Source organism: Bacillus yapensis, assembly GCF_005280205.1.
Lineage (GTDB): Bacteria > Bacillota > Bacilli > Bacillales > Cytobacillaceae > Robertmurraya > Robertmurraya yapensis.
Genome location: NZ_SUND01000006.1, coordinates 1 through 115,343, shown reverse-complemented (window position 1 = coordinate 115,343; position 115,343 = coordinate 1). Strand labels below are relative to the sequence as shown.

Sequence of the window (115,343 nt, the reverse complement as noted above, 5' to 3'; positions counted from 1 at the left end):
TTCCATACACTTCAGAATTCATAGCAGTAATGGCTTCTTTCACCTTTTCTTCTTTCTCTAGAACTTCATTGACAAATTTAACAACAAGCTCTCCTGCAGGTGTCAAAGTTAGCCCTTTTTGAGACCGAATAAAAAGCTTCGTTCCCCATTCGCTTTCAATCGTCTGGAGTCTTTGACTTAAAGCCGGCTGGGATACGAATAGTCGTTCAGCTGCCTTGCGCATGTTCATTTCCGAAGCTAACACAGAGAGAAGATGAAATGATGATAATGTCGACATACGCTCACCTTCTTTATTAAGATTGCTTTTTCTTTGGGAGAAATACAATGAGAATAAAACTAATCAATGCAAAAGCAAGGACGGTTAAGTAAACCGTGTGAATCGATATAGTTAAACCATCTTGAAGTATTTTTTCACGCCTTCTGAAAGTGCGCTTCTCTGCTCTTCATTTAATAAAATATTGGCTGAGTCAAGCGTTAAATCTTCTGAAATTCCTTTACCATGTTCTTTCATATAAGCAATCATTTGGCTATTCAGAATTCCTCCAAGAAGGGCTGCTCCGATCGTATTACCAAGATTACGCATAAACATATTCGATGCCGTTGCAACACCTCGTTGTTCCCAAGAAACTGTACTCTGAATCGATACAATAAACGAAGTGGTTGTCATCCCCATCCCTATGCCGACAAAAAAGGAGCCAACCGCTGCCCATATCGGTCCCATTTCTGGAGTTAACAGAACGAAAACAATACTTCCAATGACGAGTGCAACGCCACCAATTAATGCTGTAACTCTAAAACCAATTTTCAGAAGCATATTTCCCGCCACTGTAGATGCAATTGGCCACCCAATGGACATCGTAGTTAACGTAAATCCAGCAATTATCGGAGCTTCTTCCATAACCCCCTGAACAAAGGTTGGGAGAAAACTAGATAATCCAATCAGCATGACACCGGTTGTCAAGGAAGTTACATTGGCAATAAAAATCGATTTTTCCTTCCAAATGGAGAAAGGCATCATTGGTTCTGCGGCTCTTCTTTCTTGGAAGATAAATAGAATGAGTGCAGTCACGCTAACTATAATTAGTGATATCGTTGGTCCAGAATTCCACGCCCAATGAGTTCCACCTTCTACTAAAATAAGCATTAAGGTTGAGATTCCAGTCGTTAGTAGGAACGCTCCTAGGAAATCAATTTTATGTTTTTTCTTTTCAACATTTTCATGTAAAAATAATATAAGTCCAATCATCGCCAAAATACCTAGTGGAACATTAATCCAAAAAACATATTGCCAGCTTACATATTGTACAAGAATTCCTCCAATGGCTGGTCCTAGAATAGCTGATATTCCCCAAACACTAGATAAATACCCCTGAATTTTTGCTCTTTCTTCTATCGTGTATATATCACCAACGATGGTACTAGCAATAGGCATGACTGCCCCTGCGCCAAATCCTTGAATAAACCGAAAAATGATCAGCATCGTCATCGTTTCGGCAAATCCACAAAGAACCGAACCGATTAAAAAGATAATAATACCAAAGATAAGGATTGGCTTCCTGCCATATAAATCTGACAGTTTACCATAAATTAAAACGGTTACTGAATTCATTAAGAGATACGATGAAAAAATCCAGCTATAGCGAGCAAATCCCCCGAGATCTCCTACAATCGCTGGCATTGCCGTTGCTACAATCGTCGCTTCGATGGCAGCCATAAACATGGCTAACATTACCGCAGCTAATACGAATGGTTTTTTAGTTTGTTTACTATTTTTTATCAATGGGTTATGTATCGCTTCTTCCATTTCACACCTCTACTAACAAAAATTCAGCCCCCTAAATTTAGGAGGCTTATGACTGATTATCTGTATTATTACGCATTCTTCTCGTTGAGCTGAATTAACACGGCTCTTCTTGTTAATATTCCTTCAAAAAGTCCTTCTGTGTCTTCCACACAAAGGAAAGGATGATCGATTAACAAGCTAAGACATGTTTTAAGCGATGAATCAATCTGAATTCTTGGGATTTCCTGATTCATGATTTCCTCGACGCACTGTGTTTCCAATTTCTCAAATTCAATTCTTTCCAAACCAAGGATTGCATCCATAATCAATGGGGTACTAATCAATCCGTGTAGCTTAAATTGCGGATCAAGCACTGGGATAGCTGAATAACCACTTTTGGTCAGTACTAAGAGAGCATGCTCTAGGCTGTTCTTCACTTGAACATGAGCAACACGTTCGGAAGGAATCATTAATTCTTGAATGTTAATCTCCAAAAATTCTTCACTGTGTAGACTTACCATAGTCGAAAACTCCCCATCATTGTTTTCATTCCTATTTTATTCTATCACAGTTTCGTGTTTGACACCTTGTATAAACACCTAAAAAATTTCCAACTATCCTTTGCTTGTTTGAATATTCCTGACTTCATAATGACACTCTGGGCATTTATATATAACATTTTGGTTAGATTGAGCTGTTAACACATGATCCATTTCTACCTCAAAGTGACACTTCGGACATTTCACAGTTGGCAACAAATACATCACCCTAACTTCTTGTTATAATCAGTTATTTCATTCCGCTTTTTTAAGAATTGATATTTTCGCTTTGCAAAAAGATCAAGGAAAGATATTTTCCCTACGCTACGTTGCAAAAAGATCAAGGTATGTTATTTTCCCTTCGCTACGTCGCGAAAAGATCAAGGTATGTTATTTTCCCTACGCTACGCTACGGGAAAAAACATTACTGAATTAGGTCAAAGATTTCGATTGTGATCATATCGATATTATCAAATTGATAACGTTTTGGCTTTTCCTTTTCGTAATAAACCTCTAACTCAAAAGTTTCAGTTTTCGGATGGTATGTAACCTGACACTTTCGTTCTCCATTCACCTCAAAAAAACGTTGTGCAGATTCTCCACTGCTTCCCTGCTCCTGAAGACTTTTTAAACGTGTGATGATTCCTTGAAGCTGTGACATATTCCCTCTCCTTTCAAAAACAAAACCAGTGTATGCTTAACGCTTTACAATTAGGTTTCTCTTTTGACATGTTATTATCCATATGGATTAATTTCAGAAAATTCTTTCTGTTCCCTTTACATGCCAGTATTAACAGAATAAAATAATGAAAGATGTTTGTACATGAAAAAGCTGTAAAAAGGGGGATTTTTTTTGAAAAAAGTTGAGAAGCTTGCGGATAATATTTACTTAATCGATGGATTTGATCTAAATTTGCATGAGCGAACAGGTACATATGTGTTAACTGAAAGCGAATTAACAATCATTGAAACAAGTGCGAGTCCTTCCGTTCCCTATATTATTGATGGCCTCCATGAATTGGGCTATGCACCTAAAGATATTAAATATATCATTGTCACGCATATTCACTTAGACCATGCCGGAGGCGCAGGTTTGTTATTACAAGACTGCCCAGAAGCAAAAGTAATTGTGCACCCTAAGGGGAAAAGACATTTAGCTGACCCTTCTAGATTAATTGCCGGTGCTCGTGCAGTGTACGGAGACAAATTTGATACTCTCTTCGACCCAATTATCCCAATTCCTGAAAATTGCCTCATTGAAAAACATAATCTGGAGACACTTACGATTAGTGAAGACTGCACCCTAACCTTCTATGACACTCCTGGACATGCCAATCATCACTTTAGTATTTATCATCCAAAGGCGAATGGAATGTTTACCGGCGATACTGTTGGAATCCGTTATTCAACTTTGATTGAAGAAGGAGTTGAATTTTATTTGCCCAGTACCTCTCCAAATCAGTTTGATCCAAGTAAAATGCTTGCAGCAATTGAATTATGTAAAAACCTGAATTTAAATGGAATCTTTTTTGGTCATTATGGCTTGTCAAAAAATCCAGATGAGGTATATAAGCAGGTGACTTTTTGGTTAGATAAATTTATAGAGGCTGGAAAGAAAGGCTATTCGGAAGGAACAACGCCCGAAGAACAAGCGAGGATTACTGCTGAAGAATTAATACAAAAAGTAACATCACATCTCGAAGAACGGGGTGTTCCCCGCTCTCATGAAGTACATAAACTCCTTACATTGGACATGGAAGTCTGTTCAATGGGACTTATTGATTATCTTCATAAACAAAATCATTTATAATAAGAGAAAGATTGATTTTGGAGGAAAGAATTTTGACTACGATTACGATGTACACGCAACCAGATTGTCCCCCTTGTGAAATTGCAAAGCTCTTTTTAAAAGAATACGGATTCGACTATGAGCTAAAGGATATCAAAAAGGATAGCCATGCACGAAATGAGCTCATCAAAAAATACAACTCGTTTTCAACACCGACCTTTGTAATAAATAACGAAAATGTCGTTACTGGCTTTGATATCGAAAAGCTGAAGGAAATCCTCCAAATTGAAGGATGAAAAAGGGCCTCAAAAATGAGGCCCTTACCAATTTAATACTGCAATTAAGATGATTAGAAGTACCAAAACAAAGAATAACAAATAGGTCAAGAAAACAGGATTCTTTTGAAAAATCCCTTCTTGTACACGTCCAGGAATTGCTGTATCGAGTTCACCTTTTAATCGTCTTTGACTTTTTGCTACAGCGGCAGTATACCCCAATGCAAATATGATCACTACAACAACAAATATTGCTAATACAAGCATGTATGTGCTCATGTACATCTCACCCTTAAGGAATTGTATTAATGTTACGTTTCCTTGGATTGGGGCTCACTATACGCTCACACGGTTACCAATTTAAAGTAATTCATGATGATCTGAGATGAAATCATAAGAAATATCAATGAATAGAAATTGTTTATCCTTTAATGGATAGGAAAAAGTCCGAATGCTTTCTCCTGTTTCAATATCACTATATAAATCAGATAAGATCCCTTTTCTTTCTTTACGCATCTTCAGAATATTTTCAAGGAAATACGGTCGCCAGCTCCAATTTTTGTGTAAATATCCTTCTTGAATGAGCCATCCAGATTGATCTTTGAAAATGTTTGGAGAAAGCTGAAAACCATCTTCATCACAAATATACATTCGAAAAGCGAATTGCTCCATTTCCTTTGCAAGAACCTTCAGCAATTCCTCATATTTTTCTATTTTCCGATGTTTTTGGAGAAGCTCTGTTACTTTTGTCTGAAAACCTTCCGTTTGCTCGAATTGAGCTTCAAGCTTTTTCTTTTCGCTATTGATAAACATTTGACATTCTTTTTTCAGCTTTTCCTTCAGAACATTGCGATCAACAAATCGAGCATCAGGTTTTTGCAAGTAATAACCTTGATAGTACCTACCTCCATTTTTCCATGCATATTGCAGCTGATATACCATTTCAATATTTTCAAACAGTAAAGTTGCCCCAATTTTTCTCGCTAAAAGTGAGTAAGAATAAATAATATCCTGAAAGCTTGGCGCCAAATTAATGGAACGAAGTGCCTGAAGGTCCACTTTCAAAATATTAGGGGAAATTAGCCCGATCAGATCGATTTGATGGCTATTGTCCCCTAGCTTATCAAAGGCGATTTTAATTCCGTATGTTTTGTAATATGTAATTAAATGACCAAGACGCTCAATATCTTCCTGGCTCTTATTTAAAGAAATTTCAATAACAATTCGATCAACACTCACGCCTTGCTTATCATAACCTAAAAGAATCTCAAGTAACGATTCGTCATCATACAGTAAGAGGTCTGCATCTCGATTAATGAATAACATCACATCCTCATCAAGTGAAGAAGCTTGCTCGAGTGCTTTCTTTAAAACAGTATTATCTAAATCGAGGCGATATTCTTCAGGGATAGTTTCATCTAGAAAATATGGGCCTAAACTAATGTAGCTGTCATCTTTTTTGTATCTACCTAAAACTTCATAGCCAACTACACGATGTTCATCGGCACTGAATATCGGTTGAAAGAAAGGCACAACATTATCTAGGTCTGTTAAGATATCCAATGCATCCATCTGCATCCCTCCTTATGATAAAAGATTATACCACGTAATTAGATGGCTGTTTCGTACGAGCTGTTAACAAAAACGGATAATTAGAGAAGGATTTAAATATTGAGGCTAACTCCGAAAATAAAAAGCCGCGCGTTGCAGAATTCGTTGAAGCTTCTCCACACTTATCTCACAAAAAGATGAAGTGAAGTTCAGATTAATTTTAGCATAAATGCATGAATTTTCGTATAAATTGAAAGCGGATTATAAGAGAAAACACCCTTCTTTTTCACGAAATTGTTTGTTAACATAAGAAATAAGACAAAATCCTATATAAGTGACGGTTGTTTTTAACGTCATAAAAATAATGTACAAGTCCTATAATGTTGATTGGAGTTACTTTTAGGATGCTGAATAGTTACGAGGTCTCCTTGGTCGGCTAGCTCCCTTTAGCGCAATCAACATGCAAGTTTATCAGAATCTGAATGTTAGGTTGGTAGAAAAAATGCCGAAAAAGGTAACTCGAAGATCCTTTTTAAAACGACTTCTAGGATCATTTTTTGCAACTATTTGCTTTGCTGCTGGAGGATATACATATGCAGGGAGAATTGAACCAAAGCTATTAAAAATCAATAAACTTCAAATCCTACATAATGATATTCCCGCGAGCTTCCATAATTTTAAAATTGTTCAATTTAGTGACACTCACTTAGGTTTTCAATATACATTAGAGCAACTAGACAAATTAGTAGACCAAATAAATGAAATTAAGCCTGATATCTTGTTTTTCACTGGAGATTTACTTGATGAACCAAATAAGTATACGGAACCAGACAAAGCCGTAGCGATTTTACAAAGACTACAAGCTCCTTTTGGAAAATATGCTGTATATGGAAATCATGACCATGGTGGTTATGGTACTGATATTTATCGAAATATGATTGAAAAGTCCGGTTTTCAACTTCTTTTAAATGAATCTACTAAAATCTCGAAAGAAACAGGAGAAGCCATCTATCTTTTAGGGATTGATGATGCCATGCTTGGTACCCCTGATATATCTGCTGCTACAGCAAATGTTCCCGAAGAGTCTTATAAAATTCTTCTGTCTCATGCACCTGATTTGGCTGATATCGCAGAAGGCTTTAAAATTCAACTCCAATTAAGTGGTCATAGCCACGGAGGTCAAATCCAAATTCCGTTTCTTGGTGCGCTCGTTAAGCCTCCATATGGCGAAAAGTATTTTGAAGGATTCTATACAATCGGAAATGTGAACCCACTCACTTTATATGTAAATCGGGGCTTAGGAACGACAAGATTGCCTTTTCGATTTCTTTCTCCTCCTGAGTTAACTGTTTTTACTTTAATGAATGAATAAAAAAATGGCTAAAAATTTAGCCATTTTTTTGTATTAATTTATGACAATTGCATTATTGCTCTTAAACAAATTGAATTCCACATCCTGCGCACTGATCGGTCTAGAATATAAATACCCTTGTCCCTTGTGACAGTTTGCTTTCATAAGAAAATCAGCTTGTTCCTTTTCTTCAATTCCTTCAGCTACTACCTCTAATCCAAGACTATTGGCTAAGTGAATAATCGTTGTCGTAATAGCTGCATCTTTTTCATTGCTAATGACATCTCGAACAAACGATTGATCAATTTTTAATACATCAATTGGAAACTGCTTGATGTAGTTTAAGGAAGAGTAACCAGTCCCAAAATCATCGATTGAGATTGTTACACCAAGTTCCTTCAGACTCTTCAAAATAGGAGATGTTTCTGCCGTATCCTGCATCGCACCCTCGGTAATTTCAATTTCTAGTAAGGATGGTTCAATCTCATATTTTTCAATTGATTCTTTGATAGTTTCTACCAATTTAGGCTGTAAAAATTGTTTTGGCGAAATGTTTATAGCAATTTTTATTCCACTTTCCCCTAATGAGGACCACTCACTAATTTGCTTACATGCAGTGTCAATTACCCAATTACCAATAGGAACAATAAGACCTGTATCTTCAGCAAGTGGAATAAAATCATTTGGAGAGATCATTCCAAGTTCTTTGCTATTCCAACGTAATAAAGCCTCAAAGCTATTGACCTGACCAGATGCTAAATCTACTTGTGGCTGATAATACAAGATAAACTCTTTTTTAGCCAACGCCTTCCGCAAATGTGTCTCTAATTCGACTATATGGGAGACAGCAGAGTTCATTTCCGTACGATAGAATTGAAAATGAGCCTTCCCTCTCTCTTTCACACTAAAAAGTGCTTCATCTGCATTTTTTATGAGCATTTCAGCATTTTTTCCATCATTCGGATACATGCTAATTCCGATACTTGGTGAAATAAAATACTCTTGATAATTCAAATAGAAGGATTTTGAAAAGAGATTTAGAATCTTTTGTGCAAGATATGTGGCCCCTCTTCTATCTCCAACATATAGAATGCTATACTCATCTCCACCTAGCCGATATACTTTGACATTTCTATTGCTATATTCACTTAAACGTTCTGCGACCTGAATTAAAATCTGGTCACCTGCAAGATGACCTAGCGTATCATTTAAGTACTTAAATCGGTCAAGGTCAATTGATAGCAAAGCAAACGTTCCAGAAGTCTTTTTATTCTTTTTAATCGCTTCCTCTAAATCATTTAATAATGCTCTACGATTGTATAGTCCTGTTAAATGGTCATGAAATGCCATATATTTGATCGTTTCTGCATTTTCAGCTTGCTCGGAAATATCCCTTGTCATCACATATGCACCTGTAATCTCAGAATTGATTACAATCGGAACAATTTTTATTTGCGTCGTTAAAAAGTACCCCTTTGAATGCATAACACGACAATCCAGTGATTCTTGAGCCAACCCTGATGTTGTTGTTTTATTGAATAGTTCCCTAAATTTTTGAACATCTTCCTCTGGTAATAAATCATAAAAAGAACGTTTGCTCACTTGTTTTTTTGTATAGCCTGACAGCTTTTGTCCAGCAGGATTAACTTCTAGTATTTTCCCTTCTAAGGAAACGGTAAAAACACCATCTAAGTTATGATCTACAATGGAACGATATTTCTGCTCTGCATTGATTAAGCGATTTCGTTCAACCGTTAAATCGGTAACATCCCTCGTAACTGCAACAATATATTTAATTTCGTTTTTCTCATTCTTCACAGGAGTTAAGATAGATTCTGCAAATCCCATTTTCCCGTTCGGAAACTTAAGATGGTCTGAGTATGTAATAATTTCACCCGTGCTTAATACGTCCTCATATCCTTTTAGTATTTCAATATAACGGTCATGGGGCAAAACCTCATCCATCGTTTTACCAATGGCATTCTCTGATAAGCCAGCATATAGCAATCCCATTTCATTGACAAATAGGTAGCGAAATTTTGGACCCTTTTCTACTTTCATAACATAAACCATATGTTTAACATAATTAAATATTAAATTGTAGATAATTCTTTCTACTGTTTTGCTGACTTTTCTTGTTTGCTCAATTTTCCCCATTCTCTCTAAGAGAGGATCCATTCTTCCAACCTCATTCCATTGCAAAGGTTTTATACGCTACACTGAAAACCCTTTTTTCTCTGTCTCTATGTATTTATTATCTGAATAAACTAATAAGTTTTTTATTATTATACCATTACTTATTTACTAGAATCAATTTACTATTACTATTTATACGGGAAGAAACGAACATTAAATTGAAAATCGCCTATTTAATTGACGAAAGTTTTTTGAAAAATAATACGTCAAATTCGCTTTTTTATCATAATATTTCACTTCGCTCTGCCAAGGAGTGAAAATAGTCACAGAATTTTCTACATTCCAACATTTTATCCAGAAGAGTTTCCATTTTCATAAAAAAAAGAGTATAATAATGCATAATGAAATTATTCGAAAGGAGCTAGCACTTTGAATCGAGAACGGAATTCTTCCTCTCATTTGAATCCAACGATTGAAAACCTCTCTCAAGCTATCTTCATTGTAAATCGTCATGCCAAGACTGCTCCTGACCCAAAATTTCTATACAGGTTAAAGCATGATGCCTTACAAAAGTTACTAAAGGAAGGAAAAGCGAAAAAGGTGGGTCTTCACTTTTCCAATAATCCGAAGTATAGTCAGCAGCAGTCTGATGTTTTAGTTGTATGTGGCAAATATTCTTTTCATTTGCCTCCTTCAAAAAGCGACTTTCATTATTTGCCCCATTTAGGAAAGTTAGACCAAAATGTGCGGAATCCAAGAGCTCATCTTTCTTTGAGTGAAGCAAAAAAGTTACTCTGTTTTTATACTGGAATGAAAGAAAACAATCCTTCGCAACCAAGAAAAAGAAAGTATGAGAAACCTGTGTTTAAAAAGCTCGGGGAAAATTATTTTTAATGAACATAGAAAAAACTGTTGACGATTCCGTTAACAGTTTTTTTGCACTGAAAATTATGCTTGTTGATATTATAGTAGATCTCGTTTCCTAAAAAGAGTTCTCTATTTTATATTCCTCAACATATTCTTCATAATCTAATACTTCTATTACGTTAGACCAATTTAAGACGGTTCCGACGAAATCTCTTATATCCAAACCTGGCATATCATATGATTCATCATTGCTGACAGTTCCGGTGGCATTCTCAATAAATGTCACTTTATAGCCTCTATCAAAGGCAGAAATTGCTGTGAACATACAACAAAACTCTGTATTAAATCCTGTAATAAAGAGATGATTTACACCTAATTTTTCTAACACATTAGAAAGTTCCGTATTGAAAAATGAACTTGGCGTATTTTTTTCAATTATGTATTCAGCGTAGTCTTTTAATGAACTATGTATTTCTGAACCAATTGAATCCTTCTTCAATGGGCTTTCCTCTTCATTATCATAATGCTGGATAAAAATTACAGGATTATTATTTTCTCTAAAATCCTTAATTACATTTTCTATCAATGCAAGTTCTTCTTTGAAATCACCAAAATCAACAATTCCATTTTGTACATCAATTACTAATAGTGCTTTCATTTCTTCACCTTCCCCAACGCAGTTATGAGCTATAACTTCTCTATTAAACGTGAAATTCCTTTTATTTATCTATACTTGCTTCTTCCGGTACTTCCCAAACAAAATATTTGCTTGAGTATTGTTTGGTTACTACGATCGCTTGTTCATTTTCTTTTGTGAAGATATAGCCACCTCCCAGTTGTTCTATGTAGCTCCACTTGTCTTTTTCCATATATTTTTTGATCATTAATTCTCTATCAATTCTTGATTTTGAGATATATTTAAGTGGCTTTTTTGAATATTGGATGTAGTCGGAGTCTGATGTTTCTAGTTGAATAATGGCTTTTACGATGGGAAGTGGATTTCCTTCTTGGAAAATTGCGCGCCCGTATATAGTAAAGATGATTAAAAAAAAGATGATGATTAAAGTAAAGGGAAAAATAACTTTTTTTCTCACCCAATCAACTCCTTAAATAAAATAGACCTACAGATATTAAATGCTCATCTGTAGGTCCTAGAATGTTTTTATAGTATGTGTTTATCGATGTGTAGTACTAGTTCAGCAATTTCTGGCTTACTGATTTGTGCATCTGCTCCGACCATTTGTCCCTTGTGTTTAAGGTCATCTGTGATGAGAGATGAGAAGATGATGACAGGTAGTTTTGCTAGTTCATCATTTTCTTTAATTCGTTTTGTTAAATGATGTCCGTCCATTTGCGGCATCTCAATATCAGTGATTACTAGTTGGATAATATCTGTAACCTTTTTACCCGAGTTAACTACGCTTTCCAAATACTCGAGTGCATCGCGGCCATTTTCAAAGAATTCAACTTGATTAAATCCAGCCTCTGCCAAAGTATCATGTAGAAGTTTTCTAAGTAATGGAGAATCTTCTGCCACGACTAAACGCTTATTTGAACGTTGTCTTTCTCCTAATTTCTTTACTTGTTGAACATTGATCCCAGATTCAGGATTGATTTCCACAACGATTTTTTCAAAGTCTAGTAAAAGGATCATTTCACCGTTCATCTTGATGACACCAATCACTTGACTATCCGCACCTTGATACATATCTGAAGGCTTTTCTATTTTGTCCCATGAAATACGGTGTATTTGTGTCACAGTATGAACATGAAAAACAACCTTTTGTTTATTGAATTCAGCAACAATAAATTTATCTTGTTCTGGATTCATTGACTTTGGGAATCCTAAGGCAGCTGCCACATCAACTACTGGTAAAACTTCACCACGAAGCTCGATAATTCCTTCTACATTTGGGTGAGCATGAGGAATCTGTGTAATTGCAACTGGATTAATAATTTCTTTCACCTTAATTACATTGATTCCAAATTTATTTTTTCCGATACTAAATTCAACAATTTCTAATTCGTTTGTACCACTTTCTAAAAGAATACCTCTATTTTCTTCCATTTCTTGCTCGTCCTTCCTTCCAAATACATATATAGCTACTATACCACGAATAGTTAAAAGTGCTTATTCAATTTTTTAAGCAATTCGTAAAAAAATGTAACTATTTGCATCGTAATTTTAAAATTATGTGAACTTTTTCACTATAGTGTAGACATTCTTTTTATCGGATAATACAATGCAATTGTTAATAGCAAATTTATTCTAAAACGAAGGGACAAATTCAAAATGAAAGGCACTGCCATTCTATTTCAAAATGAGCAAATTGTCACCATTATGGAGAATGTCGATCAATCTGTGTTAGAAGAGCTTCAGGAAGAGCATTGTGGATGTACATTGAATAAAAAGAAAGTTGACCTAAGGTTAGTCTCTCCTGTCATTTGGCATGCAGAAGAAATAGATTGGGATTATGGATATTAATCCCTTCTTGTCCCCCATGAATCACATGGGGGATTTTTTTGCCCTGGGATTACAAAAGAATTTCTCTCTGCTAAAATAGATATCATTACGGATGGTATCGGAGAGTGAAATTTGTGGAACACTTAATCAATGAAAATATAAAAAACATCGAAATTTCAGGGATACGTAAATTTTTCAATCTAGTAGCTGGAACAAAGGATATGATCTCATTAACAATTGGCCAGCCAGATTTCCCTACACCTGCTCATGTTAAAGAGGCTGGTAAACAAGCGATTGACGAGAATTTTACATCCTACACCCATAATGCTGGGATGCTCGAGCTTAGACAGGCTGCTGCTACATTTGTAAAAGAAAAGTATGACCTTACCTACAATCCAGAAACAGAAGTTATTACGACTATCGGAGCGAGTGAAGCGATTGATATCGCCTTTCGTACCATTTTAAAGGAAGGCACTGAGGTAATTCTACCAGGGCCAGTATATCCAGGCTATGAGCCGATCATTCGATTATGTGGAGCGAAGCCTATTTACGCTGATACAACGAACAATCAATTTCGCTTAACTGCAGATATTATCGAAAAATATATAACAGATAAAACACGTTGTATCGTCTTGCCATACCCTTCTAATCCTACAGGAGCTAGCTTAACAAAAGAGGAAATTATGGAGATTGCATCGCTTGTTAAAGGAAAAGATATTTTTGTTCTGGCAGATGAAATTTATAGTGAGCTCGTGTATGACCACGCACATTTTTCAATTGGAACCATTTTAAAGGAACAAACGATTGTCATTAATGGTTTATCTAAGTCTCATTCGATGACAGGATGGAGAATCGGATTTATTTTCGCTCCAGAATATTTAGCAAAGCATATCCTAAAAGTGCATCAATATAATGTATCTTGTGCAACTTCTATATCTCAAGCAGCAGCACTAGAGGCACTCACACTTGGAAAAGATGATGCTTTAGAAATGAAAAAAGAGTATGTGTTAAGACGCGAATATGTATTTAACCGCTTGATGGAAATGGGACTTGATATTGTAAAACCAGATGGAGCATTCTATTTCTTTGTTAAACTCCCAGAGAAATATCCAAATTCATTTGATTTTTCCCTATCGCTCGTAGAAAAGGCTGGTGTGGCTGTCGTTCCAGGAAGCGCCTTTTCACCACTAGGTGAAGGCTATATTCGTTTGTCCTTTGCTTATTCGATGGAAACACTCACTGAAGCGATGAATCGGATGGACACTTTTTTTAGACAGTAAAAAACTAGTGCTTACTAAAAGGATAGAACGACAGCGATCTATCCTTTTTGATGATAAATATGTTTATCGGAGGTAAAGTCATGGAAAATGAAAATTGTGATATGGTACAACCAAAAGACAAGAAGCAAGAAGTAATTGATGGCTACACAATCAAATACCATGCGAATGGAAAAACCATTTGGTCAAAGGGGAAAATGGTTGATGATCAGCCAGATGGATATTGGGAATGGTATCGCGCTGATGGAACTATGAAGCGTTCAGGGTATTTTGACATGGGCGATCCAGTTGGTGAATGGGTCACCTATGATAGCAAGGGACAAAAATACAAAACTACCAATCGAGATAAAAAAAATACATCTCAAAACAAGTAAGAGCGACTGTTCCTTTTGAAGTGACCCCCAAAAGTTAGATTTATGTCTAATAATTGGGGTGCAGTTCATTTTGAACAATCGCTCTTTTTTTGCAAAGTTTCTTAAGACTCCTCATCACTTCTGTATTCCAAAATATCTCCCGGCTGACAATCTAGAGCCTTACAAATTGCATCTAAAGTGGACAAACGAATCGCTTTTGCTTTTCCGTTTTTCAATATAGAAAGGTTAGCCATTGTAATCCCAACCCTCTCCGAAAGTTCTGTCACACTCATTTTTCTTTTCGCCAACATTACATCAACATTGATTATAATTGCCATTTATATCACCTCAAACCGTTAGGTCATTTTCTGATTTTATATCAATTGCATCTTTTAGCAGCTTTTGAAGAACCGCAGCAAAGACCGCAATCACTATCGAAGCAAAAATAATGACCAATCCGATTAAGATAAGACCTGGGGCATCATCTTTCTCTGCAATTAGGTAGTATAAGGGCATGCCTACTGCAATCACAAAACTGATGGCGATTCCGCAATATTTAATCATTTTTAAGGCTCTAACCGATAGTTCCGAGAATGCGTTGTTCTTGTCAATATACGTTAACAGTTTGAACGCTTGAAAAAGAGCAAAATAAAAAGGAATCGCTGCTAGGTACAGATCGAGGAATACAAGATATTTTATATAACTACTATCTGGATACAATTCAGCTGCAAAATTCCCTATTGCAGGTACAAAAAATATGCATAAAGCAAGAACCGGGATTCCTATAAGAATCACAGCTATTTTTAAAAAGAGTGTTGATCCTTGTTTCATAAAAAAGCACCTCTCTAATTTATTTTCATAATGAATTTAACATAAAATTTATCGTTTTACAATAAATTTATATTGAATATATTTTTGTTAAAAATATCCACAAAAAAAGTACACCACTCTCAAGAAGTGATGTACTAAATTAAGTATATATTTATTGGCCTTTATATTTGCCGTTGTTCTTACCTGCTTTTGCCTTTTTGGCCTTTGACTTATGAAGTTGATTCGTGTCATGACTTCCCACTTCTTCAGCAAACTCTTGATTCATCGTTGCCGAATCAAATCCCTGTTTGTTTTTTTGCTTCGCATCATGCTTCTTTGTACGTTTAGCCACACGTCACACCTCCTCTTTTTAAATCACTACTATTTTGAATTTAAAAAGAGAAACTATGCGTATTATAACCTATATTACTCTTTCCAATATTTATATAACGCCTGTGTCCCGCTGTTTTCTTCGCCTTGTTCTGCTAATTGCTTATATAAAGAAAGGGCTAAGGATAAACCTGGTGCTTCCATTCCCATCTTCTCTGCTTCTTCAAAAGCAATCGTCATATCTTTAATAAAATGCTTAATGTAAAAGCCTGGCTCAAAATTTCCTTGAATCATTCTTGGAGCCAAATTCGATAAGGACCAGCTCCCTGCAGCTCCGGACGAAATACTTTGCAATACATTTTCTGGATTGAGCCCTGATTTTACTGCGTAAGCTAGTGCTTCACTAACACCGATCATCCCTGAAGCAATGACGATTTGATTGACCATTTTCGTATGCTGTCCAGCTCCCGATTTTCCTTGATAAACAATATTCGTACCTAAAGTTTGTAAAATCGGTAGCACTGCTTCAAAATCCTTTTCATCGCCACCAACCATAATGGACAATTTCGCCTCTCTAGCTCCTACATCCCCGCCTGATACTGGCGCATCAAGAGCATGCATTCCCTTACCTTTCGCAGCTTCATAAATTTCCTCTGCTAAACTTGGAGTAGAAGTTGTCATGTCAATTAAATATGTATTCTCTGTCCCATTTGTAATTAACCCGTTTTCTCCTAGATATACCTCTCTTACATCAGTAGGATATCCCACAATCGTAATGATAACATTCGCCTCTTCTGCCACAGCTTTTGGAGATTCAGCCCAATTAGCCCCTTTTTCTAACAAACTTTCAGCCTTTTCCTTCGTCCGCGAGTACACTACAACGGGATAGCCTGCATTTAAAAGATTCGTCGCCATGCTCTTTCCCATTACACCAGTTCCAATAAACCCAACAACCGTATTATCTTTTGTCAACATAATAAATCCCCTCTCATATGTATTTGTCTCCATTTTATCACTCAATTCAAATATTAACATGCACAATGATTAGTGAAGGATGATTTAAAAATGGTAAAATAGGCCAAAAGAGGAGTTGTTAATTTGAAAATCCTTAACATCGTCCTATTACTACTATTGCTAACATCGCTAACAACAGCTTGTTCGCAAAATGAAGCTACCAACCAATATGACATTCTTTCAGAAACCCAATATCAAGCTTTGCTGTTTGTTAACGGAAAAGAAATGCAATCAACCGGAAGCACAGCCCAAGAATTAGGAATTACCCCACTAGAACTTATCGGAACGATAAAAGATAAAATTCCTATCCAACTACGCCCGCAACAACACCTCACTTCCAACTACCTCGAAACAGGCACCGAAATATACACCGTAGAAGGAAACCAAGAAATAGTATTAGCAAAGAATCTAACTGGAGAATATGAGGTTTTTGAGTGATTGTTAGCAAGTTGAGTGGAGAGGAAGGCAAGAGACTCCTGCGGGAGTAGCCGTCAGGTAAGACCCCACAGGCGCGTATGCGCCGAGGAGGCTTACCGACCGCCCCGCGGAAAGCGATTGCCTGGAGTGGAACTCAACATTCCTATCGAATAAATACAAAAAAACCGACCAGAATAATTCCAGTCGGCCAAAAAAGGGAGAAAATAGATACACTTAGTGACTCTATCCTTCTTTACCCCTTTTTAAATATCATAAACCTATTACTTTAAGTTAGCTGCTTCTTTTACAATCTTCACTACTTCCTCAGTAGTTGGAAGTTGCAATGCTTGCTCTGCCATTTTTTCCATATCAGACTTACTTAAATGACGGATTTGCGCGCGTGCTTTCAAAATAGAAGTAGCACTCATAGAGAACTCATCTAGTCCAAGACCAAGTAGAAGCGGAATAGCTGTTTCATCTCCAGCCATTTCTCCACACATGCCTGTCCATTTTCCTTCTTTATGAGCAGCATCAATAACCATTTTTACTAAACGTAAAATGGATGGGCTGTAAGGCTGGTACAAGTATGAAACTCTTTCATTCATACGGTCAGCAGCCATTGTGTACTGAATTAAATCGTTTGTACCAATACTGAAGAAATCAACTTCTTTCGCAAATTGGTCAGCCAATACTGCTGTAGAAGGAATTTCAACCATGATACCTACTTCAATATCTTCAGAAACTGCCACACCTTCACTGATTAACTTCGCCTTTTCTTCTTCTAACATCGCTTTCGCTTGTCTAAATTCGTCAAGGGTAGCAATCATCGGGAACATGATTTTCAAGTTTCCATATGTGCTTGCACGAAGTAACGCTCTTAATTGAGTTCGGAACATATCCTTTTCCTCTAGGCATAGGCGGATAGCACGGAAGCCTAAGAATGGATTCATTTCCTTCGGTAAAGATAAATACGGTAATTCTTTATCTCCACCAATATCCAATGTACGAACGACAACAGGCTTTCCAGCTAAACCTTCAAGAACAGCCTTGTAAGACTCGAACTGCTCTTCTTCAGTAGGAAGCTGGTCTCTTCCCATATACAAGAATTCTGTACGGTATAGACCAACGCCTTCTCCACCGTTGTTGATGACACCTTCAAGATCCTTCGGTGTACCAATGTTCGCTACTAACTCTACATGATGTCCATCTTGAGAGTAAGTTTTTTCGTTTTTAAGCTTTGCCCACTCAGCTTTTTGAGCTTCGAATGCTTCATTTTCTTTTTTATATTGCTCAACTAGTTCTGGAGTTGGATTAATATGGACTTCACCTTTTAATCCATCAACAATAACTAAATCGCCATTCTGAATGTCCTTAGTTGCCACTTTTGTACCAACAACTGCAGGAATCTCTAAAGAACGAGCCATAATCGCAGAGTGAGAAGTTCTACCACCGATATCCGTAGTAAATCCTTTTACAAACTGACGATTTAATTGAGCTGTATCAGAAGGTGTTAAATCCTCTGCAACTACGATAACTTCTTCAGAAATCATGCTTGGATTAACAATTTTGACACCTAGTAAGTGTGAAAGAACACGTTTCGTTACGTCACGAATATCAGCTGCTCTTTCTCTCATATATTCATTATCCATAGATTCGAACATCGTAATGAACATATCAGCTGTTTCTTTTAAAGCAACCTCAGCATTTACCTTTTCAGATTTCACTTTATCCTGAATTGGTGAAAGTAATTCCGGATCGCTAAGGACAAGAAGGTGAGCTTCAAAAATAGCTGCTTTATCAGCACCTAGATTTTCCTTAGCATTATCACGGATTGCCTCTAATTCTGTTTTCGATTGTGCAATAGCAGCATCAAAACGAGCAACTTCAGCTTCCGCATTTTCGACTGTCTTTTTTTCAAAAGACAAATCTGGCTCTACTAGGCGGTATGCTTTTGCAATAGCAATCCCGCTTGATGCAGCGATACCTTGTAAAAAGCTCATTATTCTGTTAACCCTTCTTTTTGCATTGTTTCAGCAAGACTTTGAAGTGCATTTTCTTCGTCTGCACCTTCTGCACTGATTGAAATGTCAGCACCTTGACCGATACCAAGAGACATAACACCCATGATTGATTTTAGGTTAACTTTCTTTCCTTTATATTCAAGCTGGATCTCAGATTCGAATTTGCTTGCAGTTTGAACTAATAGAGTTGCTGGACGAGCATGAATTCCTGTTTCAGCGATAACTTTAAATTGCTTTTCTACCATGTTTAATCAAACCCCTTATCTTAATTAATATACTTAGATGTAATGAATAATTGTGTGTCATAAATTCACTTTAGTTAAGGGAAATCCTACCCTCATTATTGTAAACATATAAACACTATTCATGTACATTATAGGAACTTTTTAACTAGAATTGAAGTATTTTTTACGAAAAAAAAAAGTACCTGTGAAAAGAATAACAAACTCTTAACTTTTTTACAAAAAAATCGCATTAAAAAATAGAATTTTTAATTGTCATACTTTTTCCATTGATCAGTCGATTAAATAACGGTATGATGTTTGACATGAATCTTAGCTAAAGAGGGATTAAACTAATGCCATATAGACGAGACGAGCCCTTCCGTTTTACCTTCGGAACGCCCATCGAAGGCACCTTCAAAATCTTAAGAGTAAATAAAAGATCTAGTACCTCAAATGAAGGTACTGCTTCCATTGTTGATATAAGTCCGAATGGAGTCCGCTTTCTTTCTCCTCTGGATTTGCCAATCAACGAGAACGATCTTTTAATAGAGGTTAACTTTCTATTGAATCAGAAGCACATTTCAATCCTGGCCCAACCAAAATGGAAAAAACGAATCAGTCCATACACTTTCTCCTATGGTTTAGAAGGGTTAGATGATGATGAAACAAAGAAGGTAATAGTAGAAGAATTGAAAGAATTCGCAAGAAACCAAAAATGATGTTTTATAGGTCTAAATAAGTGTATTTCTATCACTGGATAGGTCTTTGGTTGCGAAAAAACTTATAATATTAATTAGAAATTTAATTTAAGTCAAGAAAATATTCTGTTTTTTCTTTACGAATGGTAGATTTTAGTGCAAACTGTTACATATAAATTGTCATTTCGGAGAAAAAGGAGAGAGACTGGAATGAAAAAGGCCGAGGTTGGAAACATTATAGAATTTAGAGACGGACTTCAAGGGATAGTAGAAAAAGTAAATGAGAACTCAGTTATTGTTGATTTAACTTATATGGATAACTATCGCGACCTTGAACTCGAACAAAGAACTGTGGTCAATCATAAAAATTACAAGGTAATCAAACCTAGTCTGTAAGCTTTCCCAACAAAAACCCTATACGTTATCCGATAGGGTTTTTGTATGTCTTACCACGAACTATCCTTCATTTTTTTCTTTTGAAAGTTCTTTTAAGGACTTCACCTTACCATGAGGATTTTGCTCTTGCTTTCTTATGTTCCAAGCTCTTTCCTTTTCTCTCTGTGATTTCGTCAAATGATTGTCCTCCCTTCCACTAACCTATATAATGGACTAATAGAATTGATTCTATTCGAAACAATACTTTACTTTTTAAAAGTTAGAAAGGATTGTTAGCCATGTCCATTCCTACTTGGGGAACTGACAAAAGACTTATCCTCGGATTTTTACTATCGCATCTATTGCTTTTCCTTACCTTTCACGATAAAAGTATTTTTTGGTATATTTTCACAGCAGCGATGCTCTTTTTGATCAGCTACTCTATTTTTCATGAAGCAATTGAAAATGAAACTTCTCTTATTACCTATTTATCTTTAGGTATCTTATCAGGTGTCGTTCTATTTACTATCTTCTTTGCCGGAAGCTGGCTTATACACACTTTAAATCTGCCATTTTCAAATGAAATCGCAAAACTATATAAACAATTATCGCCTACCATGCTATGGCATTACATTGTACTTTTCTTAGTCATTATTCCAGGGGAGGAAGTTTTCTGGAGAGGCTTCATTCAAAAAAGAATCCAAAAAGGAGCTTCAACTGGAACAGCCGTACTTGTTTCATCCGTCTTATATGCATCTGCACATTTATACTCAGGATCGGTAATGCTGCCATTAGCTGCTCTTGTCTCAGGACTTTTTTGGGGATACTTATATACATGGAAGAAAAGTCTTCCACTTGTGATAGTTTCTCATATAGTGTTTGATCTATTCTTATTTATCATCTCCCCCTTAAATTAATGCAGAAGCGGTAAACCGAATATCGGTTTACCGCTTTTTCATTTCGTCCAAAGGTTTCATCCATAATAGAATAATGAACAGAATACTAACATAACCAAAAAGTGGATACAAATAAGAAAGAAGTTTTCCATACTCCACTAGGCTAATTGTTAAAGAAACTGCAAAAAGTACTCCAACTATCAAAAGACTCGGCAAACGCAAGTAAGTCTTGAGTTGTCGCTCCAAACCAAAAATGTTTCCAATTATAGAAGTGAAAATTTCCCCATATATAACGAGAATGAAAATCCAATATAGCCCAGGAGCTAAATTTTTCATGATCACAGCCATTGGAATTTCATAGGATTCAATATTTGGGAGCATGACCAAGGTAAAATGGCTCGTCAACAAAATCACCGTTAAAGCAATTCCACCAATAATTCCTCCCCATTTTACCGTTTCATCATCTCCTATTTCAGCTGAGACTGGAACTAGTACAGCTTGGGCAAGACCGATATTTAAAGCAGTATAGGAGAATGGCGCAACAACAGATTTCCACCCATCCTCAACATATGGTATAAAAAATACTTGTTCTAGAAAATTGGGCAATCTCATCGAAAATAACATCAATAATAAACTAAAAGATATCATGATTGGAACAACAATACTATTGACAGCAAATAGCCCGTTAATTCCTAACAGCATGACGAAAACAGACAAAATAACGGTAAATGCCAACCCTATGCCCTTCGGAATACCAAGCTGCTCACTAAAAACTGCCCCAGCACCTGAAAGCATGACAGCACAAACCCCTAATAACATAAAAAGCATCAACACATTAATAATTGAACCAAAAAACTTTCCAAATAAATATTCATTAAACTCTTGATAAGAGCGCGCACCTATCCTAGCTGAGATTCTCATTAATTTAGTTCCATGAAAAATAAAAATATATCCACTCATTAATATTCCAATAAAGCCAATAAAGCCAAACCGTGAAAAAAATTCAACAATTTCTCGTCCCGTGGCAAAACCTGCTCCTACAACTGTACCGACATAAACGGCCGCAATTTGGAAGGCAGCTCTCCAATTTGTCTTCATTTAATACCCTCCTCCATTTCAATATATGAGGATTTGGACAAACCATGACCTAAATTTTTTAATCAAAATACTTGAAAGTCAAAAAAGGTCAAAGTATAATATGCTCAAAGGTCAAATATAGTCAAAGTCAAAACAATAACCATACTTTTCAGGAGGAATGTGAAATGCTTTGTCAAAATTGTCAGCAGTCAAATGCACAAGTTCATTTAACAGTGAATCTAAATGGCATGGAGAAACAACTTCATCTTTGCCAGACTTGCTATAAGACTGAAAGAGCCAAAATCGGTACTGCATTCGGCCCTAGCATGTCAGGTTTCTCTCCATTTAACCAGCAACCTATAGAAGATCTATTGAAAAAATTTGCGTCTGGGAATGGTCAGCAAAATGTGAATGTACAACCTTCTCATCAAGGTGGCGGCTTCATTGACCAATTTGGGCGTAACCTTACACAAATGGCAAGGGCCGGATTAATCGACCCCGTTATCGGCCGCGAAGAAGAAGTAAATCGAGTGATCGAAATTTTAAATAGAAGAAATAAAAATAACCCAGTATTAATCGGTGAGCCTGGTGTCGGTAAAACAGCGATTGCTGAAGATTTAGCAGCTAAAATCGCAGAGGGCAATGTTCCTAATAAATTAAAGTATAAAGAAGTTTATTTACTAGATGTTGCATCACTCGTAGCTAATACAGGAATTCGTGGACAATTCGAGGAAAGAATGAAGCAAATTATTCAAGAATTACAGCAACGAAAAAACATCATTCTTTTTATCGATGAAATTCATTTACTTGTTGGTGCAGGTTCAGCAGAAGGTTCTATGGATGCTGGTAACATTTTAAAACCCGCACTCGCACGTGGAGAGTTACAACTTGTTGGCGCGACTACATTAAAAGAATACCGCACGATTGAAAAAGACGCGGCACTTGAACGTCGCTTCCAGCCTGTCCAAGTGCATGAACCATCTGTCGAAGAAGCAAAGGAAATCTTAAATGGAATTAAAGAGAAATACGAGAACTTTCATGAAGTGAGCTTTACAGATGAGGCACTAGAAGCATGTGTTACTTTATCACATCGATATATTCAAGACCGCTTCCTGCCAGATAAAGCAATCGATTTAATGGATGAAGCTGGCTCTAAGCTAAACTTGAATTCAGACTATACTTCAATAAAGAAGATTGAACAGCGTCTGAAGGAAATCTCCAAGGAAAAGGAAACAGTTTTAAAAGAAGAAAACTATGAGGCGGCAGCAGCACTTCGCCAAGAAGAAATGAAGCTTGAACAAGCCCTATCTAATGGCGAACAAGAACGCCCAGTTGTTGAAGTTCACCATATTCAAGAAATAATCGAAAAGAAAACGGGCATTCCGGTAGGTAAACTTCAAGAAGATGAACAAACAAAAATGAAAAATCTCTATGAGGGACTAGCACAGAAAGTCATTGGTCAAAAAGAAGCCGTTGAAAAAGTTACGAAAGCAATTAGAAGAAGTCGTGCTGGATTAAAAGCAAAAAATCGTCCAATTGGCTCCTTCCTTTTTGTCGGACCAACTGGTGTCGGGAAAACAGAACTTTCGAAAACACTCGCAATGGAATTATTCGGTTCAAAAGAGGCGATGGTTCGTCTTGATATGAGCGAATATATGGAAAAACATAGTGTCTCTAAGCTAATCGGTTCCCCTCCAGGATATGTGGGACATGAAGAGGCTGGACAATTAACAGAAAAGGTTCGTCATAATCCTTACAGTATTATTTTGTTAGATGAGATCGAAAAAGCACATCCAGATGTTCAGCATCTATTCCTACAAATTCTAGATGACGGACGACTAACAGACAGTCAAGGTAGAGTGGTAAGTTTTAAAGATACAGTCATTATTATGACTAGTAATGCGGGAGTTGGACAGAAGTCCGTAAAAGTTGGCTTTGGTCAAGACCATACAACAAAAGAGCTCAATATTCTTGACTCTCTTGGAAGCTTCTTTAAGCCTGAATTCTTAAACCGTTTCGATAGCATCATTGAGTTTAAATCATTGGAAAAAGAAGACCTATTACAAATCGTAGATATAATGCTTCTTGAATTAGACGATATGTTGAAAGAGCAGGATATGACAATTGAGGTTACAGATGAGGTCAAAGAATACCTTGTTGAAAAAGGATACAATCCTACCTTCGGTGCTCGACCATTACGTAGAGTTATTCAAGAACATCTTGAAGATAAAATAACAGACCTAATTATCGACGAACCCGAGACGAAAATTTTAGTTGCCATTTTAGACAATGGAGAAATCAAGATCAAAAACGGGGACAAGTAAAACTTGTCCCCCTTCTTTGTTTCTCAAACCTCACTCTCAGCGTGCTGGAGATCTGATTTTTCAATTTGAATGGTTGTATGAAGAATTTTAAATTTCGATTCAATTAGATTAATGGCTGTTTGCAAAATGGCTTGGCTATCTTGATTATCTTTAATAAGTAGATGACAGCTAAGCGAATCTAAGCCAGAAGTGATCGTCCAAATATGAAGATCATGCACATTAATGACTCCATCTATTTCTTGAAGCGTTGCTTTCACTTCTTGTTGATCAACTGTGATCGGGGTACCTTCCATCAAAATATGGATACTATGCTTGATGACACCCCAAGCACTCTTTAAAATTAACAGAGCTACTACAACACTGATAATCGGGTCTGCGATATACCAATCAAATAGTAACATCAGAACCCCTGCAATAATGGCTCCGACCGAACCTAACGCATCCCCTAACACATGGAGATAAGCACTTCTTAAATTCACATTGTCCTTTACATCTCCCTTACTCATAAGAGCAAACGCACTAAGCAGGTTGGCCAATAAACCTATGATTGCAATTAAAATCATTGTTCCACTAGCAACAGCTTGCGGATCAAGGAACCTCTCGACTGCTTCGTAGACAATAAAAGCTGCAATTAAAAATAATGTTAACCCATTAAACAATGCTGCCAATATTTCGAATCGATAGAACCCATATGTTTTATTGGGAGAAGCAGGTCGGGTCGCAAACCACATTGCCACTAAGCTCAATGCAAGTGAGCTCGTATCACTAAGCATATGACCTGAATCAGATAATAAAGCCAAACTATTTGTGACTAGCCCTCCAATAAATTCTAACAGCATAATCCCTGCTGTAATCACAAGTGCTATCATGAGACCCTTCTTATTTCCTTCTCGACTATGGTCGTGATGATGATGGTGATGGTGGTGGTGGCCGTGATCGTGCCCATGATGGTGATGTAGTTCTTGATCATGAAAATGCATATAAATTCCCCCTAGTCGTGTAAAGAATGACGAATCATCTGTTTTAAAATTTCGATGACATGTTCATCATCATATCGATAGATGAACGATTGCCCTACCCGTCGAGATTTCACCAGCCTTAGCTGCTTTAAATACGATAGCTGATGGGATACAGCTGATTGAGTCATTTGTAGTACTTCGGCAATATGTCCTACCGAGCATTCTTCTTGTGTTAGTAAATACAAGATCTTCACTCTTGTAGGATCTGCAAGTGCCTTAAATTTAGTAGCAACGTCCTCAACAGTTTCTTCATTTAGAAAGTGATGATTTTTTTCATCCATAAAATCCCTCTTCCCAGTCATTATATATAAAAGTATGAACATTCGTTCATATATTTATTTAAATTTATCATAATCATTAAAAAAAGAAAAGACTGATCCTTTTGGATCAGCCACATTAACATTATTATAACTCTTTATCGTTTACAGAATTCAACCAACTTTCGATTTCACCTACAACTGACTCCACACATCCGTCTTCAAACGGAGAAATTAAATTGGCTTCCTTCACAAGCTCAGTGAACGGAAGGCTACCACCTAACTTACATAGCTTAAGGTAATCCTCCCATGCTTCCTCGTGATTCTCTCTTGAACGTTTCCAGAACTGGAACGCACAGAGTTGCGCCAACGTGTAATCAATATAATAAAATGGAGAATTATATATATGGCCTTGTCTCTGCCAAAAACCGCCATTTTCTAAATACATATTGCCATCATAGTCTTTGTGCGGGAGGTATTTCTTTTCAATATCTCTCCATGCTTGTTTTCTCTCTTTTGGTGTTGCAGTTGGATTTTCGTATACCCAATGCTGAAATTCATCAACTGAAACCCCATAAGGTATAAATAATAACCCCGAGCTTAAATGAGAGAATTTGTACTTGTCGGTATCTTCTTTAAAGAATAGATCCATCCAAGGCCATGTGAAAAACTCCATGCTCATTGAGTGAATTTCTGCTGCTTCATATGTTGGCCAATAATACTCAGGAATATCAAACCCACGGCTTGAATAGACCTGAAACGCATGACCTGCTTCATGAGTTAATACATCAATATCCCCTGAAGTTCCGTTAAAATTAGAAAAAATAAAAGGAGCTTTATAATTTTCAATATAAGTACAATAACCGCCGCCTGCTTTACCCTTTTTAGCAACGAGGTCCATAAGCTCGTTTTCTCTCATAAATTGAAAGAATTCACCCGTTTCCTTTGAGAGCTCATCGTACATTTTTTGTCCATTATCAATAATCCACTCAGGACTTCCCTTTGGTACAGCATTTCCAGATACAAAATTAAAGTCTTCATCATAAAACTTCAGCTTGTCTACGCCAATCCGCTTTTGTTGTCTTTCTCTTAATTTTGTCGTGACAGGAACAATAAAATCTTTCACTTGATCACGGAAATTTGCGACCATTTCCGCATTATAATCTGTACGATACATGCGATAATAAACCAGTTCGACGAAGTTTTTGAAGCCTAATTTTTGCGCAATCTCCGTTCTCACTTTAACTAAATCATCATAAATTCGATCTAATTCTTCTTCATGACTAGCAAGAAAACCGAATCGAGCCTCACTCGCTTTTTTACGCATTACACGATCGGTCGATTGCGTGAAAGGTTCCATTTGTGAAAGGGTACGTTCTTCCCCTTCAAACATGATTTTCGCAGAAGCCATAAGCTTCGTATATTCTGTTGAGAGCTTGTTCTCCTTTTGCAGTAGGGGGACGATTTCAGGTGAAAATACCTTTAATTGCGCTTCAGCAAGAGCAAATAATTGTTTTCCCCATTTCGCTTCTAATTCTGCACGAAATGGCGATTCAACTAATGCCTGATAGTATTTTGTAATTAACCCACCTACTTGTGGTTCTAATTCATCAATTAGATCCTGCTCAGCTTTATAGAATTCATCATTTGTATCAATCGTATGGCGAATCACGACGAGGTTAAACATCGTCCCCAAATCATTTCGGATCGCATTAATATCTGTCATTACTTGATTTTGCTCATCAGCTGATGTTGCTTCCCTGAATCTGATTAACGCTTCTTCAAAGCTTTTCTCAATAACTTCAAAATTCGGTCTCGTATATGTATATTGAGTAAACCCCATCCAAAAGCCCCCTTATCAAAAAATTAAGAATTTACTAATCCATTATACTAAAAAATGCCAGAACCTTCTATAAAATTAAAAAACGATCCGTTCTCCGGATCGTTTTAGTGTCAATAATTATAAAAAAGTAGTAGCTTAAGCCTGAACCTTTAAGAAGAAACCGAAAGTCCCAACTTCTTTAAAAGCTGTATAGCCGTCTCTCTTTCTTCTGAAGAAAGCTCTGACATTAAAGAATGAATTCTTTCCTCATGAACTGGAAATACATCTTCAATAAATTTCTTTCCGCTTTCTGTAATTTGGGCAAATGTTACGCGTCTGTCATTCGGACAAGCCACTCGTGCTAAATACCCTTTTTCCTCAAGCTTATCTACAACGTATGTGATACTTCCGCTTGCAAGAAGAATCTTTCCGCCAATTTGCTGCAGAGGTTGATCGCCTTTATGGTAGAGAAGCTCTAACACAGCAAACTCAGTTGGATTCAATCCATATGTGTGGATCAATTTATTGACATTTTCATTAACCGCTCGATACGCGCGCGAAAGCACAATAAATAACTTTAATGATTGTTTACTATCTTCTGAACTCATTTTTCTCAAATCCTTTAGAGAATTTTTCAAACAAAAATATCTTGATTTAAAACTATTATAGAAAAGTCTCCCTTCCCCTGTCAATTTCTGCTTTGTATACTTGAGTCCCATTTTTTTACAATATGTCGAAAAAGAGTCCCTCCGCACTATTAATTAATGCTATAATAAACATCGTTAAATGAAAAAATTTTGTTGGAGCTAATGGATGAAAAGAAAACATAAAAGAACCATTATTTTATATATCTTTTTTGTGCTTCTTCCGACTATTCTTGGAAGTTACTATTTTATCCACATTCAATCGCAAAGAAAACTTGACGAAAGAATGGAGGAAGCTAATTGGGTTGCTCATATTCATGCATCCCATTGGGATAAATTGATTAGTGATACAGTAACTTCACTTGAAGTACTCTCCTTGGCAGCTAAAACCTTATACACTGATTTAGAGGAAATGCAGCCATTGCTTGAACGAACGAATCAATCAGATCCGCGCTATGGTGGTATCTATATACTCAGTATAGATGGACAAATCATTACAGGCTCAAACAATCTATTTCAAAAGAATGCTTTTTTTGAAATAGATATTGTTCAAGAGGTTGTTAGAACAAAAGATACAATCATTTCGAATAAAGAATTCACTTTACCCAACAAGCAAAAGGTGCTTGCACTTGCAGTTCCAATTCTAAATGATAAAAGTGAGTTAATTGCTGTTTCTATGTCTTTACTTCGAGTCGACTATGTGAAAAATTTATTAAATGTCCTTACACCTGGGGCAGAGCTTTTAGTGTTAAATGCCCATGATGAAGAGTTGATGGGATTTAACATTCAGAAAGATGACCAATTAGATAAGGGACATTGGGTTTCTGTTCCCATAGACCGCATTCCATGGAATTTACAAGTAAAAGTCCCTGAACCAGACGTTCGAAATACGACAATGGACTACATTTTCATCATAGGTGGAGTACTAATTTTGACGAATATTTTGTTTTTATTGATTATGTACATGTTGCTTAGACGTCAAGCAGCATTAGAAAAACAAGAAAACGAAGTTCAGAAGCTAGAATTAGTTGGAACACTTGCTGCTAGTACAGCTCATGAAATCCGTAATCCCTTGACCGGCATAAAAGGATTAGTTCAGCTTTTGGGGGAAAAATACGATGACCCAACCGATCGCCTTTATTTCTCAGTGATTAATAAGGAAATCGAGAGAATTAATGAAATCGTTGGGGAGTTTTTGATCCTAGGAAAGCCTACTGCCCAAAAAATGCATGCAGTAGATATAGCAAAAGTTCTGAATGAATTACAGCCACTCATTCTATCAGAAGCAACTTTAAATAAGGTAGATTTGATTTATAATCCGTCGGATCAGCCCATTTTTGTAAAGTGTACAAGGGATCAAATGAAGCAGGTCATTTTGAACATAACAAGAAATGCTTTTGAAGCTATGGAAAATGGAGGTCGTCTTACGATTGACCTATCTAAAAAGAACTCCACCTGTGAGCTTATGATAAGTGATACTGGGGTTGGGATTAAGGATGAGGTCATCGAGAAAATTTTCACTCCATTTTATACATCCAAGGAAACTGGAACAGGCTTAGGCCTTGTTGTATGCCGACGAATCCTTCATTCCTTTGGTGGAAAGATTCATATCACTAGTAAAGAAAATAAGGGCACCACTGTTAAAATAACTTTACCTCTTGCAAAAACACATTAGAAAAGACTCTCTACATCCTTGTAGAGAGTCTTTTTGTATATAGCTATACACTTAATGTCAACTGATTAATTTCCACAATTGGTTCATTCTTTTCAATCCTTGCTTTTATTTCATTCATCTGTGCAATTAGCTTTTCAGTTCTATCCTCTGGTGCGATTTTTTTATGCAAGACCGAATACAGGGCTACATCTCTAAGTCTTAAGAATAAAGGCACTTGATTTTGCCACCCGCGCGGTAAGACATTTTCACTTTTATATCCAGATAAAAAGGCATCAAAAAATGTATTCGCAAAAGCATGCCGAACCTCTTTATCCCCTTGAGGAAAACCATAGAGGACTGAATAATACAGCGGAATAGCAATATCCGAACAAAACCAATGGTAACAACAATCATCGAAATCAAATACGTGAATATTTTCTCCGTCAAAAAAGAAGTTTCCCGAATGAATATCCGTATGGATTAACCCATAATTATCCATGTTCTGTTCAAGTTTTTGGATTTCCTGTAATAGCTCATTCGCATTTTGGATAATTATCTGCTCTTCTGAAGGTACATATTTATCAACAAAATGAATATCTTCCTCATCCCAGCTCGGCCTTTTTACAAGGTTTTCACTTTCTACATAGCTCTTCGTCACTTTATGCATTTTTCCAATCGTTTGACCCCATTTGTAAAACAATGCATGATCATATTTTTCGTGATTGGCCCTTACGTGTTCACCTGGTACTTTTGAAAAAAGACTAGCAAAAAAGTTCGTTTCATCGATTGCTTTTAATTGAACGACTAGCTCCCCTCGGATGGACTCATACGCTTTCGGAACAAGAACTTGATTTAAATGCAAATAATTCATCCAATCGATTTCCGCAAGCAACTCTTCCTTTGTTCGATGAGAGCTATGCGTCAATCTTAATATATATGGACTGCCTCCCCTTGTTACTTCAAACACATAATTCTCAAAATCCCCTAGTTTCTTATACTCTTTTTCTAGAGCAAAATGCTGTAATGCTTCATACATGATTTCTTCTGTAAAAACTTGCGCAACAAATCGTTCCATTAAAAAATCCCCCATTATAAAAATTCATTCCTATAAGTATTCTACTTAACATAGGAAAATCCTATTAATCTCCAAAAAATTCAAAAAAGGGATCCATGAGTAGAAAATTTCATGTAATATATCAATATCAACTTTTGAAAGAAGGGTATTCATTGAGTCAAGCAGCGTTAACATCTCAGCCCTTTAAAAAAGGATTTGAGAACACGAACTACAAAATTTTAGTTATCATAGGGATCTGTCACTTATTAAATGATTCTCTCCAAGCTGTAGTCCCTGCTATGTTCCCAATTTTAGAGGATTCTATGGGATTAACTTTTACTCAGCTCGGCATTATTGCCTTTTCGCTAAACATGGTCGCCTCGGTGATGCAACCCTTCGTAGGAGTTGTAACAGACAAGAAACCGATGCCCTACGCCTTACCGATTGGGTTAACATCTACTTTAATAGGTGTGTTTGGATTAGCCTTCGCCCCTTCTTTTATTTGGATTGTTTTATCTGTATTATTTATTGGTCTTGGGTCTGCAGTGTTTCATCCAGAGGGCTCGAGAGTAGCTCATATGGCTGCTGGAACACGAAGAGGACTTGCTCAATCCATTTATCAAGTGGGAGGAAATACAGGGCAAGCATTAGCACCATTAATTACTGCGTTAATTTTAGTCCCCCTCGGTCAAAAGGGTGCGGCGTGGTTCATCATTGTCGCAGCCATGGCCGTGTTCCTGTTAGTGTATATCGCATCCTGGTACACACAAAAATTGCAAATAGACGTTGAAAGGGTAAAACGTAAAGGACAAAGTACCGTTTCAACTGAAAATCCATTTACGCGAAAAATTGTTGTATATCTCGTCTTGCTCTTATTCTTAATTTTCGCCCGTTCATGGTATGTGTCTGGTATAACAAACTACTATGCATTTTTTGCAATCGAAAGCTATCATTTTTCCATTGAGAAGGCCCAAGGCTTCCTCTTTGCCTTTTTAGTGGCGGGTGCGATCGGTACATTCTTTGGCGGACCATTAGCTGACCGATTTGGAAAGAGAAATGTAATTTTCTTTTCATTAATTGGAACAGCACCATTCTCGATTTTAATGCCATTTGTATCACCTACTGTTGCATTTATTATTTTGACCGTTACAGGCTTTATTCTAATGTCTAGCTTTTCAGTCACTGTTGTCTATGCGCAAGAGCTTGTGCCAGGAAAAATTGGCTTAATGTCAGGTTTAACAGTTGGCTTAGCTTTTGGAATGGGTGCAATCGGTTCAATTGTGCTAGGCTATTTAGCCGATCATATTGGAATTATATTAACGATTATCTTAACAGGATTTCTTCCTTTACTCGGAGTCCTGACACTATTACTCCCTAATGATACAGCAAAGAAAGAGATGGGTTCTTAAATCCCATCCTTTTTTATACCAAGAAAGAAAGCGCTTTAATATTCGATTATTGTTAACAATTTCGACATTCGTTGTCACGAAAACTCTCTATAATTATAGATAGAAGGACTATTCAAATTTTAGGGAGGAAAACGCCATGCATTTTAGTAATTATCGTGACTTTTATCAAATGTGTCTTTTGCCCATGAGTGGTAACGATATTGTTCATTCCGACCCAAATGCTTCCCATTGGTTAATTGCCATTGAAGGCCACAGAGAAATTGGACATGATGAGTTTTATATATGGAAAGTGGCCATTTACGAAACAAATGAAGACGGTTATTTTCAGAATAAAAAACCCTACTATATCTCTTCAAACTACAGAAATTTCCATCAAGCTTGCGAAGCTGCTACCGAACTAAAACAAACAATCCTACACAGTGGTTTTCATCTTCCTTCTCCTCACATAAATTAATTCACCTTTCCCTCTTTTGCTTTTCTTCTTTTTGAAAATTCATGTGAAAAAATGTACAGATAGTGATTTCTCCACTCTTTTAATAATTTCATGTATAAAAAGACAAAATAAGTATAGAAGGTGGTGAAATCATGAGCAAAAAGAAAGCTAAGAACAACAGCATTGAACAGACTCAAAAAGATCATGAGACCGAGAGTGCCTTTCAACAAGATAATGGCAAAAAATCTCGAAGCAAAAAATAATCAATCTAGAGGTGGTTTCTATGGGAAACTTTAAAGCAATAGCTATTAAGTTCATCGCTACTCTTGCTATTTTGTATTTAATTCTAGGGTTATATTATGGAATGACTTTCGGAACAGTATTCTTAATTACGCTCATACTAGGAATTGTAGCGTATTTGGTCGGAGATTTAGGCGTCTTGCCAAGAACGAGTAATTTTGTTGCTACGTTAGTGGATTTCGCACTTGCTCTTTTAGTCGTTTGGTTAATGATTTCCTGGTTAACAGCATCTACGACTGCATTTACGATGGCACTTGTTACCGCTATCGGCGTAGCAATTGTGGAATATTTCTTTCACAAATATTTATTTAACATCACAAAGCATACCGATGATCGAAATAGAACAACTCGCCCGAGAAACCTTCAATATCAAACAGAATCCTCTGAAGAATTCTCGCCTGAGTTAAGCAAAGATCATGAGAATAGAAAATGAAAAAAGTGGGAGCGACTGTCTTGTCGCTTCCACTTTTTTGTTACTACTTAAGCCAACCTGAAAACAATTCCGTGGCCACCTAATGGGTACTCCCATTTAATATTTTCATAAGGGCAACCAATGCGACAGCTTCCACATTCATGGCACCCCTCATAGCCGACCTGCATTCTTGTGCCTTCCCATTTGTACACTTCCCCAGGACAGAAAAGCGTACATAACTTGTCTGGACAATTTGTGTTACAAATATCATGATCAAGTACGGTTAAGTGTGATTTCGTGTCAGCTCTAAAACGAATCAAATATTGTTTTTCTTCAATCGTTTTTGTGGACATTATTTCACCGCCTTCCAAGCACGATAAAGATCTTTCATCACGCCAAAAGTACCTTTTTCACTGGTGAAACCTTTAATAATTTGCTTCTGCTTTTCCTTCTTCGGTGTTCCATCAACCGTAAAGAATTTACTCATTGCCTGGTTCAACATTGGAACATATTCTTTGAAATACTGTGGACTATTTTCGAACAAATGAGCCGCATCCTTATACTTTTCTAAATCTTTCATAATGAAGCTTGCGTATAAGGCTTCACGATAGCTATTTAAGCTTGATTCACTGTAATCATTCCGTTCTTTTGCCTGAATGACAGCCTCAGCAGCCATTTTTCCAGAAGCCATTGCCATATTTGAACCTTCTCGGTGTATGGCGTTGACAAGCTGTGCTGCATCTCCGATTACTACAACTCCGTTCCCAGCAACTTTCGGTACAGCATGAAAGCCTCCTTCGGGAATTAAATGCGCTAGATATTCAGCAGATTCTCCTCCTGCCAATAGCGGGGCAACCATGGGATGGGTTTTCAAATAATCGAGCAGGTCATATGGCTTCATTTTCGCCTTAATCATGCTTGATAATGTCGTTCCTACCCCAATATTGATGCTTTCTTTATTCGTATAGATAAATGCTGTCCCGAGATTTCCTTTGGTAGAGTCTCCAAAAATCTCAATTGTACAACCTTGATTTTCTTGCAAATTGAAGCGGTCATTGATTTTATCCTTTGGTAAATTAATAACCTCCATCGCTGTCAAAGCTACTTGGTCAGGCTTTAGCTCGTTATGAAATCCTAGCTGTTTTGCTAAAAGAGAATTGACTCCGTCTGCAAGAACGACCACATCAGCGAAAATTTCCCCATCAGGACGGTCCGTACGTACCCCAATAACCTTGCCATCCTCCACAATACATTCGGTTACAACTGTTTCATTGATTAATAGAACGCCTTCTTCAACACCCTTTTTAGCAAACCATTGGTCAAAATGGGCACGCAGGACAGTAAAATTATTATACGGTTCCACTCCCCATTCAAGCCCCTTATAGCCGAAGGAAACCGTAGACTCTTTATCCATCATCCAAAAACGTTGCTCGATTATCGGTCTTTCTAATGGTGCCTCTTTCCAAAACTCAGGAATAATTTCTTCTGTTTGCTTTCGGTATAAAACGCCACCCATGACATTTTTGCTTCCAGGATATTCTCCTCTTTCGATCTGCAATACCTTCAGCCCGTTCTTTGCACATGTGTAAGCACATGCGGTACCAGCTGGTCCAGCCCCAACGACGATTACATCAAATTTCTCAGACATAGCTTACTTCACCGCCTTGCTTCACACGAATTTGTTTGAACTGCTCAATTAATTTCGGTACAACCTCAAAGGCATCTCCGACAATTCCATACGTCGCAGCCTCGAAGATCGGAGAATTCGGATCTTTATTTATCGCAATTATAAGCTCAGAATTTTTCATCCCTACGACATGCTGGATTGCACCAGATAGACCGATAGCAAAATAGATTTTAGGCGTGACCGTTTCACCTGTTTGCCCAATCTGCAATTCATGTGGAAGCCATCCTGCTTCTATCACATCCCGAGTTCCACCGACGCTCGCACCAATCGTATCGGCTAACTCATGAATGAGTTTGAACCCTTCTAGGTCCCCCATCCCTTTTCCTCCACAGACAATAACATGAGCATCTGCCAAGCTAGCTGTTTTTGTTACATCCTTCACAATCTCAAGCACTTTTGTACGCATATCTTCTTCGCGCAGATCAATCGTTTCATCTACCACTTCTCCCATACGAACTCCGTCGAAAGGAAGCGCCTTTATTACTTTCGGTCGAACAGTTGCCATTTGTGGTCGATTCTTCTTACATAGAATTGTTGCCATGATATTTCCGCCAAATGCCGGACGACTAGCTTCTAGTAATCTTTTTTCCACGTCCACATCAAGCATAGTCGTATCAGCTGTCAGACCTGTACTTAAATCAGTTGCGACTGCACTTGCAAGGTCTTTTCCGTTTGGGGTAGCACCATATAAGAAAATTTCCGGTTTATATTTCTGTGCCAAGTAATTGACACCCTTCATATACGATTCTGTACGATAATACTTTAATACTGGATCATCAATCATATACACTATATCTGCACCATGCCCTATAACCTGTGTAGAAAGCTCTCGCACATTATCTCCTAATAATACGCCTGCCAATGAAACTTCTAACTTATCTGCAAGCTGTCGTCCAGCACCGAGTAATTCAAGGGATACGCCTGCAATTTCTCCCTCAGATTGCTCAATGAATACCCATACACCTTGGTATTCCTCCATCCTAGAAAACCCCCAATCTTACGTCTATTATGTTAACTATTTCACATTTAAAAGCTCTTTTTGCTCTAATAGTACATCCATTAGCTGTGAAACTTGTTCATCACTCGTTCCTTCTAACACTTTTCCGCCCTCAAGCTTCGGAGGTGTAAACATTTTTCCAACAACAGTTGGGGAACCTTTTAATCCTAGTTGAGCGATATTCACTTCTCCTAAATCACTAACGGACCAAATATTAGATTTGTATCTAGCTGCTTTTAGCATATTTGGAAGTGGTGAATATTCGATCTTATTAATTTCTTTCTCAACCGTTAATAAGCAAGGCATATTGACTCGAACAAGCTCATAGCCGTTCGAAAGCTTTCTCTTAACAAGAATAGTCCTATCATTGCTGTTGATTTCAGAAACCTCGATCACATTCGTAACAGGCGGAATATCTAATCTCCTTGCAATTCCAGGACCGACCTGTCCTGTATCCCCATCTATGGCATGCTTCCCGCAGATTACCAAATCAATAGGCTCAACGCTCGCTATTTTTTCAAGCGCCTTTGATAATGCATAGCTCGTAGCAAGTGTATCCGCACCAGCAAAAGCACGGTCAGAAATTAAATAACCCTCATCAGCACCGATTTCGATACACTTCTTAATAACCTCGGTTGCTTGAGGTGGACCCATTGACAATACAGAAATTTTACCTGTACCCAAAATGGATTTAAGTCTTACTGCTTCTTGAACAGCATGCGCGTCATACGGATTTAAGATGGCAGGTGCGCTACGGCGATCTAAGGTGTTCGTCTTTGGATTGATTTTGATGATTTTTGTGTCTGGGACCTGTTTGACACAAACAACTATGTGCATGCAATAAATCCCCCTTCTAGAATTGTTTTTATTTTGACATGCTTTCTCTATGATTGATGAAAGCATAGTACAAACAAAATCATGGATGGTGGTGCAATTACTGCTGTCTGATCTGTAGTTGTAAGGAAAATAGTAGTGAAGTAGTTTTCGTGTGTTTAAACTTTGGAGTAATAAATAATAATTGAGAAGTTCTAAGTAGAATTTGAATAGGTATTTAATTTATTTATATTAATAATAAAGAAAATTTCCATTTCTTCTCTATGACAAAAATCACAACTTCACTTAATTTCGAAACTAAAAAAAAGCAAAAAAAAGAAGACCTCTTCAGAGTCCTCGTTTAACAAAATCCTCGTAGTTGTCAATAAACAATATATTAAACCATCAAGTGAACTTGTGGTAAAATCATAATCATTTGTTTAAAGGCAATTCTAATTTCATCTTGTTGTTGACCAGTTCTTTTAGAATAGCATTGGTACTCGTATATCAATTGATCAAGTTCCTGACTATATCGAATAGTGTCATCACTGGTAAATCCTTTTTCTTGAGCTGCTTCTATCATTTTTTCTCTCATTTTTCGAATTTCATTCAACTTCTCCCGACAATCATACTGCACCGCTATCCCCCTAATCTTCCATAAATCCTTAAATCTATTAATGTATCCTTGATGAATTATGCCAAGAAAAAGTTCGAATGTAAATAGAATCGCAATATTAGACAAAACAATCTAAAAAGACATTTTTTTTGCTAAATCTTTTTTCTATTTTCGACATTTTCCGTGTAGAATCAACTATTTTTTGAATAAAGCTCCCTCTATTTCAAGTAGCTGCTCTTTAAGATGAACTTGAGTTCCAGCGTAACCTGTTAATGATTGGTCCTTTCCAATCACGCGATGACAAGGAACAATGATCGGAAGCTTATTTGCTTTATTAGCCTGTCCAATCGCTCGAACAGCTTTTGTATTTCCAATCGCGGTTGCCACATCTTGATAGCTAACTGTTTTTCCATAAGGAATCTTTTTCAGTTCATTCCATACATTTGTTTGAAAAACAGTCCCTTGCTCTTGTAAAGGTAAATCAAAATCCTTGCGCTGACCTGAAAAATACTCATCCAATTGTTGAACAGCTTGCATTAATAGAGGATGCTTACTATTTTTCTGAATCTCTACTTTTTCCGATTCCAAAAAATCCTCATTGCCAATATGAAGTGCGACAATATAATCGTTTTCTGCCACAACATAAATTTCACCGATACTTGATTGATACATAGTATAATTCTTCAAATGTATTCGACCTTTCTTCGTTTAAACTCGCTTAATGGGAAGTTTGATATGAAAAACAGTCCCCTTCCCTTTCTCACTTTCCACTTCTATATGCCCTTGATGCTCATTAATGATTTTATAGGAAACCATTAGCCCCAATCCAGTTCCTTTTTCTTTTGTCGTAAAAAACGGTTCACCCAATCTTCTTAATCTCTCAGGCTCAATACCTTCTCCTTCATCTTGAATCGATACTAATACTTGATCGCCATTATCTTTTCTAATTGCAATCCGTATAAAACCTCCACTACTCATTACTTCTATAGCATTTTTTATAATATTGATAAATACCTTTTTTAACTGATTAGGTTCACAATAAATAAACGGGATGTCATTTTCAAGCTCAAGTTGAAATTGAATATTATGTAAAACCGCTTGCGGCTTTAGCAATTCAATCGTTTCTTTCATCAATTGAGCAATGTCTTTTTCTAAGTATTTCATCGCTTGCGGTTTGGCTAATACTAGAAATTCGTTAATGATAGAATCAATTCGATTCAATTCGTTTTTGATTACATCGAAATACATCGAATGATCCTCCTTGATTGTATCTTCTAGTAATTGAATAAAGCCTTTAAGTGCCGTCATCGGATTACGAATCTCATGAGCAATGCCGGCAGCAAGCTGCCCAATGACACTTAAAGTGTCTGATTTTCGTAGATGTTCTTCTATTTGCAGTTTTTCCGTAATATCTTTAAATGAGGATATATTTAGATTCGAAAAGACATTTTTCTTTGTCGAGTACTCGACATGCAACCTTTCACCGGTTTCCCGTACAAACGTGATTACTCCGCTTGAATGCTCCTTCGATTTAAAAAGATCGACATGCTTTGACATATCATCTGCCTTGACGTTACGCCGCGCCAATAGCGACAAGAGGGATTGGCCAATAATCTCTTCTTTATTTGCATGAAATAATTTCACACCGGAAGGGTTCACATCAATAATTTCAAATTCATCATTCCAAAGAATTAAACCTTCGACCGCTCCTTCGAAAATACTTCGAAACTTACGCTCACTTTCCCTTAACTCCTGTTCCATCTCATATCGTTCCGTAACATTACGAAAAATCGTCATGCGATGACCGTTGGCAGAGTGAAGTTTGGTGGTGAACTCTAGTATTTTCTTCTGTCCATTCGGCATCAAAAAAACAAGTTCATCACGCACTGAACCTTTTTGATATAGTTCCTGTAATATTCGATTATAATTGGTAGGGTGACTAAATACAAAGTCTTCTATTTTTTTATGTTTTAGCTCAGATTCGCTACTTTCAAAAATTTTGCAGGCCGATTCATTCGCTTCAATAATCCCATCCTCTACTGTCCAAAAGACAATTCCATCTAGCGCTTCAATAAATAAATCTCGATAGAATTCTTCATTTTTTTGTGCTTCTTGATGTACTAGTAATTCGTCTTTTTTCATGGCAGCTATTTCGTTCTCAGCACTTTTTATTTGCATTTCCTTCACCGTATTCCCACCTTTTATCGCTTTGTCTTGGACTTTATTTATATAGGATTAACATATGAATAGACACTTGGAAATTTCAAATCAATTTCTTATTCTACAAAAAAGAAAAAAACACCTGCAATAAAAATGAGAAAAAATGGTTTTTTCATGACAAAAAGACCGTCTCAATGAAACGGTCTTTCAAAATAGGAAAATAGTTCTAGAATCAAGTGGATAACTTGTACTACTAATTATATGTTGTTTTCATATTAACCATTATTTTTTTCGTAAATGTCCTAAAGCCGACATTTACACCTCCTAAGTGGTTTAGTGCTAAAAATTATTTTTGCACAGCACTTTTCGCTACCTTTTACTGTTTTTAACCTGGAAATTTTGCATTTCATTTAATCTTTTTTTATCCACAAGCAACATTTTTTGCGAAAAGAGCCTAATTATAATAACGGATTCTCATGCTGCGCTTTTAGTCGCTGCCATCTTCTTTCGATTTCCTGTTCAAAATCCGAAAGAATTTGCTTATTTTCTTCTTTTAGTAAATGTTTTGTTTTTCCCATATATTTTAGCCAGTCTGCTAGTGGGATCTTCTTTTTCTTTCCTTCAGGGTCGTAAGTTATCGCGGTTTGCCCTTGTTCCACTTCATATAACGGGAAGAAATTGCTATTAACAGCAGCCTCCATAATCGTGTTTCCATAACGGTCCTCTGATTTCCAGTTCAATGGACATGTAATGAGAATCTTCCCATATACCGTACCAACATTTTGGGCATACCATTGGGCTTTAGCCGCTTTTTTCACTAAGTCCTGCGGAAATGCTTCCGTCCCTGTAAAAACATAAGGAATATTGGTTGCAGCCATAATTTGCGGTGTATCCTTATGATGGAACGCTTTTCCTTGCTGTGACTTCCCAACATTGGTTGTACTTGTCATATTCCCTATCGGAGTTGAGTAAGACATTTGAGAACCTGTGTTCATATAGCCTTCATTGTCATACTCAAGAATAATCAACTTATGATTACGAAGAGCTGTTCCAATTGCAGAACCCATCCCGATATCCATTCCGCCATCCCCGGTAATCATCACAAAGGTTGCATCGTCTGCGACCTCAATTTCCCCTCTACGCTTCTGTTCAAAAAATGCTTCGAGCGTCCCTGATAATGTGGCTGCCCCATTTTGGAAAAGATTGTGAATCATCGTTTGCTTATGGGATGTATGTGGATAGGAAGTAGTTGTTACATAGGCACATCCTGTCTGGAATAATACAACGACATCGCCTTCGATCCCTTTGAAAAATAACTCTAAACCTCCGAAGATTCCGCAACCTGGGCATGCTCCATGACCCGAGGCAATACGCTTTGGTTTTGAAGTCAATGCCCGTAATGGTGGGATTTTCACCTTCAATTTATTTGTTTCTTCATCATGTGTGACTTGAATCAATCCTGAGCGATATACATCTCCATGCTGAGGAGAAATAACTGGCTTCATCACATTTTCAGGATGACCTGGTACATGCCCATAATAATCAAAAGGCTTCTCTGCATAACCCTTTTCTTGCGCATCCATCGCCATTTTGAAAAAGTTTTCAGCATCATCGGCATAGAAATCCTTACCGCCAAGACCAAATACTCTACTCAACACAATCGTTTGATTATCCTTGTCTTCTTGTAGAGCCGACTTCACCTCATGGGTAAGGTTTGGACCGTTTGCTCCGTAAGAATCAGCTCTCTCTCCTACTAAAAGAGCCTTAACGTTCTTTAACGCCTTCCGAATTGCTTCAGCTGGGAAAGGACGAATGATATTTGGACTAATAACACCTGCTTTAATCCCCTGAGCTCGTAGTTTATCTACGACATCCTTCGCTGATTCAGCCGCTGAGTTGAGTAAGAATAAAGCAACATCTGCGTCTTCCATTTTGTATAGATCTAATACTGGATAGTCACGGCCAGACAGCTCTGCATATGCTGCTGCAACCTTTTCAAACACCTTACCTGCAGCATACATTGCTTCAGATTGTTGATAGTGATTATTTGTTAAGTCGTCCCCATTCATATGAGCACCAATCGTTACCGGATTTTTCGGATCACGGGCAAATTGATAATCAAGTGGACATTCTCCTACGAAATCCTGAACAATTTTTCGATCCTTGAAATAGTTAACCTTACGTTTTTGATGAGAAGTGAAGAATCCGTCATAAGCCACAATGACCGGCAAGCGTACTTTTGAATGTTCGGCTATTTTTAACGCCATGATATTCATGTCATAGACAGCCTGAGGAGTCCTTGCTGTTAAAATCACCCAGCCAGTATTGAGTGCAAAATAAAGGTCAGAGTGGTCACCTCTAATATCAAGCGGTCCACTGATCGAACGTGTGACAAGATTCATTACCATCGGGAAACGAGTTCCAGATTGAACCGGTAGCTGTTCGAGCATGTACATGAAGCCATTGGCACTCGTCGCATTAAATACACGTGCTCCAGTCGCAGTAGCTCCATAGCAAATTCCGGCAGAGCCATGCTCTCCATCTGCCGCAATTAATTTAATATCATGTTCACCACGAGCCTTCATTTGATCCAAATACTGAGCAACCTCGGTGGACGGAGTAATTGGAAAATAGCCCATAATATGATAGTTGATTTGAGCCGCCGCCATTGCGGCCATCTCGTTCCCAGATTCAAAGGTCATCACTTGTTCAGCAGCCATTCCAGCTGTTAATTGTTTTTCTACTAATGCCATTATGAAACACCTCCTGCAATGAACGGAAAGTTTTGCTTCACTTGATGGGTTTCTGAATACGCAATGGTTTCACGCAATTCATTCAAGGCTGTTGTTGGACAAGCTTCCACACATTTCAAACAGCCCTTACAGTATTGATAATCGATTCCTTTTAGAAATATTTGCTTTCTTCCGCGCTTATCTTCGCCCTCTTCCCAGACGAAACAAAAATCAGGGCATACGGTGTCACATGAAGCACAATGAATACAATCCTCGAGATTTAATCCAGGTAAATAACCTTGGCGAGAACCACTTAAATCTTTTAAAATACTATTGGCTTGAGCTGTGATTACCCCACCTAGTGCTTGAGTTTCATAGCCTAATAGGGGCTGTGGACGACTAAAGCTCTTCCCAATAGCATCTGAAGGGGCTTCAAGCGTCTTAAAATGAACTTCATTATATCCTCTATCAAAAGTGCGAATATTTGGTTCTACTAAATGCGGATATTTTTTTTCAAAAGTTTTTCTAATCACACTTCTCATTGAATCTGGATCAAGAAAATCGCAAATGCGGAATAGCGCACCTAGCATCGCTGTATTAACCTTAGTACGTTCTTCCACGGCGATTCCTAGTGCATCAACGATAGCCAGTGTACCGTATGATAAGTGCAAGTCATTTTTAACATCCTCAAACTCCCTAGTGGAATTAACTAATACAATCCCATCTGGAATGAGTCCGCTTACAACATCAACTGTTTTGTATAGGGCCTCATGAAAAATCCCGATAACATGAGGTTGTTCAATTGGACTATGGTCACGAATTTCAACTTCTGCATCACAAAAACGGATGAAGCTTTTTACAGGCGAACCCTTTTTTTCTGATCCGTAGGATGAAAAGTTCGAGCCATTCAAACCCAATCCAAGAACTCCTGCTTCCGCTAACATTTTTCCTGCTAAATTTGCCCCTAATCCACCGATTGATTCAAGACGAATCTCAAAAAAACCTAAATCATTCTTTTTCGGTAAAATAGACATAATCTCCCTCCCTATTTGTACGAATAGTGTATAGAGCTTGCAAAATTGAGTTCTATACTAATCCCCACTTAATATTGTAGGGGAACTTTTATATACAATCTGTGACATTTGTTAAACAAAAAGGGATAAATTTTGAAACAGTTTATAAAAAGGTTGTCACGTAGGGATTTATAGTTATATAACAGCCATTATTATGTTTTATAACAGATTATTTTCCTTCTATAATATATACTCCTTTAAAAAATTGCTCTTTTTTCAATTAGGGTTTTTTTAAGTCTTGATTTATATAGAATAAACAAAAAGGAAGATGCCCCTATTGAGACATCTCCTTACTATATTTCTATCATTTACATATCTCCTATAACGATATAGGTTGCTTTAATAGGACCGTGAACACCAACAACTAAAATCATTTCGATATCTGCTGAGTTACTCGGACCAGTAATAAAGTTTACACAAGAAGCAACTTGTTCCCCATTTGCAACCTTCTCTCGAATGATTTGGGCAGCCTGCGTCATCCTTGGAACAATACTGCTTTTCGGAACGAGAATAATCGAAGTCGCAGGCAAGAAGGAAACTGTTCTGCCTTTGTCCTTTCCACTGAATAGCACGGCAGTACCTGATTCTGCTAATGTAATATCACTTATCGTGATTCCTACATTGGCATAATTAGCTTTCTCAATGTTTTCTTGTCCTATTGTATGATCCCATTCGTGTAATTCAATGCCTTTTTCTGGCCATTCCTGCTTCATCAGATTGGTTAAACCAAATTGTTCAAAGCGCTCATCCTTCCAAGAAACAATCGGTCCGCCACCATAGTTATCTATAACTTCGTTAATAGAAGCTGAAAGCTCCGCTGAAGTTGTCAGCACGAAGTTTGTATGAATGTTCTTACACTGTTCTCTTAAAACATCTACCAACTCGTCCTGAGTTGCACCTTTAAGAACCTCATCTTGGGGGTTGAATTTCCACTCTGGTCTTTCAACCTCAGTTCTACGTTCTCTTCCCAATCGTCCTGATAGTTTATTTAAAAAGGCTTCACGATTTTGTATAGTTCCAATCATTACTGTTCCTCTCCCTTTGAACGATTCTTGAACCAATCCCGGAAACGTTCTTTATTTGGTGCTGGGAAATCACGAACTTCAGTCCATGCTTTTAATGGACCAGGTCCTTTCGTGATTTTTTCCCCATCAGAAAATGGATTCATTGCAGCTGGTGCCATTTTTGAACCAATTTTATAAAGGGCAGGTGAGGAAGCACCAATACCAAATGCTTTCATCAATAACTTCTCAGAAATCGGTGCACGTCCTTCTTTCTCAACAATCACTTGACGATGCTTATGAAGTAGATCATGCAACGGAATTTTAACTGGACATGCTTCTGTACATGCACCACATAATGTTGAAGCGTATGGAAGCTCCTTATAATCATCGTATCCTCCTAATAAAGGAGAAAGAACAGCTCCTACCGGTCCAGAATAGATGGAGCCATATGAATGACCTCCGACATGGCGATAGACTGGACATACGTTCACACATGCTGCACATCGGATACACTGTAGAATTGACTGAAATTCTCCACCAAGGATGTCAGAACGACCATTATCAACAATGACTAGATGGAATTCTTCTGGTCCATCTACGTCCCCTTCATCCTTTGTTCCGGTTAGTGTAGTGATATAACTTGTCAGCTTTTGGCCAACAGCACTTCTTGTTAATAAGCTTACGAGTACCTCCATCTCTTCGAAGGTTGGTACGAGGCGCTCCATTCCCATAACGGTAATCTGAGTTTTCGGTAGAGCTGAAACTAGGTCAGCATTTCCTTCATTTGTGACTAGCGTAACCGAACCTGTTTCTGCAATAGCAAAGTTACAGCCGGTAATTCCTACGTCTGCAGATAAGTATTCTTGACGTAATTTTTCACGGGCATGTAAAGCTAATTCTTCAGGTTCATCAGAGTGTTGGTAGCCATGCTTCTTATGAAATACATCTCGAATTTGTTGTCTGTTTTTATGCAAAGCTGGTACTACAATATGAGAAGGTGGCTCATGGTCATCTACCTGAAGAATGTATTCTCCAAGATCTGTCTCAATAACTTCACAGCCAATATTCTCTAAGCAAGTATTTAAGTTAATTTCTTCTGTGACCATTGATTTTGATTTAACAACTTTTTTCGCGTTCTTTTTTTCAATAACAGTCTGAATATACTCCGTTGCTTCTTCTGGTGTATTCGCGAAAAAAACGTGTCCGCCTCGTTTAGAAACGTTCTCGCTTAATTGATATAAGTAGTAATCGATATTATCTAGCACATGCTGACGTATTTCCTCACCATGTGAGCGCCATTCTTCCCAGTTTCCTAGCTCTTCTGCAGCGTTTAAACGTCGCGTTTGAAAACGTTCCTGTGCACTGGAAACAGCTCCACGCATAAAGGCATCATTAAGATTTTTTTCAACACGATCATTGAACTTTTCATTGCTTGTTTTCATTGCCATCTGCTATTCCCCCTTTTGTCGATAGTTTTATATTCACTTTTTTCTTATTGATTTGTTTTTTTCGTAAATGTCCTAATTTTTTTCTTCAAAAAAAATTTAAAGCCGACATTTACACCTACTACGAGGTTTAGTGCTACAAATGATTTTTGCACGGCACTTTTCGCTACCTCTTATTGTTTTTAAGAGGCAATAACGCTAGTCATTTAATCAATTCTTATCTAAAAGCAACGATATTTGCGAAAAGAGCCTTTATTTTTCATCGACTGTTCAGAACCTCTGCAATATGCATAACCTTAATAGGTTTCCCTTTTCGACCAATTCTTCCGCCAATATTCATTAGGCAGCCAGCGTCTGCTCCGATGAGGATATCCGCTTCTGTTTCTTCTACATGCTGAACCTTCTCATCAACCATTTGTTCAGAAATATGAGCCATTTTTACAGAGAATGTTCCTCCGAATCCACAGCATTTATCCTTTTCAGGAAGCTCGGTGAATTCTAAGCCTTTAACATTTCCTAATAGTTTCATAGGAGCTTCCTTCACACCTAGTAATCTCGTCATATGGCAAGATGTATGATACGTCGCTTTTCCTTCTAAAGAAGCACCAACATCCGTTACCCCTAATACTTCAACGATAAATTGAGTTAATTCATAAGTTTTATCGGCAAGAGCTTGTGCCTTTGGCTCCCAAATTGGATCTCCTTTAAAAATATGTGGATACTCCTTAAAGAAATATGCACATGAACCAGATGGCGATACCACATATTCTGCATGTTCAAACGCCTCGATCATTTTCTTCATCGCTGGTTTTGTTTCTTCTACGTAGCCGCTATTATATGCTGGCTGACCACAACAGATTTGTGATTCCGGAAAATCAATCTCACAACCAAGTCGTTCTAAAAGTTCCACTGTAGCCTTCCCTACATCACCTTGAAACATATCTACTAAACAAGTAGCAAAAAGGGTTACTTTCATTTTCCCCGCTCCTTATGCAAACAATATTTTAATTCTTCTACTCGATAGGTCACCTGGTCATCTGATGACTAAAATATGGAAGAACTTTATTAACTATTTTTATACTACTACAAACATTCCTACTTTTGAAAGAGTTTTCATAAAAAATATTCGCATGGGATTTATATCCAAGTACCGTTTTTCAACATAAAAAAAGGACCCTTCCAATAGGTCAAACACACCTTTTCCGGAAAGTCCTCTTCTCAATACATTTATTTCTGCACGTTTTCCTCGAAATATTTTCTTAGTATTTCTTCTACATTTTCAAGATGAGAAAGCATAGCTCTTCTCGCTTGCTCCTCATCCCCTACTTCAATAGCTTTGTATATTGCAACATGCTGTTCATATAATTTTTCACTTGTTGTTTGCTTAGAAAACAACCATAAGCGTCTAGTCTCTCTCTGTGTTTCAATCATAAGCTCAGAAACATGGTCCATGAGACTCGATAAAAGTGGATTATGTGCCGCAGCTGATAAAGCTAGATGGAATTTAAAATCGGCCTTCTCTCCTAACTCACCATCACCATGAACAGTCTTCATTTCTTCTAAGACACTCTTCATCACTTCTAAATCCTCTTCAGTTCGGTTTCTGGCGGCCGAGGCTGATGTCCCTGTTTCAATGATTTTCCTTACTTCTAGAAGATTTTCTATATCTTTTTTATTCATCAGAATGGCAGTCGACAGCGGAAATGTGATTTGTTTGGCTTCGAACCCTTTGATAAAGGTTCCTTCCCCTTGTTTCATTTCCACGAGACCAATTGCCTTCAAGGCAGAAAGTGCTTCCCGTATTGCGGAGCGTCCCACTTGAAAATTCTCCGCTAAGTGTTGCACTGAATCTAATCTATCACCTGGCTTCAGTTGTCCGGTACGAATCATCTCGTGAAGCGTTTCCGCAACTTCTTCATAAATCTTTTTTGGTTTTATCTGTTTATATTGCAAGTAATTTCACCCCATTTAATCCCTTTGCCCATAGCAATATTATACATTAAAACCTTCAAATCGCTCTGTCTATTATTTTGTTTTATAAATTTTCTTTTCATTCTAAGAAAGACTAGAATTTTTATTACAAAAAAACTATTTTTTAAGACAAAGTGACAAAACTATATGGCGCTCTCATTTTTAGAAAAAAAACAATTTTTTCACAAAAGTGGTTGAAATATCTTAATTAACAAAATATAATTTGAAACATCAAGTCATCAGATGACCATATCATCTTACAGCACGAAACAATGAAAACGATTTCTTTAGGAGTTTTGTTCCAAGGGGGGAATTGGCTCAAGTGTTTTTCGAAACATTTAGCCATACACAAATATTTAGCAAACGGGGGAAAAATCATGACATTCACGCAAAACTTTACAGCTGTGGGAGACAGCTTAGCTCTCACTGCAATTGTCGCTCTAATTCCAATATTGTATTTTTTCTGGGCTTTAGCTATTAAAAAAATGAAAGGGTATATAGCAGGCTTAACGACATTACTTGTTGCCCTTGTCCTTGCTGTTGTGGCTTTTAAGGTTCCAATTGGTACCGCATTCATGTCAGGTACTCAAGGGGCTGTATACGGATTATTACCGATTGGTTGGATCATTATTGCATCCGTATTTCTTTACAACTTAACTGTTAAAACTGGACAGTTTAATATCATTCGTCATTCCGTTTTAACGATTACGGAAGATAGACGTATTCAAGCATTACTTGTTGCTTTCTCATTCGGAGCTTTTCTTGAAGGAGCAGCAGGATTCGGAGCACCAGTTGCTATTTCTGCAGCCTTATTAGTAGGACTTGGATTTAATCCATTGTATGCTGCTGGACTTTGTTTAATTGCCAATACAGCACCAGTTGCCTTCGGTGCCATCGGAGTTCCAATTACGGCAATGGAAGGACCAACAGGAATTGCAGCTACGGAAATTTCGAAAATGGTTGGTCGCCAACTTCCGTTCTTATCAGTATTCATTCCGTTCTTCTTAATTGTCATTATGGCTGGATTTAAAAAGGCTTTTGAAGTTATGCCAGCTATTTTAGTATCAGGCGTTTCTTTTGCCGTAACACAATTCTTAACTTCTAACTACTTAGGACCTGAATTACCAGATATTCTATCTGCATTAGTTTCTCTATTTGCTTTAGCTATATTCATGAAGTTCTGGAAACCGAAAAACATTTATCGTTTCCCTGCTGAACAGGAAATTGCTGCAACTGCAGCAGTCAAACTTACAACTAAGCACGAAACATTTACAGGTGGCCAAATTTTCAAGGCTTGGTCTCCATTCATTATCTTGACTGGTTTCATTTCACTTTGGGGTACACCTGTAATTAAGCAAGCTTTAACTGGACACTATGAAGGTGCCAATGCGATTTTAAAAGCAGTAAATTCTATTGGACATGCTTTAACATTTATGCCGGAAGTTCCTTTCTTGCATAACAAAGTTCTTGATGGTTCCACTGGAGCACCGATTGCAGCTGTATACAAGCTTGAATTATTAGGTGCAGCAGGTACTGCTATACTTTTAGCAGCAATTGTAACTAAATTTATTTTCAAAGTGTCTTGGAGTACTTGGGCTACTACTTTTATCGATACGATTAAAGAAATTAAATTCCCACTTATCACAATTTGTGCGGTAGTTGCCTATGCATATGTTGCCAACGTCGCTGGAATGACGACAACTCTAGGTATGGTGTTAGCGAAAACGGGAGCGCTTTTCCCATTCTTCTCACCTGTGCTTGGATGGCTTGGCGTATTTATCACCGGTTCCGATACATCCGCAAACGTATTGTTCGCAAAACTACAACAAGTAACTGCAACATCCGTTGGAATGGATCCAGTGTTAGCCCTTGCTGCTAACTCATCTGGTGGCGTTACAGGTAAAATGATTTCTCCTCAATCCATTGCAGTTGCCTGTGCAGCTGTTGGATTAGCTGGAAAAGAATCCGAACTATTGCGCTTTACTCTTAAATACAGTGTTTTCTTGTTATTAATCCTATGTGTAATCACGTTACTACAAGGTACCGTTTTAACTTGGATGATTCCTTAATAGATTGGGCTCTCTCAAAAGGCTTCCCTTTTGTGAGAGCCCTTTTAATTTGTTCATTGGGTCCTCCGTGATTGACAGGTTGAATTGGATTTAGCTTCATTTTGTCAATGAAACCTCTTTTGTCTGACAGATTTGCTCCGCTTCAGCTTCATTTTGTCAGTGAAATCTCTTTTGTCTGACAAATTTACACTGATTCAGCAGCTTTTTGTCAGTGAAGTCTCTTTTGTCTGACAAACTAACCCCGCTTCAGCTTCATTTTGTCAGTGAAACCTCTTTTGTCTGACAAACTAACCCCGCTTCAGCTTCATTTTGTCAATGAAATCTCTTTTGTCTGACAAACTAACCCCGCTTCAGCTCAATTTTGTCAATCAAACCTTTTTGTCTGACAAACTAACCCGGCTTCAGCAACTTTTTGTCAGTGAAACCTCTTTTGTCTTAGCCATCCCCCTCACCTTCTGTCCAAATCGCTTTCAATACGTTATAATAGTAAGGTTATTTAAGCATCATTTTTGATGAAGGAGTTTTTCGAGAACATGAAGACCATTTGTACTACTTTAAACGCTAAGTACATTCACACGAATATAGCAATTCGCTACCTCAAAGCATATGCTCAGCCTGAATTTGATGTAGAAATAGTCGAATTCACCATCAAGGATCCAACAATGAACATTGTTACGGACCTTATCCAGAGACAACCTACTATTATTGGGTTTAGTTGTTATATATGGAATATTGAAGAAACGATCAAAGTTGTGAAGATGATTAAAAAAATCGATGCTTCCATTCAAATCGTGATTGGTGGCCCTGAAGTTTCCTATGATGTATACGAATGGATGGAACGAGTTCCTGAGTTTGATTTTATTGTCATGGGTGAAGGCGAAGAAACTTTTAAACAGCTTCTTACTCAACTTCAAGGCGAGCATGATTTTACGCAGGTTAAAGGAATCGCCTATCGTAAAGATGGAAAAATCCAGTTCACTCCACAGGGTAACAAAATTGACCTACGTGAACTCCCTTCTCCATTTCGTTTTGAAGAGGATATTCCTCATCTTTCGAAACGAGTTATCTATGTTGAAACAAGCCGAGGATGCCCATTTAATTGTCAGTTCTGCCTTTCTTCTATTGAAGTCGGAGTTCGTTATTTTGACAGAGAAAAAATCAAAGACGATATCCGTTATTTAATGAAGAATGGTGCCAAAACAATTAAATTTGTCGACAGGACCTTTAATATTAGTCGCAGCTACGCGTTAGAAATGTTCCGCTTTTTAATCGATGAACATGTACCAGGTACTGTTTTTCAATTTGAAATTACAGCGGATATTATGCGACCTGAAGTAATCGAGTTTCTAAATAACGAGGCTCCTGCAGGACTATTCCGTTTTGAAATTGGTGTGCAATCAACGAACGATGACACAAATGAATTAGTTAAGAGAAGGCAAAATTTCGAGAAGCTAACACGTACCGTGACAATGGTTAAGGATGGCGGAAAAATCGACCAGCATTTAGACTTAATTGCCGGACTCCCTGAAGAAGATTACTCCTCTTTCCGCAAAACCTTTAATGATGTTTTTGCCTTAAGACCGGAAGAGCTTCAGCTTGGATTCTTAAAAATGCTACGTGGAACTGGTCTAAGAATTCGTGCCGATGAACATCAATATATTTATATGGACCATTCTCCTTATGAAATTCTTGGCAACAACGTATTGAGCTTCCAGGATATCATTAAGATTAAGCAGGTTGAGGATGTGTTAGAGAAGTATTGGAATGATCATCGGATGGATCATACAATCGAATATTTAGTAACAGAGGTATTCCCTTCTCCATTTGATTTCTTCCAGGAGTTTGGAGCATTCTGGGAACATCGTGGTTGGAGTAGAATTGGTCATCAATTAGAGGATTTATTTAAAAGACTTTATCAATTTTTACATTCGAAGAATTTAAAAAACCTTGAAATCATTGACGGCTTAATGAAGCTTGATTATTTATCAAAAGCCAAATACAAGCCAAGAAAACCATGGTGGGAACAATCACTAGACAAACAGGAACGATCTGTCATTTACCAAAGAATCTTGCAAGCTCCATCTATAATGGGCGAAGATTATGAGGCATTAAATTTGCACGAACGAGAGCTATATAAGCATACCCTTGTAGAGAATATTCCTTTCGATTTGCAGGAATACTTGCAGACAGGTAAAGTTATAGCACAAGATTCAACTATGCTCGTCTATTTTGATCCCATAAAAGAGAAAGCAAACTTTTTCAGCACTAAAAACGCGTAAAGAAACACGGTCCTAGGACCGTGTTTTAATATTAATTATTTTTTCTCGTCTTCTTACTCCCTACATCCTTCTTTTGTCGACTAGCAAATGGGATTTCCACATTTTTAGCGTGATTAATTTCCAAAAACTCAGTTCCAAATTCAACTCTGCTAGCATTATCTTTTTCATTCTTTTTTGGCATTATGATTTTCCCTTTCTGCCTTTTTTTGAATTACGATTGAAACCTTTCATATCATTCTCACCGTTTGCAAATTCACTTGAGAATTCTGTTTCCTCAATATTACGCTTTGGTGTTTTCGAGTGCTTTTCAACAGCATCAAACTTTGCCTTTCTTTTCGCCATTGTAAATTCCTCCTGTTAGGATGTTACGAACTTATTATTTCCGGAAACGATAAAAAAAATCCAAGGAACAATCCCTTGGACTTTTTTGTTATCCTATAATCACTCGCTCTACTGGATAATGATAATTCGCTTTCTCTTCTTTCCCACCGATCATAAACAAGAAAGAGGTCATTCCAATACGACCGATGAACATTAGAATCATGATCACACATTTTCCAACTGATGAGAGATCTGCTGTAATCCCCATCGATAATCCCGTCGTTCCAAACGCAGAGCAAACTTCGAACATGAGTGCTAGTAAGGAATGGTCCTCGGTTATGGATAATACAACGAGAGAAGTCGCACAAAGGGCAAAAGCAAGCATTGTGACTGCTAATGACTTGCGTAAATCATCTTCGTGAAGTTCTCGACGAAAAATTTTAATATGCCGATTCCCTTTTGCAAAATGATACAAATACAAGATATTTAAGGCAAAGGTCGTGGTTCGAATCCCACCACCAACAGAGCTTGGTGATGCACCAATAAACATTAATCCGCTCATTAAAATTAGTGTAGCTTGAGTAAAGGAGCTTACATCCATTGTGTACAGCCCTCCGCTCCTTGTAGAAGCAGACTGAAAGAACGCATAGAAAAACGATTCATGCCAATTGGCATTTTTTAATGCATGTCCAGATTCTAGTAGGAGAATAATTACCGTACCAAATACTAATAGCGCTAGAAACGTAACGGATGTCAGTTTTGTGAATAATGAAAAACGAAAGGCACGTTGATGATCCTTTGCCATTAAAAATTGTTTGACCTCGATAAGAACCGGAAATCCTATTGCTCCTAGTGTAATCAAAATGATATTAATCAACTGAACAAAATAATCTTTTGCATATGGCTGTAATGAATTTCCCGTAATATCGAAACCACCATTCGTGGTTGCACTGACAGAAGCAAACAATCCATGGAAAAATGCTTCCTGCCAATTTGGATAATAGTTAAGAAAATAAACACCTAAAATTACTGTTCCGATTAACTCAATCAAGAGAATAATTTTTAGAATATCTTTGATCAACAGTACTAGACCTGCCAGATTCGTTTGATTCTGGTCAATCATGATTAATTGACGTTCTTTTAAGCCGATTTTTCTACCTAGCAATAGCCAGAAAAATGTCCCTAAGGTCATGACACCAATTCCACCAAATTGTAAAATAGCCATAAGCATAAAAATACCAAACACACTATACGTTTCAGAAATGTTTACAACTGATAATCCGGTCACACTCACTGCACTGATGGCAGTAAAGACCGAATCAATGAATGATACCTCTACTCCAGGTTTATGTACTGCCGGGATTCTAAGCAACAGGACTGAAATAGTCGTTGCAATTGCATAATACCCGACGATTACTTGAGCTGGCGTTAACTTTTTAAGAAATACTTTAAACTTTTTCCACATTAGCTTCTCCACACTTCTTTATTCCTATTTTCCTATCATAAAGAATTTCCGCTTATTTTACAATCGATAATCCTATGACTTAACCGCCATGATTTTCTATAATAGGGTTATTAGGAGGAATAGTTCATGCTAATTCAAGAACTTGCTGAGAAAATTATCACTGAAGTACGGAAATTATTAGATGAAGATATTATCGTCGTCGATACAAAAGGGCAAATTATCGCAAGTACGGATCCCCTAAGAGTGAACACTTTTCATGAAGGAGCCTTAATATCTTCTCAAAGAAAAGAAAAACTTATTATTTCAGAAGCAGATCAAGAGATTTTAAAGGGGGTTAAGGCTGGAATCAATCTTCCTATCTTTTTTCAACGAGATGTAGTTGGAGTGATTGGGATAACAGGAAACCCAGAGGCTGTCTCTCCCTTTGGAGAAATCATTCGAAAAATGACTGAGCTTCTCATTAGCGAAAGCTACGTGACTGAGCAGTTTGACTGGCAGTCGCGCTCCATGGAGGCCTTTCTTCTCGACTGGATTCAATTAAAGGAATGGAATGAGAATTTTTTAGAAAGAGCCAAGCTTCTACACATTGATCTAGATGTGTATCGACAAGTTATGATTGCTGAAGTAGCCCAAGAGTCCGCAATTCTTCATCGTGATTTATGGCTGTCCATTCTCTCATGGCCAGAACGAACAGATAATGATGTGATTTCGAGATGGGGAAATAATCGCATCATTTATCTACTTAATTCGGACCAAAATTATCATGATAAAGCAAAGCGATTTCATCAGTTTTTATTAGATCGCTTGAAAATGGAAGTCAGTATGGGGGTTGGATTGAGTGTTCCTTCAAAAGACATCAACCAATCTTTCCACCAAGCAGAACGGGCGCTCCATGCGAAGAAAACAACCCGCGACCTTATATTTGATGAAGATTTAGCATTAGAAATGATTTTAGACGATATCTCTCAGCAAACAAAAGATGATTTTATCAAAAGAACAATCGCTCCACTCTTAGAAGATGAGGAACTGATTGTGACACTAAAGCAATTAATTGAAAATCATTTTTCTTTGAAAAGAACATCTGAATCATTGCATGTTCACATAAACACCCTACATTATCGACTGAAAAAAATTACTGAAATAACCCATTTGAATCCTAGAAATATCGATGATTTATTTCTCCTTTACCTATCTCTACAGTTTTTAGACAAACATCTAAAAATATAATATTTTATCATCGATATTTTGTATCATCATACATAGCGGGCTACCCCGCTTTTTTTTATACTTAATATAACAAACTGTTTAAGTGTAAGCGCTTTAGACGGAAGATATTTAATTGGGGGAATGGCATTTATGATTACTGAAGAGATAAAGAAAAGGATGATCGCCATCATCGGTCCGGAAAATTTTGATGATAGTAAAGTAGGTAGACTTTGTTATTCATATGACGCAACTCCAGATTTACAGGCACTACCTGATGCAGTTGTAAGTCCACGCAATACAGAAGAAGTCTCTGAATTAGTAAAGATTTGTAATGAAAATAAAATCCCTATCGTTCCAAGAGGTACCGGAACGAATCTATGCGGTGGAACTTGTCCGACAGAAGGCGGCATCGTCTTTTTATTTAAACATATGAATCAAATTCTTGAATTGGATTTAGACAACCTAACGATGACGGTACAACCAGGTGTTATCACTCTTGATGTTATCAAGAAAGCAGAAGCAAATGGACTTTTCTATCCACCGGATCCAGGCTCCATGAAATCATCTACGATCGGTGGAAATATTAGCGAGAACTCTGGCGGTTTACGCGGATTAAAATACGGAGTTACAAGAGATTACGTCATGGGCTTAGAAATCGTTATGGCCAATGGCGATATTATCCGAACTGGTGGCAAACTTGCGAAAGACGTAGCCGGATACGATTTAACAAGATTGTACGTAGGTGCTGAAGGAACACTTGGAATTATTACAGAAGCGATTTTAAAGCTCGTTCCTATCCCAGAAACAAAGAAAACGATTTTAGCACTTTATGAAGACCTTGAGGCTGCTGCAAGAACAGTTTCGAAAATTATCGCCAATAAAATCATTCCTGCAACCCTAGAGTTTTTAGACCAGCCAACGATTGCAGCAGTAGAAGATTATGTGAAAATCGGCTTACCTACTGAAGCAAAGGCAGTCCTTTTAATCGAACAAGATGGTTCACCAGAGCAAGTGGAAAAGGATATGGCCAAAATAGCTGATATTTGTAGATCAGAGCAAGCTGTATCTGTGCAAATGGCTAAGACCGTTGAGGAAGCGGAAGCTCTTACGACAGCAAGAAGAACGGCCTTATCTGCGATTGCAAGAATTAAACCAACAACGATTTTAGAGGACGCCACTGTTCCTCGTTCTGAAATCGCGAAAATGGTTAAAGCAATTAATGAAATTGCCGAAAAATATAACTTACCAATCTGTACATTTGGCCATTCTGGGGATGGAAATCTTCATCCTACCGTACCAACTGATGCAAGAAACAAAGAAGAAATGGAGCGTGTCGAGCAAGCCTTCGAAGAGATCTTTATTAAGGCGATTGAATTAGGTGGAACGATTACTGGGGAACATGGAGTTGGAGTTGTGAAAGCTCCATATCTTGAGTTAAAGCTTGGCAAAGCTGGTATTGCAGCGATGATGGCAATTAAGAACGGACTTGATCCGAATAACATCATGAATCCTGGCAAAGTATTTGCGAAAGATAGCAGAAAACGAGTGGTGGTAGGACAATGACAACAGTACAGGAACAACAAACAATACAGAATGTTTTCCAAGATAGAATGGATCAAGATGAGCTATTAAACTGTATGCGCTGTGGCTTTTGCTTACCTAGCTGCCCAACCTATATCACCTCTGGTTACAAGGAATCCCATTCACCGAGAGGTCGCATTGCCCTAATGAAAGCTGTCGTTGACGGCCTAATTGAACCGGATGAGGATTTTGAACAATCGTTGAATCAATGTCTCGGATGTCGAGCATGTGAACCCGTTTGCCCCTCTGGAGTTAACTATGGACACTTATTGGAAGAAGCACGTGACATCATCAATCAAAATAAGAAGCATTCTCTTCCAGTTCGTACAGTTAGAAAAGCCGTTTTTGAAGGATTATTCCCTCATCAAAACCGGATGAGAACCATGACTGGATTATTAGGATTTTATCAGCGCTCTGGACTACAAAAGGTTGCACGATCAACCGGTGTCATGAAGCTGTTCCCAGAAAGCTTAGCAACAATGGAAAGAGTTTTACCAAAGGTTCCGACGATGAAAGAAATGAAAAATCGCCCAGAATTTTTACCTGCGGTGGCTCCTAAAACAAACCGTGTTGCCTTTTTCACAGGATGTCTTATGGATACGATGTTTCTTGAAACCAATAATGCTACTATGAAGCTATTGCAATTGGCTGGTTGCGAAATTGTCATTCCACAAAACCAAAACTGTTGTGGCGCCCTTCACGGCCATAGTGGAGAAAAAGATGGTTCGAAGGCGTTAGCTAAGAAAAATATTAAGGCATTCGAGGATTTAAATGTCGATTACATTATTACGAATGCTGGTGGCTGCGGTGCTTTCCTAGTTGATTATGACCACTTATTGAAGGATGATCCGGAATGGAAAGACAGAGCAAAAGATTTTAAAGATAAAATTAAAGACATTACGCAAATCTTATATGAAGTTGACTTTCATAAAAAGGTTAAATTGGAATTACCTTATCAAATCGTTACGTACCAAGATTCTTGTCATTTACGGAATGTCATGAAAACGTCCGCTGCTCCTCGAGCATTACTTCAAGCCATTGAAAGAATTGACTATACAGAAATGAAAGATGCTGATCGTTGCTGTGGCTCGGCCGGTATTTACAATATCGTCGAATCCGAAATGTCCATGCAAATTCTCGATTACAAAATGGAACAAACAAAAGCAACTCATGCTTCTACCGTCGTAACAGCAAATCCTGGCTGCCTACTTCAAATGAAGCTCGGGATCGAACGTGAAGGCCTCAGTGAAAAAATGCGAGCTGTCCACATTGTGGATTTATTAATGGAAGCAGTCCAAGAATAGCTCTTATGAAAAGAACTATGCTCTTTTTCTTCGGGAAAAGTTCATAGTTCTTTTTTCTTTATAGTCCGTTTCAAGTCTTTTCCACTCATGGAACTTTCGTTTATTCAAATACTATTTTTACAGGGATATTTTATCTCTTATTTTTAAGACTATTCATTAGGAGTTGAGAAAAATGGCGCGAAGCAGCAATAAGCTATTAGTTCCTGGTATTGAACAATATATGGACCAGGTAAAATATGAAATCGCTCAGGAATTTGGAGTACAACTTGGTTCTGACACTGCCTCAAGAGGCAACGGATCAGTTGGTGGAGAAATTACAAAAAGACTTGTGAAGCAAGCTCAAGCGGGACTTTCTGGTCACAATACCCAACAATAACAATTTTATAATATGGAAAAAGTCCGGCATACTCTGCCGGACTCATTTAACGATTATGGTCATAATCTTTGCGGTTATCGAATCGCTCAAAATGATTGAAGTTATTGAAGTAGTTATTTTGATGATTATTATTGTTTTGATTGAAGTTGTTCTTTCTCTTCTCAATTTCTTCATCCAATTTGCGCTCAATTTCCTTGAGCTTACCACTTTTCTCCAATTCCTTTTGCAGCTCATTTGCCTTTTCTTCGATAATTTTTTCTACTTCACCATGCTTTTCCTGAAGTTTATTTTTAACCTCATTCTTAAACTTTTCTTCATCCCATTCAGGCTTTTCTATCTTCTTGTTGTGTACAGGATTCTCATTTTTCTTCGCTTCATTAGCAGGAACCTTATTTGTAACTCCATTCTGTTCATTATTCACAATAGGATTCTGAGCTTTTGGAGTTTCTTTTGGTTGCGTTTGTTTATCCGATTTACCCGCTTTTTCTGATTGAGTGCTATTCTGCTCAGAAATTAGCTTACCCGCTGTCAATCCCTTTTGTAGTGCTAGCTCTCGCTCTTTCTCGGTTGCTTCATAAGAAGTCACTTTTGCATTTTCATCTGAAATATTTTCTTCTATTTCTTTAATCGCTTCATCAAGTTTGCTTTCTACTTTTTCCTTCGCTTCACCTGTATGAACTGTCCCAATGACGATTTCTTTTTCAGTATTAAGATAACCATTTCCCTTCAGGCTTGCCATTATCTCTTCTGTCAATGATTTAAGATCTTTTTTCTTCCAGTTTTCTAATTCTTCAATGAGCTTTTTCCCACTTTCGTTATAAGGAATGAGCTCAATAACCTTTAAATCTTCATTGACCCCAAGTTCGATACTTGGATTTACGTCTATGCTCATATAAGCATAGACTTCATTTTGATTAAATGGAATAAAGGTAATAAGTGCTAGGATACTGGCAATAGCCACCGCCGCTAATGATTTTCCTTTTAATGAATTAAAAAAAGAAAAATACGTCGCTTTCGGTTTCTCTTGAATGGGAATAGGTATCTCTTGGCCAATTTCATAATCGTATTTTTGCCGATTAATTTTCAGAAACTCACCATCAGGGGTTAATAATGTTAAAAAACGTTCATTCATATCCATAATAATGCCTTTTCTCACGTTTCCAACACCCCTTTAATATAATCTCTTAAATAAACATAGTCCCCCATCAGAATTAACGAGATGGCCATGATATACTTACGATTTCTTTCAATCGTCTTTCTACTTACCTTAACGGTTTCTTCTAGCTGCTTAATTGGTAGCTTTTTTTTCTCCATTAAGAACTGTTGAAGGGGTTCTTGCTCCACTAATGCAAGTGCTACTTGCATCGCATTTAGTCTAGCATCTGCATGCTTTGGCGAATTTTTTACTAATTCGTCAAATGAAAGCTCATATTCTTTTAAGAGTTGAGAAAAATGAATGATTTCATTTTTTCGATGTTCAGCTTCTGAATTCTTTTGATATTCATCCATTGAAGCCTGCGTTTCAATCGAAACCTGCGGACTTTCCTCTTCTGAATCGTCATGTATATGGAGACTTACGTTTTTATGCTTTGATTGACTTCTAATGTAATCAATAACTCGTCGTTTTATTAACACGTCGGCAAAGCTTAATAGCGAGCTTCCTTTAGTCGAGTTATATTTTTGTATCGCTTCGTTAAATGCAATTAGACCAATGCTGAATTCGTCATCGGCTTCGGTAATGTATCTCTTACAAACGGAAGAAACTGATTTTGCAATAAATGGTTTATAAGTTTCAATTAGTTCGTTTTGTAAAGTATGATCACCCTGCTGTACCAAGTGCACAGTTTCCTCAAGTGATCTTTTCTTTTTCCTTGCCATAAACAATAAACCAAACAACAGTCTCACCCCTCTCGGATCACATATTATATATTACGCTATGTCTGTCCGTTTTTTAAGGGTAAGGTTTTGGAAATATGAATAATTCTAGTTTATGAGAGGGTTGGATATTTTCTGGATTTTATAATTACTGATCCCAAAGACTGTGAGGACAGTCTTTGGGGTAAAGCCATTTTGATTCTTTGTGTTTTTTTATCTACCTTGATGGTTCCATTGATTTTCTTGGTGGTAGGAACCTTTGTTATCAAAATCTTTCTTTTCCATTTTCACAGGAATATGTTTTTCTAACTTGCTCTCAATCTTTTCTACTTTATTTCTGATGTTAACATTTTGCTTAACATCCTTCTTAACTTCTTTAATTTCATTCTTAATTTGTTGGACATTCGATTTATGCTCATTCTTCATGTCCTTAATTTCTTGTCTTGCTTCTGCCTGTTTGTTTTTCCATGTTTGCACTTTTGGTGCTTCAACTACTACAGAAGTTTCCTTCTTAGTTTTAACTTCACTCTTTGTCTTTGCTTCTGCTACTGGCTTTGCCTTAGCTTCCGCCTTTACTTTAATTTCAGCTTTTGCATTCTCTTGTGTTTCAACCTTTGCATTGTTCTCAGCTTTTACTTCAACTGGAACAAAATCTTTTTCTGCTTCTCGCTCTTTTTTCTTTTCAGCTAATTTTTCCATCTTACGAGCAAGCTTCGCATAGCTTTTTTCAATATTTCTTTGAAGAGCAACCTTTGCTGCTGGATTTTTCACTTTTTCAAGAGCTGTCGTTAAAGCGATGATGTTTTGTGAAATTAACTTTTCTACATCATCAAGCTTTTCTTCTTCACTACTTTTTTCTGATTCAGTAGAATTTGCCTCTTCATTTTCATCATCTTTTTCTTCAGTAGTAGATTCTTTCGTCTCCTGATTTTCTTCAGTTACAGGTTCAGCTGTATCAGCAGCTTCCTCTTCTGTTTTTTCTTCATCCACCATACTCTCAGCATTCTCTAAATTTGTAAGAGCATCATAGATTGTTTGTAAAGCCTTATCTTCTTGACCATCCTTAAAAAGGGCTTCGGCTTCTTCTAATCTTTCCTTAGCATAAGTTGCAAGTAACTTCGCTTCCTTTGCATCTTCAAATGTAAGAGCCAGTCTAATTTTTTCAAAGGCTGTTTTGACAAAATAGAAGATGCTACCAGGTAGCACAGCTGGCTCTTCAGTGACCACTTCATTTTCTTCAGTTGTAGTGTTTTCAAGATTCGTGTCATCATTCGTGTTCGTTTCTGTAATTACTTCAAGTCCCAAATCGTCTGAGCCTTCATTGGCAAATGCAGTTGTTGCAGAAAATACAATTAACCCTGCTGTAGCTAGTGCCATTACTTTTTTCTTTGTGTTTTTCATCATCTCTGCACCTCTTGTGATTTTTAGCGGTAGCCGCCATTCACTAAGAAGGTACGCAGCAGCACAAAAAAATGTGGGGGTGGAAAAAAATCGTTCATCATCTGTACACAAATGTCTTGGCCATGCATTTTTAGAACTAATCAAAACACCAGGATTATTGGCAGAGGAAAATCATACTATATACACTTCTTCATCCTAAAGTGACCAATTAATTTTCATGACAGGATACGTCAATTTACCCCCTTTTCTTCTATGCTTTTCTTATCAATAAAAAAATTTTTCTAAGTACGAGCCCAACTAGTAAACCAGGAATAAGTGCCATCATTGGCAGAAAAACTGGACCCGGAATTATACCAAATAATTCAACCTTAGGTGAATACATTAAGCCTACAGTAATAAAATAAGCACCAAAAACAAAAGGTAAAAAAGTAAAGGTTTCAGTTGGGGTTTCTGGAGAAGCACTACGATAAGCATCCCACATTGCAAACATGTATAAGCATGGGTAAAACATAAGCCATTGATAATTTACTATTTGCAGGGCCATTTCGGTTTTCCCTAGAAAGCTGTACATAATTGCAGTGTTAAAATGACCCATAACGTTGATCAGTATTTCGAGAAATACAAATAAGCTTCCTTTAAAGTGTTGACCCATCAATAATTGGGCGAATCCTGGCAAAGCAATACTCCAAAACACTGCTTCGAGCTTTCCAATTTTTTTCATATAATCACCTAGTCTGTATGTATACTACTAGGATTCGCGATTTTATAAATATTTATGTTGTAAAAGATTCTTTGAAGAAAAAAACAGCCTTAACTAATTAAGACTGTTTTATCGCGATTATTTTTTTGTAATTGTAAAACCTGTACATCCATAAATTAAAGTAAGGACAGGACATAATAAACAAAAAAAAGTATAAGGTAAATATTCAAGTGTTCCAACCCCTAATACCCCAGTTAAAAATATTCCACAAACTCCCCAAGGTACTAATGGATTTATGACGGTACCCGCATCTTCTAGGACTCTTGAAAGATTTTTCATTTTTAGACCCGCTTTTTCAAATGAACTTTTGAACGTATTCCCCGTCAAAAGAATGGATAAGTACTGCTCCCCCACTAAAAAATTGATTCCTATAGCCGTTGAAACTGTTGCAAGAAATAAGTAAGGCACCTTGTACAAAAATCGAGAAATTCCATCTAATAAGGCAGGGATGATTCCTAACGTAAATAATAATCCACCTAATGCTAATGCCAAGATGACTAACGACATGGAAAACATCATGCTTTCCATTCCTCCACGGCTGAGAAGACTGTCAATTTCCGCTACGCCACTATTAATCTCGTAACCTGAAAATAAGAGCTTCATTATCATTTGAAAACTAAACTCCTGTTGGACGATAAAGTCTAGAATTAATGCGGAGATAATCCCAAACGATAGAGTCAAAATCGCAGATACTTTTTTAAAGGCTAAAATAAATAATAAAACAAATGGGATAAGAGAATACCAATGAACTAAATTTAACGATTTCAACGTTTCCTTGAAACTAGAAAGCTGGGTGAAACTTGCAGCTGCTTCTTTCGGCGACATAACCGCAAAAAGGATAAGTGCAATGATAAATGCAGGGATCGTTGTCCACATCATATTTTTGATATGTTCAAATAGATCAACCTTCACTACCATCGAAGCAAGGTTCGTTGTATCTGATAACGGCGACATTTTATCCCCAAAAAATGCTCCTGAAATAATAGCTCCTGCAGTAATTGGTAAAGAGAGATCTAATGCACTACTCACACTAATAAAAGCAACCCCTACTGTCGCAGCAGTTGTTAAAGAACTTCCAATACTTAATCCAACTATCGATGTTACAACAAAAACGACACAATAGAAAAAATTCCCGTTCACAAATTCTAATGCAAGATAAATAAAAGTAGGAATGGTTCCGCTCGCCATCCAGCTACTTATTAGCATCCCGATTAAGAAAAATAACATTATCGCACCTATGCCCGACTTAGCTCCGTCGATCATCCCTTTTTCCAGTGCCTGCATGGAGACCTTTTTGATCAATCCATAAATCAGTAATAGGAATATCGAAAAGAAAATCGGAATATGGGGCACAGCTTCATATTTTATAATCGAGAAACTGACACCACCTAAAATTATAATCGTAAGTAACAAAGCTTCAATGGTTGAAGGCTTGATTACAGGTTGTTCCTTGTTCATTGTTTTTTCCTCACTTAATAAGTTAATTGATATTTTCGCACTTAAACGCTTTTTAGCGTTAAAGCGAAATAATACTATATCAATATATGATTATTTTGATGAGCTGTCAATAAAAAAATAAAAAACGACCTGAAAAACAGGTCGTCTTTATGATCGATTTACGAGTAATCATCCATCGGATTATATAATTTTACTTCAGGGTTTTTGTCCTGGAACCATCTTAATGCAAAATCATTTTCAAATAAGAAAGCTAATTTTCCATAACGGTCTTTTACAAGGATGCTTCGAGCAGCTGACAAGTTTTCATTGACCTGTTCATTTTCTACCCAACGAGTAATTTTTGAACCAAGTCTCTCCATAATGACTTCGACATTGTACTCATTTTTCATACGATGTTCGAACACTTCAAATTGAAGCTGACCAACTGCACCTAGAAGATACTCTTCTGTCCTAATATTTCTGAAGAGCTGAATTGCGCCTTCTTGCACAAGCTGTTCAATACCCTTATGAAAATGTTTTTGTTTCATTACGTTTTTTGCAGTGACACGAACAAATAGTTCAGGTGTAAACTGTGGCAATCTATCGTATTGGAAATTATTTTTTCCAACCGTCAAAGTATCACCAATTTGGTACGTACCTGGATCGTAAAGCCCAATAATGTCCCCACTAACAGCCTCTTCAACTGTGCTTCGATCATCAGCCATGAATTGAGTTGATTGAGCTAGTTTAAGCTGTTTGCCAATTCTCGGAATGTTCACCGTCATACCTCTTTCGAATTTACCAGAACAAATTCGAAGGAATGCAATCCGGTCGCGGTGAGCAGGGTTCATATTTGCTTGGATTTTAAAGATAAACCCAGAAAAATCTTCAGACAGTGGATCAATTTCTCCTTCTGTTGAATTTCTTGCCTGAGGTGACGGAGCAAATTGTAAGTAAGTGTCTAAGAAGGTTTGCACACCAAAATTCGTCAAGGCACTTCCGAAAAAGACTGGAGTTAGTTCGCCATTTTCGATTCTTTCACGAGAGAACTCATTACCTGCTTCATTCAAGAGCATAATTTCCTCAAGCGTTTGGTCATACAACCCAGAAGCTTTCAGCTGGTGGTCGCCTTCAATTTCGCCATCCTCATTTAGCTCGATATAGCGCTTATCTTCGTCGACACGGAATTGTTCAATTCGCTTATAGAAACGGTCATAGATTCCTAAGAACTCTTTTCCCATCCCAATCGGCCAATTCATTGGATACGATTCAATCCCCATAACCTCTTCAAGCTCAGCAAGAAGTTCTAATGGTGCTCTACCTTCACGGTCAAGCTTATTAATAAAAGTAAAAATCGGAATTCCACGCATACGACAAACCTTGAATAGCTTCAATGTTTGTTCCTCGATCCCTTTTGCAGAATCGATAATCATTACAGCACTGTCTACAGCTGTTAGTGTACGGTAAGTATCTTCACTGAAATCTTGGTGTCCTGGTGTATCCAGGATGTTCACACGACAATTTTGATATTCAAATTGCATCACACTCGATGTTACCGAGATACCACGTTGCTTCTCGATTTCCATCCAGTCACTTGTTGCAAATTTCCCCGTCTTTTTCCCTTTAACAGTACCTGCATCACGAATGGCACCACCGAATAGTAAAAGTTGTTCAGTCAGCGTTGTTTTTCCGGCATCCGGGTGGGAGATAATTGCAAAGGTACGGCGAGATAAAACCTCATCCTTAAAGTTTTTTGCCATAAATGTCTGTATCCTTTCCATCGAATCAATTTCATATCTTATTTAAAAATACGTCTAAACTAAATTAAAAAATACCTGCAACGATATATTATAGCAAATTCTCCACCTTTTATATAGTCAAAAGATTAATTCGCACAATAAAAGAAGGCTAGGTTTCCCCGGCCTTCTCTTACCTATTTTTTACCACTTAAAGCAAGCTGCTCCAACAATGATCAAAAGAATGAATAGAACAACGATTAGAGCAAACCCGCCGCCATAGCCACCGCCGTAGCCATAGCCGCCATAGCCACCGTAACCACCAAATCCGTACATTATGTCTCCTCCTTTACCGTCAATTCCTTAGTAAAAGCCGCCGTAACCCCAAGAAGCACCGATAATAATCAATAAAATAAACAGTACTACTAATAGGGCAAATCCGCCGCCATAGCCGAATTCTTCTGACATATTTTTAGACCTCCTTATGATAAGTCAATATATCCTATTCATCTTAGGTTAAATGTGGGAATAGACAAATGCACATTTTTAGGTGGATGTTCGTGTCTCAATAACGGAGGAGAGAGATGCATCTGGATAAATAAAGGGACAACCTAATTCCGAACCACAACAAAAAAATCACAGACTACACCGAGTCCATGATGTCCAATCCATTTATGTAGGGTCCGGTACAGCCGTTTATAGGCTATATCAGACCAAAGAGAAAATGAATAATTTAATTTTTAATACCATCCTCCCCAAAATGGTGGGTATGGCGGATAAAACGGTGGACGAATAAGGGAGCCTGCTGCTAAACCACCAATAAATCCTAGTGGGAAGCCGAATCCTCCGAATCCAAATCCGAACGGTCGCCCGAACGGCCTTCCGAATGGTCTTCCAAACGGCCTTCTTCCAATTCTCATGTCATATTGTGGCAGATTTATCATATTAGGGACCTGATGCATCTATTCTCCTCCTCATCTATAAATGTGTTCCCATTCCTAGAATATGCATATCCCTAGAAAAATTTTGGGTTTTTGTCCAGTATTAGAAAAGAAAATTAAATCGCAAATTGAGAAAGATAGTTGAAATCCAAACGACTATATTGTGATAAAAGATAGGCGGACCTTGTAGCGCCAGGTTTTCGTAATGTGTTTAAAGCTCTAATCATATCTTCCTTCGTCCTAATCCCCGTACCATGACCGTAATATAGATTATCTCCTAGATACACGGTATTCTCACCAATCCATTGAGGCTCCTGATGATCAGGATTATGAAAATACAGAACATCCCCCGGAATAAATTCCGTTCCAGCTTTCGTTATAATACGTAAATCCTCATCATAGCTCCAGTCCCAAACTAGCAAATTTCGAAATAATCGATTGAACAGATTAAGGTTGATAGATCTCAATACAGCATAGTAATAAATAATAACAATGGCCGTGGAACATTCAAATGCATATTCGTGCCCATTTTCATATATATCCTCAATCGCTTTTGAAGGAAGAACATTTGGATTAAGCTGGTAGCCATGTATCGTCTTTGTCCAAAAACGTGGATTGAATCTAGACTCTTCAAATATATTGAATTCAACCGGTACTTTCGCCAGTCGTCTGGCAGCATCTATTATATTTTTTCGCAACAATAATTCAAAATTCAACTGCTTCCATGACGAAAAATAATGAGGCAACTCACTTTTTTGTAGCTCCTCATATATCTTCTTCTCTATGTCAGAAAGAGTTGATGCTGGTGGGTCTGAAAGCAAAGTACCCATCATTATAATCATCTTGGGCAGCACTCCTATACTTCTTTTGCTATAGTTTATGCGCCCCTATTTAAAAGGGTTTGTAGGCATCAATGGAAAAACCCTATTGTCCTTTTCGAAAAATAATTTCTCGAACTTGTCCTTCTCCCCTGTTCTCATGCATACAATTAGAATGAAAAGGCTGTTTTCGTAAAGATTATTGTTAAAATCTTACTGCCGGTGGCCAGCGGCCGATTTTAACGTAGAAATAGCTAATTGGTTCATCGTAGCGATGTTTGCAAGCTCTTTTCTCATTTTTATAAAACTACTTATCATTGAAAACACAGATTATTTAATTGATTTTTGTTCCAAAAGCAACAACGTTTGAGAAAAGAGCCTATGGAAAAAATATCGAGGGAGGTCATTATGTTTCAGTTTTTAGAAAAAGCAATTATCGGGATGGCTCTTCTCCGAATGTTATCAGGTAGTATTGAAATTATGGCAGCACTTCTTTTTCTGAAGGTCAATAATGTTGAGAAAGCCTTAATGATTAATAGTTCCCTTGCGCTAATCGGACCGATCGTGTTAATCGTAACAACAACCATTGGGTTAATTGGAATTGCGGAGAAAATCTCCTTTGTAAAAATGCTGTGGATTTTTTGCGGGGTCGGACTTATCCTGTATGGCGTTAAAAGTTCATAAAAACATAGAAGGTCAATTCGCTATTGTTACGAATTGACCTTCTATTTTCTTGCTAGCTTCTCGTACACATCGTTCAACGTGCGACAGCCTAATTGCTTTGTTTTCTCTATATACGCACACCATAATTTTGCAGCTAGCTTAGCATCTCCAAGCGCATGATGGCGCTCTATAACTTCAATACCATTGTGCACACATAAATCTTCTAATCTCGTTAATCCTAAGTCTGGATCTGCAATACGATAAAGAAACGAAGTATCTACAATTCTATGCTTAAACGGCGTCCGAAAAAGCTTCCAACTCGCATTTTGTAAAAAGTTCTTTTCATGAATAGCGTGATGAGCCACTAGCGTATCATTTTTAACAAAATCAAAAAAGCGAATCAGTATTTCAGATAACGGCTCCGCCTCTTTAAGCTCAGCAGAAGAGATACCTGTTAGACTCTCAATTTCCTCAGGTAATTCATGCCCATATTGAACCAGCGAATAAAACACATCATTATCTACCATTTCGCCATTTCTTACTTTTACCGCCCCTATCGAAATAATCTCATCACCATGCTCAGGATAAAATCCAGTGGTTTCAATATCAAAAACGACCGCATTCAATTTTTCCAATGGCACGTTCAAAGAGTTTTCCTGCTTCAACTCCTTCTGCATTTGACGCAAGAACGCAACTTGCTGTGAGTTTTGTAGATTAGCACCTTCCGTCAAGGTAAATCTCCCTTGAATCCCTCTCATCAATTGTCGAAAAGAATCTAAAGCCACTGCTCATCACCTCCATTCATGCAAAATTAGTTCAGAGACATAATGATGAAGTCTTTTCCCATCCTTTAGAATCTGTTTGATTTCCTTTTTCTCCACCCTACTAAGTTTCTTAACTTTTAAAAAATGAGTATCATCATACGTTTTAGATTGATAAAGCGAACTTCGATATATTAACAGGTCTAGGAAATGTTTCTTACTTTCCCGCATTGCTGCACCATATCCGTTTAAACGGACTAATTGTTCAATTCGCTCAAGTGTGGATGTGTCATAAATTCCCTCTTTGATGGCAAGTAAACGAACGGCATTCACATATGGTAAAAAGGCTGTGTATTTCAAGTTGATTGCCCCTTCGTTTATCCCGTGCTCTTCAACAATAAATTGACCGAGGGGTCCTACGGCATTTTTAACATGCATGACATTTTCCATGAATCGTTTTAACAGGGAAGGATGCTCCTTCTGATAAAAATAAATAACATCCTTAAGCTCGTGGACGAACAATTCATTTCCTTGCAAATTTCGTGCATCGTAAAAAATTTGCAGATTTCGAACTGTTTCCCATGACGCTTCTTCCATCCATGCAAGCAGCTGCTGTTTCCAACTTTCCAATGATTTGCACCACAACGGATTAGAACTCATTACGTTACCTTGACAGTAGGGATAGCCTACTTCATTTAAACCGTAGGCGAGCTCCTTCCCAAGTCTAATAAAATAATCATCATTTACTTCATTCGATATTTCATAAATCAATCCATGATCTTGATCGCTAATGGGGCCCTGTTCAAATCTCCCCCCACTACCTGTAATAAACCATGAAAACTCACATGGTGGTTGTTGCGGTTTGATTCGCTCAAGAGCTAATTCAAACACCTTTTTCATCGTCTGATCATGGAATTCATTTAGACGAAATGGATCTGAATAATGGAAAGATATATTTTCATCCTTCCATTCTCTTAAACTTGCATATGAGTTGTTTGCACTTATTGACATGACACCCACACCCTTTATACCCTAAGTGGGAAAGAACTCTTAGAAATAGAGGAAAGCCTCTTTAAAAGAGGCCCTCTCTCATCTATATTTTACCATTAGTTGCTAAAGTAATTTAGCTTAAATTCACTGAAGGTGATTCAGTTTTCACACTTGTAGATGAAGCTTCAAATTGCTCTGGATAACCGTAGCTTCCATGTTCACTCATATCAAGACCCATGATTTCTTCCTCTTCTGTAACACGAAGACCACCCATAACCTTATCCATGATTTTTAATAGAATGAACGCCACTACAAATGCATATGCGCCAGAAGCAACAACACCTAATGCTTGAACGCCTAATTGGTGGAAGCCGCCGCCGTAGAATAATCCAGCTTGACCCCAATCGATATCCGTTGAGAGCGCAGGTAGAGCAAACAATCCATTTGAAAGCGTCCCCCAAACACCAACAGTACCATGAACAGATAATGCAGAAATTGGATCGTCGATTTTTGCTTTATCGAAGAACTTCATGCTGAATACAACCATAATTCCACCTACGAGACCAATGACAACCGCAGCCCATGGAGCAACAAATCCACAAGAAGCAGTAATTGCAACCAAACCAGCAAGAGCACCATTTAATGTAGTAGGAACATCTGCTTTACCTGTTACAACCCAAGAAGTAAACATCGCCGCAATTGCACCAGCCGCAGCCGCCAATTGTGTATTTAAGATAACGAATCCTAAAAATCCATCCGCTACTCCGAATGTGCTAGCTCCGTTAAACCCGAACCAGCCTACCCAAAGAATAAGGACACCTAATGCAGTATACACTTGGTTGTGTCCTGCAATATTGTTAGAAGAACCGTCTTTATTATATTTGCCAATACGAGGTTTTAAGATCAATGTTGCAGCCAATGCTGCCATAGCACCCGTTAAGTGAACAACCGTTGAACCAGCAAAATCTTGCTTACCATGGTCCGCTAACCAGCCGCCACCCCAAATCCAGTGTGCAACTACTGGGTATACAAGAGCTGTGAATAAAATTGCAAAAATCACATATGCAGCTAATTTTGCACGTTCAGCAAAGCCTCCAAAGGCAATTGTTAAGGAAACAACTGCGAACATTACCTGGAAAGAAAAGTCTACTGCTGGTGTTAAGCCTTCCTCTACCGTCGAAGCATCTCCATAAAAGAAATTAGATAATCCTATAAATCCATTCCCATCTCCGTAAGTAAAACCATAACCAACAGCCCAGAATACGAGTGTTCCAAGTCCTGCCGTAAAAACTGTTTTTCCGGCAATATGACCAGCGTTCTTCATTCTAGTGGAACCTGCTTCAAGTAGTATGAATCCACCAATCATAAAAAATACTAAAATTGCACCAATCGCTACCCACAGGTTATCCATCAAAACGATAGCATCCATTAAACCTTCTCCCCTTTCTCTTATTCGTTACTTTTCTTTACATAATGATGTTAGGAAATGTAACATCTTGTAATTAATACTAATTTTACTCTAAATATCCCATATGTCAATAACAAATTTAGAGTTTTTTTGAATTTTATGTTATAAAACCTTACATTATTGAATTAGTGTGGAAATCGTTCTAGGTACTCCCTTTTTGCAAAGAATTCGAAGAATCCCCTCATCATGCTCTCTTACCTGACTGTTACCTTTCACACCCTCGAAGTATACAAAGACAAAACAATGAATAAAAACACCATTGACTATTTATCGATACATATGTATTCTTATAAGTAGTATTAATAACTACATATAACTATATGGAGATGATCAGTTTGAAGTATATTCGTGAACCTATCAATGGATTAACCCATCTAAGCTGGGCTATTCTATCTTTTGTTGCTTTATTAGCGATGGTTATTAAAGCAGCTCTAACTACCGCTTCAGCACTTGCGATAACAGCTGTCATCATTTTTGGTATCAGCCTGATCTTGCTTTACGCCGCATCCGCTACTTACCATATGGTCATCGCTAAGGACAAGGTCATTGCCTTCCTACGAAGAATAGACCATTCCATGATCTTTGTTCTTATCGCAGGAACCTACACTCCTTTTTGCTTAATCAGTTTAAACGGAGTTACCGGATGGGTTCTCTTCTCGATTATTACCTTTTTTGCATTATCAGGTGTACTGTTTAAAATGGTTTGGTTCAATTGTCCGAGATGGTTATCAACGATGATTTATATTGTGATGGGCTGGATGGTTATCTTCGCTGCCTCCCCTTTGTCAGAAGCGCTAAGTTCAACCGGTTTATTCCTGTTGATACTTGGAGGTATTTTTTATACGATCGGCGGGATTATTTACGGTGCAAAACCGAACTTCTTAAAATCTGAATATATGGGATTTCACGAGATTTTTCATATTTTTATCATGCTAGGAAGCACCGCTCATTTTCTTTGTGTCTATATGTATGTTCTATAAACAGAAGAAGAAGCTGCCGAAATCGACAGCTTCTTCTTTATATTTGATGGACTGCTTTTCTAGGTTTCTTTCGTTCTTGTCAAACGAAGATCACATTTTATAGAAAAATTCAGTTGATTCACCTACATTTTAGCGAAAAAATTAGATTTGTCGGTCAGCTCGAACGGATTTCCACTCATCTTGGCGTACAAATTACTTTTGTCGGTCAACTCGAAGGGATTTCCACTCATCTTGGCGTACAAACTACTTTTGTCGGTCAGCTCGAACGGATCCCACTTCATCTTGGCGTACAAATTACTTTTGTCGGTCAGCTCGAACGGATCCCACTTCATCTTGGCGTACAAATTACTTTTGTAGTCAACTCGAACGGATTCCCCTACATCTTGGCGTACAAATTACTTTTGTCGGTCAATTCGGGATTTCCCTTCATCTTGGCGCACAAACTACATTCAGCGTTCAGCTCGAACCGCTTCAGTTTTATCCAAAACGAACCATCCAGTCAACTACTATTACTCTCCCTTAATCATCAGGAGCTTTTGTTTTAAATTATTCTCCATTGCCGCTAATTCGTATTCTGCTTGGCGACGTTTATGTCTTCCTTCCTCCTGAATTCGCATCGTTTCTTCAAGAGTCGAAATTAAGTTCTCCTGTGTCTTCTTTAACGTCTCGATATCCACAAGCCCTCGTTCATTTTCCTTTGCCGTTTCAATCGTATTCGTTTTTAGCATTTCAGCATTCTTTAATAAAAGCTCATTGGTTGTTTTCGAAACTTGCTTCTGAGCCTCCATTGCATGTCGTTGTCTAATTAAAGTCAAAGCAATAGCCACTTGATTTTTCCATAGCGGAATCGCTGTAAGGATTGATGACTGAATTTTTTCCACCAAAGCTTGATTCGTGTTTTGGATAAGACGAATTTGTGGCGCACTTTGAATCGTAATTTCTCTACTCAACTTTAAATCATACAAACGCTTATCTAGACGATCAGCGAATTGAATCATATCATTGACTTCTTGGAATTTCATCTGATCCTGAGTAGCTTCAGCATCTGCCCGCATGGCAGGTATTGTCTTTTCGTACAGCTCTTCTAGCTTAATTTCTCCAGCAGCAATATATACATTTAAGGCATTGAAATAATCCTTATTGTTTTCATATAGCTTTTCCAAATAATGAATATCACTTAAGAGCGTGTTCTTACTTCGCTCCAGCTGCACACCTATGCGGTCAATTTGTGCGCCAGTTTTTTGATATCTCGATAACACCTCTTGAATCGAATCTGAAATTCGGCCAAACATTTTCGCGAAAAAAGAAGGCTTATCTGCTTTTAACTCATCGGGACTTACACTATTCAATTTCTTCATTAAGTTACTGATGATTTCTCCAATTTCCCCAACATCCTGCTTTTGAACATGCTCAAGCATCGTATGAGAGAAAGACAAGAGCTTACCTTGCGCTTGAGAGCCGTAGGAAATCATTGCTTCATGATTTTTCGGATCAATTTGCTCTGCAAGTTGATAAGCTTTTGCACGATTTTCTTCAGGGATGACATCAATCAGTTTGACAGGCTTTTTCTCAGTTGCTTGAAAAACTTCATCCATTTTATTTTGTTCCTCAAATGGATTCGCTAGTAGATCATCGAAGACATTACTTGTATTTCCGTAAAGGGAATCGTTTCGATCACTCATTTCAGTCTCCTACTTTCATCATGAATTGTATTGATATTTCGTTTCGCCACATCAAGCTCCAAGTGAAGCTGGTCAATATCGTTTGAAAGCACTTGGTCTAAATCCTTTTCCAATGAGTTCCGCATTTCTTCTATTGTTTTACGCGTTTCTTGTAATGATAATCTTAAGTCAAGATTCTTCGTAGGTTGAGCAGAGAGAAATGAATATTTTTCCGCCAACTCAACAAAGGAATCTAAATGGTAAAAATAAAATCTCTCAGCAAGGTAAAATCTTTTCGGTTCTTTTTTCGTAATACGATAGATCTTCCTCGTAATTCTGAGAATCTCAAGATTTTGTTTTAACATCGTCAATTGTTTTAATGAAAAAAGTGCTTTATTTAAGCGGTCAATTTTCCTTTTTGCTTCATTTAAATTTTTCTCAATATATTTATATTCACGTCTGGTAAGTCCTTGGCTCTTAATAAAGCGGTGCTTCATAATCTTTTTAGCAATGAGATAAATGAGAAAACCTCCAGCTACCGCAAAAGTAGTTGATAACAAAATGGATTGATCATATCCAAAAAAGCTGATTAGCCAAACAATGCCCGCCGTTGGAATCGCAATTAACGTTCGTAACACAAACGAAAGAAATGGATTCATCAATTATCTACCCCTAACATTTAATCCTCTATATAATTACGATAAAATAATAAGAAAGTTTCAACCATAGTTATATATACACGATGTTCTAACTTTTATCATATCAAACTTCCAGCGAATTGATATAGACCCCATATGTAAATGACGCTAAGACCTAAGACGTATTTTTTCCCCAAATAAAGAAAGAGCCAATCGAGTCCAATCGATTCGCTCTTTTAATAAAGTTATAAAAACATGCTCATATTCATCGTAGTGATGACCGATTGATCAGGATAGACAATACGAGAGGCAATTTTCCATTGATTATTTACCAACCTTACTATATCATTACGCTCTCCAAACATCTCTTCTATGTCTGTCGTTGAACCTCTGCTTCGTTTAAACAAGAAATAGCTTCTGACATTGTATTCATTCGGATTTTCAGTACCATCAATAACAATATTCGTAATAAAATGTCTTTGTCTAGTAGCTGGATTTTCTACCCAAGCCGACTTTGTATACAGACGATTGACCCTTGTCGATAAGGATGTTTTTGTCTCTTCGAAAAAAGAAGAGTCCTCGGCAATATTATCGATATCAACTCCCTCAACAGTTTCACGCATGGGCATTTTATAGTTAATATCATCTGTAAGTAATTCTAACCATTCTTTATATTTCCGATTATCTAAAAAATATGCCTCTTGATAATAAAGATTCGTAATTTCCATTTGTAACTCAGGTGTTACTTTTTTCACCTCGGAGCTCATTGTGACTCCTCCTTTACAAATAGGTCCTTAGAAATTAACTCCAACCATCTTTCATGCATACTTCTCGAAATCGAATCAATATAAGTGGTTGGATATGCTGTTCCTGGACCAGGGAAATTCTCATCGGGCTCCACACGGTTATAGCCCATTAAATAGTTGCTCACACTATTATAATTTAGTTCCTTGTCCTTCATCATCAATCCTTTACTTACCTCGACAATACGTGCCCAAGTCTCTGTATCATCCTGTTCTAGGGTACCAGAAGGACCAAATGAGCCTAAATAACCCTTATAAGCAGCTTGCTTATAATCTTCAGGCATCGCTTTATCTATCAAGAACCAACACCAAACCTCCACCTTTTCAGGCGATAAAGGCCTCCACATCCTGAAATTCAAATAATTGTGAAGATGCCCTTCTGTTCCATGAATCGGACTTACAAAGGAAAGGTTCGGATAAACGCCACCTACAAATACAGTTACTCTTGATTGAATATCTAATTGTTCAGGAGTTAAATGTTTTTCGAATAATGGCCACATCGACTCAGGCGTACCTTGAAATGGCACTCTTGCCTTCCCCGTTTTCGAAGTGATCACATTGATCCCATGAGCATTTTTCATTACGACTTGATGTCCATATCCTGCATACAGAGGATCCTCTGGGCTAATACCCATTTCCACCGTTGAACGATGCGTCGTTTGCACATGGTAAGGGTCTGCAGCAAAGTTTTCTGTTGTCGCTTTCCAATTTGCCTTAGCCACCCATCTTTGCGGAAGGCCGATGACTTCCATCCCACCGCTTCTCCCTAGTAAAATATCAAGATACCACTTCATTTCTCCTAAGTAGTCCTCGAGAGATTCCGCATTCGGGTCCAAATTGCCAAAAATCATCCCTTGATAAGATTCAACCTTTGGAATTGGACGGAGACCCCATTCAGACTTATCCATTTCTTCACCATATACTTTATTCCCAGCGACAATTCCTATTAAATCACCGTCAAGATTATAGCTCCAGCCATGGTAAGGGCATGTAAATGTTTTCTTATTTCCTCGATCAGCTGTACATAATTGGGTTCCACGATGCGTACATGAGTTTAAAAACGCTTTAATTTCCCCATTACGATTTCGCAATAGAATGACCGGATCATGTACCATCCACCTAGTCACATAACTTCCTGGCTCTTTAATTTCCGTTTCATGGCCAAGAAACTGCCACGAGTAACCAAAGATTTTTTCAATTTCCAAATCATAAATATCAGGATCTGTTAAGACCCACTGCGGCAATAAGCCTTCATCCATTTTTTCTTTTAAATGTGTAAAAGCTTTTTCTTCTAGTGTCTTCTTGATCATATGGGACCTCCTCTACTGAATCATATTTGGTAAAAATGTAACGATTTCTGGAAAGATGACCAAAATGATTGTAAAAATAATCATTGTCACAATAGCGGGAATAACCCCTTTAAAAATCTTCTCAATCGGTACATCCCTGACAACACCACTAATAATGTAAATGCTTAATCCGAGAGGTGGAGTTAATACCCCAATATTAAGCACCATGACCATGATGATACCGAACCAAAGACCATCAAATCCGAGTTGTGTAATTAATGGATATACGATTGGCAAAGTTAATACCATAATCGCGATCCCTTCCATAAACATTCCTAATATAAAGTAGACGACAAGAATCATGGCCATAATCAAATAAGGTGAAACATCTAAGCTTCCTACTGTAGAAGTTAAGTACATCGGAATCTGACTTAGAGCTAGAAATTTCCCAAATAATGAAGCACCAATTAAGATTAAAAAGAGCATAACCGTTAAACGAATCGATTCATCTAGTGAAGAATATAATTTAGTCCAATTCAATCTTTTCGTAAAGAGGGTTAGCAAGAATGCTCCAACCGCCCCAATTCCACCTGCTTCACTCGGTGTAAATACCCCAAAATAAATGCCACCGATACTGATGAAAAAGATCACAAGAAATGGCCAAACACCTCTTAATGATGACATTTTTTCTTTAAAAGGAGTGGATTCTTTTTTCCTTGGTGCAATGGATGGGTTTAGTCTTACTTGAATATTAATCATCAACATGAAAAGAATCGTCATAATAACCCCTGGAATTAACCCTCCAATTAATAGAGGACCAATTGGCTCATTTGTCAGAGCCCCATACAAAATCAAGATTACGCTCGGAGGAATTAATATTCCTAACGTACCTCCAGCAGCAACAGCTGCAGTAGAAAAGGTAGTTTTATAGTTATATTCTTTCATTTCAGGAATCGTTATTTTCGCAAGCGTCGCAGTTGTTGCATTAGAAGACCCTGAAATAGCCGCAAAGATGGATGCAGCCCCAATTGTTGCAATTGCCAAACCTCCACGAAAATGTCCAATCCATTTATCTACAGCCTGAAACAAATCTTTTCCCAGGCCGGTATTTGACATGAACATTCCCATTAAAATAAATAACGGAATAACACTTAAGCTATAGTTTTTCGCGGTACCAAAGGCGGAAGTTCCTAGCTGCGAAAGTCCCACATTCCAATCTGATAACCATGCCACACCTAAGAAACCAACAAGAAACAAAGATAGACCGACTGAGACCCTTAATAAGATGAGCACTAATAACAAAACAATTCCGATAACACCTATAAGCTCAGGACTCATTCTTTTTCACCAACTTCAACAAATTTTTCAAACCATCTAAGAGATAAGTGAGCGTAAAGCAAAACGCTCCAATAATGGTTAGACCCGAAAAAATATATAACGGCATTCCTAAGTCACCGCTTGTTTCATGACCTAACCAAACTCTCATTGTATATTCATATAATTGCCAAGTAGTTAAAGCCATTAAAATAGTAAGAAGCAAAGAGCTTAATAAACCAAGGAAATTCTGTACTTTCACAGGCATTTTATTTGTTAGGAAATCAATTTCAATATGATCCTTTTTAATTTGGGCAGAACCTAAGCTAAAAAAAATCATCAACGCAAGTGCTAAACTAGTAATTTCATAAGTTCCAGTAATCGGCTTATTGAAAAAATAACGTCCAACGACATCAGCCAATGTCAAAAACATAAGCAAGAATAAAATAATACTTGAAACCCTGTGCAATGCATTATTTAAAAACAATGTAATTGCTTCAAATTTCGTTGTCAGTTTTTGCAAAAAAGAAGCATCGTTGAGAGCTGGGGCTCCCAACGATTGGCTTTCTTGAACCTCTGGTTTCATATCATCACCTCAATTGTTCAGACTATTCCCCTTTGATCAATTTCACCGTTTCATCATAAATCTTTTGTCCGTCGATTCCTTTGGCTTCCATATCAGACAGCCATTTTTCGGTTACCACCTCAGCAGCATCTTTAAATTTATTTAACTCTTCATCAGGCAAAGTAATAAATTCAACTCCTGCTGCCTCAGCATCTTGTTCTGCTTTTTCTTTCTGTTCATCAAATGCTTTTCCAGCACGCTCTGCCATTGGTAAGCCTAACAATTCTTCCTCAATTAACTTCTGGTCATCAGCAGGAATCTTATTCCAACTGTCTTTATTCATAACCACATAAAATAGACTCGTATTGAAGTTTCCTAGTGTTACATAATCCACGATATCCGCTAAATTAAAATCCCTAATCGCCGCCACCGGAAGAACTCCACCATCTATTACACCTTTTTGCAATGCATCATAAATTTCTGGAGCGGGCAAAGATACTGGCGTAGCTCCCCAAGACTCAATCATATTCCCTGCTTCTACTGAAGGAGTTCTAAGTTTTAAGCCTTTTACATCATCAAAGCTTCTAACTGCTTTTCCTTTCGTAATGATCGCATAAGGATCTGCCGCATGAATCCATAATGGTTTAACATCCGAGTATTCATCCTGAATTTCTGGGAAAGTATCATATAGCTTCTGGGCTACTACACTTAGTTCAGCAGCTGTTCCATCAGCTAAGAAAGGCAATTGCAAAACCGTATGAACAGTGAATTTCCCTGCATTATAGCCATGTAACCCCCAACCAGCATCCATAATTCCTGTCACAATATTATCGAATGTATCTGTTGGTCCACCTAAAGCTCCGCCTGGATAAACTTGAAATTTGACTCGCCCATCTGTTAATTCTTCCACGTCTTTACTAAATGGTGTCATCGCCCCTGAGTCCTGCACATGTTCTGGAGAATTCATATGACCTAACTTTAATTCAACGGTTCCACCATCCCCACTAGCCGCATCCCCATTACCACTAGAACTATTTGAGCAAGCACTAAATGTTAATATACTAAGTATGATTAAACATAAAAAAGATAATTTAATAGGCTTTCTAAGCATTTTTATTAACCCCCAATTTTTATACTTTTTCCACTTCGAAATAAAACGCTTTCATTTTATGAAGGAAAAGTTCCCCCTCTCTCCCGATTCTTAATTTACCAATATTTTGTATGATCTTTCTTGTATCATATAGAGTCGAAAACTTCAGGACAACAACATAGTTTCTTTATATGCAACAAATGAAATTTTTTGATTCTAATATTCTAGAGGTAGTCCAACATATTGTTCAGCGAGACTTTTCGCAGCTGACTGAGAAGATGTCACGAGGTCTAATTCAGCAAGTTGAAGTCCATATTCAAAAGGAGAATGTTCAAAATTACGATGGAGCATTCTCGTCATCCATGCTGAAAAGCGTTGTGCTTTCCACACTCGCCTTGTACAAATTTCAGAATATCGAGTAAGAAGTTCTGTTTGCTGTTCATGATAATACTTCTTCATCGCATTTGATAATACTTGAACATCAGCAATTGCCAAATTAAGCCCTTTTGCGCCTGTTGGCGGGACAATATGGGTAGCATCTCCAGCTAGATAGAGCCGTCCATATTGCATCGTTTCACAAATAAAGCTCCTCATGGAAACGATATTTTTTTGGATAATTGGTCCATCATTTAGCTTCCAATCTTTTAGATCAACTCGCTTATGCAATTCTGTCCAAATGCGGTCATCCGACCAATTCTCTATATGCTCTGATGGATCCACCTGCAGATAATAGCGTTGAATGTCAATAGACCTTGTGCTAATGAGGGCGAATCCAGATTCATGATTGCTGTAAATTAATTCAGGATTAGAAGGTGGTGCCTCTGCTAATATTCCTAACCAACCAAACGGATACGTATGTTTGAATTCTTTACGCTCAGATTCTGGAATCGATTTTCGACTTGGTCCATGGTACCCATCACAACCAGCTATAAAATCGCACTCAATCTCTTCCTCAACCCCATCCTTTCGGAAACGAATCTTTGGTGAAGAAGTCTCAATATCTAGTAACCTTACATCTCTAACATCAAAATAAATTTGCGCACCATCATGAAGACGTGAGGCAACTAAATCCTTAATGACCTCGTGTTGAGCATAAACGGTAATGCTCTTCCCTCCTGTTAGTTCATTCATATTGATTCGATGTCTTCTTCCATTAAATTGCAATTCGATTCCATGATGAACAGAACCTTCCTTCACTAATCGTTCACCAACCCCAGTTCCCTTCAAGAGCTCAACCGTTCCCTGTTCCAATACACCAGCACGAATCGTTCCTTCTATTTCTTTTCTTGAACGATTTTCCAAAACAATCGAGTCAATTCCTTGAAGATGCAGAAGATGCGAAAGCATTAGACCTGCTGGCCCAGCTCCAATAATACCAACCTGGGTACGCATACCATCCTCCCCCTTTTATAACTGTAAAAAGGCGATACATCCCATCACCTTTTTAAGCGCCTTCAAAACTTTCACTTTACAAATTCTGCATCTGCTTCGGTCACAAAACGAACCGTTTCTTTCTCACCAAAGGCAATTAATGCATTCCAGCTACCAGAGGACTGCCCATCGGCAAAATAAGTTGGCTCCCAACCATCCTCTATCATGCTAAAAAGCATGGCTAAATGTCGACCACCTGATTCTACCTTGGCTAACCTAGCATATTGAGGAAGCATTTCATAAGCTGACTGATAATCTTTTTTCATGACAAAATCAATAAATTGTTTATCCAATGCATGCTCGGAGACCGTTGGTTTATTGTGTCTACCTCTTACTAGATTGTGAGAAAGGGCACCGCTGGAAACAAAAATGACTTTCTTGTCACTTTCTCTTAACACCTTGGCGATCTCTTTCCCCCATTTATAGGTCTCTTCTAGACTAGCCGCTAACGTCACTGATAAATTAATAACTGGAGTATCTTCATTTGGAACAAGGTATCTCAACGGAACAACTGTCCCGTAGTCCCAAATATAATAAGGATCATTTACTCCTTGTACTTGAAGACCAGCTTCCTCACCAGCTTTAACTAGTTCTTTTGCTAATTCTGCATCTCCTGGATAATGATAAGGAACATCCTTAATCAAATCCGGGGCTTCAAATGCAGTTAAAATTCCTTTATGCTCTGGAGTGCAGTCAACATAATGGAAGAAAGTTGATGGCCAATGACAAGAAACTAACACCACTACATCAGGTTTAATACTTTCGATTTTTTTCGCAAGACCCTTCATGGAGGCCACCATATCCTTCTGAAACTCCGGTGCTTGTTCTTCATGACAAATACTCGGCACATGCGGGGCCAATAAACTTAATTCAATCGTCATTCATAAACCTCCCTAATATAATTGAAAGATAAACCACTTAAGTTATTTTATGTTACAACTCCAATGGGGCTTGGATATGGTTTATCTTCCATTACTTCAAAAATTACTTTTGTGACATTGGTTTTCCTGCTTTTCCCCAATGAGTCTTCGGTATCTCAGTCACAACAACTCGAATATTCTCTACTGGTGAATCCAACGTTTCTGAAACAGTATTCGTGATGTTTTGAATGACCTCTGCAATCTTCTCTTCAGACCTGCCTTCTAGTAATTGGACATTGATAATGGGCATATGCTTTTAATCCCTTCTTTTTGAAAATTATTCAACTACTGTAAAAGTGACTTCACCTAAACCATCAAATTTTGCTCTCACGGAATCTCCATTCTGTAACATCACAGCTCCTGTAATTGCACCGGTTAAAATGATATCTCCCTTTTTGACCTTTTCACCTTTTCTTGCCAGCATATTAGCAAGCATCGCAACGGAATTAGCAGGATGACCTAGTACAGCAGCTCCAGCACCAAGCTCTTTAATAACACCGTTAATCGTTAAAACTCCACCAACTACATCTAGCTCAAAAAGTTCAGGTTTTTTTAACGAGGTCCCAAACACAACTCTTGAGGTAGACGCATTATCAGCGATGACGTCTGGCAATGTAAAATTAAAGTTTTCGTAGCGGCTATCAATAATCTCAAGAGCCGGTAAAACATATTCCGTTTTTGCTAAAACTTGAGCACCGGTCACACCCGGTCCCTCAATATCTTCACCGATCACAAAAGCAATCTCTGCTTCTGCTTTTGGATGGATTAAGTCTTTAAGTGAGACTTTTCCACCATCATCAATCAACATATAATCAAATACGTATCCATAGATCGGTTCACTTACGCCCATTTGCTGCATTTTCGCCTGACTTGTTAACCCCATTTTTGGACCAATGATTCGTCGTCCTTCTTCGAGCTTGATTTTCACTAGCTCCTCTTGGACAAAGTAGGCTTCCTCAACAGTGAGGTCTTGTTTCATAGTGGATGTAACCTTTTCAACTTCCCGTTTTTCAATTTCTGCTGAGACTAGATATTTGGCAATATCCTTATAGAGAGCGTTCTCCATTCTTCTCCTCCTTTAGGCAACGGTAGAAAAATAAAATCCATTTATTTCGTATTCGCCAGCTCTGCAGCAACATCTAAAATCATATCTTCCTGTCCGCCAACTACATTTCTTTTGCCTAGTTCAATTAAGATATCCCTTGAATCAATCCCAAATCTTTCTGAAGCCCTTTGCGCATGTAATAGAAAACTAGAGTAGACTCCTGCATATCCTAAGACAAGACTGTCTTTAGTAATCTCCTGTGGCTTTTCAAGTATTGGAGCTACAATGTTCTCAGCGATATCCATCATTTTATAAATATCGATTCCGGTTTGAATGCCTAGTTTATCAAGTACTGAAACCAATACTTCCGTTTGTGTATTTCCCGCACCAGCTCCTAAGCAACGAATGCTTCCATCGATTCGAGTTGCCCCCTCTTCAATCGCTGCGAGCGTATTAGCCATAGCGAGAGAGAGATTATTGTGCGCATGGAATCCCACATTAACCGTTAAGGCATCCTTTAGTGCCCTAACTCTTTCCTTTACTTGATGTGGTAAAAGTGCACCGGCAGAATCAACTACATAAACGGTATCTGCCCCATAACTTTCCATCAATTTCGCTTGTTCTACTAATTTCGCAGTAGGAGCCATGTGTGACATCATAAGAAATCCAACTGTTTCAAGACCTAGTTCCTTGGCAAGCGAAATGTGCTGTGGAGAGACGTCTGCTTCCGTAACATGAGTGGCAATTCTGGCCATTTTGGCCCCTAGACTAGCGGCTTCTTTTAATTCCGGCATTGTGCCAATCCCAGGTAAAAGGAGGACAGCAATCTTGGCATTTTTCACAACTGACGCTGCAGCTTCAATGAGTTCCATCTCATTGGTCAAAGATAATCCATATTGGAGAGAAGAACCTCCTAATCCATCACCATGGGATACTTCGATGTATGGGACATTTGCTTCATCTAATCCCTTCGCAACAGCTACCACTTGATCAACTGTAAATTGGTGGCGAATGGCATGGCTTCCATCCCTTAACGCGACTTCTGTAATGAGAACATCCCTAAATGCTTCCATTCTATTCCAACCCCCTTCTTCCTAGATTAAAGACACCTTTGAAATCTTATGCTTTGCCCATTCTTCAGCAACTTTTACTGAGGCAGCCGTCATGATATCTAAGTTCCCTGAGTACTTCGGCAAATAATCACCCGCGCCCTCGACTTCGATAAATACAGTCACTCGATTTCCATCAAAAAACGGCTGTTGTCTTAAACGGTACCCAGGCACATATGTTTGAACCTGTGCCGCCATTTCATTTACAGAAGTGATAATTCGCTCCTCGTCAACCAATTGATCTTCAAGTAATACGTGGATCGTATCTCTCATGATAATTGGGGGTTCTGCAGGATTTAAGATGATGATCGCTTTTCCTTTTTTGGCTCCGCCAATTTTTTCAATTCCTCGAGCCGTCGTTTGTGTAAATTCATCGATATTCGCTCTCGTTCCAGGACCAGCACTTTTGCTCGAGATGGTCGCCACTATTTCCGCATATTCTACTTGCTGAACGCGATTGATCGCATGAACAATTGGAATAGTCGCTTGACCGCCACAGGTAATAAGATTGATATTATCTGCATCAAGGTGCTCACTAATATTCACCGAAGGAACCACAAAAGGTCCAACCGCAGCTGGTGTTAAATCAAGCACCTGCTTTCTGGAATCGCGAAGCAACTTCGCATGACGAATATGAGCCTTTGCTGAAGTCGCATCAAAAACAATATCAGCAAGCTCTGGTTTTTCTAAAAATCCTTTAATCCCTGTATCAATCGTTTCAAAACCAAACTCTCTCGCCATTCTCAATCCATCAGAATTCGGATCAATCCCAATGACTGTCGTCAGTTCCAATATTTCCGAACGTCTTAGCTTAAGCATCAAATCTGTTCCAATATTCCCCGAACCTAGTACAGCTACCTTTACTTTGTTCATGAGCCTCCCCCTTCTTTTAAAACTATTAAAACTGAACACTAACTTCTCCAAGATGAGCGAACTTAGCAGTAAAAGCGTCTCCAGCCTTTGCCTCTACAGCAGCCGATAAGGCACCTGACAAGATCACTTCTCCCGCGCGTAAGGAAATATCAAATTCAAATAGTTTATTAGCAAGCCACGCCACACAGCTCGCAGGATTTCCTAGAGCTGCAGCCCCGACTCCGGTATTTACGATTTCACCGTTTTTAGCTAGGACCATTCCGATTAATTTAAGGTCAACCTCATCTATTTTTACTGGCTTTCCGCCAAGAACATAAAAGCCAGATGAAGCATTGTCTGCGACGGTGTCCGTTAATTTAATTTTCCAATCTTGAATACGACTATCGACAATCTCAAGTGCTGGAACAATGTATTCAGTTGCTTGAAGGACATCTAATGTTGTAACATTTGGTCCCTTTAAATCTTTCTTGAGAATAAAGGCGATTTCTCCTTCAACCTTAGGTTGCATTACCTTTTCATTAGGAACCTTCCCGCCATTTTCCACTACCATACAATCTAACAAATGACCGTAGTCTGGCTCGTTTACCCCGAGCAGATTTTGCATGGCCAAAGAGGTTAAGCCTATTTTCTTTCCAACTACCTTTTGACCCTGGACTAGTTTCCGATGGATATTTTCAAGTTGAATGGCATATGCCTCCTGAATTGACAATTCTGCATCCATCTCAGTAAGTGGAGAAATACCGATTTTCGTTTCTTCTGCTTGAGCTAGTTGCTTTGCGTATAGAGTAATTTTTTCAGACAATATCCATCCTTCCCTTCTAAAACCTATAATTTAATTGTGATATTCGAGAGTTCTGAATAAAAGTCAAGACTATGCATGCCGCCAGTTCTGCCAATTCCACTGTGCTTCATACCTCCAAATGGAGTTCTAAGATCACGTAAGAACCAAGTATTAACCCAAATAATTCCCGCTTCGATTTGATGAGCTACACGATGTGCTTTCTTTAAATCAGTCGTCCAGATTGTTGCACTCAACCCATAATGCGTATCATTTGCTTGCATGATTACCTCTTCTTCCATATCAAACGGAGTAATCGTAACCACTGGTCCAAAAATTTCTTCTCGCACGCAACGGGAATTTCGATCTAAGCCTGTAATAATCGTTGGCTCAAGGAAGTATCCTTTTTCTAGACCTTCAGGACGCTTGCCTCCAGTATGGATGGTACCACCATCGTTTCTCGCTATCTCAACATAGCTCATAACACGGTCATAATGCTCCTTGCTCACTAATGCACCTACATTTGAATCCTTTTGTAGGGGATCTCCAACCTTCAATTCTTTTGTTGCCTCTACAAATCTTTGAACGAATTCATCAAAGATTGGACGCTCTACATATAAGCGTGAGCCGCAAAGACAAACCTCTCCTTGATTAATAAAGCTTGAGCGAAGCGTAGTTTCGATAACATCATCTAAATCACTATCTGCAAAAATAATATTTGGATTTTTTCCACCTAGCTCATAGGAAAGTTTTTTCAAAGAATCAGCTGCGGATTTCATAATCGCTGTTCCTGTACTTGGTTCACCAATAAAAGAAATCGCATCTATATCTGGATGTTCAGAAATGGCTCCCCCTGCTGAATTCGGGCCAAAACCATGAACTAGATTAACAACCCCATCTGGTACTCCTGCTTCCTTACAAATCTCCATTAAGACCGTCGCTGTCATTGGAGTCCATTCTGCCGGTTTGATTACCGCTGTATTTCCCATCGCTAAGCATGGTGCAAGCTTCCATGTTAGAAGTAGCAATGGCAAATTCCAAGGCTTAATGATTCCAACTACACCAACAGGACGTCTGTATGAATAATGAAGCGCCTGATCATCCTGCTGATACGCTTCTGTACCAACAGAAATCATATAATCTGCGAAAAAATGAAAATTATAAGCAGCTCTTGGAATATCAATTTTATTGGCCAGCCACTCAGGCTTGCCTGTATCTAGCGATTCCAATCTTGCTAATTCTTCCTGCCTTTCAAGAATCAGGTCCCCAATCTTACGAATAATTTTAGAACGTTCTGTCAGAGTCATTGTTTTCCAGGGACCACCTAGTGCTCTTCTCGCTGCTCTTACTGCAAAATCAACTTCCTCTTTGCCACCTTCAGCAACCGTCCCCAATATTTCTTCTGTGGCAGGATTGATATTTTCAAAGGATTTTTTATTCTGAGAATCAACAAACTGCCCATTAATAAAATGTAAACAATTGATTGCTTGTACTTTAGTTTCTACTTTCATGAAGATAGTCCTCCTTAGTATTATGTTTTTTCTGCATTTTCTAAAAATTATGTTAACGCTTGCAAAATCTTTATTCAATGCACTAGTTGCTCTATATGCAACTAAGAATATTTTTTTAAAAGGCTAAAAATGCTGTACTGTAGGCATATTGATTCAAATATCATAATATTTAAAAAGTTCTTTATTTTATTTTTAATCTCTGCTATATTTCCAATATAGAAACAATGGTTACTATAAAGAGACGCTAAGGAGGAATATTTATGACCTTAATGGAGCGAGATGACAATCATCTTTCCTCTGTTAAAAATGCACTACGAATTTTAAAGAGTTTTTCAATGGATGAACCCGAAAAAAAGATTTCTGACCTTTCAGCAGCTCTAGGACTTAATAAAAGTACAGTTAGTCGAACGATGAGTACTCTTGCTAGTGAGGGATTTGTGTTCAAAGATCCGGAAACTAAAAAATATCGGTTAGGTCTCTCCATCCTATCTTTAAGTGGAATTGTGAATAGCCACATGGATGTGTACCGCGAATCACAGCCCGTTTTAAATAGACTGGTAGAAAATATCGGAGAAACAGCTCATATTTCCGTTTTGGATAACCTCGAGGTCATCTACTTAAATAAAGTTGAGTGCAACCACCCTGTCCGGTTCCTGACACATGTAGGAAAACGAAACCCACCTTACTGCACAAGTTCTGGGAAAGTATTACTGGCGTTCTCAAGGGACGAAATAATTGAAAACGTTATCAAAAAAGGCTTGAAAAAATTTAACAAAAATACGATCACAGAACCTGAAAAGCTTCGTCTACATCTCACAAAAATTAGGCAGGACGGATACGCCCACAGCATTGAAGAATTTCTCGAGGGTGTGAACTCGATTGCTGCTCCCATCTATGATTACAAAGGAAAAGTGATAGCTGCCCTTTCAGTTGTAGGTCCAAAACAAAGAATCCAAACGAACAAAATTCCTAGCCTATCAAAAAAGGTGATTCAAGCCGCGATGGATGTCTCTGAACGTATGGGCTATTTTCCGCGAAAATAAAAAATGAAAGGAATGTTGTTATGTACGATTTCCATACTCATTTTATCCCTGAAGATGTAATCACTTGGTTAAGGGATCATCAGCAAAAAGTGAATGCCAAGTGGATCAAAAAAACGGAAGATAAAAATGAGTTCCTTGTTGTAAATGGGAAATGGGGTTTTGAGCTAAAACAGGCCTTTATTGACAGTCAACTCTTTTTACAAGAACAAGAAACAGTTGGCGTTACACACTCAGTGGTTTCACCCATTCCGCAATTATTCATGTACGACTTCTCCCTAGATATTACAACTGACCTTTCAAAAGTTTACAATCAAGCTTTAGCAAACCTCTCCCACACATATACAGACAAAATTTCAGCATTAGGAACCGTTCCACTTACAAGTCCAGACAGAGCTGCACAAATCTTAAACGATGCTATGCAATTAGGATTAAAAGGCGTGATCATTGGTCCAGGTCTTGACGGACATATGCTATCCGATGACTTTTTCACGCCATTTTTTGAAGAAGCGAACAGGTTAGAAGCGATCGTGTTCATTCACCCTCTCCTATGTGAGGATCCTCGCCTTAAAAGAAGGATGATGCCAAATTTAATCGGTGTGCCTTGGGAAACGACTGTTTGTGCTACTGATCTATTATTAAGTGGACTTATCGACCGATTCCCGAAGGTTAAAATTCTCTTTGCTCACGGTGGTGGATTCCTCCCTTATCAAATTGGTAGACTCGATAAAGGCTATGAACAATGGGAACTTGTATCTACTAATTTGCAGGCACGCCCCTCTGAATACTTAACGCGTTTTTGGTATGACACTGTGTTATGGAATAAAGATAGCGTCAATTTTCTATTAAAAACAGTAGGCGAGGACCGAGTCGTCACTGGTTCTGACTATCCATTCGATCTTTGCGTATGGCCGCCAGAAAATATTGGACAAAAGGGAGCCCTTGCCTTACTAAAATAATCTTCATAGATTTTTTAGTAGTTTCATATAAGGCAACAACTAGGTTTACGTCAAATATTCCCACTGATATGATTTTGGGTAATCAGATAATTGCCAAGCATATTTGAAAGCGTTATCAATTTATTGGAAGGGAGTTTTGTTATGCAAGCCGTTGGAGTTATGAACAGAAGCTTTATTAACGGGGAGTGGACGGAAGGAAAAAGTACGAGAACCTACGATATTTTAAATCCTTACGATCGTTCCGTCGTTACCTCTGTCCGTCTAGCGACTAGTGAACAACTTGAGGAGACCTTTAAGATTGCAGAAAACGCTCAGAAACAGTGGGCCAAATCTACAGTTGAGGAAAGAAAGGAAGTTCTTCATAAAGTTGCTCAATATTTAAAGGACAATCAGGAGGAGATTGTTCAAACGCTTATTCGTGAAACTGGCGGTACTGTTTTAAAATGTCATGTCGAACATCATCTCGCTTTAGAAATTCTTGAAGAATCTTTTAAATACGTTGATGAAATTTACAAAGTACGGGAAGTAGCGGGTACGGATGAAAAGCTGAATCATATTTATCGCTTACCATTAGGTGTTATTTCATCAATTTCACCTTTTAACTTTCCGTTAAACTTATCTTTGCGTACGATCGTACCGGCGATCGCCCTAGGCAATAGCGTCGTTCATAAACCGGATATTCAAGTTGGTCTATCAGGTGGTTCTATAATTGCCAAAGCCTTTGAAGCAGCGGGATTACCAAAAGGTGTTTTAAATATTGTTCTTACCGATATCGAGGAAATTGGTGACGGGATGCTAACAAATCCGATTGCTAAGCTCATTAGCTTTACTGGGTCTTCAGCTGTTGGTCGCCATATTGGTGGAATCGCTGGACAACGTCTAAAGCGCGTTTCCCTAGAGCTTGGTGGCAACAGTCCCTTTGTCGTCTTATCAGACGCCGACGTGGACCAAGCCGTCAACGCTGCTATTTTTGGTAAGTTCATTCATCAGGGACAAATCTGTATGATTATCAATCGGTTCATTGTCCATCAAGACAAATACGACCTTTTTGTGGAAAAATTTGTGGAGCGGGCAAAGGCTCTTCCTTACGGTGATCCAAGTGACCCTTCAACCGTCATTGGACCTCTGATTAATGAGCGACAGTTGGAAAAAGCTCTATCTTATATAGAAGAAGCGAAGCGCGAAGGAGCAACAATTGCTCTTGAAGGAAAGCGCGTAGGAAATGTCCTAACTCCGTATGTATTTACTAATGTTGATAACTCTAGCAAACTAGCCCAAACAGAGTTATTTGCTCCGATTGCTACGATTATTAAAGCCTCAACCGACGAAGATGCCATTGCTCTAGCAAGCGATACAGATTATGGTTTAAGTTCATCTATTTTCACCTGTGACTTGAAAAAAGGTGAAGAGCTCGCTCTACAAATTGATGCTGGAATGACTCATATCAATGACCAAACTGTCAATGATGCTCCCCATATTCCTTTTGGCGGAAATAAGGCAAGTGGGCTAGGTCGCTTTGGAAATCCGTGGGTGGTCGAGGAATTTACCATCACCAAATGGGTATCAGTTCAAACGAAGGAAAGGCAATTTCCGTTTTAATATCGACACGTGGTAAGTGGGTAATAAAAATAAGGGCTCGCCCCTCTAAAATCGGGCGAGCTCTTTTTGAGTGTAATTCTAATAAGATAGAATTCTCTCGTATAATTCAATCCCTACAAGTACAGCTAGAATAGTCATCATCGTTCAAATGTATACATCATCCAAAACCCGATATCTTGGAAGCCGATCCGCTTGTAGATTGCTCCCGCTGAAGGATTATCATAAAACAAGCAGAGCTCTTTTCCTTCATTTAAAAGGACCTCACAAAGCTTTGTCACACACGCGGTTGCATAACCTTTTTTCTTATACTCTTCCAATGTTGCAACACCCACAACCATCGCTGAAGTTGAATTTTCCGCTCCAGTCGATGCAGTTGAAACCATTTTCCCATCCTCTTCTACATAAAAGGATCTTGATGTACCATCCGCTAATCCTCTTCGTTTTCTTTCCACCGTAATAATCGAATCGCTAAACTCTGGAATATTATTAAGTAGGGTAACAAGTTCCTCCGCATCCTCTGGATTTGCTTGCTTTACCATAGATACGTCAGTAGTGGCTAATTTCAGTTCCGTACATTTGGTATAATAAGTCTGTCTTTTTCGAACCAAAGGTCTCTTTACATATGGCTCGATTTTACCGGTAATGTCTTTTAAACCCGACATAAAATAAAAATCAGGATCCTCATCCATTATTTTAGCAAATCCTTCTGCATCGAAATCTCCAGTCGCAAATGGAATATAATTATTTTCATATTTCAAAAGAACCGCAATTAATTCTCCGGCCTCATTAAATTCTCCCCACACTTTTTGGAAATTCTTATCGTATCCATAAGCCTCAATATCTCCGATGATAAAAAGGTTTTCAGCAGGCTGAGAGTTTACTAGTTCAAAGCAAAATTTGTGATCATCACTGGTTAATCTTCTAATCATGAAAAATCTCCTCCCTTTAATTTTTCTATTTTACCAAAATTTCTAAATAAAAGGTGGAAAATTTTCACAAAATGAGGAATCTTTTTTCAGTTCAAAAAAGCCCCTTTTTTTAAAGTTCAAAAAAAGCCCCTGCAACATGCAAGGGCTCGTCCATTCTTAGTGATGGTGGTGATGATCCTTAGAAGGATTCGTAATTTCAAATTGTTCTTGCGGAACATAGAAATATTTAATCCATACACCGTCCAAAAACTCTTCGCGCTTATCTACAAGGATTTCAACATCCTTATCTGTCTTAACAATTTCATCATGCTCCGTTGGAGTATCAAGCTTTAGGTCGTAATGTGCATGGTCGCCATGCATATGCGTGATGTATACGCGAATCATCTTGCCTTCTGCTTCTTCAGAAGCTAACATTTCCTTCAAAACCTTTGCTGCATTTTTATTGATTTTAACGTTCATGAATATTCCTCCATACGTAAAAATTCCTAACCACTATTATTATACAGTAAAAAGTAGACAAACCTAAAAACTTGCTCAACTCTTAAATTAAATAGAGAAACACACAAAAGAAATGAGCCATGCTGCCACCAATCACAAATAAATGCCAAAGAGTGTGATGAAATTTAAAGCCTCTCCATACGTAAAAAACAGAACCAAGGGTATAAAGGAGACCTCCAATCGCAAGAAGGGCAACTCCATTTGGATGAAGATTATGATAGATCGGTTTCCATGCAAATACAATCAACCAGCCCATTAAGACATAGAGAAGAGTTGAATAGAAAACAAACTTTTTCGCAAAAAAGGACTTGAAGACCGTTCCTCCAATTGCCAGTCCCCACACAATCCCAAAAATCGTCCAACCTAACCACCCTTGGATGATTAGAAATAAAAATGGAGTATACGTTCCAGCAATGAAGTAATAGATGGAAGAATGATCAAGGATTTCAAAAATATCCTTCGCTTTTCCCGCTGGGAGACTATGCAACATGGTCGAGCAAGTGTACATTAACAACATTGAACATCCAAACAGAGTAAAGCTAACAATATGCCATGACGTACCGTGTATCGCTGAAGTCACAATTAATAATACTAGCGCGACGATACTAAGTACCGCCCCAATCCCATGGGTTATAGCATTCGCAATTTCTTCACCTTTCGTAAACGTATGTGTTTCGCTCAATTTTTCTCCTTCTTTCCTGCTTCTATTTCAATGATCTCATCAACTAATTGTTCGGCAGCTCTTCGGTATAAGTTACTCACATTAACGAGTGAAGCAATTAACAATACCTTTTCAAGATACTCGGATTCATTTGTCTCCAAATCAATCACTTCCGAATTTGCCTCTTGTACTCGTTCCTTTATATCTTCCTTGAAATTAGCGACATTGCTATTGCAAAGCTCTAAATAGCTACTATAAAAGCGATCAAGCTTAAAGCTTTCGTCATCAGCCATCATTCTATTTATACCCTTAAAGGTTTCCTTAATATCATGGATGGATAACGCACCCTTTAATTGATAAATAAGACTTATCAATAACAAATGCTCTTTCGAGTACTTCTTATTTTTAATTGGGAAAAATAATTTTGACTTCGCATAATTGTTAATCATTGTTTTAGTCAGTATTTTCTCATCATCATTTCGAATCGAGTCTTTAAATTTATTCTCAAACAATTGAATAACCTGGTCCATATATAAATCTATTTCTGGAACATCTATAAGCGAGATCTGATTTTGTAAATTTAAACTTTCAATAAACTTTTCTAATTTTTCCATCATAAAACCTCATTTCAATTAGCTTCACCTTTATATTACCCCAGAAACCACCTTATGTAAATGTGACGAATGTAATATGTAGTTTCCAAAACTATGTAAAACTTTTATGAATAAAAGCATTGAAGCAAAAATCCTATCACTTTCCTCTAAATAATGTTAAAATATGAAAAAGTTTAAAAATTTGCACAAAAAGAGAGGGAGCTAAGTTGGCTGAATTAAGAAGTAATATGATTAAAAGTGGATTTGATCGAGCGCCTCACCGAAGCTTACTCCGAGCTGCTGGCGTATCGGAAGAGGATTTTGATAAACCATTTATTGCAGTAGTAAATTCATATATTGATATTGTACCAGGCCATGTACACTTGCAAGAGTTCGGAAAAATTGTCAAGGATGCGATTCGTGAAGCTGGCGGCGTCCCTTTTGAAATGAATACAATTGGGGTCGATGATGGAATCGCAATGGGACATATCGGAATGCGATACTCTCTTCCAAGTCGTGAAATCATTGCTGATTCGGTAGAAACCGTTGTTGCTGCCCACTGGTTCGATGGGATGGTCTGTATCCCAAACTGTGACAAAATTACACCTGGAATGTTAATGGCTGCCCTTCGCGTTAACATCCCTACAATCGTTGTCAGTGGTGGTCCAATGAAGGCTGGAGTAGATAGTCAAGGGAATGCTCTTGATTTAACTTCTGTATTCGAAGGTGTTGGTGCCTTCCAAGCTGGTAAAATCGATGAAGCTAGATTAACAGAAATAGAGCAAGTAGCATGTCCTTCCTGTGGTTCATGCTCCGGAATGTTCACGGCAAACTCGATGAATTGCTTAGCTGAAGGGCTTGGACTTGCCCTACCAGGAAACGGAACGATTTTAGCTGTCGCAGAAGAACGTAAGGAATTTGTGAAGAAATCTGCGAAGCAACTAATGACGTTAATCGAAAAAGACATCAAACCACGAGACATCGTGACGATTGATGCAATCGATAATGCTTTCGCTTTGGACATGGCCATGGGTGGTTCAACTAACACAGTTTTACACACATTAGCCTTAGCTCATGAAGCCGAAATTGAATATTCACTTGAACGCATTAACGAAATCGCAGCTCGTGTTCCACATCTTGCAAAAATCGCTCCTGCATCGAGCTATCATATCGAGGATGTTCATAATGCCGGTGGTGTAAGTGCGATCATCAATGAAGTCTTGAAGAAACCAGGTGCAATGAATGGCGATTGTTTAACCGTAACAGGGAAAACGTTAAAAGAAAATGTAGCAGGCTGCGACATTCTTGATAAGGATGTCATTCATCCATTAGATAATCCTCATTCTGAAAAAGGTGGGCTTGCTGTTTTATTTGGCAACCTTGCTCCAGAAGGTTCCGTTATCAAAGTCGGAGCAGTCGATCCAGTCGTTGGCGGCTACCATCGCGGACCAGCTATCTGCTTTGATTCCCAAGAGGACGCATTGTCTGGTATTATCACAGGCAAAGTAAAAGAAGGCGACGTGGTTGTCATTCGTTATGAAGGTCCAAAAGGTGGACCTGGAATGCCTGAAATGCTTGCTCCAACATCTCAAATCGTCGGACGCGGATTGGGAGCTAAGGTCGGACTTATTACCGACGGCCGTTTCTCCGGTGCATCACGAGGAATTTCAATTGGACATATCTCTCCGGAAGCAGCTGAGGGTGGTCCTATTGCCTTCGTAGAAAATGGGGACATTATCGAACTTGATTTGAATAATCGTAAAATTACTTTAGAAGTTTCCGATGAGGAAATGGAAAAACGCAAAGCAAATTGGAAAGAATTTGAGCCAAAAGTGAAAAAAGGTTACTTAGCTCGCTATTCCAAGCTTGTTACAAACGCAAGCACTGGCGGCGTGATGAAGGTTTAGTTTTTAGCAAGGAGACGAACTTGGTTCGTCTCTTTTTTGTTATTATGGGAGGAGATGCAATTCACATGATTTGGAAATACGCAATTCCTCTGAATCCCCCTATAAATGCAAATAAAAAAACGGTCCAAGCGCAAATCATAGCGCTCAGGCCGTTGGTTTAAATTATATTTTAAATTTGCCAACTGATTTCTGAAGCTCATCTGCCATCGAGGCCAACGAATTTGCTGATGCAAGCACCTCTTCCATCGACGCAAGCTGTTCCTCCGTTGCAGCAGATACGGTTTGCGTATGTGCTGTAGACTGCTTCGTAATCTCAGCAATTCCGTTTACGGTAGCTGACACTTCCTCTGCACTTGCTGACATTTGTTCAGAAGTTGCAGCCGCTTCAGAAACTTGTATTTCCATTGCTTCCATAGCTTTCATAATGCCAACAAAGTTTTCTTCTGTCTTTTCGACAATTCCGATTCCTTTGTTCACATTCACTTTAACCTGTTCCATCGATTGATACGTATCAATCATATCCTTTTTAATCGCATTGATTAATTCTGAGATTTGCGTTGAGGATTCCTGAGACTGAACGGCTAATTTTTGGACCTCTTCTGCTACAACAGCAAATCCTCTTCCATGTTCACCAGCTCTAGCCGCCTCAATCGCAGCATTCAAAGCTAATAGATTCGTTTGATTTGCAATATCTGAAATAGTATTTGTGATATTCCCTATTTGCTTAGAGCGTTCATCCAGCAATTGAATTGCTGTACTACTATCATTTACAGATTGGTGGATAGCCCCCATTTGCTGCACTGTATCTCCAACCATGATTCCACCTTGTTTTGCATGATCACGTGTATTTTGCGCAGACTCGGCAATAACAGAGGAACTCTCTGCAAGATTATAGATACCTACTGTTACCTCTTCCATCGCCCTTGCCGTATCACCCAAGCTATTAGCTTGTTTGTCCGCTCCTTCAACAACCTCTTGAATAGATAATGTAATTTGCTCCGTTGCTTTTGCTGTTTGTTCTGCCCCTAATGTTAACTCCTGAGAAGAAGCAACTAGCTGATCAGAAGTCTCTATTACTTTTTGAATCATGTTCTTGAGATTTTCCTTCATAGAATTATAGCTTTCAGCAAGTTGACTTAATTCATCACCCTTTGTATCTATAACTTCTTTTGTAAAATCTCCTTCTTTCGCATCATTCATAGCATTGGAAATTGAAGAAAGTCGTTTTGTTAAACCTCTAGTAAACCAATATGAAATCGCTAAAGATAAAATAATCACGATAACAAGTACAATAATAAAGATTTTCATAAAGGATGCAATTGTATCATCAATAATACTTTGTGGCGCACCAACATAGAAAATTCCGATTACTTCGCCAGTTTTATCTATTATTGGGGTATATCCAGACATATACTTATTCCCCACTACGTTTGCTTCTCCAAAGAAATCCTTATGATCGTTCAAAACTACTTGGGCTACCTCTTCAGAAACTTGAGTTCCTACCGCACGTTTTCCATCAATCATAACATTGGTTGCAACTCGCGTATCACCATGGAAAATCGTAATGGTATCTCCAGTTTTTTCTCCTAATTCATCAACAAGTTCAAAGTTATCTGTGATTTTTTCTGAACCTTTGTATAAATCTCCGCCCTTGATTTCCCAATTACCCGGGTACTTTGCATCCAAATAGCTCTTTCCTAGATTTAAATCCCCTTTTGCCTTCTCAGTAGCAAATTTTTTAATTCCGTCTGTAACTTGCTCAACAACAACAAATCCAACTACTACTGATAAGAATAAAATGATTCCTAATACAATTAGATTAATTTTTTGTCCAAGCTTGAAACTCCATTTTCTCCTCTTCATACCAAGCTCCTCTTTGTTTTCTTAGTCAAATACTTCAATATTATAAGGGTTAAAAATTAATCCAGCAATGGACAAAAACGCACAATTCGTCAAATTTAGCCAAGATTTCACAAAACTTTAACCTATTGTTTCAAAGGATTGGTTTCGTCCTATATGTCTTCTAATTGCTAATAGGAATTCTGCTAAAAAATATGCGAGAAGGAGTGGCCAAATTTTGAGCACAATTGGCTCCAATCTTTGAAATGAGAACTCTATTTTTGGATGAAGAAAGTAAACACATATATATGAAAGAAAAATCCAACATAACGAGTAAGTTAGACAAATATGCCCCTGGATATTCAAACTTATTGCTGAATAATCCCACCACTTTTTTCGGAAAAATCTTTCAAGTAATGAACCACTTACATATTCAATCACCGTAGGAATAAGGAAACAGAGAAATAGAGCAAATACCCAATTCGTTTGAGGAGAAATGAATGAAACGAGAAGTACAGGTGCAAACCCATACATCGGTTTGAATGGCCCTAGGAAAAAATTCGGTTTCAAAAATAACCGTCTTGTAAAGAGACTATGAAAATTCTCAAGTATCCAACCAAATAAAGAATAAATGGTAAAAAAATAGATTATAGGAGCAATCTTTAGAGAAATATTCATTAATAATTCTTCTATCATAATGCGTTCACCTTCCAAGTATTTTGTCACAGGATAGGTTTAGCAATAGTAGGAATTTTATTCCAAACGAAAAAAAATCCCCAAACCTATAGTTTAGAGATTTCTCATTTTTCAAATGCTAATAACCGTAGTTGTTGTAATTCTTCTTTATTCACAACAAGGACCTCTAATGCATAGCCTGATAGCACGTTTATAAAAGCTTGAAGCGCTTCATGTAGCGCTTGTTTCAGCATACAAGCCGGGGTAAAAACGCAATAACTTCCCCCTTCTTTAATGATTTTTTGATATATGATACGTATCTACAATTTCCTGGATCGTGCTCAACTCTCCGTCTTTTTTTAACGCTAGAAAAATAAGCACTCGTAAGGAATAGTCCGTATAATTCGTTAACTTCATCTAATAATTACCCCTTAAAATAAGGTTTTTTCCATTATAACATTAACTAACTGCATGATTTTCGAATAACATTCTACCCTTGCTTAGGGTGGGATGTTTTTCTTTTTCAATCAGCAAATTTGTATTTCTTTATCAAATTGTATAAAATTTCTAATAATTACAAATTGACGGGAGAACAATTATGAACAGGTGGCTTTATGCAGGATTAATCGTATTAGCGACAAGTTTAATGGGATCGTCGTTTGCGATTGGAAAAATGGGGCTAGCTTATTCATCGCCGATTTTGCTCGTTGCCTTTCGTTTCACAATTGCAGGATTACTCATGGGTTTGTTAGTAAAGGTTTTAAAAAGACCACACCCGAAAAAAATCTCAGCATGGAGCAAAATGGCTTTAGTTGGATTATTTCAAACAACCGGGGTCATGGCCTGTATTTTCTTAAGCTTAAAAACAATCCACGCAGGAGAGTCGTCCATTTTGACATTTACAAACCCTTTCCTTGTCGTTCTCTTTGGAACCATTTTCGTGAAAGCAAGATATCGAGTACTGCAATGGTTCGGGGTTACAATTGGATTTATAGGAGTGTTTATTACTTTAGGAATGAGCCTACAGTTTGAAATTGTAACTATTTTAGGAATCGCCTCTGCTGTAAGCTGGGCGATCGCAACATTATTAATAAAAAAATGGGAGCCTGAATTTGATAATTGGGTTTTAACAGCTTATCAAATGCTCTTCGGTGGAATAGCCCTCTTTGTCTTCAGCTTTATTTTTGAAAAACCGACTTTTGTTATCACGAGCGAATCCATGTTTATTTTGTTTTGGCTAGCAATTATGGCCTCAATTGTCCAATTCGGTAGTTGGTTTACGGTTTTGCGAAAAGGTGATCCAGGTAAAACAAGTGCCTTTCTTTTTTTAGCTCCTTTCTTCGGTGTCTTAACTGGCTGGATATTGCTAGATGAAGCTTTAAGCTTGAATGTTTTAATTGGAGGATGTTTTATCTTTGTCGGGATTTTCTTTGTGAATTGGAATCCCTATTTAAAAAAAGAACAAGAAGTAAAGAAGTCTGCCTATATATGAAGGCAGACTTTTTTTATTAGAGTATGGCCGTTAATGCCTCTTTTTGCTCATTTCCAAAAGCGACTAAATTGGAGAATGTGGCGTAGAGCAGGTCACCTTTTTTGAGCGGACCGATTTCTTGATATTTTTCTGTATTTACTTCTGCTTCAAAAAGAGCATTTGTGTCAAGTCGATTCAGTTGGATCCGAACCAATGAACCGACAGAATGAACGTGAAGGACTTTGGCAGGTACACTATTTCCCTGAGCACTTTTCCTCAACACAACCTCATGCGGCCGAATGTAGGTGACCTCGTTCTCTGAATCAATAAATTCATTTACCCTTCCTAAGAAACGGTAAACAAATGCGTTAACTGGGTGATGATAGACTTCATCTGGTGAGCCAATTTGTTCAATCTGCCCTTGGTTCATCACGACAATCGTATCCGCCATTTCTAAAGCTTCCTCTTGATCATGCGTGACAAAAATCGTTGTTATGTTCAGCTTTTCATGAATTTCTCTGAGCCAGTGTCGTAACTCTTGTCGCACCTTTGCATCCAGTGCTCCAAAAGGCTCGTCAAGGAGCAGCACCTCAGGTTCAACAGCTAATGCTCTCGCTAAGGCAATCCTTTGCTTTTGTCCCCCAGAAAGCTGGGAAGGATAGCGGTCAGCCATATGCTCCAGTTGGACAAATTTTAATAAACTGTAGACCCTTTCCTTGATCTCTTGATTTGATGGTCGGAGTTTGAATGGCCTCACTTTTAAACCAAAGGCGATATTTTCAAAAATGGTCATATGCTTAAACAATGCATAATGCTGAAAAACAAAGCCAACTTTGCGTTCCTTCACGGTTTTATTCGAGTAATCAATGTCATTGAACAATATTTTACCTGAATCCAGACTTTCTAGACCTGCAATCAAACGTAGCAATGTCGTTTTACCAGAACCAGATGGCCCTAATAGTGCGATGAAATCTCCAGATGGAATTTCTAATTGGACGTCTTTAATGGCTGCAAAATCTCCAAATGCTTTTGAAACCTTTTCGATTGTAATGCCCATGTTTTCACTCCTTTCTCGACTTCCATTCCACTACGCTCTTTAGTACTAACGTGAATAAGGCGAGGATAGCAAGCAATGATGCGACTGCAAAAGCCGCAGTAAAATTATATTCGTTATACAAAATTTCTACGTGAAGTGGAATCGTGTTCGTCATTCCACGAATATGACCAGAGACGACTGAGACAGCACCGAATTCCCCCATTGCACGGGCGTTACAAAGAATCACACCATACAGCAATCCCCATTTGATGTTTGGCAAGGTAATTCGGAAAAACATTTGCCAGCCATTTGCTCCAAGCATTCTCCCTGCTTGCTCTTCATCGGTTCCTTGCTCTTGCATGATCGGAATTAACTCACGGGCAACAAACGGGAACGTCACAAAAAGCGTAGCTAAAATTATTCCTGGGACAGCAAAAACGATTTTTATATCATGCGCCTCAAGGAACGGCCCCAGCAAACCTTGTGAACCAAACAAAAGAACAAACACTAGGCCAGCGATAACTGGCGATACTGCAAAAGGAATATCAATCAAGGTAACCAAAATATTTTTTCCCTTGAAGGAGAACTTCGCAATAGCATAGGCAGCAATGACGCCAAAAATTGTATTAACCGGTACCGCTATGGCAGCTGTGATCAAAGTTAGTTTGATTGCGGAAAGTGCATCCGGTTCAGTAAGTGATGCAAAGTAAAGCTCAATTCCTTTTTTTAGAGCCTCTGAAAAAACAGCGATAAGTGGAATGACGATAAATAAGCCTAAGAATGCAAGAGCTATCCCAATGAGTACCCATTTTTTCAGCCCTTGCAGGCTTACTGTATTTGCTTGAGCAATTGTTTTAGTATTCATCTTTCTATCTCCTCTAAGCTACTTGATGCTTTTTCGATATTCGCCACTGCCAAAAATTAATCGCGAATAGTAGAATGAATGAAAATATGAGCATCACTGATGCAATGGCAGCTGCTCCTGCATAGTCAAACTGCTCTAGCTTCGTCACGATAAGCAATGGAACAATTTCCGTTTTCATCGGCATGTTCCCTGAGATGAATACGACTGAACCATATTCCCCCAATGCTCTTGCAAATGCGAGTGCAAATCCTGTTAAAATGGCTGGAAAAAGTGTTGGCAAAATAATTTTAAAGAAAATCTGAATTGAATTTGCTCCAAGAGTAGAAGCTGCTTCCTCATATTGTCGGTCAAAATCCTGTAAAACAGGCTGAACCGTTCGCACAACAAACGGCAGCCCAATAAATGTTAAAGCTATCATAATGCCAATAGGGGTAAAGGCAATTCTTACCCCCATTGGTTCAAAAAGCTGACCAATCCAGCCATTCGGAGCGTAAATGGTCGTCAAAGCAATCCCGGCTACGGCTGTAGGTAATGCAAAAGGTAAATCGACAAGCGCGTCGATAATTTTTTTGCCAGGAAACTGATACTTCACTAATACCCAGGCAATCAAAGTTCCAAATACGGCATTGACCACTGCTGCAACAAATGATGAATAGAATGTTAATTTATAGGAAGCTACAACTCTATCATCTGTAACAGTTTGCCAAATATCCGAAAGACTTAGCGTGGATGCTTTTAAAAATAGCACGGTAATCGGGATTAAGATTATGAGACTTAGATAGATGATCGTATACCCCATGGATAGGCCAAAGCCTGGTAAAACTCTCTGAGGTTTTATCTTTTTAACCACGTGCTAGCTCCCCTTTAAGGTTGATAAATTTGATCAAAGACTCCTCCATCAGCAAAGTGAGTCTTCTGTGCTTCTGTCCATCCGCCAAACACTTCATCAATTGTGAATAGATTAATTTCAGGGAACTGATCTGCGTATTTTTTCGCAATCTCTTCTGAACGTGGGCGGTAATAGTTTTTCGCTGCAATTTCCTGACCTACATCTGTATATAAATAATCAAGATAAGCTTTTGCTACTTCTTCTGTTCCATTTTTTTCAACCGCACTATCAACAATCGTTACTGGTGGCTCTGCGAGAATACTTACAGAAGGAATAACAATTTCAAATTCATCTTCACCTAGCTCATTTAATGCTAAGAAAGCTTCATTTTCCCAAGCAAGTAGTACATCTCCAATTTCTCTTTCAACAAATGTTGTTGTTGCACCACGTGCACCTGAATCCAATACCGGTACATTTTTAAAGAGGCTTGTGACAAACTCCTTCGCCTTTCCCTCTTCGTTGTTATTTTGCTGAAGGGCATATCCCCATGCAGCTAAATAATTCCATCTTGCTCCACCAGATGTTTTAGGATTCGGTGTAATAACTGAAACTCCTTTTTTCACTAGGCCATCCCAATCCTTGATTCCTTTTGGATTTCCTTTACGAACGAGAAAAACAATCGTGGATGTATAGGGTGAGCTATTGTATTCAAGTCTTGTTTGCCAATCCTTTGCAATCTTACCTGTTTCAGCAATTGCAACAATGTCATAAGCGAGCGCCAATGTCACAACGTCTGCGTCAAGTCCATCAATAACAGAGCGTGACTGTGTTCCAGAGCCTCCATGAGATTGGTTGATGGTAACCTTTTGTCCTTTTTCTTTTTCCCAATACTCAGCAAAGCTTTTGTTGTATTCTTCATATAGCTCACGTGTTGGATCGTAGGAAACATTTAATAATTCAATTTCTTTTGGTGCTTTTTCACTTTCATTGTCGCTAGAACCTTCCGTACTTGCCTCTTGATCGGAGCACCCTGCAACCCATACGAGTAAAAGTGCTGAGAATAATGCGAAAAATTTCTTTTTCATTTTGGTTGATCTCCTTTTATAAAGTTAATGACGGGCTTTTCATTAAAAAAAGCCCCAATAGTATTCAAAACGTACTAGATAGTACTGAAAACTAAAGGGCCTTCGGGCGTCCGATCGGCGTATTATTCATATTTTTATCTTCTTTTCTGTTGATTTGGTATCTGTTGTCTCACTTTTGCTTGTGCAGGAAAACGATATTTCTCTAAACGGTCGATTTGCGTGATTTGAGAATCATGGACCGTGATTTGCACAGTCCCAAACTCCAATCCTTCTAGCAAACTAACAATTTTTTCAAGAGCCTGTTGGTCTAGACGTCCTTTTAACGACAACAAAATCATCCCCTTCTAGCTTTGTAATTCGATTTTGAAGCAAATCTTCAAGCGTTGTTCGCTCTAATACATAGGCAATGGTATCTCTAACCAAGGTCCAAAGCGGCTTAAGCTGACATCCCCCCTCTAGTGGACAAGGTTCATATTTTGTAATAGAAGCACATCCCATAGGGGATAATGGCCCCTCTAAATCACGAATGACTTCTCCAATATTGATTTCTTCTGCTTGAAGATGAAGTGTATAGCCACCTTTTGCTCCTCTTTTGCTTGTTACATAGCCCAACTTTTTTAGTTGTAAAAGCAATTGTTCCAGATAATGAACACTGACCAAAGTCTTTTCTGAAATCTCCTGTATTCCAAGCACTTTTCCTGGATTATTCCCAAGTAAAATCAATGCTCTTAAAGCATATTCTCCTTTACTTGATACCTTCATGTTCACATCCTCCTCTAATGTTGAGTATTTCAGTCAACATTCATAGCTAGAAATCCAATTATTTTTTATGTATATGCTTTGACGATCAAAAGGGCACTTATCCCTATATAAAAAAGATAAGCGCCCTTCAGTTCGTCTGATCAGACACAGTTTTCAGTTTATAATCCCGATTAAAACTATTGGATTAGTTATTTTTTATAATCATAATATGAGTCCATTTTAAAATCAATAAGTTTTTTAAAAATTTTTATATTTTGTTAGTAAAAGAAAAAGCGATAGAATAAAGAGGAATAAAAAATGATAGGGAGTTGTTCGAGAATGGATCAAATCATGTTTATTGAAACGGGTATGGGCATTGATGTTCATGGACAGGATATTACAACTGCGGCTGTTCGTGCTATTAAAAACGCAATTCATTTTAATTCAATGCCAGGGATTCGCACGGTCCTTAAAGATAATAGTTTGGACAATATGAGAGTTAACGTGAAGCTGGCTGTTCCTTGTGATAAGGACAAATTAGATATCGATACTGTAAAAAAAGCATTGCCATATGGCATTGTAACTGTCGAGGTAATGGACGGCGGCATGTTAACAACTAGCGGAATTGTCCTTGAGGAAAAAGGCGACAAAAACGATTTAATGTATATCGTTGTGGCTTCGGTTGAGGTTGGGTATTAAAGGTTCATACATATAATTTAAATAGCTTCTCGTCAAAGGTTAGTTAGTCAAACCATCTTAGACGGGAAGCTTAGCATTTTCTTTGAGTGACTTAGCTCTCTAGTTACATTTGATCGGCAACTATTTCTTCTCTCTTTGGCTTCTACTTGGCTTTCAATCCATATTTGAAAAGTCAACTTGACCCTTCAATATCATCATTTTTGGCGGAAGAATATTTCAAAAAATTTCTTCCTTATTCCACATTCCGATAAACATCTTCTCTTGAATGAAATCCATCAGCAATAATTGTTTCATCAATATTGGCCTTGTCGACTGAAATAGGAGATAACAAAATAGAAGGTACCTCAATTTTTCCATTACTAATTTTAGTATCGGTCTCGATTTTTTCACCTTTAGCTAATCTCACTGCCGCTTTAGCAGCTTCCATTGTTAATGTTTGAATCGGTTTATATACAGTCATCGTTTGAGTTCCCTCAACAATACGCTGAGCGGCTGCAAGCTCTGCATCCTGTCCTGCTACAGGGATTTTTCCTGCAAGCCCCTGTGCCTCAAGTGCCTTAATGACCTCTTCGGCTGTTGCATCATTGGCGGCGATGATAGCATCAACATCGTTATTATTTGCATTAAGGGCTTCTGCCATATTCTTAAAGGCATTAGTAGGGAGCCAATCTTTTGTCCACTGGTCATATACGACAGTAATGTCGCCTCGATTTATTAAGGGTTGCAGAATGTTAAATACACCTTTCTTAAATAAATGGGCATTATTATCTGTGTCGGCTCCACCGATATAGACATATTTTCCTTTTGGCACTAGTTTCGTTAGCGCTTCAGCTTGCAATTCCCCTACTCTTTCATTATCAAAAGAAATGTATAAATCAATCTCCGAATTTTTGATTAATCGATCATACGAGATAACCTTAATTCCTGCAGAATGTGCTTTTTTTACAATAGATGCGGCAGCCTCAGCGTTATAAGGTACAACTACTAAGACATCGACTCCCTCATTTATAAGCGTTTCAGCTTGTGAAATCTGCAGAGCTTCGTCCCCATTTGCCTCCAAAATTTCTACGCCTGCCCCTAACTCTTCCACCGCATCCAGGAACATCCATCTATCCCTTAACCAACGTTCTTCTTCCAACGTATCCATTGAGAAACCAATTTTGATCTTCTTCTCAATCATTACGTCTGCAACTTCCGATTCTTCGGACACAGTCTGCTTAGAATAATTCTTCTGATCTACTCCACCTTTACAAGCTGAAACCACAAGAACAAGAGTGATGACAAAGGTGAATAGCTTTATCCATTTTTTCATCATCAACTCTCCCCTAACTATTACTACCAAGTAGCTCTTTTCGGAACTCCTTGGGTGATACATTACACACTTTTCTAAATACCTTACTAAAGTAATTCGGGTCGTGATAACCAACTTCAAAAGTAATTTCCTTAATGCTTTTTTCTGGGTTGCACAAAAGGGTCTTTGCTTTTTCAATTCTGCATTCTGTCAAGAAATCTATATAGTTGATCCCCAACTTTTCTTTAAACATTTTACTTATATAAATTGGACTTAATCCTACTCGACTGCTTAGTGTATCTAACGAAATGTCTTCATGAGAGTGCTCATATATAAATTGCTTTATATGTTTCATTGTATTGACTTCAAATTGATTATAATGCTCTATGTATGCCCGCTTCATTTTTTCTAATAGATGCGCTGCTTCGACTCGTAATTGCCGATAATCCTGAGCTTGAAAAGAGTAAAGTGGTATAACAGTCTCAATTCCCATTTCACTCATTACCCTAGAGATGATCCAAAGTACTTCTAATAATCTTTGCTGAGATTGGATGATGCCCGCACCTTCCTTCTCAAAGCGCTGAATCAAATCAACGACATTTGTATGGACTTCCTCCCAATTTCCGAGTCGAATTACGTCAGAAAACTCTTTTTCACGGAATCTACTTAACTGTTCATTGCCCTTATCTTCAAGAACAGGCACATCGGAATAAAATCGATATTTCACAGGTAGCGTTGTGTCGATCGTAGCAATCAATGAATCATGATACGATTGTCTTATTTGTTCCAATGAACTGCACAGGCTTCCAACCCCAATAAACCATTCTTCCCCTTGATTTGATTTTGATAAGGAAAGAATTTCACGCGCTAGAGACATGGCCTGTAAGCGAAACGATTTATTAGGGTCCCGAAAAACAATTATCGGAAGTTGGTTCCCATAGAGAGCACCTAGCCAAGCATCCCCACACTGCCGAATTTTATCTTTAATGACCGAGTATAAATTTTCTTGACCCCTTGGGATTAGAACACTCATGACAAACATTTCATTCGTTGAGCTAATATCTAACATCTCAACTAACATATCGACATGCACTTCATGAACATGATCGAACAACAGCTGTGTGACGACGTCTGTCTCAACGAGTGCTAAAGCTTTTTGAAAAGCCTCTTGTTGTTGCCTGCTCGTCTCAAGTAATTTTTTCTCTTCCTCAATTTGCTTAATTACTTTCCCTACCGTTAAAAGAATATCACTCACTTTACTCGGTTTAAGCAAATAATCTTTTACTCCTAGCTTAATCGCTGTGCGTAAATATTCAAACGTATCATAGGCTGTCACCATGATAAATTTAATGCTAGAATACTTGGTACTAATTCGCTCAACAGCTTCAAGACCAGTTATTCCAGGCATTTTAATATCCATCAAGATTAGATCTGGTTTAAACACATCAGTCATTTCTAACGCCATTTTTCCGTTATTGGCCTGTTCAATCATGATATTTGGATATGCTTTTTGTAAAATGGCTTGCATACCTTCACGTTCAATTTGTTCATCATCTACGATTAGGAGTTTGAGCATTTTATTTACTCCTTTTTTTCAGTATTTTAATAATAACTTTCGTCCCTTTCCCCTCTGTGCTCTCAATCAAGAGTACATCTTCATAACCATAGAAAAGACGAAGTCGCTTAACGACATTACTAAATCCAATTCCCGTTGAATGCCCTTCCGTTTGAACAGTTCGCTCATTCAAGATCTGCTCGATTTTTTCCTTTGGCATTCCCGTACCATCATCTTCGATTTCGAGCGTTATCCATTCGGCCTGATTGAAGATTCGGAACCAAATTGTTCCACCTTCCTCTTTTGGTTCAACAGCGTGTATGACAGCATTCTCAATAATTGGTTGTAATGTTAAGGCAGGAATCTTCAGATCTAAGCATGATTCATCAATTTCTATAAAAAATTTTAAGCGTTGTGTAAATCTTGCTTTTTGAATGTCCATATATTGACGTAATACGGCTACTTCCTCTGCAAGGGTAACTGCACGGTCAATCCGCTTTAAGTTGTAGCGCAGCAAGCTCGCCACACTCACCAATAAATCACTAGTTTCTTCTGACCCCTCCAAATAAGCTTTTTTGGATAGTGTATTCAACGTGTTAAACAAAAAATGAGGATTAATTTGACTTTGTAAGCTACGAAACTGACTTTCTTGTAAAAGAAGTTTATTTTGCTGCAGCTCGTGTTCAAGTTGAGCCTTTTGCTTAATTTCAGAAATTAGATTATTAATATTAATTCTCATCCGATCAAACGTTTTGGCGAGAAAGGAAATTTCGTCATTGCTTTCAACATCGATTTGAATATCAAATTTACCTTTTGAAAGTTCATTTGCTGCTTGAGTCAGCTTATAAACAGGTCGCGTAATACTTAAGGAGAACCAATAAGAAATAAAAAGTAAAATAAATGTAATAAGTAGGATCAGCCAAACACCGAGCTTGATTAATTCTTCAGATTGCACAATGATATTTCGATAAAATCGATCATAGGTTTTAAGTTCAGTATCTAGTATAGTAAGCTTCATTTCGGCTATGTAATTCGAAATTCTCGTTGCTTCAGAGAACTCTATTGCTGCAGCCTCCATATCCTTACCAGAGATAAACATAATTAGTCTATCAGTTGTTTCAAGTAAACTATCAATTAAATTAATATAGTTCGTCAAAGCAAAATCATTTTCTTCGTTTCGAAGTGGAAAAATCTCGTATTTTGCCTCTTGAATCTTGCCTTTACTTAAATTCAGCTGTCTTAAATGGCCGGCTGACGGAGTAAGCATATAGTTATTTAAATCGGTAATCACCTGTTGGCTAGCACTGGTCACTTCATTCAAACTTATATACCTTTGTAAAATATCATTGTATTGATTTTGTGTTTTGTAGTTATAGTAAGTGAGTGCTATCCAAATCGTCACCATGATGGCTAGAATGACGGAGGTAAGGATTAAGATTTTTTTTTGAATACTTGTCATTGAACTTCCTTCGCTTTCAAAATACGAATATCTGTGAAATAACCCTTAAGGTCTAGTGGTACTGTCTCCCCATTCAGCCATTCCATAATCAATTGAACACTTGTTTTTCCCATCATTTCAGGAGATTGCTCAAGAATGCCATCAATATTACCTTGTCTGAGCAATGCAAGAGATTCAGGTCCGTCATCAAAGGAATATATAAAGTACGGCTCTACTTGGTAGCGCTTACTTATTTCTTGCACCAAAGCTCCAACAATATTAGCATTCACTGCAATGATTCCATCAACTTCAGGAGTTTTATTCAGCACATCCCTTGTAGCTGTGATAATCTGTTCCCGATCACTTGAGGTTTCCGCATAGATCGTTTTGATATTTGGGTAATTCTTTAATACATCCTGAATCCCATTCAACCTTTGCTTCTGATAATACTCTTGATTAGAATTATATGTCAGAAGAACACTACCGGAATTTCCCATATCATTTAATAATTGCTTTGCTATCATACTTCCAGCCTTGTATTGGTCAGAACCTACATAAGTTCTTCTCAAGCTTTCTTCCACCGGCACATCGTTGGCAACTGTAATGATCGGGATCCCATAGAAAGATGCCTTGACTTTGGACAAATATTTGAATTCTTCTGAATCAAGTCCTTGTACGATGATTCCATCTACCTTAGAATGAATAGCAATTTCTAGCTTCTTCAGAAAATCTTCGTGGTTATTGCCGTAGCTTCCCCATATCTCTAAAGAAGCACCTTCCTTTTCCGCTTGCTCTATCGCACCCTTACCGAGATTGTCCCAAAAAGTCGTTTCTGCATCTTGAGTAATGAGAACGAGACGTAGCTGGGCATTCTCATCTTCAATCGTTTTTGGAGCTTGCCAATCGGAGCGGAATACTCCCTCTGCTGATACGAAAGTAAGATAACAAAGAGCGAAGAAGATTATAAATAGCAAAATGAGGCCAGTTTTTCGCAAGAGTTGTAACCCCTTTCCTCATATAACTAGTTCCATCATACCATCTATTGGGATTTCTTCAATGTATTTAGTAAGGGCTGTTTTAATGAGGCTGTTTTTGTGTAGTGTTGATGTTTTGCGCATAAGTCCTGTATTTATTTTAAAAAAAGACTTTAATCCGGCTTTTGTACATGTATATCCAGATAAAACAGAAAGTAAATTTTTAAACTGCTCTAAAAAATACAAGTAGGGACTACTTAGCCCCTACTTGTATTTATTTATCTCTTCATTCTAGTCAATACATCAAAAATAACAGCTAGCGCTAGGACACCACCCCTAATCATATATTGATAGGAAATTCCAACACCTAGTAAATTCATACCGTTTGTAAGAGATGCCATTACAATCGCACCAATAACTGCTCCCGTTACTTTTCCGACGCCTCCGGCCGCGGACACACCACCAACATATGCAGCTGCGATTGCATCGAGTTCAAATAATGTTCCGGCAGTTGTAGTAGCCGATTGCAAACGAGCTGTAAAAAGGATACCAGAGAGAGCGGACATCATACCCATTGAACCAAATACAATGTAAGTAATCTTTTTTACGTTAATTCCAGTAAGATGGGCAGCTTCTGGATTACTTCCTACTGCATAAATATGTCTTCCAAGCACCGTTTTTGTTGAAATAAAATGATAAATCACAACGACCAATAACATGATAATAATCGTCCAAGAAAACCCGTTATAACCTGCTAGTATCCATGTAATATAAGCAATAATCGCAGAAATAAACACTAATTTCAAAACAAAAATACTAGTAGAAACTACATCAAATTGATATTTCATTTTGTTCCTACGATTAGAGATTTCAATGTAAATGTAAAAACCAATCCCAACTAAACCGACTAAGAGGGTTAGCAAATGCAATCCATTGAATTGTAAAAGAGAAGGAATATAACCGTTTCCGATTGCATTAAATGTATCATTTTGAATAATAATTGTTCCTGTTTTTTCGGTAACCTGTAGCAATGCTCCTCTAAAGATAAGCATTGCCGCTAACGTGGCAACAAAGGCAGGAATTCCGATGCTTGCTACAAGAAAGCCACTAAATAGACCGATAACGATTCCTAGTATTAAAATAACGGGAATTGTTATATAAACTGGCATTCCTGCCTGAGTCATCAATATAGCTGCAATGGCACCCATGAATCCAGCAGCATAACCAACCGATAAATCGATATGGCGAATGACAATGACTAGAGTCATAGCTACCGCTAAAACAGCAATATATCCTGCAGAATCTATTAAATTACTGATATTTCGGGAAGACATGAATAGTCCATCTGTCATGAATGTAAATGTTAGAATAATCACAAATAAGGCAATATACATGCCATAGTCACGAATATTTTCTTGAATTAGCGTTTTTGCTTCCTTTAACGTGTTCATTGGTCTAACCTCCTATTGCGTTGCAAGTTGCATAATATTTTCCTGAGTCGCTTCATCAGCAGACAACTCACCTTTTATTTCACCTTGTGCCATGACGTAGATGCGATCACTCATTCCAAGAACTTCTCCTAGTTCCGACGAGATCATAATGATGCTCATTCCTTCACTGATTAACTTATTCATAACTGTGTAAATTTCAAATTTTGCTCCTACATCTATGCCTCGGGTCGGTTCATCTAAAATTAACAACTTTGGACCGACGAACAACCATTTTCCTAACGATACTTTTTGTTGGTTTCCACCGCTTAAGTTCCCAACGATTTGCTCTAAGGAAGGAGCTTTCACAGAAAGAGAATTTTTATACCCATCTGCAATCTTGATTTCTTCGTTTTGATTGATAACACCATTTTGCGATATGCTCTTTAGATTTGCAGCAGAGATATTGTTCTTTATATCTTGACCTAAGAAAAGCCCGTCTCCTTTTCGGTCTTCGGTTACGTATGCTATGCCAGCCTCAATCGCCTCACTAGGGTGTTTAAATACGATCGATTTGCCATCCCACACTAAATCTCCCTGAAGTTTATAGCCTTTTGCATTCCCAAAAATACTTAGGGCAAGTTCTGTCCGACCAGAGCCCATCAATCCTGATATTCCGACAATTTCTCCTTGGTTTACATGAAGAGAGACATCTTTTACTACATTGCGACTCAATTGAGGATCATAAGCAGACCAATTGTGAAGTTCTAGAATTTTTCCCCCGATTGTCTTGTTTTCTCTCTTAGGATAAATATCATCTATCTCTCGGCCAACCATATTTTTAATAATAATGTTTTCTTTAATTTCTCCCCTATTGCCTTCTAGCGTACAAATCGTCTCTCCATCACGAAGAATAGTAGCCTTATCAGCAATCGAAATAACTTCCTTTAATTTATGAGAAATCATGATACATGTAATACCCTGTTTCTTTAATTCGGCTAATAGCTTCAATAAGTTTTCACTATCATCTTCATTTAAAGCAGCTGTTGGTTCATCTAATATGAGCAGCTTCACATCTTTGCTTAATGCCTTAGCTATCTCAATTAACTGTCTTTTCCCTACTCCTAAATCTTTCACAAGCATTTCAGGATTTACATCCAAATTGACCTTTTTCAACATTTCTTTTGCCTGAACAACGGTTTGGTTCCAGTCAATAACCCCACCACGTTTCACTTCGTTCCCAGCAAAAATATTTTCATATACAGAAAGGTCCGGAAAAAGGGCCAATTCCTGATAAATAATCGCGATACCGGTCTTAACACTATCAGTGATTTTATTAAACTTCTGTATATTACCTTCGAATACAATATCGCCCTCGTAAGTTCCATAAGGGTATACACCGCTGAGTACTTTCATGAGCGTAGATTTCCCAGCTCCATTTTCACCAATCAAACAGTGGATTTCTCCTTTTTCCACTTTGAAGTTTACATTCCTGAGTGCCTTCACACCTGTGAACTCCTTGGAAATCTGGTTCATCTCTAAAATATATTCGCTCATCCTGATCCCCCCATCAAAACAACTTTATAATGGAGAAAAGTGATAGACGAATCTATCACTAATGCTCCGTATTTGCTTACAGTCCTGTAAACTCACTTGCCTCATAATACCCAGAATCAATTAATTCTTTCTTAACATTTTCTTGGTTAACAACGATAACATCTGTTTGTTTTGCTTTAACTTCAACTTCGCCGTTGTCGTAAGTTCCTGTTGTTTCAGGTGTTTTTCCATCAAGAATATCTACGGCCATACCCATTGCGTCCTTAACAAGAGTACGTACATCCTTAAATACAGTCATTGACTGTTTACCATCGATAATGTATTGGATAGAAGCCTTCTCTGCATCTTGACCAGTAATAACGTAACTTGTAATAGCGCTATCAGCTGCAAAAGTATCGGCAATAGAACGAGCTGTTCCATCATTTGGAGCAAGGATGGCTACATCACCTTTCATATCTGCTGCTGCAGCTGTAAGATGTGTTTGCGCTTTATTGATCGCTTCATTTGGCTCCCAGTTTGTTGTCACCTGACCAAGAATTTTACTCATCTCATCGCGAGATAGTTCTGCTTTGTCTTTTAAGGTAATTGCTTCACTTGAATTGGCAATCTTGAAAGTGCCATCAGCAATTTTTGGTTGAAGAACGCTCCATGCACCTTCGAAGAACAAGAATGCGTTGTTATCAGATGCTGCACCTGCATACAGATACAATGGAATGCCTGTACCTTTTGCATTGTCCACTAAGTATTGAGCTTGTGCAGCCCCAACAGCAAGACTATCAAATGTTACATAATAATCAACCGCATCTGTATTTGTAATTAGACGGTCGTAAGCAATAACTGTAACACCATCTTTTTTAGCAGCTTCTACTGCTGCACCTGCTGCTTCTCCATCATGCGGACTGATGATTAAAACATCAATTCCCTTGTTAAGCAATGTTTCTACATTTTCTTTTTCTTTCGCAGAAGAACCTTGACTGAACAAAATTTCTGTAGTGTATTTAGAATCTTTTAATGCATCCTTAAATCTTTGTTCATCCTGTACCCATCTTGGTTCATCCTTTGTTGGTAATACGATACCAACGCTTACTTCCTTACTACCTCCACCTGTACTACTGCTATTACAAGCAGCAAGTACTCCAACAAATAGAACTGCAACCAAAAACAAAGAAATCGCTTTCAGTTTATTTCTCATTTGACTACCCCTTTCATATGTGTAAGATATTTATTACATATTCATTATAAATTTACTAATCTTTCATGTAAGCGTTAACAAATAGTATTCTTTTATTCTTTTCTATACTTTTTTATCCTCAGGTTTTTTAGGCAATAAAAGTTGTGCATTGGTTAATTCAATGTTCTTATCTTTCAAATTTCGTTTGATTGACAACTATTCCTTCTCCTAGCTTCATTTTGTCAATCATTCTACTTTTCATTGACAGCTTTCTCTTCTCCTAGCTTCTTTTTGTCAATCAAACTACTTTTCATTGACAACTTTTCCTTCTCACACCTTCATTCTGTCAATCAAACTACTTTTCTTTGACAGCTTTCCATTCTCCTAGGATTAAGTCCATATAATTGTGTAAAAACAAAAAGAGTCAAATTAATTCCTTTTGGTCACAATGGTTATCAACGACGAAAAACATTGTGGAGGGAATTAATTATGACTCAGTTTCAGTTTAACCTAAATCTTGACCATTTAAAAGAATCCGTTATGAATTCGGATATTGACGCTGTCATCAAAGCGTCTATCGTCCTTGTTTTGAACTCTGTTATGGAGAAAGAACGTGATGACCACTTACAGGTTGGAGCTTATGAGCGTTCTTCTGGCCGTTTTGATTCTCGAAATGGCTACTATGAGAGAGACCTCATTCTAAGTATCGGCAGGGTCAATTTGAAAGTTCCTCGTACACGTAAAGGCGAATTTTCTCCTTCCTTGTTTGAAAAGTACGCACGGTGTGATCAAGCGTTTGTTCTTTCTATGCTTGAGATGGTTGTGAATGGCGTGTCTACTCGAAAAGTAACGAATATTGTTCAACAGCTTTGTGGGGAAAGTGTCTCAAAGTCGTTTGTTTCTTCTCTTACGGAAAAGCTTGATCCCATCGTACAGGCATGGGCGAATCGGCCATTAAATACAACATACTATC

The 115,343-nt window shown here is 37.9% G+C and carries 119 protein-coding genes and 2 pseudogenes (1 of these 121 running past the window's edge); 32 read left to right on the top strand and 89 right to left on the bottom strand.

What is annotated here, in order from left to right; genetic code table 11:
• From ccpC to FAR12_RS09420, 4 genes and pseudogenes are all read right to left on the bottom strand, one after another.
• Positions 1–277: the 5' end (the start) of a transcriptional regulator CcpC gene (ccpC, locus tag FAR12_RS09435; protein WP_126408446.1), read on the bottom strand. The gene continues 608 nt to the left of window position 1, outside the view; only the first 277 of its 885 coding nucleotides appear in the window; its start codon is at positions 275–277; its stop codon lies off the left edge, out of view.
• 16 nt (positions 278–293) lie between these two features.
• Positions 294–1,804: pseudogene (locus FAR12_RS09430) on the bottom strand (MDR family MFS transporter).
• 68 nt (positions 1,805–1,872) lie between these two features.
• Positions 1,873–2,304 carry a cyclic-di-AMP-binding protein CbpB gene (cbpB, locus tag FAR12_RS09425; protein ID WP_126408445.1) on the bottom strand — a complete coding sequence of 144 codons (432 nt, stop codon included), beginning with the start codon at positions 2,302–2,304 and terminating at the stop codon, positions 1,873–1,875.
• A 442-nt stretch (positions 2,305–2,746) separates the two neighbouring features.
• Positions 2,747–2,983 carry a YkuJ family protein gene (locus tag FAR12_RS09420; RefSeq protein WP_126408444.1) on the bottom strand — a complete coding sequence of 79 codons (237 nt, stop codon included), beginning with the start codon at positions 2,981–2,983 and terminating at the stop codon, positions 2,747–2,749.
• A gap of 192 nt (positions 2,984–3,175) precedes the next feature.
• Here FAR12_RS09420 and FAR12_RS09415 point away from each other — a divergent pair, with 192 nt between their 5' ends.
• Positions 3,176–4,132 carry an MBL fold metallo-hydrolase gene (locus tag FAR12_RS09415; protein ID WP_126408443.1) on the top strand — a complete coding sequence of 319 codons (957 nt, stop codon included), beginning with the start codon at positions 3,176–3,178 and terminating at the stop codon, positions 4,130–4,132.
• 32 nt (positions 4,133–4,164) lie between these two features.
• The gene (locus FAR12_RS09410; RefSeq protein WP_126408442.1) at positions 4,165–4,407 is read left to right on the top strand and encodes a glutaredoxin domain-containing protein; all 243 of its coding nucleotides are present in this window, start codon (positions 4,165–4,167) and stop codon (positions 4,405–4,407) included.
• Positions 4,408–4,431: 24 nt separating this feature from the next.
• On the opposite strand, the gene FAR12_RS09405 is transcribed toward FAR12_RS09410, so the two are convergent.
• Positions 4,432–4,665 (bottom strand): hypothetical protein, encoded by a 234-nt coding sequence (locus FAR12_RS09405; protein ID WP_126408441.1) that lies wholly within the window; start codon positions 4,663–4,665, stop codon positions 4,432–4,434.
• An 81-nt stretch (positions 4,666–4,746) separates the two neighbouring features.
• Positions 4,747–5,958, bottom strand: coding sequence for an EAL domain-containing protein (locus FAR12_RS09400; protein WP_126408440.1), 1,212 nt, complete (start codon positions 5,956–5,958; stop codon positions 4,747–4,749).
• A gap of 481 nt (positions 5,959–6,439) precedes the next feature.
• On the opposite strand from FAR12_RS09400, the gene FAR12_RS09395 reads away from it, so the two are divergent.
• Positions 6,440–7,309, top strand: a complete 870-nt coding sequence (locus FAR12_RS09395; protein ID WP_126408439.1) for a metallophosphoesterase — start codon at positions 6,440–6,442, stop codon at positions 7,307–7,309.
• A 33-nt stretch (positions 7,310–7,342) separates the two neighbouring features.
• Here the strand turns inward: FAR12_RS09395 and FAR12_RS09390 are convergent, their stop codons facing one another.
• Complete coding sequence (locus tag FAR12_RS09390; protein ID WP_126408438.1) at positions 7,343–9,466, bottom strand: sensor domain-containing protein; 2,124 nt, start codon at positions 9,464–9,466, stop codon at positions 7,343–7,345.
• Between the two features lie 387 nt (positions 9,467–9,853).
• Between FAR12_RS09390 and FAR12_RS09385 the strand changes: the two genes are divergently transcribed.
• The gene (locus FAR12_RS09385; protein ID WP_126408437.1) at positions 9,854–10,318 is read left to right on the top strand and encodes a YkyB family protein; all 465 of its coding nucleotides are present in this window, start codon (positions 9,854–9,856) and stop codon (positions 10,316–10,318) included.
• An 88-nt stretch (positions 10,319–10,406) separates the two neighbouring features.
• Here FAR12_RS09385 and FAR12_RS09380 read toward each other — a convergent pair whose 3' ends face one another.
• The 3 genes from FAR12_RS09380 to FAR12_RS09370 form a co-directional block, all read right to left on the bottom strand.
• The gene (locus FAR12_RS09380) at positions 10,407–10,949 is read right to left on the bottom strand and encodes a cysteine hydrolase family protein (RefSeq protein ID WP_126408436.1); all 543 of its coding nucleotides are present in this window, start codon (positions 10,947–10,949) and stop codon (positions 10,407–10,409) included.
• Between the two features lie 61 nt (positions 10,950–11,010).
• Entirely contained in the window at positions 11,011–11,385 is a 375-nt protein-coding gene (locus tag FAR12_RS09375) for a hypothetical protein (protein WP_126408435.1), read from the bottom strand.
• 68 nt (positions 11,386–11,453) lie between these two features.
• Positions 11,454–12,359 (bottom strand): chemotaxis protein, encoded by a 906-nt coding sequence (locus tag FAR12_RS09370; protein ID WP_126408434.1) that lies wholly within the window; start codon positions 12,357–12,359, stop codon positions 11,454–11,456.
• A gap of 225 nt (positions 12,360–12,584) precedes the next feature.
• Between FAR12_RS09370 and FAR12_RS09365 the strand changes: the two genes are divergently transcribed.
• From FAR12_RS09365 to FAR12_RS09355, 3 genes are all read left to right on the top strand, one after another.
• Complete coding sequence (locus FAR12_RS09365) at positions 12,585–12,776, top strand: hypothetical protein (RefSeq protein WP_126408433.1); 192 nt, start codon at positions 12,585–12,587, stop codon at positions 12,774–12,776.
• Between the two features lie 113 nt (positions 12,777–12,889).
• On the top strand, positions 12,890–14,035 hold the full coding sequence (locus FAR12_RS09360) for an aminotransferase A (protein WP_126408432.1): 1,146 nt from the start codon (positions 12,890–12,892) through the stop codon (positions 14,033–14,035).
• Between the two features lie 80 nt (positions 14,036–14,115).
• Positions 14,116–14,406 (top strand): toxin-antitoxin system YwqK family antitoxin, encoded by a 291-nt coding sequence (locus tag FAR12_RS09355; RefSeq protein ID WP_126408431.1) that lies wholly within the window; start codon positions 14,116–14,118, stop codon positions 14,404–14,406.
• Positions 14,407–14,507: 101 nt separating this feature from the next.
• Here FAR12_RS09355 and FAR12_RS09350 read toward each other — a convergent pair whose 3' ends face one another.
• The 4 genes from FAR12_RS09350 to FAR12_RS09335 all read right to left on the bottom strand — a co-directional run bounded on the left by FAR12_RS09350 (position 14,508) and on the right by FAR12_RS09335 (position 16,560).
• On the bottom strand, positions 14,508–14,723 hold the full coding sequence (locus tag FAR12_RS09350) for a helix-turn-helix domain-containing protein (protein WP_126408430.1): 216 nt from the start codon (positions 14,721–14,723) through the stop codon (positions 14,508–14,510).
• A 10-nt stretch (positions 14,724–14,733) separates the two neighbouring features.
• Positions 14,734–15,216 carry a DUF2975 domain-containing protein gene (locus FAR12_RS09345; RefSeq protein WP_126408429.1) on the bottom strand — a complete coding sequence of 161 codons (483 nt, stop codon included), beginning with the start codon at positions 15,214–15,216 and terminating at the stop codon, positions 14,734–14,736.
• Between the two features lie 151 nt (positions 15,217–15,367).
• Positions 15,368–15,547: a hypothetical protein gene (locus tag FAR12_RS09340; RefSeq protein ID WP_126408428.1), complete on the bottom strand. Its 180-nt coding sequence runs from the start codon at positions 15,545–15,547 to the stop codon at positions 15,368–15,370.
• Between the two features lie 74 nt (positions 15,548–15,621).
• Positions 15,622–16,560, bottom strand: a complete 939-nt coding sequence (locus tag FAR12_RS09335; RefSeq protein ID WP_221767355.1) for an NAD(P)-dependent oxidoreductase — start codon at positions 16,558–16,560, stop codon at positions 15,622–15,624.
• Between the two features lie 63 nt (positions 16,561–16,623).
• Here FAR12_RS09335 and FAR12_RS09330 point away from each other — a divergent pair, with 63 nt between their 5' ends.
• Complete coding sequence (locus tag FAR12_RS09330) at positions 16,624–16,977, top strand: hypothetical protein (protein ID WP_126408426.1); 354 nt, start codon at positions 16,624–16,626, stop codon at positions 16,975–16,977.
• Between the two features lie 260 nt (positions 16,978–17,237).
• Here FAR12_RS09330 and ptsP read toward each other — a convergent pair whose 3' ends face one another.
• Both ptsP and FAR12_RS09320 read right to left on the bottom strand, forming a co-directional pair.
• Positions 17,238–18,956, bottom strand: coding sequence for a phosphoenolpyruvate--protein phosphotransferase (gene ptsP / locus FAR12_RS09325; protein ID WP_126408425.1), 1,719 nt, complete (start codon positions 18,954–18,956; stop codon positions 17,238–17,240).
• Positions 18,956–19,222, bottom strand: coding sequence for a phosphocarrier protein HPr (locus FAR12_RS09320; RefSeq protein ID WP_126408424.1), 267 nt, complete (start codon positions 19,220–19,222; stop codon positions 18,956–18,958). The genes ptsP and FAR12_RS09320 overlap by 1 nt, the downstream gene beginning before the upstream one ends.
• Before the next feature lie 332 nt (positions 19,223–19,554).
• On the opposite strand from FAR12_RS09320, the gene FAR12_RS09315 reads away from it, so the two are divergent.
• A complete protein-coding gene (locus FAR12_RS09315; protein WP_126408423.1) occupies positions 19,555–19,920 on the top strand; it encodes a PilZ domain-containing protein in 366 nt (121 codons plus the stop codon).
• 189 nt (positions 19,921–20,109) lie between these two features.
• Positions 20,110–20,295 carry a YkvS family protein gene (locus FAR12_RS09310; protein ID WP_126408422.1) on the top strand — a complete coding sequence of 62 codons (186 nt, stop codon included), beginning with the start codon at positions 20,110–20,112 and terminating at the stop codon, positions 20,293–20,295.
• A gap of 60 nt (positions 20,296–20,355) precedes the next feature.
• On the opposite strand, the gene FAR12_RS23795 is transcribed toward FAR12_RS09310, so the two are convergent.
• Positions 20,356–20,472, bottom strand: coding sequence for a DUF6254 family protein (locus FAR12_RS23795; RefSeq protein WP_221767354.1), 117 nt, complete (start codon positions 20,470–20,472; stop codon positions 20,356–20,358).
• 101 nt (positions 20,473–20,573) lie between these two features.
• Between FAR12_RS23795 and FAR12_RS09305 the strand changes: the two genes are divergently transcribed.
• The gene (locus FAR12_RS09305) at positions 20,574–21,191 is read left to right on the top strand and encodes a CPBP family intramembrane glutamic endopeptidase (protein ID WP_126408421.1); all 618 of its coding nucleotides are present in this window, start codon (positions 20,574–20,576) and stop codon (positions 21,189–21,191) included.
• 27 nt (positions 21,192–21,218) lie between these two features.
• Here the strand turns inward: FAR12_RS09305 and FAR12_RS09300 are convergent, their stop codons facing one another.
• Entirely contained in the window at positions 21,219–22,268 is a 1,050-nt protein-coding gene (locus tag FAR12_RS09300; RefSeq protein ID WP_126408420.1) for a YkvI family membrane protein, read from the bottom strand.
• A 164-nt stretch (positions 22,269–22,432) separates the two neighbouring features.
• On the opposite strand from FAR12_RS09300, the gene FAR12_RS09295 reads away from it, so the two are divergent.
• The gene (locus FAR12_RS09295; RefSeq protein WP_126408419.1) at positions 22,433–24,571 is read left to right on the top strand and encodes an ATP-dependent Clp protease ATP-binding subunit; all 2,139 of its coding nucleotides are present in this window, start codon (positions 22,433–22,435) and stop codon (positions 24,569–24,571) included.
• Between the two features lie 23 nt (positions 24,572–24,594).
• On the opposite strand, the gene FAR12_RS09290 is transcribed toward FAR12_RS09295, so the two are convergent.
• The 4 genes from FAR12_RS09290 to FAR12_RS09275 all read right to left on the bottom strand — a co-directional run bounded on the left by FAR12_RS09290 (position 24,595) and on the right by FAR12_RS09275 (position 28,277).
• Positions 24,595–25,551 carry a cation diffusion facilitator family transporter gene (locus FAR12_RS09290; RefSeq protein WP_126408418.1) on the bottom strand — a complete coding sequence of 319 codons (957 nt, stop codon included), beginning with the start codon at positions 25,549–25,551 and terminating at the stop codon, positions 24,595–24,597.
• 11 nt (positions 25,552–25,562) lie between these two features.
• Entirely contained in the window at positions 25,563–25,871 is a 309-nt protein-coding gene (locus tag FAR12_RS09285) for an ArsR/SmtB family transcription factor (protein WP_126408417.1), read from the bottom strand.
• A gap of 124 nt (positions 25,872–25,995) precedes the next feature.
• Positions 25,996–27,690 carry a M3 family oligoendopeptidase gene (locus FAR12_RS09280; protein ID WP_126408416.1) on the bottom strand — a complete coding sequence of 565 codons (1,695 nt, stop codon included), beginning with the start codon at positions 27,688–27,690 and terminating at the stop codon, positions 25,996–25,998.
• A 149-nt stretch (positions 27,691–27,839) separates the two neighbouring features.
• Positions 27,840–28,277, bottom strand: coding sequence for a MarR family winged helix-turn-helix transcriptional regulator (locus FAR12_RS09275; protein WP_126408415.1), 438 nt, complete (start codon positions 28,275–28,277; stop codon positions 27,840–27,842).
• Between the two features lie 205 nt (positions 28,278–28,482).
• Between FAR12_RS09275 and FAR12_RS09270 the strand changes: the two genes are divergently transcribed.
• The gene (locus tag FAR12_RS09270) at positions 28,483–29,988 is read left to right on the top strand and encodes an ATP-binding protein (RefSeq protein WP_126408414.1); all 1,506 of its coding nucleotides are present in this window, start codon (positions 28,483–28,485) and stop codon (positions 29,986–29,988) included.
• Positions 29,989–30,031: 43 nt separating this feature from the next.
• On the opposite strand, the gene FAR12_RS09265 is transcribed toward FAR12_RS09270, so the two are convergent.
• Positions 30,032–31,042 (bottom strand): phosphotransferase enzyme family protein, encoded by a 1,011-nt coding sequence (locus FAR12_RS09265; RefSeq protein ID WP_126408413.1) that lies wholly within the window; start codon positions 31,040–31,042, stop codon positions 30,032–30,034.
• A 152-nt stretch (positions 31,043–31,194) separates the two neighbouring features.
• On the opposite strand from FAR12_RS09265, the gene FAR12_RS09260 reads away from it, so the two are divergent.
• The 4 genes from FAR12_RS09260 (at position 31,195) to FAR12_RS09245 (ending at position 33,596) form a co-directional block, all read left to right on the top strand.
• Positions 31,195–32,430: an MFS transporter gene (locus tag FAR12_RS09260; RefSeq protein WP_246010359.1), complete on the top strand. Its 1,236-nt coding sequence runs from the start codon at positions 31,195–31,197 to the stop codon at positions 32,428–32,430.
• A gap of 136 nt (positions 32,431–32,566) precedes the next feature.
• Entirely contained in the window at positions 32,567–32,884 is a 318-nt protein-coding gene (locus FAR12_RS09255; RefSeq protein WP_126408411.1) for a hypothetical protein, read from the top strand.
• Between the two features lie 131 nt (positions 32,885–33,015).
• The gene (locus FAR12_RS09250) at positions 33,016–33,126 is read left to right on the top strand and encodes a biofilm-forming protein (protein WP_126408410.1); all 111 of its coding nucleotides are present in this window, start codon (positions 33,016–33,018) and stop codon (positions 33,124–33,126) included.
• Positions 33,127–33,146: 20 nt separating this feature from the next.
• Positions 33,147–33,596, top strand: coding sequence for a YndM family protein (locus FAR12_RS09245; RefSeq protein WP_126408409.1), 450 nt, complete (start codon positions 33,147–33,149; stop codon positions 33,594–33,596).
• A gap of 47 nt (positions 33,597–33,643) precedes the next feature.
• Here the strand turns inward: FAR12_RS09245 and FAR12_RS09240 are convergent, their stop codons facing one another.
• The 13 genes from FAR12_RS09240 to FAR12_RS09180 all read right to left on the bottom strand — a co-directional run bounded on the left by FAR12_RS09240 (position 33,644) and on the right by FAR12_RS09180 (position 48,055).
• Complete coding sequence (locus tag FAR12_RS09240; protein ID WP_126408408.1) at positions 33,644–33,928, bottom strand: ferredoxin family protein; 285 nt, start codon at positions 33,926–33,928, stop codon at positions 33,644–33,646.
• On the bottom strand, positions 33,928–35,223 hold the full coding sequence (locus FAR12_RS09235) for an FAD-dependent oxidoreductase (RefSeq protein WP_126408407.1): 1,296 nt from the start codon (positions 35,221–35,223) through the stop codon (positions 33,928–33,930). Before FAR12_RS09235 ends, FAR12_RS09240 begins: the two co-directional genes overlap by 1 nt.
• Complete coding sequence (locus tag FAR12_RS09230) at positions 35,216–36,241, bottom strand: electron transfer flavoprotein subunit alpha/FixB family protein (RefSeq protein WP_126408406.1); 1,026 nt, start codon at positions 36,239–36,241, stop codon at positions 35,216–35,218. The genes FAR12_RS09235 and FAR12_RS09230 overlap by 8 nt, the downstream gene beginning before the upstream one ends.
• A 36-nt stretch (positions 36,242–36,277) precedes the next feature.
• Positions 36,278–37,096, bottom strand: coding sequence for an electron transfer flavoprotein subunit beta/FixA family protein (locus FAR12_RS09225; RefSeq protein ID WP_126408405.1), 819 nt, complete (start codon positions 37,094–37,096; stop codon positions 36,278–36,280).
• A 373-nt stretch (positions 37,097–37,469) separates the two neighbouring features.
• A complete protein-coding gene (locus FAR12_RS09220; RefSeq protein WP_126408404.1) occupies positions 37,470–37,709 on the bottom strand; it encodes an aspartyl-phosphate phosphatase Spo0E family protein in 240 nt (79 codons plus the stop codon).
• 174 nt (positions 37,710–37,883) lie between these two features.
• Positions 37,884–38,360, bottom strand: a complete 477-nt coding sequence (locus FAR12_RS09215; RefSeq protein WP_126408536.1) for a methylated-DNA--[protein]-cysteine S-methyltransferase — start codon at positions 38,358–38,360, stop codon at positions 37,884–37,886.
• 36 nt (positions 38,361–38,396) lie between these two features.
• Positions 38,397–39,866: a PAS domain-containing sensor histidine kinase gene (locus tag FAR12_RS09210; protein ID WP_126408535.1), complete on the bottom strand. Its 1,470-nt coding sequence runs from the start codon at positions 39,864–39,866 to the stop codon at positions 38,397–38,399.
• A 440-nt stretch (positions 39,867–40,306) separates the two neighbouring features.
• Positions 40,307–42,601 carry a thiamine pyrophosphate-dependent enzyme gene (locus tag FAR12_RS09205; RefSeq protein ID WP_126408403.1) on the bottom strand — a complete coding sequence of 765 codons (2,295 nt, stop codon included), beginning with the start codon at positions 42,599–42,601 and terminating at the stop codon, positions 40,307–40,309.
• A complete protein-coding gene (locus tag FAR12_RS09200; protein ID WP_126408402.1) occupies positions 42,601–43,614 on the bottom strand; it encodes a 2-oxoacid:acceptor oxidoreductase family protein in 1,014 nt (337 codons plus the stop codon). The genes FAR12_RS09205 and FAR12_RS09200 overlap by 1 nt, the downstream gene beginning before the upstream one ends.
• Positions 43,615–43,961: 347 nt before the next feature.
• Complete coding sequence (locus FAR12_RS09195) at positions 43,962–44,678, bottom strand: LutC/YkgG family protein (RefSeq protein WP_126408401.1); 717 nt, start codon at positions 44,676–44,678, stop codon at positions 43,962–43,964.
• Positions 44,678–46,105: a LutB/LldF family L-lactate oxidation iron-sulfur protein gene (locus FAR12_RS09190; protein ID WP_126408400.1), complete on the bottom strand. Its 1,428-nt coding sequence runs from the start codon at positions 46,103–46,105 to the stop codon at positions 44,678–44,680. Before FAR12_RS09190 ends, FAR12_RS09195 begins: the two co-directional genes overlap by 1 nt.
• 256 nt (positions 46,106–46,361) lie before the next feature.
• Complete coding sequence (locus FAR12_RS09185; RefSeq protein WP_126408399.1) at positions 46,362–47,078, bottom strand: (Fe-S)-binding protein; 717 nt, start codon at positions 47,076–47,078, stop codon at positions 46,362–46,364.
• Between the two features lie 251 nt (positions 47,079–47,329).
• The gene (locus FAR12_RS09180; RefSeq protein WP_126408398.1) at positions 47,330–48,055 is read right to left on the bottom strand and encodes a FadR/GntR family transcriptional regulator; all 726 of its coding nucleotides are present in this window, start codon (positions 48,053–48,055) and stop codon (positions 47,330–47,332) included.
• Positions 48,056–48,450: 395 nt separating this feature from the next.
• Between FAR12_RS09180 and FAR12_RS09175 the strand changes: the two genes are divergently transcribed.
• On the top strand, positions 48,451–50,142 hold the full coding sequence (locus tag FAR12_RS09175) for an L-lactate permease (RefSeq protein WP_126408397.1): 1,692 nt from the start codon (positions 48,451–48,453) through the stop codon (positions 50,140–50,142).
• 533 nt (positions 50,143–50,675) lie between these two features.
• Positions 50,676–52,421, top strand: coding sequence for a B12-binding domain-containing radical SAM protein (locus tag FAR12_RS09170; RefSeq protein ID WP_126408396.1), 1,746 nt, complete (start codon positions 50,676–50,678; stop codon positions 52,419–52,421).
• 31 nt (positions 52,422–52,452) lie between these two features.
• On the opposite strand, the gene FAR12_RS23395 is transcribed toward FAR12_RS09170, so the two are convergent.
• The 3 genes from FAR12_RS23395 to FAR12_RS09165 all read right to left on the bottom strand — a co-directional run bounded on the left by FAR12_RS23395 (position 52,453) and on the right by FAR12_RS09165 (position 54,207).
• Positions 52,453–52,602: a hypothetical protein gene (locus FAR12_RS23395; protein WP_170972154.1), complete on the bottom strand. Its 150-nt coding sequence runs from the start codon at positions 52,600–52,602 to the stop codon at positions 52,453–52,455.
• Positions 52,602–52,763, bottom strand: a complete 162-nt coding sequence (locus FAR12_RS23390) for a hypothetical protein (RefSeq protein ID WP_170972153.1) — start codon at positions 52,761–52,763, stop codon at positions 52,602–52,604. Before FAR12_RS23390 ends, FAR12_RS23395 begins: the two co-directional genes overlap by 1 nt.
• A gap of 88 nt (positions 52,764–52,851) precedes the next feature.
• Positions 52,852–54,207, bottom strand: coding sequence for a TrkH family potassium uptake protein (locus tag FAR12_RS09165; RefSeq protein WP_126408395.1), 1,356 nt, complete (start codon positions 54,205–54,207; stop codon positions 52,852–52,854).
• Between the two features lie 126 nt (positions 54,208–54,333).
• Here FAR12_RS09165 and FAR12_RS09160 point away from each other — a divergent pair, with 126 nt between their 5' ends.
• From FAR12_RS09160 to FAR12_RS09145, 4 genes are all read left to right on the top strand, one after another.
• Positions 54,334–55,434, top strand: coding sequence for a CdaR family transcriptional regulator (locus FAR12_RS09160; RefSeq protein ID WP_126408394.1), 1,101 nt, complete (start codon positions 54,334–54,336; stop codon positions 55,432–55,434).
• A gap of 129 nt (positions 55,435–55,563) precedes the next feature.
• Positions 55,564–56,976 (top strand): glycolate oxidase subunit GlcD, encoded by a 1,413-nt coding sequence (gene glcD / locus FAR12_RS09155; protein WP_126408393.1) that lies wholly within the window; start codon positions 55,564–55,566, stop codon positions 56,974–56,976.
• Positions 56,973–58,298 (top strand): (Fe-S)-binding protein, encoded by a 1,326-nt coding sequence (locus tag FAR12_RS09150; RefSeq protein WP_126408392.1) that lies wholly within the window; start codon positions 56,973–56,975, stop codon positions 58,296–58,298. Before glcD ends, FAR12_RS09150 begins: the two co-directional genes overlap by 4 nt.
• Before the next feature lie 172 nt (positions 58,299–58,470).
• Positions 58,471–58,674: an alpha/beta-type small acid-soluble spore protein gene (locus FAR12_RS09145; protein WP_126408391.1), complete on the top strand. Its 204-nt coding sequence runs from the start codon at positions 58,471–58,473 to the stop codon at positions 58,672–58,674.
• Between the two features lie 46 nt (positions 58,675–58,720).
• Here FAR12_RS09145 and FAR12_RS09140 read toward each other — a convergent pair whose 3' ends face one another.
• From FAR12_RS09140 to FAR12_RS09095, 10 genes are all read right to left on the bottom strand, one after another.
• Complete coding sequence (locus FAR12_RS09140; RefSeq protein ID WP_126408390.1) at positions 58,721–59,830, bottom strand: anti-sigma factor domain-containing protein; 1,110 nt, start codon at positions 59,828–59,830, stop codon at positions 58,721–58,723.
• Positions 59,827–60,579 (bottom strand): RNA polymerase sigma factor SigI, encoded by a 753-nt coding sequence (sigI, locus tag FAR12_RS09135; protein ID WP_246010358.1) that lies wholly within the window; start codon positions 60,577–60,579, stop codon positions 59,827–59,829. The genes FAR12_RS09140 and sigI overlap by 4 nt, the downstream gene beginning before the upstream one ends.
• Before the next feature lie 183 nt (positions 60,580–60,762).
• Positions 60,763–61,953: a DUF5667 domain-containing protein gene (locus FAR12_RS09130; RefSeq protein ID WP_126408388.1), complete on the bottom strand. Its 1,191-nt coding sequence runs from the start codon at positions 61,951–61,953 to the stop codon at positions 60,763–60,765.
• A 247-nt stretch (positions 61,954–62,200) separates the two neighbouring features.
• Positions 62,201–62,671, bottom strand: coding sequence for a hypothetical protein (locus tag FAR12_RS09125; protein ID WP_126408387.1), 471 nt, complete (start codon positions 62,669–62,671; stop codon positions 62,201–62,203).
• Between the two features lie 117 nt (positions 62,672–62,788).
• Entirely contained in the window at positions 62,789–64,168 is a 1,380-nt protein-coding gene (gene nhaC, locus FAR12_RS09120) for a Na+/H+ antiporter NhaC (RefSeq protein WP_126408386.1), read from the bottom strand.
• 158 nt (positions 64,169–64,326) lie between these two features.
• Entirely contained in the window at positions 64,327–65,907 is a 1,581-nt protein-coding gene (locus tag FAR12_RS09115) for a peptide chain release factor 3 (protein ID WP_126408385.1), read from the bottom strand.
• 180 nt (positions 65,908–66,087) lie between these two features.
• A complete protein-coding gene (locus FAR12_RS09110; protein WP_126408384.1) occupies positions 66,088–66,219 on the bottom strand; it encodes a YjcZ family sporulation protein in 132 nt (43 codons plus the stop codon).
• A gap of 27 nt (positions 66,220–66,246) precedes the next feature.
• The gene (locus FAR12_RS09105; protein WP_126408383.1) at positions 66,247–66,351 is read right to left on the bottom strand and encodes a YjcZ family sporulation protein; all 105 of its coding nucleotides are present in this window, start codon (positions 66,349–66,351) and stop codon (positions 66,247–66,249) included.
• A gap of 272 nt (positions 66,352–66,623) precedes the next feature.
• Positions 66,624–66,845: a hypothetical protein gene (locus FAR12_RS09100; protein WP_185819429.1), complete on the bottom strand. Its 222-nt coding sequence runs from the start codon at positions 66,843–66,845 to the stop codon at positions 66,624–66,626.
• 95 nt (positions 66,846–66,940) lie between these two features.
• Complete coding sequence (locus FAR12_RS09095; protein WP_126408382.1) at positions 66,941–67,666, bottom strand: protein-glutamine gamma-glutamyltransferase; 726 nt, start codon at positions 67,664–67,666, stop codon at positions 66,941–66,943.
• A 384-nt stretch (positions 67,667–68,050) separates the two neighbouring features.
• On the opposite strand from FAR12_RS09095, the gene FAR12_RS09090 reads away from it, so the two are divergent.
• Entirely contained in the window at positions 68,051–68,326 is a 276-nt protein-coding gene (locus tag FAR12_RS09090) for a YqhV family protein (RefSeq protein WP_126408381.1), read from the top strand.
• Positions 68,327–68,367: 41 nt separating this feature from the next.
• Here FAR12_RS09090 and FAR12_RS09085 read toward each other — a convergent pair whose 3' ends face one another.
• The 3 genes from FAR12_RS09085 to FAR12_RS09075 form a co-directional block, all read right to left on the bottom strand.
• The gene (locus FAR12_RS09085; RefSeq protein ID WP_170972152.1) at positions 68,368–69,090 is read right to left on the bottom strand and encodes an exonuclease domain-containing protein; all 723 of its coding nucleotides are present in this window, start codon (positions 69,088–69,090) and stop codon (positions 68,368–68,370) included.
• A gap of 6 nt (positions 69,091–69,096) precedes the next feature.
• Complete coding sequence (locus FAR12_RS09080) at positions 69,097–70,077, bottom strand: DUF294 nucleotidyltransferase-like domain-containing protein (RefSeq protein ID WP_126408380.1); 981 nt, start codon at positions 70,075–70,077, stop codon at positions 69,097–69,099.
• 112 nt (positions 70,078–70,189) lie between these two features.
• A complete protein-coding gene (locus FAR12_RS09075) occupies positions 70,190–71,485 on the bottom strand; it encodes an ammonium transporter (protein ID WP_126408379.1) in 1,296 nt (431 codons plus the stop codon).
• A 374-nt stretch (positions 71,486–71,859) separates the two neighbouring features.
• On the opposite strand from FAR12_RS09075, the gene trhA (FAR12_RS09070) reads away from it, so the two are divergent.
• Positions 71,860–72,504, top strand: coding sequence for a PAQR family membrane homeostasis protein TrhA (gene trhA, locus FAR12_RS09070; RefSeq protein WP_246010357.1), 645 nt, complete (start codon positions 71,860–71,862; stop codon positions 72,502–72,504).
• A gap of 122 nt (positions 72,505–72,626) precedes the next feature.
• Here the strand turns inward: trhA (FAR12_RS09070) and FAR12_RS23385 are convergent, their stop codons facing one another.
• The 16 genes from FAR12_RS23385 to FAR12_RS08995 form a co-directional block, all read right to left on the bottom strand.
• A complete protein-coding gene (locus FAR12_RS23385; RefSeq protein WP_170972151.1) occupies positions 72,627–72,836 on the bottom strand; it encodes a hypothetical protein in 210 nt (69 codons plus the stop codon).
• A gap of 177 nt (positions 72,837–73,013) precedes the next feature.
• On the bottom strand, positions 73,014–74,186 hold the full coding sequence (locus FAR12_RS09065; protein WP_126408378.1) for a toxic anion resistance protein: 1,173 nt from the start codon (positions 74,184–74,186) through the stop codon (positions 73,014–73,016).
• Positions 74,183–74,824 (bottom strand): 5-bromo-4-chloroindolyl phosphate hydrolysis family protein, encoded by a 642-nt coding sequence (locus FAR12_RS09060; protein ID WP_126408377.1) that lies wholly within the window; start codon positions 74,822–74,824, stop codon positions 74,183–74,185. The genes FAR12_RS09065 and FAR12_RS09060 overlap by 4 nt, the downstream gene beginning before the upstream one ends.
• A gap of 224 nt (positions 74,825–75,048) precedes the next feature.
• A complete protein-coding gene (locus FAR12_RS09055) occupies positions 75,049–75,570 on the bottom strand; it encodes a 3-phenylpropionate/cinnamic acid dioxygenase subunit beta (RefSeq protein ID WP_126408376.1) in 522 nt (173 codons plus the stop codon).
• Positions 75,567–76,916: an aromatic ring-hydroxylating oxygenase subunit alpha gene (locus FAR12_RS09050; protein WP_126408375.1), complete on the bottom strand. Its 1,350-nt coding sequence runs from the start codon at positions 76,914–76,916 to the stop codon at positions 75,567–75,569. The genes FAR12_RS09055 and FAR12_RS09050 overlap by 4 nt, the downstream gene beginning before the upstream one ends.
• Positions 76,917–76,928: 12 nt before the next feature.
• Positions 76,929–78,233, bottom strand: coding sequence for a TRAP transporter large permease (locus FAR12_RS09045; RefSeq protein ID WP_126408374.1), 1,305 nt, complete (start codon positions 78,231–78,233; stop codon positions 76,929–76,931).
• The gene (locus FAR12_RS09040; RefSeq protein ID WP_126408373.1) at positions 78,223–78,795 is read right to left on the bottom strand and encodes a TRAP transporter small permease; all 573 of its coding nucleotides are present in this window, start codon (positions 78,793–78,795) and stop codon (positions 78,223–78,225) included. Before FAR12_RS09040 ends, FAR12_RS09045 begins: the two co-directional genes overlap by 11 nt.
• A gap of 22 nt (positions 78,796–78,817) precedes the next feature.
• The gene (locus tag FAR12_RS09035; RefSeq protein ID WP_126408372.1) at positions 78,818–79,885 is read right to left on the bottom strand and encodes a TRAP transporter substrate-binding protein; all 1,068 of its coding nucleotides are present in this window, start codon (positions 79,883–79,885) and stop codon (positions 78,818–78,820) included.
• Between the two features lie 195 nt (positions 79,886–80,080).
• Positions 80,081–81,256, bottom strand: a complete 1,176-nt coding sequence (pobA, locus tag FAR12_RS09030; protein ID WP_126408371.1) for a 4-hydroxybenzoate 3-monooxygenase — start codon at positions 81,254–81,256, stop codon at positions 80,081–80,083.
• Between the two features lie 71 nt (positions 81,257–81,327).
• Positions 81,328–82,176, bottom strand: a complete 849-nt coding sequence (locus FAR12_RS09025) for a DODA-type extradiol aromatic ring-opening family dioxygenase (RefSeq protein ID WP_126408370.1) — start codon at positions 82,174–82,176, stop codon at positions 81,328–81,330.
• Between the two features lie 103 nt (positions 82,177–82,279).
• Positions 82,280–82,465, bottom strand: coding sequence for a 4-oxalocrotonate tautomerase (locus tag FAR12_RS09020; protein ID WP_126408369.1), 186 nt, complete (start codon positions 82,463–82,465; stop codon positions 82,280–82,282).
• Positions 82,466–82,492: 27 nt separating this feature from the next.
• The gene (locus FAR12_RS09015; protein WP_126408368.1) at positions 82,493–83,281 is read right to left on the bottom strand and encodes a 2-keto-4-pentenoate hydratase; all 789 of its coding nucleotides are present in this window, start codon (positions 83,279–83,281) and stop codon (positions 82,493–82,495) included.
• Between the two features lie 41 nt (positions 83,282–83,322).
• Positions 83,323–84,333, bottom strand: a complete 1,011-nt coding sequence (gene dmpG / locus FAR12_RS09010) for a 4-hydroxy-2-oxovalerate aldolase (RefSeq protein WP_126408367.1) — start codon at positions 84,331–84,333, stop codon at positions 83,323–83,325.
• A gap of 21 nt (positions 84,334–84,354) precedes the next feature.
• Entirely contained in the window at positions 84,355–85,242 is an 888-nt protein-coding gene (locus tag FAR12_RS09005; RefSeq protein WP_126408366.1) for an acetaldehyde dehydrogenase (acetylating), read from the bottom strand.
• A 25-nt stretch (positions 85,243–85,267) separates the two neighbouring features.
• Positions 85,268–86,044 carry a 2-keto-4-pentenoate hydratase gene (locus tag FAR12_RS09000; protein ID WP_246010356.1) on the bottom strand — a complete coding sequence of 259 codons (777 nt, stop codon included), beginning with the start codon at positions 86,042–86,044 and terminating at the stop codon, positions 85,268–85,270.
• A gap of 23 nt (positions 86,045–86,067) precedes the next feature.
• A complete protein-coding gene (locus FAR12_RS08995) occupies positions 86,068–87,531 on the bottom strand; it encodes an aldehyde dehydrogenase (RefSeq protein ID WP_126408365.1) in 1,464 nt (487 codons plus the stop codon).
• Between the two features lie 260 nt (positions 87,532–87,791).
• Here FAR12_RS08995 and FAR12_RS08990 point away from each other — a divergent pair, with 260 nt between their 5' ends.
• The 3 genes from FAR12_RS08990 to FAR12_RS08980 all read left to right on the top strand — a co-directional run bounded on the left by FAR12_RS08990 (position 87,792) and on the right by FAR12_RS08980 (position 91,129).
• Positions 87,792–88,574: an IclR family transcriptional regulator gene (locus FAR12_RS08990; RefSeq protein WP_126408364.1), complete on the top strand. Its 783-nt coding sequence runs from the start codon at positions 87,792–87,794 to the stop codon at positions 88,572–88,574.
• Positions 88,575–88,594: 20 nt separating this feature from the next.
• Complete coding sequence (locus tag FAR12_RS08985; protein ID WP_126408363.1) at positions 88,595–89,530, top strand: amidohydrolase family protein; 936 nt, start codon at positions 88,595–88,597, stop codon at positions 89,528–89,530.
• Between the two features lie 141 nt (positions 89,531–89,671).
• Positions 89,672–91,129 carry an aldehyde dehydrogenase family protein gene (locus FAR12_RS08980; protein WP_126408362.1) on the top strand — a complete coding sequence of 486 codons (1,458 nt, stop codon included), beginning with the start codon at positions 89,672–89,674 and terminating at the stop codon, positions 91,127–91,129.
• A 137-nt stretch (positions 91,130–91,266) separates the two neighbouring features.
• Here FAR12_RS08980 and FAR12_RS08975 read toward each other — a convergent pair whose 3' ends face one another.
• The 4 genes from FAR12_RS08975 to FAR12_RS08960 all read right to left on the bottom strand — a co-directional run bounded on the left by FAR12_RS08975 (position 91,267) and on the right by FAR12_RS08960 (position 93,831).
• Positions 91,267–92,058 (bottom strand): GNAT family N-acetyltransferase, encoded by a 792-nt coding sequence (locus tag FAR12_RS08975; protein WP_126408361.1) that lies wholly within the window; start codon positions 92,056–92,058, stop codon positions 91,267–91,269.
• Positions 92,059–92,214: 156 nt separating this feature from the next.
• Positions 92,215–92,517, bottom strand: a complete 303-nt coding sequence (locus tag FAR12_RS08970; RefSeq protein ID WP_126408360.1) for an iron-sulfur cluster assembly accessory protein — start codon at positions 92,515–92,517, stop codon at positions 92,215–92,217.
• Positions 92,518–92,599: 82 nt separating this feature from the next.
• Positions 92,600–93,238, bottom strand: a complete 639-nt coding sequence (gene trhA / locus FAR12_RS08965) for a PAQR family membrane homeostasis protein TrhA (protein WP_126408359.1) — start codon at positions 93,236–93,238, stop codon at positions 92,600–92,602.
• On the bottom strand, positions 93,235–93,831 hold the full coding sequence (locus FAR12_RS08960; RefSeq protein WP_126408358.1) for a DUF1836 domain-containing protein: 597 nt from the start codon (positions 93,829–93,831) through the stop codon (positions 93,235–93,237). The genes trhA (FAR12_RS08965) and FAR12_RS08960 overlap by 4 nt, the downstream gene beginning before the upstream one ends.
• Before the next feature lie 206 nt (positions 93,832–94,037).
• On the opposite strand from FAR12_RS08960, the gene ilvD reads away from it, so the two are divergent.
• Positions 94,038–95,717, top strand: a complete 1,680-nt coding sequence (gene ilvD, locus FAR12_RS08955) for a dihydroxy-acid dehydratase (RefSeq protein WP_170972150.1) — start codon at positions 94,038–94,040, stop codon at positions 95,715–95,717.
• Positions 95,718–95,879: 162 nt separating this feature from the next.
• On the opposite strand, the gene FAR12_RS08950 is transcribed toward ilvD, so the two are convergent.
• The 3 genes and pseudogenes from FAR12_RS08950 to FAR12_RS08940 form a co-directional block, all read right to left on the bottom strand.
• The gene (locus FAR12_RS08950; RefSeq protein ID WP_126408357.1) at positions 95,880–97,580 is read right to left on the bottom strand and encodes a methyl-accepting chemotaxis protein; all 1,701 of its coding nucleotides are present in this window, start codon (positions 97,578–97,580) and stop codon (positions 95,880–95,882) included.
• Positions 97,581–97,697: 117 nt separating this feature from the next.
• Complete coding sequence (locus FAR12_RS08945) at positions 97,698–98,234, bottom strand: putative ABC transporter permease (RefSeq protein ID WP_246010363.1); 537 nt, start codon at positions 98,232–98,234, stop codon at positions 97,698–97,700.
• A 122-nt stretch (positions 98,235–98,356) separates the two neighbouring features.
• Positions 98,357–98,648 (bottom strand): annotated as a pseudogene (locus FAR12_RS08940) (hypothetical protein).
• Positions 98,649–98,829: 181 nt separating this feature from the next.
• On the opposite strand from FAR12_RS08940, the gene FAR12_RS08935 reads away from it, so the two are divergent.
• Entirely contained in the window at positions 98,830–99,723 is an 894-nt protein-coding gene (locus tag FAR12_RS08935) for a DMT family transporter (protein WP_126408355.1), read from the top strand.
• A gap of 16 nt (positions 99,724–99,739) precedes the next feature.
• Here the strand turns inward: FAR12_RS08935 and FAR12_RS08930 are convergent, their stop codons facing one another.
• The 6 genes from FAR12_RS08930 to FAR12_RS08905 form a co-directional block, all read right to left on the bottom strand.
• The gene (locus tag FAR12_RS08930) at positions 99,740–100,759 is read right to left on the bottom strand and encodes a sulfate/molybdate ABC transporter ATP-binding protein (protein WP_126408354.1); all 1,020 of its coding nucleotides are present in this window, start codon (positions 100,757–100,759) and stop codon (positions 99,740–99,742) included.
• A 4-nt stretch (positions 100,760–100,763) separates the two neighbouring features.
• Positions 100,764–101,603, bottom strand: coding sequence for a sulfate ABC transporter permease subunit CysW (gene cysW, locus FAR12_RS08925; protein ID WP_126408353.1), 840 nt, complete (start codon positions 101,601–101,603; stop codon positions 100,764–100,766).
• Positions 101,604–101,616: 13 nt separating this feature from the next.
• On the bottom strand, positions 101,617–102,453 hold the full coding sequence (gene cysT / locus FAR12_RS08920; RefSeq protein ID WP_126408352.1) for a sulfate ABC transporter permease subunit CysT: 837 nt from the start codon (positions 102,451–102,453) through the stop codon (positions 101,617–101,619).
• A 14-nt stretch (positions 102,454–102,467) separates the two neighbouring features.
• A complete protein-coding gene (locus FAR12_RS08915; RefSeq protein WP_126408351.1) occupies positions 102,468–103,517 on the bottom strand; it encodes a sulfate ABC transporter substrate-binding protein in 1,050 nt (349 codons plus the stop codon).
• A 134-nt stretch (positions 103,518–103,651) separates the two neighbouring features.
• The gene (locus FAR12_RS08910; RefSeq protein ID WP_126408350.1) at positions 103,652–103,846 is read right to left on the bottom strand and encodes a YezD family protein; all 195 of its coding nucleotides are present in this window, start codon (positions 103,844–103,846) and stop codon (positions 103,652–103,654) included.
• Complete coding sequence (locus tag FAR12_RS08905) at positions 103,809–104,279, bottom strand: RrF2 family transcriptional regulator (RefSeq protein ID WP_126408349.1); 471 nt, start codon at positions 104,277–104,279, stop codon at positions 103,809–103,811. The genes FAR12_RS08910 and FAR12_RS08905 overlap by 38 nt, the downstream gene beginning before the upstream one ends.
• A gap of 318 nt (positions 104,280–104,597) precedes the next feature.
• Between FAR12_RS08905 and FAR12_RS08900 the strand changes: the two genes are divergently transcribed.
• Positions 104,598–104,957 carry a Lin0512 family protein gene (locus tag FAR12_RS08900; RefSeq protein WP_126408348.1) on the top strand — a complete coding sequence of 120 codons (360 nt, stop codon included), beginning with the start codon at positions 104,598–104,600 and terminating at the stop codon, positions 104,955–104,957.
• A 232-nt stretch (positions 104,958–105,189) separates the two neighbouring features.
• On the opposite strand, the gene xylF is transcribed toward FAR12_RS08900, so the two are convergent.
• From xylF to FAR12_RS08865, 8 genes are all read right to left on the bottom strand, one after another.
• On the bottom strand, positions 105,190–106,272 hold the full coding sequence (xylF, locus tag FAR12_RS08895) for a D-xylose ABC transporter substrate-binding protein (RefSeq protein ID WP_126408347.1): 1,083 nt from the start codon (positions 106,270–106,272) through the stop codon (positions 105,190–105,192).
• 10 nt (positions 106,273–106,282) lie between these two features.
• Entirely contained in the window at positions 106,283–107,824 is a 1,542-nt protein-coding gene (locus FAR12_RS08890) for a response regulator (protein WP_126408346.1), read from the bottom strand.
• Between the two features lies 1 nt (position 107,825).
• The gene (locus tag FAR12_RS08885; RefSeq protein WP_126408345.1) at positions 107,826–109,262 is read right to left on the bottom strand and encodes a sensor histidine kinase; all 1,437 of its coding nucleotides are present in this window, start codon (positions 109,260–109,262) and stop codon (positions 107,826–107,828) included.
• Complete coding sequence (locus FAR12_RS08880) at positions 109,259–110,236, bottom strand: sugar ABC transporter substrate-binding protein (protein WP_126408344.1); 978 nt, start codon at positions 110,234–110,236, stop codon at positions 109,259–109,261. The genes FAR12_RS08885 and FAR12_RS08880 overlap by 4 nt, the downstream gene beginning before the upstream one ends.
• An 18-nt stretch (positions 110,237–110,254) precedes the next feature.
• Positions 110,255–110,461, bottom strand: a complete 207-nt coding sequence (locus tag FAR12_RS23380; protein ID WP_170972149.1) for a hypothetical protein — start codon at positions 110,459–110,461, stop codon at positions 110,255–110,257.
• Positions 110,462–110,493: 32 nt separating this feature from the next.
• A complete protein-coding gene (locus FAR12_RS08875) occupies positions 110,494–111,666 on the bottom strand; it encodes a sugar ABC transporter permease (RefSeq protein WP_126408343.1) in 1,173 nt (390 codons plus the stop codon).
• 12 nt (positions 111,667–111,678) lie between these two features.
• Positions 111,679–113,199, bottom strand: a complete 1,521-nt coding sequence (locus FAR12_RS08870) for a sugar ABC transporter ATP-binding protein (RefSeq protein ID WP_126408342.1) — start codon at positions 113,197–113,199, stop codon at positions 111,679–111,681.
• Between the two features lie 76 nt (positions 113,200–113,275).
• Positions 113,276–114,391: a sugar ABC transporter substrate-binding protein gene (locus FAR12_RS08865; protein ID WP_126408341.1), complete on the bottom strand. Its 1,116-nt coding sequence runs from the start codon at positions 114,389–114,391 to the stop codon at positions 113,276–113,278.
• Between the two features lie 468 nt (positions 114,392–114,859).
• Here FAR12_RS08865 and FAR12_RS08860 point away from each other — a divergent pair.
• On the top strand, positions 114,860–115,343 hold a 484-nt coding region (locus FAR12_RS08860; RefSeq protein WP_170972148.1), incomplete at its 3' end, for a transposase.

Excerpts from the sequence above, each read along its gene's own strand:
- cbpB (WP_126408445.1), bottom strand. The coding sequence starts at position 2,304 with ATGGTAAGTCTACACAGTGAAGAATTTTTGGAGATTAACATTCAAGAA.
- FAR12_RS09420 (WP_126408444.1), bottom strand. The coding sequence starts at position 2,983 with ATGTCACAGCTTCAAGGAATCATCACACGTTTAAAAAGTCTTCAGGAG.
- FAR12_RS09405 (WP_126408441.1), bottom strand. The coding sequence starts at position 4,665 with ATGAGCACATACATGCTTGTATTAGCAATATTTGTTGTTGTAGTGATC.
- FAR12_RS09400 (WP_126408440.1), bottom strand. The coding sequence starts at position 5,958 with ATGGATGCATTGGATATCTTAACAGACCTAGATAATGTTGTGCCTTTC.
- FAR12_RS09395 (WP_126408439.1), top strand. The coding sequence starts at position 6,440 with ATGCCGAAAAAGGTAACTCGAAGATCCTTTTTAAAACGACTTCTAGGA.
- FAR12_RS09390 (WP_126408438.1), bottom strand. The coding sequence starts at position 9,466 with ATGGATCCTCTCTTAGAGAGAATGGGGAAAATTGAGCAAACAAGAAAA.
- FAR12_RS09380 (WP_126408436.1), bottom strand. The coding sequence starts at position 10,949 with ATGAAAGCACTATTAGTAATTGATGTACAAAATGGAATTGTTGATTTT.
- FAR12_RS09370 (WP_126408434.1), bottom strand. The coding sequence starts at position 12,359 with ATGGAAGAAAATAGAGGTATTCTTTTAGAAAGTGGTACAAACGAATTA.
- FAR12_RS09365 (WP_126408433.1), top strand. The coding sequence starts at position 12,585 with ATGAAAGGCACTGCCATTCTATTTCAAAATGAGCAAATTGTCACCATT.
- FAR12_RS09355 (WP_126408431.1), top strand. The coding sequence starts at position 14,116 with ATGGAAAATGAAAATTGTGATATGGTACAACCAAAAGACAAGAAGCAA.
- FAR12_RS09350 (WP_126408430.1), bottom strand. The coding sequence starts at position 14,723 with ATGGCAATTATAATCAATGTTGATGTAATGTTGGCGAAAAGAAAAATG.
- FAR12_RS09345 (WP_126408429.1), bottom strand. The coding sequence starts at position 15,216 with ATGAAACAAGGATCAACACTCTTTTTAAAAATAGCTGTGATTCTTATA.
- FAR12_RS09335 (WP_221767355.1), bottom strand. The coding sequence starts at position 16,560 with ATGTTAATATTTGAATTGAGTGATAAAATGGAGACAAATACATATGAG.
- ptsP (WP_126408425.1), bottom strand. The coding sequence starts at position 18,956 with ATGAGCTTTTTACAAGGTATCGCTGCATCAAGCGGGATTGCTATTGCA.
- FAR12_RS09320 (WP_126408424.1), bottom strand. The coding sequence starts at position 19,222 with ATGGTAGAAAAGCAATTTAAAGTTATCGCTGAAACAGGAATTCATGCT.
- FAR12_RS09315 (WP_126408423.1), top strand. The coding sequence starts at position 19,555 with ATGCCATATAGACGAGACGAGCCCTTCCGTTTTACCTTCGGAACGCCC.
- FAR12_RS09310 (WP_126408422.1), top strand. The coding sequence starts at position 20,110 with ATGAAAAAGGCCGAGGTTGGAAACATTATAGAATTTAGAGACGGACTT.
- FAR12_RS09305 (WP_126408421.1), top strand. The coding sequence starts at position 20,574 with ATGTCCATTCCTACTTGGGGAACTGACAAAAGACTTATCCTCGGATTT.
- FAR12_RS09300 (WP_126408420.1), bottom strand. The coding sequence starts at position 22,268 with ATGAAGACAAATTGGAGAGCTGCCTTCCAAATTGCGGCCGTTTATGTC.
- FAR12_RS09295 (WP_126408419.1), top strand. The coding sequence starts at position 22,433 with ATGCTTTGTCAAAATTGTCAGCAGTCAAATGCACAAGTTCATTTAACA.
- FAR12_RS09290 (WP_126408418.1), bottom strand. The coding sequence starts at position 25,551 with ATGCATTTTCATGATCAAGAACTACATCACCATCATGGGCACGATCAC.
- FAR12_RS09285 (WP_126408417.1), bottom strand. The coding sequence starts at position 25,871 with ATGGATGAAAAAAATCATCACTTTCTAAATGAAGAAACTGTTGAGGAC.
- FAR12_RS09280 (WP_126408416.1), bottom strand. The coding sequence starts at position 27,690 with ATGGGGTTTACTCAATATACATATACGAGACCGAATTTTGAAGTTATT.
- FAR12_RS09275 (WP_126408415.1), bottom strand. The coding sequence starts at position 28,277 with ATGAGTTCAGAAGATAGTAAACAATCATTAAAGTTATTTATTGTGCTT.
- FAR12_RS09270 (WP_126408414.1), top strand. The coding sequence starts at position 28,483 with ATGAAAAGAAAACATAAAAGAACCATTATTTTATATATCTTTTTTGTG.
- FAR12_RS09265 (WP_126408413.1), bottom strand. The coding sequence starts at position 31,042 with ATGGAACGATTTGTTGCGCAAGTTTTTACAGAAGAAATCATGTATGAA.
- FAR12_RS09255 (WP_126408411.1), top strand. The coding sequence starts at position 32,567 with ATGCATTTTAGTAATTATCGTGACTTTTATCAAATGTGTCTTTTGCCC.
- FAR12_RS09250 (WP_126408410.1), top strand. The coding sequence starts at position 33,016 with ATGAGCAAAAAGAAAGCTAAGAACAACAGCATTGAACAGACTCAAAAA.
- FAR12_RS09245 (WP_126408409.1), top strand. The coding sequence starts at position 33,147 with ATGGGAAACTTTAAAGCAATAGCTATTAAGTTCATCGCTACTCTTGCT.
- FAR12_RS09240 (WP_126408408.1), bottom strand. The coding sequence starts at position 33,928 with ATGTCCACAAAAACGATTGAAGAAAAACAATATTTGATTCGTTTTAGA.
- FAR12_RS09235 (WP_126408407.1), bottom strand. The coding sequence starts at position 35,223 with ATGTCTGAGAAATTTGATGTAATCGTCGTTGGGGCTGGACCAGCTGGT.
- FAR12_RS09230 (WP_126408406.1), bottom strand. The coding sequence starts at position 36,241 with ATGGAGGAATACCAAGGTGTATGGGTATTCATTGAGCAATCTGAGGGA.
- FAR12_RS09225 (WP_126408405.1), bottom strand. The coding sequence starts at position 37,096 with ATGCACATAGTTGTTTGTGTCAAACAGGTCCCAGACACAAAAATCATC.
- FAR12_RS09215 (WP_126408536.1), bottom strand. The coding sequence starts at position 38,360 with ATGTATCAATCAAGTATCGGTGAAATTTATGTTGTGGCAGAAAACGAT.
- FAR12_RS09210 (WP_126408535.1), bottom strand. The coding sequence starts at position 39,866 with ATGCAAATAAAAAGTGCTGAGAACGAAATAGCTGCCATGAAAAAAGAC.
- FAR12_RS09205 (WP_126408403.1), bottom strand. The coding sequence starts at position 42,601 with ATGGCATTAGTAGAAAAACAATTAACAGCTGGAATGGCTGCTGAACAA.
- FAR12_RS09200 (WP_126408402.1), bottom strand. The coding sequence starts at position 43,614 with ATGTCTATTTTACCGAAAAAGAATGATTTAGGTTTTTTTGAGATTCGT.
- FAR12_RS09195 (WP_126408401.1), bottom strand. The coding sequence starts at position 44,678 with ATGATTGGAACTATACAAAATCGTGAAGCCTTTTTAAATAAACTATCA.
- FAR12_RS09190 (WP_126408400.1), bottom strand. The coding sequence starts at position 46,105 with ATGGCAATGAAAACAAGCAATGAAAAGTTCAATGATCGTGTTGAAAAA.
- FAR12_RS09185 (WP_126408399.1), bottom strand. The coding sequence starts at position 47,078 with ATGAAAGTAACCCTTTTTGCTACTTGTTTAGTAGATATGTTTCAAGGT.
- FAR12_RS09175 (WP_126408397.1), top strand. The coding sequence starts at position 48,451 with ATGACATTCACGCAAAACTTTACAGCTGTGGGAGACAGCTTAGCTCTC.
- FAR12_RS09170 (WP_126408396.1), top strand. The coding sequence starts at position 50,676 with ATGAAGACCATTTGTACTACTTTAAACGCTAAGTACATTCACACGAAT.
- FAR12_RS23395 (WP_170972154.1), bottom strand. The coding sequence starts at position 52,602 with ATGCCAAAAAAGAATGAAAAAGATAATGCTAGCAGAGTTGAATTTGGA.
- FAR12_RS23390 (WP_170972153.1), bottom strand. The coding sequence starts at position 52,763 with ATGGCGAAAAGAAAGGCAAAGTTTGATGCTGTTGAAAAGCACTCGAAA.
- FAR12_RS09165 (WP_126408395.1), bottom strand. The coding sequence starts at position 54,207 with ATGTGGAAAAAGTTTAAAGTATTTCTTAAAAAGTTAACGCCAGCTCAA.
- FAR12_RS09160 (WP_126408394.1), top strand. The coding sequence starts at position 54,334 with ATGCTAATTCAAGAACTTGCTGAGAAAATTATCACTGAAGTACGGAAA.
- glcD (WP_126408393.1), top strand. The coding sequence starts at position 55,564 with ATGATTACTGAAGAGATAAAGAAAAGGATGATCGCCATCATCGGTCCG.
- FAR12_RS09150 (WP_126408392.1), top strand. The coding sequence starts at position 56,973 with ATGACAACAGTACAGGAACAACAAACAATACAGAATGTTTTCCAAGAT.
- FAR12_RS09145 (WP_126408391.1), top strand. The coding sequence starts at position 58,471 with ATGGCGCGAAGCAGCAATAAGCTATTAGTTCCTGGTATTGAACAATAT.
- FAR12_RS09130 (WP_126408388.1), bottom strand. The coding sequence starts at position 61,953 with ATGATGAAAAACACAAAGAAAAAAGTAATGGCACTAGCTACAGCAGGG.
- FAR12_RS09125 (WP_126408387.1), bottom strand. The coding sequence starts at position 62,671 with ATGAAAAAAATTGGAAAGCTCGAAGCAGTGTTTTGGAGTATTGCTTTG.
- nhaC (WP_126408386.1), bottom strand. The coding sequence starts at position 64,168 with ATGAACAAGGAACAACCTGTAATCAAGCCTTCAACCATTGAAGCTTTG.
- FAR12_RS09115 (WP_126408385.1), bottom strand. The coding sequence starts at position 65,907 with ATGGCAAAAAACTTTAAGGATGAGGTTTTATCTCGCCGTACCTTTGCA.
- FAR12_RS09110 (WP_126408384.1), bottom strand. The coding sequence starts at position 66,219 with ATGTACGGATTTGGTGGTTACGGTGGCTATGGCGGCTATGGCTACGGC.
- FAR12_RS09105 (WP_126408383.1), bottom strand. The coding sequence starts at position 66,351 with ATGTCAGAAGAATTCGGCTATGGCGGCGGATTTGCCCTATTAGTAGTA.
- FAR12_RS09100 (WP_185819429.1), bottom strand. The coding sequence starts at position 66,845 with ATGCATCAGGTCCCTAATATGATAAATCTGCCACAATATGACATGAGA.
- FAR12_RS09095 (WP_126408382.1), bottom strand. The coding sequence starts at position 67,666 with ATGATTATAATGATGGGTACTTTGCTTTCAGACCCACCAGCATCAACT.
- FAR12_RS09090 (WP_126408381.1), top strand. The coding sequence starts at position 68,051 with ATGTTTCAGTTTTTAGAAAAAGCAATTATCGGGATGGCTCTTCTCCGA.
- FAR12_RS09080 (WP_126408380.1), bottom strand. The coding sequence starts at position 70,077 with ATGTCAATAAGTGCAAACAACTCATATGCAAGTTTAAGAGAATGGAAG.
- FAR12_RS09075 (WP_126408379.1), bottom strand. The coding sequence starts at position 71,485 with ATGGATGCTATCGTTTTGATGGATAACCTGTGGGTAGCGATTGGTGCA.
- FAR12_RS23385 (WP_170972151.1), bottom strand. The coding sequence starts at position 72,836 with ATGAAGTGGGATCCGTTCGAGCTGACCGACAAAAGTAATTTGTACGCC.
- FAR12_RS09065 (WP_126408378.1), bottom strand. The coding sequence starts at position 74,186 with ATGAGTGATCGAAACGATTCCCTTTACGGAAATACAAGTAATGTCTTC.
- FAR12_RS09060 (WP_126408377.1), bottom strand. The coding sequence starts at position 74,824 with ATGAATCCATTTCTTTCGTTTGTGTTACGAACGTTAATTGCGATTCCA.
- FAR12_RS09055 (WP_126408376.1), bottom strand. The coding sequence starts at position 75,570 with ATGAGCTCCGAGGTGAAAAAAGTAACACCTGAGTTACAAATGGAAATT.
- FAR12_RS09050 (WP_126408375.1), bottom strand. The coding sequence starts at position 76,916 with ATGATCAAGAAGACACTAGAAGAAAAAGCTTTTACACATTTAAAAGAA.
- FAR12_RS09045 (WP_126408374.1), bottom strand. The coding sequence starts at position 78,233 with ATGAGTCCTGAGCTTATAGGTGTTATCGGAATTGTTTTGTTATTAGTG.
- FAR12_RS09040 (WP_126408373.1), bottom strand. The coding sequence starts at position 78,795 with ATGAAACCAGAGGTTCAAGAAAGCCAATCGTTGGGAGCCCCAGCTCTC.
- FAR12_RS09035 (WP_126408372.1), bottom strand. The coding sequence starts at position 79,885 with ATGCTTAGAAAGCCTATTAAATTATCTTTTTTATGTTTAATCATACTT.
- pobA (WP_126408371.1), bottom strand. The coding sequence starts at position 81,256 with ATGCGTACCCAGGTTGGTATTATTGGAGCTGGGCCAGCAGGTCTAATG.
- FAR12_RS09025 (WP_126408370.1), bottom strand. The coding sequence starts at position 82,176 with ATGACGATTGAATTAAGTTTATTGGCCCCGCATGTGCCGAGTATTTGT.
- FAR12_RS09020 (WP_126408369.1), bottom strand. The coding sequence starts at position 82,465 with ATGCCCATTATCAATGTCCAATTACTAGAAGGCAGGTCTGAAGAGAAG.
- FAR12_RS09015 (WP_126408368.1), bottom strand. The coding sequence starts at position 83,281 with ATGGAGAACGCTCTCTATAAGGATATTGCCAAATATCTAGTCTCAGCA.
- dmpG (WP_126408367.1), bottom strand. The coding sequence starts at position 84,333 with ATGGAAGCATTTAGGGATGTTCTCATTACAGAAGTCGCGTTAAGGGAT.
- FAR12_RS09005 (WP_126408366.1), bottom strand. The coding sequence starts at position 85,242 with ATGAACAAAGTAAAGGTAGCTGTACTAGGTTCGGGGAATATTGGAACA.
- FAR12_RS08995 (WP_126408365.1), bottom strand. The coding sequence starts at position 87,531 with ATGAAAGTAGAAACTAAAGTACAAGCAATCAATTGTTTACATTTTATT.
- FAR12_RS08990 (WP_126408364.1), top strand. The coding sequence starts at position 87,792 with ATGACCTTAATGGAGCGAGATGACAATCATCTTTCCTCTGTTAAAAAT.
- FAR12_RS08985 (WP_126408363.1), top strand. The coding sequence starts at position 88,595 with ATGTACGATTTCCATACTCATTTTATCCCTGAAGATGTAATCACTTGG.
- FAR12_RS08980 (WP_126408362.1), top strand. The coding sequence starts at position 89,672 with ATGCAAGCCGTTGGAGTTATGAACAGAAGCTTTATTAACGGGGAGTGG.
- FAR12_RS08975 (WP_126408361.1), bottom strand. The coding sequence starts at position 92,058 with ATGATTAGAAGATTAACCAGTGATGATCACAAATTTTGCTTTGAACTA.
- FAR12_RS08970 (WP_126408360.1), bottom strand. The coding sequence starts at position 92,517 with ATGAACGTTAAAATCAATAAAAATGCAGCAAAGGTTTTGAAGGAAATG.
- FAR12_RS08960 (WP_126408358.1), bottom strand. The coding sequence starts at position 93,831 with ATGGAAAAATTAGAAAAGTTTATTGAAAGTTTAAATTTACAAAATCAG.
- FAR12_RS08950 (WP_126408357.1), bottom strand. The coding sequence starts at position 97,580 with ATGAAGAGGAGAAAATGGAGTTTCAAGCTTGGACAAAAAATTAATCTA.
- FAR12_RS08945 (WP_246010363.1), bottom strand. The coding sequence starts at position 98,234 with ATGAATATTTCTCTAAAGATTGCTCCTATAATCTATTTTTTTACCATT.
- FAR12_RS08935 (WP_126408355.1), top strand. The coding sequence starts at position 98,830 with ATGAACAGGTGGCTTTATGCAGGATTAATCGTATTAGCGACAAGTTTA.
- FAR12_RS08930 (WP_126408354.1), bottom strand. The coding sequence starts at position 100,759 with ATGGGCATTACAATCGAAAAGGTTTCAAAAGCATTTGGAGATTTTGCA.
- cysW (WP_126408353.1), bottom strand. The coding sequence starts at position 101,603 with ATGAATACTAAAACAATTGCTCAAGCAAATACAGTAAGCCTGCAAGGG.
- FAR12_RS08915 (WP_126408351.1), bottom strand. The coding sequence starts at position 103,517 with ATGAAAAAGAAATTTTTCGCATTATTCTCAGCACTTTTACTCGTATGG.
- FAR12_RS08905 (WP_126408349.1), bottom strand. The coding sequence starts at position 104,279 with ATGAAGGTATCAAGTAAAGGAGAATATGCTTTAAGAGCATTGATTTTA.
- FAR12_RS08900 (WP_126408348.1), top strand. The coding sequence starts at position 104,598 with ATGGATCAAATCATGTTTATTGAAACGGGTATGGGCATTGATGTTCAT.
- xylF (WP_126408347.1), bottom strand. The coding sequence starts at position 106,272 with ATGATGAAAAAATGGATAAAGCTATTCACCTTTGTCATCACTCTTGTT.
- FAR12_RS08890 (WP_126408346.1), bottom strand. The coding sequence starts at position 107,824 with ATGCTCAAACTCCTAATCGTAGATGATGAACAAATTGAACGTGAAGGT.
- FAR12_RS08885 (WP_126408345.1), bottom strand. The coding sequence starts at position 109,262 with ATGACAAGTATTCAAAAAAAAATCTTAATCCTTACCTCCGTCATTCTA.
- FAR12_RS08875 (WP_126408343.1), bottom strand. The coding sequence starts at position 111,666 with ATGAACACGTTAAAGGAAGCAAAAACGCTAATTCAAGAAAATATTCGT.
- FAR12_RS08870 (WP_126408342.1), bottom strand. The coding sequence starts at position 113,199 with ATGAGCGAATATATTTTAGAGATGAACCAGATTTCCAAGGAGTTCACA.
- FAR12_RS08865 (WP_126408341.1), bottom strand. The coding sequence starts at position 114,391 with ATGAGAAATAAACTGAAAGCGATTTCTTTGTTTTTGGTTGCAGTTCTA.